The organism is Chromobacterium amazonense (assembly GCF_001855565.1).
Lineage (GTDB): Bacteria > Pseudomonadota > Gammaproteobacteria > Burkholderiales > Chromobacteriaceae > Chromobacterium > Chromobacterium amazonense.
Genome location: NZ_MKCR01000033.1, coordinates 1 through 115,343, shown reverse-complemented (window position 1 = coordinate 115,343; position 115,343 = coordinate 1). Strand labels below are relative to the sequence as shown.

Sequence of the window (115,343 nt, the reverse complement as noted above, 5' to 3'; positions counted from 1 at the left end):
ACGCCCGCCCCTGCCAGTCACTACGATGCAACCCAGGTCTGATAGCCCGGCTTGTGGTTCGAGTCGATCCGCAAGTTCATGAAAGAAAACATGAATTTTTTATGAACTAGGTCAGCGCCTGTGGCGTGAAATCCGGCGTGGCCCGTCCCGCAATGTGGAAGGCGATGTGTCGAATGAATGGCTCAGCTTTGAATGTGCAGATTGTCCGGCGCGAACTGCTGCCGATGGCCGACTTTGAAAACATGCTGCGACTGCGCGCCCGCTTTTTTTACGACCGCATGGGGTGGGATGTGCGTGTGGAAAACGGGATGGAGCGAGACGGCTACGACGAGATCAATCCCCATTATCTGTTGATGAAAAGCCACGATGGTGGCATGCAGGGCTGTATGCGGCTGCTGCCAACGCTGGGGCCGAACATGCTGCGCGATGTGTTCCCGTCGCTGCTGGCTGGCCGGGCGGTGCCGGCTGACGCGCAGGTCTGGGAAATCTCCCGTTTCGCGCTGAACCTGGATGGCTCCTGCCGTCACCACGGGCAGCGGCTGAAGCATATTCGTTCCGCACTGCATCAACTGGCCTGTTTTTCCCGGGAACACGAGATCCACCGCTTTGTGATGGTCACCACTCCGACGGTGCAGCGCTTGCTCGCCCAGCTCGATATCCGAGCCCAGGCGCTGTCGGCACCGACCCGCTTCGGTGTGGCCGAGGCGTTGGTGTTGTCGGTGCCGCTGACTGCGGCCAACCGCCGCGCGGTGGCTCCGCCTGTGTTGTCGATGCCACCGGCGCCGCCTGTCCTCATCCGGGCCTGGCAGTGAAGCTGGCCTTGTTTGTCTCATTTTCTCGCAACCGCTGTTGCTAAATCACCTGGAACCATCATGGATCAAACTCTGAGCAAACGTCCGTCCGCGAGCGCGGAAAAAACTGCAGCGGCCGATAAGGCCACAGCATTCGACAAGCCGACGGAGCCACGCCATCCCACAACGCCGCGCGAGCCGGTACCGCCTAGCAACGCCGCGCTGTCTCCGTTCACCACCGGGACGCGCAGCCACAACAATGTGCTGTGGTACGACTCCAAGGTGCTAGCGGCGCTGAGCGAAGAGGGCTGCCGTGCCATCGTCCAGCGTCTGGGCCAAGGCCGTTACAACGGTATCGTACTCTACGCCGACAATCTGAAAACGCTGAGCCAGGCAGTGTCGCCGCGCTTGCAGCGCGTGCTGCACATCGAATCGGCCGAGCAGTGGGCCGAGTTATCGGCATTGATCGCGCCTACCGCCGGCAAGGAGCGAATCCAAGTCTCGGTGATTTCCAGCAGCCAGCCTTCACTGCTGGCTGCCGCCCGCGCCGCCGGCTTCCGCACTAGCTGGCGCGCCCACGTCGACAATGCGGCATCGCTGCATGCCTCCTTCCACGACGGCATGCACTATGACTTCCTAATGGTGTCGTTCAAGGATCCCACCAATATTCCGCTGGAACTGGTGATCGCCGAACTGCACAAGACCAACACGGTGCTGCTCAAGGAAGTGAACCAGGATGTGGACGACGCCGTGATCGCGTTGGGCGTGCTGGAGCTGGGTAGCGACGGCGTGCTGGTGGCATTTACCAATATGGAGCAGTTCGACCGCTTCGCCCACAAGCTGGACGCGCAGGCCACGCCGCGGATCGATATCCAGGTCGGCGTCATCGATCGCATTACCCACTTGGGTCTGGGCTACCGCGCCTGCATCGACACCACCCATATGTTCAACCCGGACGAAGGCATCTTGGTGGGATCCACCTCCACCGGCGGCATCCTGTGCTGCCCCGAAGTCTTCCACCTGCCCTATATGGAACTGCGGCCATTCCGCATCAACGCCGCTTCGGTGCACAGCTATGTGTTCCAGGCGAATGACCGCACCAGCTATATCAGCGAGCTGCGCGCCGGCAGCACGCTGACCACCGTGAACGCCCGCGGCGAAACCCGCCAGATTTTCGTTGGCCGCACCAAGACCGAAATCCGCCCGCTGCTGTTGATCGAGGCAACCTTTCCGCAAAACCGCAAGGTCAACATCATCATGCAGGACGACTGGCACGTGCGCGTTTTCTCGGACGAGGCCAAGCCGCGCAACGTCACCGAGCTGAAGCCGGGCGATCGCGTGCTGGGCTTCGGCACCGAGCCGGGCCGCCACGTGGGCGTGAAGGTGGACGAACACATCATCGAACTCTGACCCGCCGCGGAAGCGCCCCGGCCGGGGCGCTTCGACGGCTCATCGCGCAATGAGGAGCATCAAGTGCATCAGATTCTGATTACCGGCGTCACTGGCTTTGTCGGCAGCGCCCTGGCGGCAAACTTCCTGGCGCGCGGCGCCCGCGTGCTGGCTGTATCGCGCAATGATCCCGACGGCATGCGCACCATCAACGCGGTCGTGGCCGCGGCGCAAGGCTTCGGACTCGATATCCGCGGAGCGCTGGCGAACCACCTGGATGTCGTCAACGTGGACTTTGCCCATCTGGAAGACACTTTGGATGACGCCAGGCTGGCAGGCGTCACCGAGGCATGGCATGTGGCGGCGGAAATGAGCTACTCCTCCCGCAAGCTGTCGCAATCCTTTGCCACCAACGTCGGCAACACCAGCCGGCTGTACGAAACGCTGAACCGCAAGGCTCCCGCCTGCCGCCGTTTCTATTACGTCTCCACCGCTTATGTGGCGGGCATGGAAGGCGGTATCGTCAAGGAAGAGCTGCACGCCCGCAGCCACCTTATCAATACCTACCAGACCACTAAGTGGAGCGCCGAGCATTCATTGCATCTGCTGTTTCACCGCCACGGCCTGCCGGTCACCTTGTTCCGTCCCAGCATTGTAGTCGGCCACAGCCGCACCGGCTGGGCGCTGCGCAATGGCTTCGGTTTTTACATGTTCCCCTGCGCGATGGTGGCCGCAGCCCAGGCCGGCCTCAAGGAATTGGCGGTTGATCTGGTGGCAGACAGCCATCTCGACTGCATAGGCATCGACCAGCTGGCTGCAGACGCCTGCACGCTGACGCTGCGTCAGCAGCAAGGGCGCGACTTCGAAGTGTTCCATTGCGCCGGCGGCAACGGCCCGCGTCTGGAGGAACTGGTGCGCATGTGGGGCGAGGTGGCGGGTCTGCGCGCCGTGCTGGGCACGCCGGCTTCGGATTTGGAGCTGAAGTTCGACCGTGCCGTGGAGCCGAACCGTCCATTCGCGAACCAGACTTGGCAATTCGACCGCAGCCGGCTCGACGCCGCCACGGAACGCAGCGCGCCGCTGGCGCCGTTGTCGCTTGAGGCGTTGCGCAGGATGTGCGTTTGGTATGCCGACGACGCCGCAGCCGAACAGGCCGCGCTGGCGGAAGCGAACTGAGGAGGAGCGCCGTGATCTCTCAGACCGCCACGCAACCTGTCCGCGCGACTGTCGCGGAGGCACGGCGACTCGATGCCTTGTCGGAGCTGTTCGTCCACTTGGGCGAGCTGGCCAACGTCAACACCAACCAAATACTCGTCGTCGAAGGCTGCCTGGACGCGTCGCTGTTAGAACAGAGCGCGCGTCTTGCCATGTCGGGCATCCCGCTGTTGCGCGCGCAACCGCTCGCAGGCCGCGCCGAGCTGCGTACCGACGCCTTCGTTCAGCCGCACCGCCTAGTCGTGCATCGCGAGCACGAGGGTCCGTGCGATCTCGACGATGCCGCCTTGCGCCGCATGCTGATGGATTTCAGTTTCCACAACCGGCTCAACTGGCGCGAGCGTCCGCCCATTCAACTGCTGTTGGTCACCTCGACGGATCGCGGCAGCAGTTGCGTCTATTTGAGCACCCACCACGGCGTAGCCGACGCGCGCAGCGACAGCCTGCTGTTTCGGCGCATCATCGACCACTACGCCCATTTGAGCGGCGCGACGGCTATGCCGCCCGTCATGAAACCGCTGCCGTTCAATACCCTGCCCGAGATCCGGCCGGACTGGTACCGCCCGCTGGCGCGAACCATGCGCTGGCTGCGCGGCTTTTGCAGCGTGGCCGCCGACTTGGTGCACCGCGATGTCGGCTTGCGCGTGCCGTTAACCGGCTCGCGTTGGGAGGGCCATGCCGCGCAGCCGGATATCGGCGAGCTGGATTTCTTTCACAGCGTCATACCCGAGGCACTGTCCGCCCGGCTGGCGCGGGTGGCGCGAGCCAGCGGCGTCACTCTCAATACCTTGCTGTGCGCGGCGCTGGCGCGGCATCTCGAGCAAAGCGGCCGGCATGCTCGGGGCATGTTGAGAATTACCTGCGCCGTCAGCCTGCGCCGGCTGATAGACGAACATTACGACCAAAGCTTCCGCAATTATCTGGTGCCCAGCAAGATCCGCATCCGCCAGGGGCTCGCGGCGAGCGCGCTGGTCCAAGCCGTGCATCGGGCCATCGGCTCGGCGCGGGCCGATCGGCAAGTGAGCGACGAGCTGGGCCGGCTGGAAGCGTTGCTGCTGGCGCTGCGCATCCCGTCGCTGCACGGCCTTGCGCGCAAACTGCTCGAGTACTGCCAAGGCACGAACGCCTGCTACTCCAACCCCGGGCGCATCGAGGAGGATTTCTCTAGCTTCGGTTCGCCGCGGCACCCCACCCGGCAGTTCATCGGCTTTGGCTGCGTGGTGCCGCCGTACGACTTCATTCTCTATACCCCTACGGTCAATGGGCGGATGCAGTTGGACGTGGTCTACCGTCGCGCCGCATTCAGCGATATCAGCCAGCAATTCGCAGCGCCTCTGCTGAATCGACTGCGGCAATTGCTCGACGAACTCGAACCGAATCGCTAACCCCGGATGGATGCCGCCATGAGCTACTTCTTTGCCGCCCTCGCGTTCGCCGTACTGGGCTACCTTATCTTCGTTTTCGTCCATTTGGGGTTTCCCGTCCGGCTGACTCTCTTGGCCCGCTGGGACAACCGCATCGACACCGTGCTCGAAGCCGCCGCGCGGCGCCATGGCTGTCGCGAGTTGATCGAATTGGCCCGGCCAATGCGCTGGACCGATCGCCGGGTCTGGACCGCCGGCCAATTGCTCGACGCCGTCAATGCCTTGTCCGCATGCTGGCACAGCCTGGGCGTGGCGCGCGGAGACCGGGTGGCCATCTATAAAGCCAACGACTTCGACTATTTTCTGTTTTCTGTCGCCGCGATCCGTCTGGGCGCCATTGCTGTGCCGATGAACGCCAACTTAGCGCCCGAAACAGCCGGCTTGTATCTGTCCCGCGTCGGCGCCCGCCTATTGATTGCCGATTGCGCCAGTTGGGAGCGCGTGCGTTCGTATCTGCCGGCCTGCGTCCATCAAACCGTGCTGGCCGATGGCCTCCCGCCGACGGCAGCGGATCGCGTCCATGCGCTGTGCGAGCTGCTGCGGCAACCTCCGCACACCGCGCCAAGTGTGGTTCGCGGCCCGGAAGATCCGCTTTACATCGTCCATACCTCCGGTACAACCGGCATCCCCAAAGGCGTCATACTCAAGAGCGAGGGCATCTCCCAATCGTTACGCTCGACTCTGCTGTTCAACCTGATATCGCCGCGCGACTTGGCATGCTTTGCCTTGCCGATGAACCATCAGGTATCGCAGCTTTACCTGCATAACACCTTGCTTTTAGGGATGCGCTGCATCATCAATGGCGACCTGGACCCGCATGATCTGTTGCGGCAGCTGGAACAGCGGCATCCAACCATATTCTTCGGTTTCCCGATCACCTACACCCGGCTGATGATCGCCGGCGCAGCCAAGCGATCTCTGAGCAGCGTGCGCATCTGGGGTACCACCGCCGACGCCAGCCATGAAGTCCAGCAACGGACGTTTTTGCCGAAAGGTTCGTTTTTCCGGCGGTTGGGGCTGCCCTTCAGCGGCTCGCTGTTCATCGACGGCCTAGGCTCCAGCGAGGTGGGCATCGCCGCCTTGCTGCGCATCGCCACGCCATGGACCCGCCGTTTCGATCGCCGCGTTGGCCGCAAGACGCCGCTAGGGCCGCGGATCAAGGTCGCGGACAGCGAGGGGCGGCCGGTGGCCAAGGGCAGCCCCGGCCTGCTGATGATCAAGGGCAAGAGCATGTTCGGCGGCTACTGGAACGCGCACGACGTGCTGTACGCCTCTTCGCGCGATGGCTGGTGGTTCACCGGCGATGTGGTGCGCGAGGCCGCCGACGGGGAAATGATCCACCTGGACCGCGAGGTGGACGTGATCCAGGCCCCGGACGGCCCGGTGTACACCCTGCCGCTGGAAGAGGTGCTGCTCAAGCGCGACGGCGTGCTGGACGTGTCGGTGTTCGGCGTGCGGCCGGAACCGGACGCGCCGGAGCGGCCGGCGGCAGTGGTGGCCTTGTGCGAGGGCGCTGCGCCAGTGGCGGCGGACGTCCTGTTGCGGGAACTCAATCGTCAGCTAGAGCCAGCGCAGCAGTTGGCGCATCTGTGGATTCTGCCTTGGGAGGACTTCCCCATCGGCGCCACCGGCAAAACCTTGAAACGTCGTCTGCGCGAGCGCTACAACGCGCAATTGCAGGCTTCCACCACCACGACCGCGAGTCTTGCATGCGCAGCCGTTTCCATTGCCGAATTGCGGCCGTCCTGAGCGGCGCCTTGCTGGCGCTGAGCGCCGGCGCAAGCCAGGCCGGAGACGCCGCCGAGGAAACCGGCGGGCTGCGGTTTGAGCATGACGCGCTGCTGCAGCTGATCCATGAGAGCGGCCGGCTGTATCCGGCGCTGGGCGGCGGCGTCAGCCAGCGTAGCGACGCGGAGCTGAGGCTGGATCTGCGCCTGAAATGCGAAAGCGGCGCCTGCGACGGCAGCCGCGCGGTGTTGAAGCCCCGCTTTTGGCTGGGAGAGGAGTCCAAGCCGGACGCGTTGCCGTCACAGCGACCGGAGCCGCTGTTGGAAGGCTACGCCATCGCGCCTGTCGGCCGCGGGGAGATCGGCGCCGGCAAGCGCCTGATCGGCTGGGGGCCGTCGATGTTGTACAGCCCCACCAACCGGCTGTTCCCGGACAACGGCGCGGTGACGCCGCGGCGCGAAATCGCCGGCAAGCCGATGGCCTTCGCCAGCCTGCCGATATCCGAGCGCGGCCGGCTCAATCTGCTGGCGGCCAATCCCAATCTGGACCCGGTGCCGGGCGTTCGCGACGGCGACGGCCTGTTCATGCTGGCGCGCGGCGAATGGAATTGGGTCACCGAGCCATCGGCCACCTTGGGGGCGGTGGCGGCCGGCGGCGGCGGCTTCCAGCCCTATTTCGGGGGCTATGCGCAGTACGGTCTGGATGACGCCTGGACGCTGAGCGGCGAGTTCGCCGCTTCGCGCGGCTACGCGCGGCGCGACACCGCCGGACCGTGGCTGGCCCAGGACGACGAGCGCTGGCGCTGGGATGGCACGCTCGGCCTGCGCTATGGGTTGGCTTCCGGCGCCGAGATCGGCTTGGAGTTGATTTACAACGGCTATGCGATGACGCCGGAAGAGTGGGCCAATCCGCAGCTTGCCGCCGCGCCTTCCAGCGGCAGCAAGCCCTCGCATAACCGGCCGCTGCATCCGTTCGCGCAGCAGCGTTACGCGCTGCTGCAAACCACCTGGCCCAAGTTGTTCGGCGACCGGCGCTGGGGGGTTACCGCGCGCTGGCAACAGGGGCTGGACCGGCCCAGCTCCGACGCTTTTGTCGAGCTGTCCTTCAGTCCCGGCGACGCCGCCACCGTTTACTTGGGCGTGTCCCGCAGCCGGGTGGCGGACGATTTGAAGCAGACCAGGGCCTTGCCACGCAACGCCTACCTGGCGCTGGAAATTCATTTCTAACCTGATCAAGATTTTTTCGGAGGATTGCCGTGTACCTAGTTGAATTTGCATCGGTCACCAAGCGCTACCAGCTTGGCGATGTCGAGGTGGTGGCGCTCGATGGCGTCGACTTCCAAGTCCAGCGCGGCGATTTCGTCGCCATTACTGGCCCTAGCGGCAGCGGCAAGACCACCATGCTCAACCTGATCGGCTGCCTGGACTCGCCCTCGGACGGCGAAGTGAAAGTGATGGGCAAGGCGGTCAACGCCCTGAGCGAGCCGGCGCTAGACCAGTTGCGCAGCCGCACCTTCGGCATGATTTTCCAGAACTTCAACCTGATTCCGGTGCTGACCGCGGAGGAAAACGTGGCCCTGCCGCTGCACTTGCACGCGTTGTCGCGGCAGGAAACGCGTCAGCGCGTTGCCGAGGCCTTGCGCGCAGTGGGTCTGGAGCGTTTCGCCAGCTTCCGTCCGGACCAGCTCTCCGGCGGCCAGCGTCAACGGGTGGCGGTGGCGCGCGCGCTGGTGACGCGCCCGCAGCTGATCCTGGCGGACGAACCCACCGCCAGCCTGGACACGACCAACGCTATCGCGCTGGTGGAGCTGATGAAACAGTTGAACGCCGAACAGGGCGTGACCTTCGTGTTCTCCACTCATGATGACAGGCTGCTGCAGCATGTCCGCCGCATCGTGGAGCTGCGCGACGGCGCGCTGTCGGTCACCCGCGAGCTGCCTGCGGCCGCGCCGCGCGACGGCTTTGTTCCGCAAACCGACCGTTACGAGGTGATGTGATGTGGGGAATGGCATTTCGCAATCTGTACCGCGATCAGCGCCGCACGCTGGCCACGGTGGTGGCGGTAGGGGTCGGTTTGCTGGCCGTGCTGCTGTTTCTCGGCTACATCCGCTTCGTCGAAGGTTCGCTAGCCTCGGTGGTGATCTATCGCGACGCCAACGCGCACGTGCAGATTTACCGCAAGGACGGGCCGGAGCAATTGGCCGCGACGCCGGCGCCGTATTCGCTGGACCGCGCCGAGCAGCAAATGCTGCATAAGCAAGCGCAGGCGCTGCCGCACTTCCGCCGCGTGTCGGACCAATTGGTAGGCGTCGGCATGGTCAACGCCGGCGGCCATAACGCGGTCTTCCTCGGCCGCGGCATCGACCCAGCCTTCGAAGCCGCCCTGCAGGCGGAGAGCCCGCTGGCCGCTCCGCCGTCGGCGCTGGGCCGCGACGGCTTGTTGCTGACACGCCAGTTGCAGGACTTGCTGGGCGCGCCTGCCAAGGGCGGCGATTTGCAGCTGTTCGGTGCCTCCTATTCCAACCGCCTCAACGCGGTGGAGGCGCCGTTGAGCGGCGAGTTTTCCACCGGCATCGAGGCGATCGAGGACAAGGGCCTGAAAGCGCCGCTCAATCTGCTGCAATCGCTGTACGACACTGACGCAGTGTCGCGCGTGGTAATCCAGCTGGACGACCGCGGCAACGCCATCGCCTACCGCGACGCCCTGGCGGCGCGGCTGGAGCGCCAGGCCCCGGGCCGCTACGAGGTGACTACCTGGAATCACCCGCAAATCGGCCAGCTTTACGTCAGTTTCATGGGCTTCTTCAACATGGTGTTCGCCTTCACCGGCACCGTGGTGTTCGTGATCGCCCTTACCACCATTCAGCACACGGTAGCCATGAACGTGGCCGACCGCACCCGCGAAATCGGCATGCTGCGCGCCATGGGCTTCAGCCGCGGCAAGATCGCCGGTCTGTTTGTGCGGGAAAGCGTGCTGACCACACTGATAGCGGCCTGCTTGGCCCTGGGAGTCGCTTATATGACCATTTACGCAATCCTCTCCTCCAATCTGCAAACCCAATTGCCGCGCATCGCCGAACCGGTGAAGCTGGCGCTGGATCTGCCGTTGGGCTGGGCGCTCGCCGCCAGCGCCGTGGTAGCCCTGGGCATCGCGCTGGGCGCTGCCGTCACCGCGCGCAAACGCATCGGGGGCGAGGTCAAGGCCAATGGGAAATCGGTGCCGCTGACCCGGCTGTTGGCCACCACCACCTGCCTGATGCTGGCCACCATGCTGACTGCCAGCCTGGCCCACGCCGAAGACGCGCCCAGCGAGGCGACTATGCGCGACTGGCTGCATAAGGCCGATCTGGCCCGTGGCGGCTGGGGCGCCTACAAATGGTCGCTGAGCATACACACCGAAGATCCGGCCGGCGCCACCACCACCACTTACGACATCGCGGTGCGCGACGGCAAGGCGCTGGCGCGCACGGTGGAACCCAAGCGCTATCAGGGCGAGAAAATCCTGATCGCCTCGCGGGCGATGTGGTATGCCAAGCCCGGCTTGCGCAAGCCAGTCAGCATCAGTCCGCAGCAGCGGCTGGTGGGCGAGGCCGCCAACGGCGACATCGCCGCCACTCAGTACGCGCGCGACTATGCGCCGGCATATGTGGGCAGCGCCCAGGTCAACGGCGTGGACTGCCACAAGCTGAAGCTGACCGCCTCAACACCGGGCGCCACCTACGAGAGCATTGTTTATTACCTGGACAAACGCAGCCTGATGGGTGTGAAGGCCGACTTTCTCACAGCCGGCGGGGCGGTGTTCAAGACCGCCACGTTCGAATATGGCAACAAGGTCAAGGTCAACGGCCGCGAGCAACCCTTCGTGTCCGTCATGAAGATCGTCAACGCCAACTTCCCTGATCGCTACAGCCGCCTGCAATACGTCCAGGTGTCGCCCAGTAATCCGCCGGACAGCCTGTTCGCGCTGGACACGCTGATGACCATGTAAGGGAGGCCGCGAGATGAACGCCAAATTATTGTTGAGCATGTCACTGCGGAATGTGCGGCGGCAGGGACGCAAATCCGTCGGCACGCTGGTGGTGATGGCGGTGTCGATTCTGGCGCTATGCCTGTTGGCCGGCTACATGCAGTCCAATGTGGAGCTGATCCAGAACGCCTTCATGCGCTGGGGCGCGCGCGGCCATCTGGTGATCGAGCGGCCGTCGTCGCAGCTGGCCAGGGAAGTGGAGGGCGCGGGCCAGAATCCGATCACCGCCGCGATGCAGAGCGGTATCGACCGGGTGCTATCCGAGGATGCGGATGTGGCGGCCCGGGCCCGGATTCTGCGCATTTCGGGCATGGTGTCCAATGCCCGGGTCAGCACCATCTTCGCCGGCATCGGCCAGGATGTGCAGGAAATCCGCCGCATCAAGGGGCCAGCTTACGAATACGACGTGGTGGCCGGCACGCCGCTGTGGCAGGAAACCCGCGCGCATCCGCTGGTGCTGGGGCAGGGCCTGGCGGCGATTCTGGGCTGCGAAGTGCCTAAGGTCGGCTTCGCCCCGACGCAGCCGGGGCAAACGCCGGCGTCCAGACCGATGCAGTGTCCACCCGGGCCGCTGGAGCTGACGGTTTCCACCCGGGGTTCGGCGCGGATCAACGCCACTCAAGCGCTGCCCACCGGCATCATGGATTGGGGCATCAAGGAAATCAACGACCGCCTGGTGGTGATGCCCATGGCCGACGCGCAAGCCTTGCTCAACACCAAGGAAATCAGCGAATACCACGTGTTGTTGGCTGATGGCGCCGATCTGGACGCCGCGCGCGACCGGCTATCCGCCAAGTTCAAAGCCGCCGGCCTGGACGTGACTGTGTTCCGTTGGTCCGACCGCGCAGCCTTCTATCAGCAGTTCAAGACGGTGCTGAGCGGCTTCCTCAACTTCATCGCCATCGTCGCCGGCATCGTCGGCTTCACCAGTCTGCTCAACGCCAGTTATATGAACTTCGCTCAACGCGCGCGTGAATTCGCCACTCTGCGCAGCCTGGGCTTCACCCGCCGTTTCGTGATGACGCTCACCGCGCTGGAGAACAGCTGGCTGGCCGCGGCCGCGGCGCTGACGGGCATCGCTTGCGCGCTGGGCGTCACCTGGGCGGTGCGCGCGGCCAAGATCATGTGGATTCCGCCCGGCTCCAGCAACGCGGTGCCGGTCGAAGTGGCCTGGGTGGCTCCGGTTTACGTCTTGACCCTGGCGGGCGTGGTCATCCTGGCCGCGCTGGCCAGCGCGATCCCCACCCGCAAGATACTGCGCCGGCCGATTCGTTCGGTGTTGAGCGAAGGCTGATCGACTGTTGGACACATACAGCCACAAGGAGGCTTGAATGACTGAAATGGCACGCAAACGTCGCTGGTCCCGCTTTGTAGACCGGCAATCCGGCAAGGCCCTCATCGTTCCCATCGACCATGGCTTGACCATGGGCCCGCTGGACGGCCTGAACCGGGTGGAGGAGGTGCTCCGCTGGCTCGACCCGGAGGCGGTGACCGGCATCGTCGCCCACAAGGGTTTCGCCCAGCGGCTGGGCGGCGCACCGGGCTGCGGCCTGATGATCCACCTGAACGGCTCGCTCAATATCGGCGCGAACCCGGACGTCAAGCAGATGGTCACCAGCGTGGAAGCCGCGGTGCGCCTGGGCGCGGACGCGGTGTCGATCCAAACCAATTTCTCCGCCGACACCGCAGGCCACAACCTGCAATTGATCGGCCAAGTGGTGGACCAGGCTCACGCCTACGGCCTCCCGGTGCTGAACATGGTCTACGACAAGGGGCCGCTGGCGGGCAAGGCGCTCAACCATTTGCGCCATTTCATGCGCGCTGCGGTGGAGCTGGGCGTGGATGCGCTGAAAGTGGCGGCGCCGGAGGACCTGAACGCCATTCCAGAACTGGTGGACGGCATTCAGGAGCATACCCCGGTGCTGTTCGCCGGCGGCGCGTTGGCCGATGAACTGGCGCTGTTGGAGCTGGCCGCGGCGGTCATCCGCCACGGCACAGGCGGCATCTGCGTGGGCCGCAATGTGTTCCAGCGCCCCAATCCGCTGTCGACGATGACACGGTTGCGCGACTTGTTCCGTTGCGGCGTCCCCGCACTGGACTACCGCCGCCTGGCGCAGCCGGATGCGGAGACTTTGGAAAACTGAGCGCGCGCCGCCGCCGGCGGCCCGCATTTTCAAATTTGAGAGGTTCAAGACATGCCTATTGATTCCAGCCCAGGATGCGTCGACCTGATGGTGGACCGCCATGTGCGCGCCGGGCGCGGCGATTGCATCGCTCTGATCGAACGCGGCGCCAAGGGACGCCGTGTCCTCAGTTATCATCAATTGCAGACCCTGAGCCTGACGGCGGCGCGCGAGTTGGACATTCTGCTCGCCGGCCGTCGTCCGGGCCAGCGCGTGGCGCTGGTGGGATCGGCGACGCTGGAAACGGTAATCTACTGGCTGGCGGCCATGCGTTCACAGCGGCTCGCCTTCATGGTGCATCCGGGTCTGTCGGCCGAACATTACGAAGGCTTGTGGCAAAGCTACGATCCGGACCTGATCCTAGCCGATCGCACCGCGTGCCAGCCGCGCGCCGAGGCGATGACAGACATGGGGACGCTGGCGGCGCGCAAGAGCGCGCCGGAAGCGGCGCACGTGGTCGGAGACATTGAAGCCAGCTTCGACCTGAGCCCGGCGCTGGTGCTCGCCACCTCCGGCTCCACCGGCCGGCCCAAGCTGTGCGCGCATTCCCATCGCTCATTCTGGGCATTCGAGCGTACCGTCACTCGGCCGATGTGGGGGCTGTGCGCAGAAGACAGAGTATTGGCCAGCACCGGACCGTTCTTCTCCTTCGGCCTGCAGGGCCTGCACGCTCCGCTCAGCGTCGGCGCCAGCGCGGTGCTGTTGCCGGAATGGGCGCGTCACGCCGAATTTCTCGACGCCATTGAGGCCGAATCCGTCACCGCCTTTCTGGCGGTGCCCACTTTGTACCACCTGCTGATGGCGCGGGCGGAGCGCGCTTATGACTTCAGCGCGCTGCGGCTGTCCTTCTCCGCCGGAGAGCGTCTGCCGCCGACGATTCGCCAGCGCTGGGAAGCCTGGACCGGTTCGCGGATGTTGGACTCCATCGGCACCACCGAAACCTTTGCGCCCTATTTGTCAGAGACCGTAGACGGCGGAGTCGGCCTGCGCCGCGTTGAGGGCTTCCGTTACCTTGAGACGCCGCATGCCGGAGACGCTGACGCGCCAGCCGGCGCCTTTACCCTGAATCTGTCCGGCGGCTGCTTGATGCTGGGCTATTTGCGTCCCGGTGAAGCCGGCGTAATCGAAGCGGCGCCAGCCAGCTTTCCCACCCGCGATCTGTTCGTGCGCGCCGGCGAGAGCCTGAGCTTTGTCTCGCGTGACAGCGAACGCATCAAGGTGGCCGGTTACTGGGTCAGCCCTCAAGAGCTGGAAGCCTTCCTGCTGGAAGACAAGCGGGTGCTGAAGGCTGCGGCGCTGCCAGTGGTTACCGCCGAAGGACTTACCCGGCTGCGCGCTTATGTGGTGGCCACAGCCAGCGGCTACGCGGGCGCGGCTTTGGTGGAGGACTTGATGAAGCGCGCCCAGAGCGAGCTGCGGCCCAAAGCGTTGCGACCGGACCGTATCGAGCTGGTGCCCGACATCGCCACCACACCCAGCGGCAAGCTCAAGCGTCAGGAGCTGCAAGGTTTGATTAGCCATTCGCCTGCCATCGCCGGCGCGGTGCTGGCCGGATGAATCAGGCGGAGATCAGGCCTTGGGCCAAGGCTCTGGCAACCGCTTGCCGCCGGTTGGACACTTGCAACTTGTTGATGATGTTGCGGATATGAAAATTCACCGTGGATTCGGAGCAGCGCAGGATGCGCGAGGTTTCCCAAGACGTTTTGCCCGCAGCCGCCCAGCGCAAGCACTCGCGCTCGCGCTGGGTCAGGCCGACCTCGGCGGCCTGGCCGGCGTCTTCGATGCGGCAAATGGCCTCGTAAGCATAGGAGCACAACAAGTGTACCGTCGGCGTCAGCGTTTGCAGCCATTGTTCCGTGCGCGCATCGGCGCGAGCATCGCAGGCCACAGACATCATCATCGGCTGGCTGCGGCCGACGCCGCGCAAAGAGGTGGCCACACCGGCGGAAACGCCGTAGGCGGACGCTTCTTCGAACAGGTGTTGGGAGAATTCGTCCTCAAAGCGGCCTCGGTGCCAGATCAGCGGCACCGAGGACTGCCGGCAATGGTGCACTACTGGATCGCTACCAATCCATTCCAGCCGTGCATAACGCTCCATCCAGGCCGCCGGGTAATTGGTTTCCACCCGAGACGAGGGAACGCCGCCGTTCATGGATTCAATGCCGATCAAAAAGAAGTCCAAACCAATGTTGGAGACCAGTTGCTGGCAGTGTTGTTTGACCTGCTCAATCGTCGCTGCCGACAGAAGGTCGGGCAAAGCGTGGATGACATGCTCTTGCGGATGCATCTGACTTTCTCTGACTTTCAACTGTGGTTCTAACAGCAAATTAGTAATAAGCGCATTTATCTTGCTGTAAAAAGTCTGACAGCCGGCACAAAAAATGACAAATGAAATTTTTTATGTTCAAAAAATCCATTAAGGATTTTGGTGCGAGGTATGAATCTATTTGTGTTTATCGGCGTGAGAATAGTTTGTGTCGAAATGATAATTCGTTGATTTTTTTTAGAATTTATCGGCAAATGACGACATTTAAATGCTTTAAGTGGCAAGCCAAATCAGTTCAGGCAATCGGCCCGCACCGCGCAGCTCACCGCCGCCAGCCGCAAGGCTGTGCCATAGCCGCAACGCATTATCCGCCTGCCCGAAAGGGTCTCTTCAATCTTGTTGTTGGAGCAATCGCATGGACATGCAAATGGCGCTCTTGGAATCGACCAAAGAGCAATTGATAGAACGGATCCGTTCCCATTCCTTCCTGACGCGTTGTCGCGCCGGCGAAGTCTCGCTCGACGAACTGAAGATCTTCCTGGTGCAACAAGGCTTGTACAGCGCCTACTTCACACGCTACCTGTGCGCGATGATGGCTAATCTGCCCAGCAACGAAGAAGTGCTGGAGTTGGCTGAAAACCTGTTCGAGGAGCTTGGACTGGCGCCTAACAGCCCGCGCCCGCATCATCTGATCTATCGTGAAATGCTAGAGCATTACTCGGTGTCGCTGGATGGCGCTCAGCTGCTGGCCGGCACGCGTAGGCTGATCGACAGCATGTTCCAGCATTGCCGCAATCTCAATCCAGCCGCCGGCCTTGGGGCCTTGTGTCTGGGCGCGGAAGGGCTGGTGCCGCCGATGTACGGCGATATCATTCTCGGTTTTGAGGCCCTGGGCGCGGCCCGGCGCGACATCGAGTTCTTCCACATCCATGTGGAGTGCGATGATGGCCACGCCGAAACCATACGCGACATCATGCTGGACATCGCCAGCTCGGCGCCGGAGCAGATTGACCTGATGCTGCGCGCCGGCCACGCTTTGGTAGACGCTCGACTGGAGTTTTTCAGCTCGATAGAGGCCGCGTATCGCGAAGCATCGTCCACCCAGCCCGCCATCGCATGAGCGCAGTCCTCCTGTGCCGGGAGGCGTTCCGTATTCTTCGGGCCGGACCCGCGCGGAGCGGCCGGCTCTTTTCAAGAAAGGAGATACCATGGCCGACACCATGACAATGGACAAGCAGAGTTTGATCGAACGGGCGAAGGTGCAGATGGAGCGCCACCTGGGCGCGCCGGCATGGTCGCTGCGCGAAAAAGTGGCGCTGACTTGTCGCATCCTGTTCGCGCAGGGCCACGATTCGGGCCTGGCCGGGCAGATCACCGCCCGGGCGGACCTGCCGGGCGAATACTACACCCAGCGGCTGGGGCTGGGTTTTGACGAAACCACAGCTGGCAACCTGCTGCGGGTCAACGCGGACCTGGACGTGCTGGAGGGCGACGGCATGCCCAATCCGGCCAATCGTTTCCATAGCTGGATCTACCGGGCGCGGCCGGATGTGCGCTGCATCATCCATACCCACCCGACCCACATTTCGGCGCTGTCCATGCTGGGCCGTCCATTGAAGATCGCCCACATGGATGCCTGCATGTTGTACGACGATGTGGCCTTCCTGCCGCAGTGGCCCGGCGTGCCAGTGGGCAACAGCGAGGGCGAGATCATTAGTGGCGTGCTGGGGGACAAGCGCGCGGCTCTGCTTGCCCACCATGGCTTGGTGGTGGCCTGTCATTCGGTGGAAGAAGCCTGCATGATGGCGATCCAATGCGAACGCGCCGCTCGGCTGCAACTGCTGGCGGAAGCTGCGGGAGAGATACGCGAAGTGGAGCCGGCGCTAGCGCGTGAAGCGCATGACTGGATTTTGCAGGAGAAGCGCTCCCAGGCCGGCTTCGCCTATTACGCGCGCCGCGCGCTGCGCGCGGAGGAGATTGGGTCCGGGCATCCACTGGCGACCTCTGCCATGGCATGACCGTCGACGCCATCCTGCTTCCAGTCAGTACCGAAAGCTCGATCTCTGGCTTTAAGCTGCAAGACTGGCCGGCACAGCGCTCATGCCGGCCGGCTCATGTCTTTAGCCAAAAAGGGATTGTATGTTGCACAAGCTACACCGCCTGACTGCCTGTCTGATCAGCCTGTATATCCTGTTCCACCTGCTCAACCACCTGACTGCCTTGGCCGGCATCCAGGCCCATATCGACTATATGAGAGCCTACCGAGTGTGGTACCGCTTCCCGCCAGTGGAAACGCTGCTGTTGGCCTGCGTGCTGTTCCAGGCAGGGTCCGGCCTGTATTTCGTATGGGCGCGCCGCGGCAGCCGGCATGGTTTCTTTGATCACGCTCAGGCCTACTCCGGCCTGTACCTCGCTTTCTTTCTGCTGTTCCACCTCAGCGCAGTGCTATACGGGCGATGGGAGCAAGGCGTGGACACCAATTTCTATTTTGCCGCCGCCGGCCTGCACCTGGGCAATTACTTCCTGTTTTTCATGCCCTATTACTTCTTGTCCATTGTCGCCTACTTCACCCATATAGGCTGTGCGTTACGCTGGCTGCTGCAAACGCGGTTAGGGGTGCACGGCAGCGACCGGCTTGCCGGCGGACTGATGGCGGCAGGCGCGTTGCTGTCCGGTATCATTATCGCCACCTTCAGCGGCGCCTGGTATCCGGTGGCCATTCCGGCTGCCTATCAATTTACCGGACTGGTGCGATGAGGCCGCTGACGCAAAAACTGAAGCATGACGGGCTGACGTGGAACGCTCAGCGGCATAGAGGGCGATAGATAGACCAAACCAAGCAATCGCATACGAAGAGGCCCGACCGGGACTCTTCGTTTACCCAAACCCTTCGGCAGAATGGATGACGACGGTCGAAAAGAGTTCATATGCGTTCACGCCAGGTCAACCATACCCGCATGTCAAACTCCAACTGGTGGTAGTCAGGCTCCATATGGCGGCACAACTGATAAAACGCCTTATCGTGGTCCTTCTCTTTCAAGTGAGCCAGTTCATGTATCACGATCATCCGTAAAAACGCTTCTGGCGCGTCACGAAACAATGCGGCGATCCGGATCTCATTTTTGCTCTTCAGTTTTCCACCCTGTACGCGAGCCACGAAGGTATTGGTGCCTAGCGTGCCTTTCATCGGGTGTTGCTGGCTGTCGTACAGCACTTTTGCCATGGCAGGAGCGTTCTTCAGATAGCGCTGCTTTAGTTCGGTCACGTATTGGTACAACGCCTTGTCAGTCTGGATGTCATGGCGTGCCGGATACTTGCGCTCCAGCCAGGCGCCAAGTTGGTCTTGCTCCAGCAGGGTTTGGATGCGTTCGAGCAGGGCGGCAGGATAGCTGCGGAGGTAGCTGAGCGTGGTCATTGCGCTATGGTAATTCATGGCTTGGGATGAGAGCGGTACTCACAGACGGCGCAATCATGATCATTGCAGTCCGCGACTTAATGATGTCCATCCTTCTTAACTTGCGCATCACGTCTTAGGCCGCGTCACTGGTGAGCCGCCGCCCATGCACGGCGAGCATCAGCAAGAAGGGCGGCGGCAGTTCGCGGAACCAGGCGGCGATGCGGATCTCGCTCTTGGTTTTCAAATGGCCGCCTGGTGCCCGGGCGATCGTGGCATGGGTGCCCAGCGCGCCTTTCAGCGGGTGCTGTCGATTGTCGTAAAGCACCTTGGACGGCAGCGGCGCGTTTTTCAGGTAGCGCTGCTTCAGCGCGGCGACAAATTGTAATCGCGCGGCGGCGCGCGATGTCGCCTCGGTTCAATGGCGGGGCCGCAGGCGCGAAGGGTCCGGCCAGCTGTAGCGCAACGCCACGGCGCGGGTGCCGGCCGCGGTGTCCACCTCTCGGCGCTCAAGCACTTCGCCGCCAAGCCTGGCATACACGGCGCAGGCATCGGCATTGCGCTCGTAGACCCAAAGATAGAGCGGCCTGCCCGGCGCGATGCGGCCGGCCTCGGCCGCGGCGGCAGCCATCAGCGCCCGGCCTATGCCGCGTCCCTGCTGATCGCCGCGCACATGCAGATTGTCCAGGTAAATGCCCAGTTCCGGCGCCTCGTCCGGCAGCAGGCATACAAAACCGACCGGCTCGTCCTCCCAGCAGGCGATGCGCACCCAGAGCGGCTTTTCGGAGGCGAAGCGGGCGCGCCATACGGCAAGCCTGTCGTCCTCGGCGCGTTCGTCAAGGTAGGCGTCAGGCAGGATGCCGCGATAGCTCGCGCGCCAGCTTTGCGCGTGGAGGGCGGCGATGAGGGGGATGTCGTCGCTTTGAGCGGGACGCAGGCTAAGCATGGGGTGGTTTTCCGCAGGGTTTCACGTGGAACAGGATAAATCGCGTTTGACGGATTTAGCCAATTTTTATGCGGGCCAGCCGCTTTTTTGCCGTAAATTTAGCCGGGCCTCTTTACGCTGCTGATGTTGATCCAAACTAGGAGAGCGAGATGGCCGTTCCTGTCCGAAGCGCATTGCGCCGCAGCTGCCGCGAGGCGTGCGGGGTGGTGATTCTGAGCCGCCTGCCCGCCACGCGCGACGGCGGACAGACGCTGCGTCCGCGCCGGCAATTGGCAAGGCTGCGCCTGGGGCATGGCTGCCTGCCGCCGCCGCTAGGGTTGTGGCAGCGGCTGGGCGGCTGGCTGGCGCGTCACTTCAGCCGCAGCGGCGCGATCAAGACGTTCTGAGCGTCGTTCGACAGCCATAGCTGGCCGTCCTGGATGGTGGCGGTCAGCTGCATGCTGCGCTCGGCCAGCGCAGCCAGCGCCTGCAACGCTTCGAAATCGATGCGGAACACTTCCAGCTTGTCCAGCCGCGACAGCTTGCTCTCATTCTGTCCCCACCATACTTCGCTGGCGCGGCCGCCATAGCTGTACAGCGCCACGCGGTCAGAACGCGAACAGGCTTTCTTCAGCCTCTTTTCGTCCGGCTCGCCCAGCTCCACCCACAGCTCAATCTCGTCGGAATAGTTCTTCTGCCACAGCTCCGGCTCGTCGTCCGCACACAGGCCGCGGGTGAAGGCCAGCGTGTCGCTGGCGTGCAGGGCGAAGGCGACGATGCGCAGCATCATCCGCTCCAGCGTTTCCGACGGGTGCTGGGCCAGGGTCAGGGAATGGGTGGCGTAATAGCCGCGGTCCATGTCGGACAGGGTGAGCGTGGCTTTGTAGATGGTGGCGTTCAGGGCCATGGCGGGTCTTTGCTGATTCGGGTTGCGCCCGGCGCAGGATGGCGCGGGCGACCGATTCTAACCGCAGCGCGCCGATGGCGCCATGTCGGGGCGGCGCGCGGCTGACAAAAATCCTGGGGCGAGCGGCGCGGACCGGCCGCGCGGCCGGCGGGGCTTACGGCGTCGGCTGCGTGGTGCATTCCAGCGATTCGCCGCGCCAATTGACGCTGGCGTCGCGGCCCTTGATCCAGAACTCGACGCCCTGGCCTTGGTAGCGCGCGCCGCTGCCGCTGCCGCTGATGCCCTGGTGCACGATGACCAGCGAATTGCCGCGCTCCAGTTTGGCGGTGGCGGGGCGTGTGCGGTAGAAGGTGGCCAGGATGGTGCTGTCCGGCTGGCCCTTGCACAGATAGCGCAACGGCGTCAGGGACGGCGCCAACGCCCAGGCCGCCTGCAGTTGGGAAATGCGCAGGATATAGGTGTCGCCCAGGCACATGTGGGGATCCTCTTCCTTCATGCAGTCCTTCAAGGACTTGACCCAGCGCTTTTGCTCGTTGATCAGTTTGCCGCGCGCGTTGTTGCCTGTTTGATCGGCCTTGGCCAGCGCTTGGGCGTAGAACTTCTCCAGCCGGTTGTCCAGCCGGGTCAGGCCGTCGTCCTGGCACACCATGCTTTCCATGGCGTTGGCCGGTTGATCGCAGTGGAAGTCGGTGGCGACCTGCGGAGTTTCCGCCACCGGTTTGGCTGCCTCGACGGTCGTATGTTCGGCGCCGCCGGCATGCGGGCGGTCGTTCTTGCCGGCCAGCGCCAGCGCCGGCAGCAACAGCAAAGAGCCTATCAGCCTGGTAGGGGCTATGGGCATATTCAATCCTCAAAAACGACAACAAAAAGCCGCCGCATCGTTGCGGCAGAGCGGGCGGGGCCGGCGGCGAGTTCCCATCGCCATCGATTGCCTGTACACTGCGACGCTTCGTGCGAGTACCAGTCCCGCACGTTCTTCACTCCACGAGTTTCAACTCACACTATCCCGTCAGCCTGGATTGGTCGCAGTTCTGCGATAGGCCGTCGCAGGAGCATATTATGTCCGATCTTACCTTTGCCGACCTAGGCCTGGCAGACCCCTTGCTGCGCGCCGTAGCCGATACCGGTTATACCACGCCCACGCCTATCCAGGCGCAAGCGATTCCGCAAGTGCTGCAAGGCGGCGATCTGCTGGCCGCCGCGCAGACCGGCACCGGCAAGACTGCCGGTTTCACGCTGCCGCTGTTGCAACTGTTGATGCGTTCGCCCAGCCATCATGCCGGCCGTCCGCGCGCCCTGGTTTTGACCCCCACCCGCGAGCTGGCCGCCCAGGTGGAGGAGTCTGTCCGTACTTATAGCAAATACCTGCCTTTGAAGTCCTTGGTGATGTTCGGCGGCGTCAACATCAATCCGCAGATCAAGGCGCTGCGCGCGCCGGTGGACATTCTGGTGGCGACGCCGGGCCGTCTGCTGGACCATGTCGGCCAGAAGACGGTGGACCTGTCCGGCGTGGAAATCCTGGTGCTGGACGAAGCGGACCGCATGCTGGACATGGGCTTCATCCATGATATCAAGAAGGTGCTGGCCAAGCTGCCGGCCAAACGGCAGAACCTGCTGTTCTCGGCCACCTTCTCCGACGAGATCAAGGCGTTGGCCGACAAGTTGCTGGACAACCCCAAGCTGGTGGAAGTGGCGCGCCGCAACACCACCAACGAGCTGGTGACGCAGAAGGTACACCTGGTTGACCGCGACAAGAAGACCGATCTATTGATCCATCTCATCCGCGAGCACAATTGGTTCCAGGTGCTGGTGTTCACCCGCACCAAGCACGGCGCCAACCGTCTGGCGGAGAAGCTGGACAAGATCGGCATCCCCGCCGCCGCCATCCACGGCAACAAGAGCCAGAACGCGCGCACCCGCGCGCTGGCCGACTTCAAGAGCGGCGAGCTGCAAGTGCTGGTGGCCACCGACATCGCCGCGCGCGGTCTGGACATCGACCAACTGCCGCACGTGGTCAACTTCGAGCTGCCCAACGTCCCGGAAGACTATGTGCACCGCATCGGCCGCACCGGCCGCGCCGGCACGCCGGGCGAAGCGCTGTCGCTGGTGTGCGTCGACGAGTTCAGCTTCCTGCGCGACATCGAAAAGCTGATCAAGATGTCGATCGAGCGCTTCACCGTGCCGGGTTATGAGGCCGACCTCAACGTCAAGCCGGAGCCGATCCCTATGGGCGGCGGCGCGCGCGGCCGAGGCCAGGGACAAGGCCGTGGCGGCCAAGGACAGGGTCGCAGCCAACAGCCGCGCAACCCGGCGTCCAAACCTCGCCACCAAACCGAAAGCAAGCCGGCGGGCCATGGGCGCAACAGCGGTCCGCGCCAGGGTCAGGGTCAGAACGGCCGTTCCGAAGGCAGCCGCAGCGGCAAGCCCGCCGCGCCGAAAGCCGCGCTGTTCACGCCGCCTAAGAGCCGCTGAGCCAGCATGCGAACGACGCCCGGTGTAAATTACACCGGGCGGTTTTCATTGATGCGAATGGTATTGCCAGTTATTCTCACGAAGAGACTGTCCGCGGCATATAAAACAAACTGACAGCTCGTCCATTGCAGGAATCGGGAAAACGATGCGATACCACGGCATGCTGCTGGGTATCCTGAGCTGGGTTGCGCTGCTGGCAATTCCAGTTGAGGCTGCCCCGCGCCTCAAGATCACCCTGTCCAATCAGGAATGGCCGCCGTACATGGGCCAGGAGCTGCCTTACGACGGGATACTGTCGCGGCTGGTGAAGGAAGCCTTCGCCCGCGGCGGCGTAGACGTCGCATACCGCTATTACCCCAACAACCGCACCCTGCAATCGGCGCGCAACGGCCAGGTGGATGGCAGCTTCGGCTGGGCGCCGACGGCGGAGCGCAAGCGCGACCTGTTGTATACGCTGCCGGTGCTGTCGGCGCGCATGGTGTTCTTCCAGCGCAAGGAGCGCCCCTTGGCGTGGAGCCGCTGGAGCGAGCTGAAGGGCGCGCGGGTCGGCATCACCGTCGGCAATTTCTATTCCGACGACTTCGACGCCCAGGTCAAGAACGGCACGCTGACGGTGGATAACGCGCCGGACGATCTGATCAATCTGCGCAAATTGATAGCCGGCCGCATCGACCTGTTTCCCATCGACCAGGAGGTGGGAAAATATCTGATCGCCCACCACTTCAGTCCGGCGCAGGGAGCGGAGCTGGAGGCTCAGAACAAGACGTTCTGGGCGGCGCCGTTGCATGTGGTGATCTGGCGCAAGCATGCGCGCGGACCGGAGCTGGTGGAGCGCTTCAACCGCGGCTTGAAGGCCTTGCAGGATAGCGGCGACTTCGAGCGCTTGCTGCAGGAGACGCGCGAGGCCTGCTTGCAGCCGCGCAGCGCGGCGCCGTAGCGGTTGCTTATATCGGCACGGCCAGCGTATGCCGGTAGACCTGTCTGCGGCAAGTCTCGACAAAGCCCAGCTTGCGATGCAAGGCCAGCGAGCCGGCATTGCAGTCGGCGACTAGCGCTTCCATGGCTTCGACGCCCCGTGACTGCAGCGCGATTGCCGCCACTGCGTACATTGCGGCGGCGATGCCCTGTCCGGCATCGCGCGGATCGACGCCTACCGCCTCCACCTGTCCCGCAGTGCACGCCAGCAGAAAGGCCCGGTAGCTGCCATCCGGCGCGGCCCACACTTGGCTGGCGGCGCCATCGGCGCTTAGCCAATCCTCCCGCAGTTTTTCCGGTGAGTGGTACGGCACATGCGGAACCTCAGCGAAGCAGCGCGCGAACAATGCGGCTAGTCTGGTCCAATCCACTGCCGTGGTCTCGACACGCTGCCATCCTTCTGGCAGGGGGCGAGGCAAGATGGCGGCACTCGGCGCGCTCAGCGTCAGAAAATGAAAGTGCGGCTGGAAACCATGCGCCAGCAAGGCGGCATGCTTGCCCTGCTCGGCGTCTGCGGCGCTGACGTGGACGAAGCGCGCGCCGGCCACTGCGGCTTCTTGCAGCAGCGTCTCAATCAAACCATCCAGCGCGGGGCGATTGGCGGCTAGCAGGGGCCCGCCATAGAGTTCGCCGTTGCGCGGCACATTGGCGGCGACCCAGCCGACCACGCCGGTCGCCTTGCCTTGCTCCAGCCAAACCCGAACTTGCTCGCCGCTGCCGCGCATCGGATCATTCAGCAGGCCGCGCAGGTCGTCGATCTGTCCGGCATCGGGCTCGGGCGCGCGCAACGCGGCCAGCGCGCGCAGCCAACGCTCTTCATATGGATAGGGACCGTTATGCATGATTTTGCCGGAAAAAAGCAAAATCATGACTTTGTTATTTTGGCGCGACAAGCCTGTCGCGCGCCTGCTGCAGCAGTTGTTGAGACAATGCCGCGTCGTCTATCAGCCGCGCCAGTGACAGGCTGCCCACCAGCATGGCGAGGTCGGCCAGCGCGCTATCCGCTTGGCCGTCGCGCCGCCTCGCTTCCGCCAGCGTGTCCAGTATCGCCTCCAGCTCGCAGGCGACCCGCTGGCGGACGGTGACGCCCTGGCGCGCCAGTTCGCCGGCCAGCGCCGCCAGCGCGCAGCCGGAGTCGGGAAGATCGCGGTGGGCCGGGCTGAGGTAGTCGCTGGCCAGCGCCGCCATGCATTCGCCCGGCACCGCCTGCTCCAGCAGTTGCCGCCAGTGTTGGTTCAGCTGTTGCAAGGCCTGGCTGCAGGCGGTGGCCACCAGTTGCTCCTTGCTGTCGAAATGGGCGTAGAAGCCGCCATGGGTCAGGCCAAGGTCGGCCATCAGGTTGGCGATGCCCACGCCGGCCAAGCCTTCGGCGCGGAAACGCAAGGCCGCCATCGCCACGATGCGCTGGCGGGTCTGGGTCTTGTGTGCGTCTGGATAGCGCATGCTTGCTCCAGGGTTTCATATGATTGCCATCATCTGAACAATACCAAGCGGAATCAGCAAGATAAACCGCAAGCCGCATGCCGATGCGGCACGGCAATAGTCCTTCATAGGATAAGGCGGGAATTTGATGGATTTGCCGGCTTTTCAAGACTAATCTGAGATGCATAATCAGGCGCGGCGACGGCCCGCCCATACAGGATGGAGTCGAGATGTCGGTTTGCGATGCGGCTTGGCGCAGTCGGGGGGCGTTGGCTGTTTTACAGGCGGCGGTAGCCGCTGCCTGCGCGCTGTTCGCCGCGCTGTTGGCAGCGTGTCTGCCGTCGCCATATTCCCACTGGCTGCAGCCGGGCCTGCCATTGGCGTTGGCCATGCTGTTGCGTCTGGGACGGCGAGTCTGGCCTGGCCTGGCGCTGGGCTTGCTGTGGCTGGCCTGGGGCGAGCCGGGGCTGCTGCTGGCCGAGCGGCTGTTGCTGGCCGCCAGCGGGCTGGCCGCGGCCTTGTTCAGCGCCTACCTGCCGCCGCGGCGGAGCCGGCCCTTTTTCCGCCAAGCCGATGTGCTGGCGTTTCTGGCTGGGCCGGTGGCGCTGGGCAGCCTGCTGGCCGCGCTGGGCAGGATCTTTGTGTTGTTGCCCGCGTATCGGCACGCGCTGCCGGAGCTGGCCTGGGCATTCGCCCGGGTGTGGCTGGGCGACGCGGTGCTGCTGTTGACGCTGGCGCCGATTTTGCTGCTGGCCGGCCGCATCGAGCGCTCATGCGGCGGCGGAGCCTGTTGGCGCGAAACCTCGCTGGTGGCCGGCGCCACATTGTTGCTGGCGGCGCTGGTGTGTGGCGCCCTGCCTGGGCGCGGCGGCCACTATGCCATCCTGCCCTATCTTTTCATCATGCCTCTGCTGTGGCTGGCTTTCCGCAGCCAGCTGCTGTTGGCGCACGGGCTGGCGCTGGCGATTGTCGCGCTGGCGCTGGCGGGCATCCGCCTCGACGCGGGCGCCTTGGCTATTGCGCCGACCCTGGACGAGTCCTTGCTCAATGTGGCGCTGCTGGCGCTGGTGCAGTCGGTGACGCTGCTGGTGTTCGGCGCTTTGCTGGAAGAGCGGCGCCAAGTGGAGCGCAACCTGTTGCAGGCCAACCAGTCGCTGGAAGCCAAAGTCGGCGAACGGACCAGCCAGTTGGTGGAGAGCGAGGCCCGCTTGCGGCTGATGGCGGATGCGGCGCCATTTCCCCTGGCGATGAACCGGCTGGCCGGCGGCGAGCTGATCTATGCCAACGAGCGCGCAGAGGAGCTGTTCGGCACCCATCTGCATCCATCGCGCGCGCTGCGGGTGCAGGATTTCTACGTTAATCCGCAAGAGCGGGAGGATGTGGCGCAGGCCTTGCGCGTCAACGGCCGGGTGGCGGACCGGGAGGTCAAGCTGAAAAACGCGCAGGGCCGCGAATTCTGGGCGCTGATTTCCTGTTCTGTGGTCAAGAGCGACAAGGTTTGGTATGCCATCAACGGCGTCAACGACATCAGCGAGCGCAAGCGGCTGGAGCAGAATCTGCGCGATGCCAATGCCTCGCTGCGCCGCAAGGTGGAGGAGATCGAACGGCTGCAGCAGGGGCTGCGCGACCAGGTGCTGCGCGATCCGCTGACCGGCCTGTTCAATCGCCGTCACCTCGATGACATCCTGCCGCGGGTGCTGGATCACATGCTGGCGCTGCACCGCGACGTGGCGGTGTTGATGGTGGACGCCGACCACTTCAAGCGCGTCAACGACACCTACGGCCATCGCTGCGGCGACGCGGTGCTGACCGCGCTGGGGGCGTATCTCAGCGATCACTTCCGCAGCGGCGACATTGTCTGCCGTTATGGCGGCGAGGAATTCTTCGTGCTGCTGCCCGGGGCCTCGCTGGACGCGGCTTTCGCCAAGGCGCAACAGCTATGCGAGGCGGTTCGCGCCATGGAGATAGACGCGCTGGGCCATACCTTGTCGGTGACGCTGTCCATCGGCCTGGCGCTGTGCCCGCTGCATGGCGAAGACGCCGAGAGCGTGGTGCTGGCGGCGGACGAGGCGCTGTACCAAGCCAAGCAGCAGGGGCGGGACCGCGTTTGCGTTGCCGCGCCGATTCAGATGCTGTCCTGATGCCGGCGCGCGCCTGCCGCGCGTGCTACCATCGCTGCATGGAACTCTATCGACTGTTGCAACAACAAGGTTTTGGCGGCCGCAAGGAGTGCCGCCAACTGATCGAATACGGCCTGGTGCAAGTGAATGGCGAGGTGGTGGACAACTACCGCGCTCAGTATGAGCTGGCCGATATCGCCAGCCTGGTGGTGGACGACGAGCCGTGGTCGCTGGTGACCGGCCCGCTGTATCTGCTGCTGCACAAGCCGGCCAATTACGAAACTTCGCACAAGCCGCAATGCCATCCCAGCATCTACCGCCTGCTGCCGGACCAGTTCTCCAATCTGGACCTGTCGGCGGTCGGTCGGCTGGATGTGGACACCACCGGCTTGATCCTGCTGTCCAATGATGGACAGTTCATCCACGCCCTGAGTTCGCCGAAGAAGCTGGTGCCCAAGGTCTACCGCGTCACGCTGAAGCACGAGGCGACGGCGGAACTGATCGCCAAGCTGCAAAGCGGCGTCTACCTCAACGACGAGGCGCGCGAGTTCGCCGCCGACAGCGTCGAGCAGATCGACGCCCACACCATCCTGCTGACCATCACCGAGGGCAAGTACCACCAGGTGAAGCGCATGGTGGCGGCGGCCAGCAACCGCGTCGAGGCGCTGCATCGCGAAAGCCTGGGCGCGATTGCCCTGGGCGAGCTGCCGGTAGGCGAGTGGCGCCACCTGAGCGCCGAGGAAAAGGCCGCGTTCGGTTTCTGATCGAATCGAAAGCGCAAAACAGGCGGGAAGCCAGGCTTCCCGCTTTTTTTATTGCTCGGCGGTTTCCTGGGCCTGCGGCGAACGCGTCCAGCTGCGGGAGTGCCCGTTGCCGCTGCGCCGCTTCGGCGTGGCCATGGCGTGGCATGAGCGCAGCCACGGCCAACCCGGCTTGCGTTGGTTGCGCGGCGAGCTGGCTGGCTTGATGGGGGGAGGTTTAGCCCCTCTTTGCCAGCCGTCTATACAGCGTGGAGCGGCTGATGCCCAGCGCCCGCGCCGCAGCGCTGGCATTGCCGCCGCAGCGGCGCAGCACCTGCTCCAGCGCGCTGTCGGCCACGGCATGGCCCGCGCTGGCCATATCGGCGCGCAGCGCGGCCGGCATATGCTCCAGGCTTAGCGTCGCGCCATCGTCGGCCAGCGCCAACAGCGTGGCCAGCAGGTTGGCCAGCTCGCGCAGATTGCCCGGCCAGCGGTAGCCGCGGATGGCCTGGGCCAGGGCGGGCGACAGCGCGATGCCGCGCCGGGCGGCGCCCATGCCGTCCAGCATGCTTTGGGCGATGGCCGCTACGTCGCCGCGTTCGCGCAGCGGCGGCAGCGTCAGCGGCTAATGGCATAGCCGGTAGTAGAGGTCGGCGCGGAAGGCGCCTTCGGCCACCCGCGCGCGCAAGTCGCGGTGGGTGGCGCAGATCAGCCGGATGTCCAGCCGCTGCGCCGGGCCGCCGCCCAGCGGCGTCACTTCTCGCTCCTGCAGCACCCTGAGCAGCCGCGCCTGCAGGCTCAGCGGCATGTCGCCGATTTCATCCAGGAACAGCACGCCGCCATCGGCCTCGCGCAGCCTGCCCTTGCTGCCCTGGCGGCTGGCGCCGGTGAAGGCGCCGCTCTGGTAGCCAAACAATTCGGCCTCGATCAGTCCTTCCGGAATCGCCGCGCAGTTGACCGCGACAAACGGCGCGCCGCGCCGGCTGCCTCCATTGTGCAAGGCGCGCGCCAGCCTGTCCTTGCCGGTGCCGGTCTCGCCTAGGATCAGCACCGGGATGTCGGCTTCCAGCAGTTTCAAGGCGGTGGCGAACAAAGACTCCGCTAGGCCGTCCAGCGCGGGCGCGCTGTGGGCGGGAGCCGCGGCCGAGGATGGCGCTGCCCGGTGGTGGGCGGCGGGCGGACGCAGCCGGGCCGATGCCTGCTGCGCCCCGATCTCCAGCGCGCCCAGCGCCTCGCCATGACGGCTTAGCCAGTGCTCCAGGCTCTGGCCGAACAGGGCGGCGAAGTGGCGCGGCCGCCAGTCGCCCGGCTCCAGGCCGCATAGGGCCAGCCCGGCGCGGTTGGCGGCCAGCAGCCGGCCGTCCTCGTCGAAAACCAGTTGGCAGGCGGCCGGGCTGTCCAGCAGCCGAGGGTCTCGATGCAGGCTCAATCGCCAGCCGCTGCGCGCAGCCTCGCTCAGCAGCAAGGCTTCTATCTGGCCGCGCGCGGCGCGCAATGCTCGCAGCTGCGTCTCGCCCAGCTTGCGGCTGGCGCCGCTGATGTCCAGCACGCCCAGCATCTGGCCTTGCGGGCCGAGCAAGGGGCTGGCCGCGCAGCTGAGGGCGCGGTTGCGTTCCAGGTAATGCTCCGCGCCGCGCACCAAGATGCTGTCCGCCGCGGCCAGCGCGGTGCCGATGGCGTTGGTGCCGCGCGCCGCCTCGCTCCAGTCCATGCCCGGGGCCAGCGCCAAGCGCGCGGCCTTGTCCAGAAAACCGATGTCGCCGCTCTCGTCGAGGATCAGCCCCTGGCTGTCGGCCACCACCAGCGCCAAGTCGTGTCCGGCCACTTGCTCATACAGGCCGGCCAGTGCCGGCCGCGCGGTTTCCAGCCAGCCGGCGTTGGCTTCGCGCCGTTGGCGCAATGCGGCATCCTCCAGCGGCTCTCCGCTGCGGCCGCCTGTGGGCAGGCCCAGGCTGCGGCAGCGTTGCCAGGAATGGAGGATGGCCGGCGGCAAGGCATGGCCGGGCAAGGGCTGGTCGGTGAAGAAGCGGCGGCGGATTTCGTCCAGCGGCAGGCGGGCAGCCTGGGTCATGCGCGTCTCCTGCAGGCTGTGCCGTCGCGGCGCGACAGCTGTGTCAGCCTGCGACAGTTTGGCGGGCGGTTTTGCCGATTATCGATGCTTTGCCAGGCGGGGCAAGTGGCTGATTGTGAAGAAGATATGCTGCATTGCAATGTGGTTTCGCCGCATGCCGCACGGCTTGCCGCTTTGCCGGATGCTGCCATGCAGTATGGGTGGCGGCTGGCACGCCGCTTGCACTGTGGCGTGATCCCCAAGCCAGGGGTTCATTACCACCAAGGAGACTGCGATGGCAAACCTGCAACCCGGCTTTCCGCTGAAATCACGCTATGCCAACTATATCGGCGGGCAGTGGGTGCCGCCGGTGAACGGCCGATACTTCGAAAACGTCACGCCCATCACCGGCAAGCCGCTGTGCGAGATTCCGCGTTCGGACGAGCAGGACGTGGAGCTGGCGCTGGACGCCGCCCACGCCGCCCGTTTCCAGTGGGGCCATACCCCGGTGACCGAGCGCGCCATCATCCTGAACAAGATCGCCGACCGCATGGAGGCCAATCTGGCCCTGCTGGCCGAGGTGGAGACCTGGGACAACGGCAAGCCGATACGCGAGACGCGCGCCGCCGACATCCCGCTGGCCATCGACCACTTCCGCTATTTCGCCGCCTGCGTGCGCGCGCAGGAAGGCAGCCTGGGCGAGATCGACGCCCATACCGTGTCCTACCACTTCCATGAGCCGCTGGGCGTGGTGGGCCAGATCATTCCGTGGAACTTCCCCATTCTGATGGCGGCGTGGAAGCTGGCCCCGGCGCTGGCCGCCGGCAACTGCGTGGTGCTGAAGCCGGCCGAGCAGACCCCGCTGTCCATCCTGGTGCTGATGGAGCTGGTGGGCGATCTGCTGCCGCCGGGCGTGCTCAATGTGGTCAACGGCTTCGGCGTCGAGGCCGGCAAGCCGCTGGCCAGCTCCAAGCGCATCGCCAAGATCGCCTTTACCGGCGAGACCGGCACCGGCCGGCTGATCATGCAATACGCCAGCCAGAACCTGATTCCGGTGACGCTGGAGCTGGGCGGCAAGTCGCCCAATATCTTCTTCGACGATGTGGCGGCCAAGGACGATGCTTTCCTCGACAAGGCCATCGAGGGTTTTGTGATGTTCGCGCTGAACCAGGGCGAGGTGTGCACCTGCCCTAGCCGCGCGCTGATCCACGAATCCATCTACGACCGCTTCATGGAGAAGGCGCTGGCCCGCGTCGCGGCGATCAAGCAGGGCAATCCGCTGGATCCGTCGACGATGATAGGCGCGCAGGCGTCCAGGGAGCAGATGGACAAGATCCAGAGCTACCTCGCCATCGGTCGCGAGGAAGGAGCCCAACTGCTGGCAGGCGGCGAGCGCGCGCATTTGGATGGCGATCTGGCCGGCGGCTTCTACATCAAGCCCACCGTGTTCCAGGGCCACAACAAGATGCGCATCTTCCAGGAGGAAATCTTCGGACCGGTAGTGTCGGTCACCACCTTCCAGGACCGCGACGAGGCATTGGCCATCGCCAACGACACCCTGTACGGCCTGGGCGCCGGCGTGTGGACGCGCAATATCAACACGGCGTTCTATCTGGGCCGACACATCGAGGCTGGCCGAGTGTGGACCAACTGCTACCACGCCTATCCGGCGCACGCGGCCTTCGGTGGCTACAAGCAATCCGGCATCGGCCGCGAAACGCACAAGATGATGCTGGAGCATTATCAGCAGACCAAGAACCTGCTGGTCAGCTATGGCGAGGACAAACTGGGATTTTTCTGAGCAGGGGTCATTGGTTTGTATGACCCGACCGTGCTGCTACCGAACCGCCCCCTGATGGGGCGGTTTTTGTTTGGGGCGGCAGGAAGGGTTTGGTATTGGACGTATTTTCATGAGTGGAAATTGATGGGGAAATATGCTTTTCTCTTGGTGTAAGATTGATTTTGTAATTTATATAATGAAATACATTATTTATTTACGTAAATAAATGCTATGAATGTGCGAAGGCATGCTGATTGCGTTATAGACACAAATCCAGGGGTAATCACTTCAGGCAACCTGGGCGCAGGGGGGACGAGTCCTGCGGCGCGCAAGGGCTGGCGCTGTATGGGGGTGCCAGGAGAAGATGTGGCGCTGGGTGGCGCGCTGCTTGTCGGAAGACGATGCGATGCGGCAGGCGGAGCCAAGGGCAGCCAGGCTATGGAGCGCATTCTGGGCCTATGCATAAAAAAACCGGGCCTGAAGGCCTAATGCCGTTCACTTAAGGATTTTCGGGCGACTTTTCTGGCCTTGAGAGCACAGGAATCCACAAAAAAAGCACCGTTTCCCATGCACGGAGACGGTGCTTTTCTCTTAAGTGAACGGCATTAGGCCTGAAGGCCCGGTTGTGTGGACGCCGATGGTTGGGACTTATCCGGCCGCTAGCTTGTCCAGTTCGTTCTGCAGTTTGACGCTGATCTGCTCCATCGCCTGCATTTTGCTGATGATGCCGGCCTCGTCGAGTTGGCCGCTTTGCGTTGCGGCGGCGACCGCGGCTTCCACTTGCTGCTGCAGATTCTGCAGCGGCGCGCGCAAGGGCTGGACGGCGGCGGCGCCGAACAGGGCCGCGCCGTCGCCGTCTATCCACGGCGCGAGCTCTTGCGATGGCCCGATGGCCTGCGCTTCTTCCACGGCGTGATAGGCGCTTTGCTTGTAGATCACGTGGCCCACCTTCTGCAGCGAGGTTTGCGATTTCTGCTGCACATCGCTGACCTGACGCAATACCAGATCGGATTGCTCGGCCAGGCTGGAGAAGCGTTGCCGGAACGCCTCCACCGAAGCCTGCACCTCGCCGGCCACGCTTCCGGCGGCGCTGGCCTGCGTCTGCATGTCGTCGATCCGGGCCGATAGCGAGCCCAAAACCTCCTGCACCTGATTGGCCGTGCTCTTGCTGCGTTCTGCCAGCTTGCGCACTTCGTCGGCCACCACGGCGAAGCCGCGGCCCATCTCGCCGGCGCGGGCGGCTTCGATGGCGGCGTTCAGCGCCAAGAGATTGGTCTGGTCGGCAATCGCGGAAATATCAGCCAGCGAGCTTTCAATGCCATGCCATTCCTTGGCCAGCATCTGGCTGGCAGTGTCCATGCTGGTGACGCTGCCGGCAATGGTTTGCAAATGGCCGGACAACTCGTTCGCGCTGTTCAGGCTCTCGCGCGCGCCGGCGGCGTTGTCGCGGGTGATGCCGGCCACGGCGTCCATGGACTGGCTGATGGCGGACAGATCGCGCTGGCTGCCGGACAAGTCCTGCCGCAAGTGCGGGTTGCCCAGGGCGGCCAGTTGCGACGACAAGCGGTTGCGGCGCACGAAGCCGTCGTTCTCCGCCATGGTTTGGATGGCTTTGTCCACGCTGTCCAGCGAGCTGGCCAGGATGCCGGGCAGGCCCTGGCTCAGCGGGCGGCGGCTGAAGTTGCCCTTGCTGATTTCCTGGAAGCAGGTATTGATTTCCTTGAAATAGGTTTCCACCAAGTCCAGGAAATCGTTCAACTGCCACGCCACCTTGCCGGCTTCGCCCATCGAGCGGGTGCGGCTGCTGCGGTGGTGCAGCTCGCCGCTGCAGGCAAGATGCAGCTGCTTGGCTAGGGTGTCCAGCAGCAGGAAGGTGCGTCGGACTTTCTGCCATAGCCACCAGGACAAGCAGCCGGAGCCGGCGAGCAGCAGCAGGTTGACAAGGTGGCGGGCCGCGCCGGACAGCAGGTAGTTGCCGGCTATGGCCAGCAAGGCCAGCACATTGATGACGATCAGGCCGCTTGCCAGCCGCGAATGCAGATAAGGGGTGGGCTTGTGGGGGGCGCTCATCCGTTGACTCCTTTGGCTCTGAGCACGTCGGCGTTCAGGTTCAGGATGAAGTCCTGATAGCTGCAGCCTTTTTCCTGCAACTGGGCCAGCAGCCAGTCGCGCGAGGCGTCTGGCGCTTCAGCCTTGCCGTGGGCGGCTTCGATCTTGCGCATTTCGGCATAGATGGGTTCGATGGCGGCAATGGCGTTGCGGCTGGGTGGCCGGCGCACCGAATAATAGCCCTGCAGTTTGCCGCGCAGGTCGTAGTCGGGCGTCACATTGGCCAGCACCCAGTAGTAATTGCCGTCTATGGTGGCGTTCTTGACCACGGCGAAGAATTCACGGCCGCTTTGCAAGGTTTGCCACATCAGGCGATAGGCGCCGCGCGGCATGTCGGGATGGCGGATGATGTTATGCGGCTTGCCTAGCAGCAGGTGCTCGGGATAGCCGGCTATCCGCATGAAGACGCGGTTGGCGTAGGTGATATGGCCGCTGGGATCGGTTTTGCTGACGATCAGCTCGTTTGGGGCGAGTTGTATTTCGCGGCCCGCGCCGGTGGGAGTGTGTTCCATGCTTCGCTTCTTTCTGAGCTTTACCCTTTGAGCAGGGGCAAAGCGGCATTGTCATGGCCTAAGCATAGTACGGCAAGCATTTATTCAATTGTTCTTTATGGAACAATGGGCTCATTTAAAACCGGTCGGCGGCACGCGCTGGCGCGGCATGCCGCCATGGCTGGTTTACAGCTTGATGATCTGGCGGGCCTGGGTCACGCAGGCGCGGGCTTCCGCGCTGAGTTTGGCAAACGCCGGGCTGGCGATGTCGGCATGATCCAGCCAGCGCACCTTGCGGGTCAGGCGGAATTCATAGCGCAAGCCGCTGGCGCTGGATGTCTGTTTCAGGTCCAGATCGAACCAGGGGGAGCGGGCCTGGCAGCTGAACGGCGGCTGGATGGGCTTGGCGCCCTGCAGCGTGACGGTGCGCTCCATGGTTTCCGGATCGCCCAGGTAGACATCGGCCTGGTTGCCGTTGCTGCGGTAGTTGTCGAAATCATTCCAGCGCTTGTCCAAGTGCGGATCATACAAGTACAAGCCGGAGATCTTCTCCACGGCCCGCGCGTCGATGGACTGGATCCGCACCGGATAGCTGTCCGGGAGCAGGAAGCCGGTGGCGGCACGCTCCACCTTGCAGCCTTGCGGCTGGTTGCCGCTGCCGCGGCAAATGCTCTGCTCGCTGCTGCTGCTGCCTTGATAGCGGTCGCGCATGGTCAGCTCCACCAGCGGCCAGCCCGCCATCACGCTTTCGCTGGAGACCAGGGCGCTGCCGTCCCGGCGCAGCACTTCATGGCGCTTGACGACCATATCGGTGGTCGGAGCCTGGCGCGGGATGCGTTCCTGGCGCACGCTGCCGTCGCTGCCTATCAGATAGGTGGCGCGTTCCTGCAAGTCCGGCATGATGCGATTCGGGGCAAAGAACGGATTGGTGGCGTCCAGCCAGGCCACTTTGCCGTCCACCGTCGCGCGCACGATCATGTGGTTGACGGTGCCCAGGCCCGGCAGCAACGGTTCCGGCGCGAAATTGCCGCGGAACACCAGGGCCGGCTCGGCAGCGATGCCGGCGGCGCGCAGCATGGCGGTCAGCAGGGTGGCCAGGTCTTTGCAGTCGCCATAGCCGTGCTGCTCGATCTCGGCCAGGGTGAACGGCACCAAGCCGCGCTCAGCCAGCCGCTGATCGTTCAGATAGCGGTAGTGGCTGTTGATGTGCTGCATGAAGGCCGCAACTTGTTGCGCCGCCGGCTTGCCTTGCTGGGCGGCCACCACGGCGGCGGCGGCCGGCGGCAGCGGCGCGGCCAGGATTTCGTTGTAGCGCGCGGCGTAGCTGCCGAAGTGCTGCTGCGCTTGGTCGCTGGTGGCGATGCTCAGCCGCGGCCAGCGGCGGATGGCGCTGTTGTCCCATTCATTGGTGAAATTCAGATAGCGCACGCCTTGTTGGTCGACGGTGATGGACTTGCCGTCCGCCGCGGCCGCCACCTGAAAGCCGTCCATGCTTTCGCCGCGCCACAGCAGCGCGCGGGGAGAGCGCAGTTGGAAATGGTAAGCGTCGTAGCGAACCGGCTCCGGGTCGAAGTCCAGCCGGTAGAGCAGCTCGCGGCTCAGCGGCGGCGCGGCGATGTGGTGCTTCACCTCGTAGCGGACCTGGCTGCCCACGGCCAGTTCGGGGAAGGCCAGCCAGGTTTGCTTGTCGCGGCTGACGCCGGCATAGGGGTTCGGCGCGGCCCGGGTTTCCACCTGGGATTTTTCCAGCTTGATCACGCGGCCGTCCTGCTGGCGCACTTCGCCGCTGACCACGTCCAAGCGGTCGGTATCAGGGTAGGTGAAGTCGATGCGCGACAGAAAGTCTTTGCCGGCCGGCTTCAGGATGGTGAATTGGTTGCGGGTGGTGCAGTCCAGGCTGTTGTCGGCATTGTGCTGGCAATCGATGCTGGTCCGCAGCGCGAGCGGCGCTTCGCTGACGGGTTGCCGCGCGGCGTTGGCGGAGTAGCCGGCGCAAGCTAGCGCCACGGCCAGGCTGAGGCGGGAAACAGGAATTCGCATCTTGATGAAACCATCGGTTGGGCCGCGTCTGCTGGCGCGGCAAGGCGAGTTTGCGTAAATGACAAGGATATTGCCACGCGGCAGCATCGCTAGCCAGTGTCATGTGGCGGCTGCGCGGCCGGGGTGGGCGGTAGGCAGGGGTTGGACAGAACGGCGCCGCATCGGTTGCGGCGCCAGAGGGTGCCGCTATGCTCGGGCGCAGGCCATGCCGATCTGCATGGCTACTGCGCTGCGGTGACGAAGCCTATCTTGCCGACGCCGTTCTGTTGCGCGGCGGCCAGGGTTTTAGCCACCGTTTCGTAGCGCACGGCTTTATCGGCTGACAGATGCAGCTCGACGTTGGGATTGGCGGCGGAGGCGGCGGCGAAGCGGGCCGGCAGATCCGCTTCCGCCACCGGCTGATCGTTCCAGTACAGCTTGCCTGCCGCGTCTACCGTCAGCCGGATCTGCTCCGGTTTTGCCTGATGCTCGGCGGCCTGGGCGCGCGGCAGATTGACCTGCACCGCGTTGGTCAGCAGCGGCGTGGTGATGATGAACACCACCAGCAGCACCAGCATCACGTCCACCAGCGGCGTGGTATTGGGCTCCGCCATCGGCGCGGACTGCCCCTGGTTGAAGCTACCGAACGCCATGGCTGTCTCCGGATTGGGTCAGCAGCTGGGCGTGCAGGTCGTGGGCGAAGTAGTCCAGCTCTTGCGACATCACGCGCTGGGCGCGGGTGAGCGCGTTGTAGGCCAGCACCGCCGGGATGGCGGCGGCCAAGCCGGCGGCGGTGGCCACCAGCGCCTCGCCGATCGGGCCGGCCACCGCGCCTATGCTCATCTGGCCGGCCTGGCCGATATTGACCAGCGCGTGGTAGATGCCCCAGACCGTGCCGAACAGGCCGATGAATGGCGCGGTGGAGCCGATCGAGGCCAGCATGGTCAGGCCGGACTCCTGGCGCGCCATTTCCTGCGCCAGCGCTTTGCGGATGGCGCGGGTCAGGAATTCATCGACGCCGCAGGCCTGGCCCAGGGCGCGGCCGGCCTGGCTCTGGTATTGCTTCAGGGCGTCGATGCCGGCGCGCGCCAGATTGGCGAACTGCGCCTGGCTATGGCGCAGGCTGGCTTCCGCCTGCTGCCAGTTCGGCGCGTCCCACAGCAGGCTTTCCGCCTCGCGGTTGGCGCGGCGCAGGCGCCAAGTCTGCGCGCCGCGCACGATGATCAGGTACCAGGTCAGCACCGACATCAGGATCAGGAGCATGAACACCGTGATCAATACGGCGTCCCCTTGTTGGAATACGGTGAGAATGTTCATGAGCGGATCGATTTCAAAGAGAATTCAACGGGAACGACAAAGGTGTAAGCGATCGGTTCGTCGCCACGCTTGGCGGGTATGAAGCGCCAGCGCTTGACGGCGGCCAAGGCGGCGCGGTCCAGCCGCGAGAAGCCGCTGCTGTCCTGCACTGATACTTCGAGCGGCAGGCCCTGGGCGCTGACATGCACGCGCAGCCGTACCGTGCCGGCCTCGCCGTCCTCCTGCGATTGCGACGGATACGCCGGCGCTGGGTTGTTTAGATAGCCGCCGCGCGCCAGGGGTTCGGTGATGGCCTGCGATTTGCCTGCGCTGACGGTTTGGCCATCGGATTTGGGCGCGTCGTTTGCCGCAGCGGCGGCCGGCGCGGCCGGTGCGCTGATGGCTTTGGCCGGCGCAGGCGTCTCGCTGGACATCTTGCTGGTTTGCACCGGCGGCGTTTTGGGCTTGGCCGGAGCCGGCTTGGCTTCGCTCTGGCGAGGCTGGGGCGGTTGAGGCTTGGCCGCCGCGGGAGGCGAGGCCGCTGGCCGGCCGGGCGGCGCCAGCGCAATCATGTCCATCCGCGCTAGGCGCGGCGGCGTGATGGGCGCTTGGCTGGCATGCTGCTGATTCAACAGCCACAGCGCCAGTACGTGCGCTGCCAGCACTCCGGCCAGGGCGGAAAATTGCAGGATAGGGACCGACTTCATGCTGTCGATGATAACGCAAACTATTCTCATTTTCTACGGCGAGCCGATTCTGAAGGCTTGCCGATGCTTGCAATCGGTACAATCGTCTGCATATTGGAGACAAAGGCCGGCAGCTCGCCGGCCATCATCTACTGGAATCCAAACATGCAGCAGTTCGACGGAACCACCATTGTTTCCGTCCGTCGCGGCGAGCGCGTGGCGCTGGGCGGGGACGGGCAAGTGACCCTGGGCAATATCGTGATCAAGGCTACCGCGCGCAAGATACGCAAGCTGCACGGCGGCAAGGTGCTGGCGGGCTTCGCCGGCGGCACCGCCGACGCCTTCACCTTGATCGAGCGCTTCGAGGCCAAGCTGCAGAAGCATCAGGGCAATCTGCTGGTGTCGGCGGTCGAGCTGGCCAAGGACTGGCGCACCGACCGCATGCTGCGCCGGCTGGAGGCGATGCTGATCGTCGCCGACAAGGACCACACGCTGATCATCACCGGCAACGGCGACGTACTGGAGCCGGAGCAGGGCATCGCCGCCATCGGCTCCGGCGGCGCCTTCGCCCAGTCGGCCGCGCGCGCCTTGTTCGAGAACACTGACCTGGCGCCGGAAGTGGTGGTGAAGAAATCGCTGGAGATAGCCGGCGACATCTGCATCTACACCAACCACAATCACCTGATCGAAACCCTGGGCCCGGACGACGCGGCCTAATCCAGAATGCAAGACCCGGCCATGCCGGCCGGGCGGAGACTGTCATGACGCAAATGACCCCGCAGGAAATCGTACACGAGCTGGACCAGCACATCATCGGCCAACACAAGGCCAAGCGCGCCGTCGCCATCGCGCTGCGCAACCGCTGGCGCCGCCAGCAGGTGGCTGAGCCGCTGCGCAGCGAAATCACGCCCAAGAACATATTGATGATCGGCCCCACCGGCGTCGGCAAGACCGAGATCGCCCGCCGCCTGGCCAAGCTGTCCGGCGCGCCCTTCATCAAGGTGGAAGCCACCAAGTTCACCGAGGTCGGCTATGTCGGCCGCGATGTCGATACCATCATCCGCGACCTGGTGGACGTGGCGATCAAGGACACGCGCGAGGCCGCGATCAAGCGCAACCGCGTGCGCGCCGAGGATGCCGCCGAGGAGCGCATTCTGGACGTGCTGTTGCCGCCGGCCCGCAAACCGTCCGGCTTCTTCGCCGAAGAGCCGGCGGTGGTGGAAAAGCAGGAAGACGGCGCCACCCGGCAGAAATTCCGCAGGATGCTGCGCGAGGGCAAGTTCGACGACAAGGAGATCGAGCTGGAGATCGCCGCGCCGGTAGCGCAGATGAATGTGATGGCGCCGCCTGGCATGGAGGATTTCGCCAGCCAGCTGCAAGGCATGTTCCAGGGCCTGGGCGCCGGCAAGAAGCAGACCGCCAAGATGAAGGTGGCCGACGCCTTCAAGCAGCTGATCGACGAGGAGGCCGCCAAGCTGGTCAACGAGGAAGAGCTGAAGGCCGAGGCGTTGAAGAATGTCGAGCAGAACGGCATCGTGTTCATCGACGAGATCGACAAGGTCACCAGCCGCGGCGAAGGCCACAGCGGCGCCGACGTGTCGCGCGCCGGCGTGCAGCGCGACCTGCTGCCGTTGGTGGAAGGCACCACTGTGTCCACCAAGTACGGCATGGTGAAGACCGACCACATCCTGTTCATCGCCTCCGGCGCCTTCCAGCTGTCCAAGCCGTCCGACCTGATTCCGGAGTTGCAGGGCCGTCTGCCTATCCGCGTCGAACTGTCGTCCTTGTCCGTCGATGATTTCAAGGCCATTCTGACCAGCACCAACGCCTGCCTGACCCGCCAGTACCAGGCCTTGCTGGCCACTGAAGGCGTCGAGCTGGAGTTTGTCGAATCCGGCATCCAGCGCCTGGCGGAGATCGCCTGGCAGGTCAACGAGAAGACCGAGAACATCGGCGCCCGCCGCCTGTACACGGTGATGGAAAAGCTGCTGGAAGAAGTGGCCTTCGACGCCAAGTCCGGTCCGTGCAAGATCGACGGCGACTACGTCGACAACAAGCTGGGCGAAGTGGCCGAGCGCGAGGATCTGGCGCGCTACGTGCTGTAATGCAGAGAGGCGGACTGCGGTCCGCCTCATCACATACATATATATATGTAGAGAGAGCGGCGACCTTCATGGTCGCCGTTTTCCTTTTATATAGATTGATTCAACTTGCTGCTGGCGGTGGCGATAGGTTCGAAAGCCTCGGGATGCTGTTTAAGATACCAGTCCTTTGCCTCATCGTGATTCAGACTGAGGAAACGGTTGACCCCGGGCAGGCGCAGCATCGGCGGCACCGCCACCAGATGGAACACGGCGAAGAACAGGTAGACTGTATCCAGCGACCAGCGCGATAACAGAATACCGGCCAGCGCCGGCCCCAGCATGCCGCCCAGCTTCGCCACCAGCACATTGATGGCGGACACGCGCGCGCGATAGGCTTCCGGCACCGCCAGCGTGCGGTGCGTCTGGCCGATCAGCATGGTAATCGACAGCAACACGCCTTCGATGCCAAACATCGCCAGCATCAGATACGGATGATCGGTCAGCGCCACCACCAGGAACACCGCCGCCAGGGCCCACATGGCGAAGGCGCGGGCGCGCGGCCGGCTACAGTATTGCAGCAAGCGGTGAGTGAACCACAGCGAGCCGACCAGCAAGCCGCCGCTGGCGGCCGCTTCGCAAGCGCCCAGCCAGAACGCCGGCAAACCCAACTGGTGCAGCTTGATCGGCAGCAGCGTCACCACCATCGGAATATAGGCCGTCATCGTTAATAAGCCCCACAGCGCCCAATTGCGCTCCAGCGGGATGCGCCAACGTATGCGCAGGCCGACGCGAATCTGGTCGATGAAGCTTTCCGCCTGGATGTGCTCGCGGTTGCGCGGCGGGATCTGGATGCGCAGCGCGCCAAGTGCGGCGATGGCCAATAATGCCGCGTAGCTGCCCAGCGCCAGCCAGGCCGGCGTGAGCGCCATCAGGCTGCCGCCCACCACGGGCCCGATCAGGTTGCCGACGGACTGGGAGCTTTTCTGCAGCGACAAAGCATCGGACAGTCTGCCTGCCGGCACCAGCTCGGAAGCGATACTCAACATGGATGGAATGACCAGAGCCCAGGCGAACATCGAAAGAGACTCGCTGGCCACCACCCAAGCCAGGCGATAGAAATTGAACCAGGCCATCATCGCCAAGGCCAGGCCGGACAACATCGCCAGCGCGATGCCGCAGGCGATGACGCGGTTCTTGGGGAAGCGGTCGCCCAAGGGAGCGGTCAGCGGCAACGCGATCAGCATCACCAGCGCGGTCAAGGTGCTGAACCAGGCCATGTCGCGCGCGCCGCCCATCGACACCACCCACCAGCTGATGCTGACGTAGCCGGCGCCCATCGCCAGGCCGCTCAGCACATCGCTGAGCATCAAGAGATGGAAACCAGGAGGCAGGCCATGTAATCGATGCTTTAGAGAGATATTCATGGCGCGCTCCTTGGGGGTGAGGGCATTTGATCCTATCACGAAATGACATCGTCACAAAATGACTAACCCAAAAACTGTCTCCCACCTGATTTGGCAGAAAATTCATCAGATTTAGAGTGGTTTTTGAAAGTTATCTGGGCGCCTACCCAGGCTTTGCCAGCGTTTTTCGCAACATTCGTGCCGCCTTGCCAAAAAATCCTTCAAGTCGATATCGTTGAAAATCAAGCGTTTATGGGGTTTATTATTGGAAACCTGCATTTTTCTCAAAAAACCTGTTGACCGAGGGTGAGGGGGCAGGTATAGTTCGTCTCCTCAGCTGACGCAGCGAACGAAACAGGCCGAACGAAACAGGTTCCGGCGGCGGTCGCAGCGACCAGCACAGCTCTTTAACAGAACGAATAACCGATAGGTGTAAGTGCTTGGCGAAAGCCAAAAACTTGCACTGCAAGAGATAGGAAATACCAGTTATTTCTTTGAACTTGCGTGCCAGAAGTTGCTATGAGATTGAACTGAAGAGTTTGATCCTGGCTCAGATTGAACGCTGGCGGCATGCTTTACACATGCAAGTCGAACGGCAGCACGGGAGCTTGCTCCTGGTGGCGAGTGGCGAACGGGTGAGTAATGCATCGGAATGTACCGTGTAATGGGGGATAGCTCGGCGAAAGCCGGATTAATACCGCATACGCCCTGAGGGGGAAAGCGGGGGACCGAAAGGCCTCGCGTTATACGAGCAGCCGATGTCTGATTAGCTAGTTGGTGAGGTAAGAGCTCACCAAGGCGACGATCAGTAGCGGGTCTGAGAGGATGATCCGCCACACTGGGACTGAGACACGGCCCAGACTCCTACGGGAGGCAGCAGTGGGGAATTTTGGACAATGGGCGCAAGCCTGATCCAGCCATGCCGCGTGTCTGAAGAAGGCCTTCGGGTTGTAAAGGACTTTTGTTCGGGAGGAAATCCCGCTGGTTAATACCTGGCGGGGATGACAGTACCGGAAGAATAAGCACCGGCTAACTACGTGCCAGCAGCCGCGGTAATACGTAGGGTGCAAGCGTTAATCGGAATTACTGGGCGTAAAGCGTGCGCAGGCGGTTGTGCAAGTCTGATGTGAAAGCCCCGGGCTCAACCTGGGAACGGCATTGGAGACTGCACGACTAGAGTGCGTCAGAGGGGGGTAGAATTCCGCGTGTAGCAGTGAAATGCGTAGAGATGCGGAGGAATACCGATGGCGAAGGCAGCCCCCTGGGATGACACTGACGCTCATGCACGAAAGCGTGGGGAGCAAACAGGATTAGATACCCTGGTAGTCCACGCCCTAAACGATGTCAACTAGCTGTTGGGGGTTTGAATCCTTGGTAGCGTAGCTAACGCGTGAAGTTGACCGCCTGGGGAGTACGGCCGCAAGGTTAAAACTCAAAGGAATTGACGGGGACCCGCACAAGCGGTGGATGATGTGGATTAATTCGATGCAACGCGAAAAACCTTACCTGCTCTTGACATGTACGGAACTTGGTAGAGATATCTTGGTGCCCGAAAGGGAGCCGTAACACAGGTGCTGCATGGCTGTCGTCAGCTCGTGTCGTGAGATGTTGGGTTAAGTCCCGCAACGAGCGCAACCCTTGTCATTAGTTGCCATCATTAAGTTGGGCACTCTAATGAGACTGCCGGTGACAAACCGGAGGAAGGTGGGGATGACGTCAAGTCCTCATGGCCCTTATGAGCAGGGCTTCACACGTCATACAATGGTCGGTACAGAGGGTCGCGAAGCCGCGAGGTGGAGCCAATCTCATAAAACCGATCGTAGTCCGGATCGCACTCTGCAACTCGAGTGCGTGAAGTCGGAATCGCTAGTAATCGCAGATCAGCATGCTGCGGTGAATACGTTCCCGGGTCTTGTACACACCGCCCGTCACACCATGGGAGTGAGTTTCACCAGAAGTGGGTAGGCTAACCGCAAGGAGGCCGCTTACCACGGTGGGATTCATGACTGGGGTGAAGTCGTAACAAGGTAGCCGTAGGGGAACCTGCGGCTGGATCACCTCCTTTCTAGAGAAGGCGATCGTCAAGTACTTACAGCCTATCGGTTATTCAAGTTAAGGGCATTTTCGATGAAAATCTGCGCAGCTCTGCGTTGAAAGCCTCCTCGTGTACTGGATGTACACGTCGTCAGCTTTCGCCTGGATCTGCTTGATTTTGATCGAAAAGGATGTGGTATGAAGCGACTACTGGGTTTGTAGCTCAGCTGGTTAGAGCACTGTGTTGATAACGCAGGGGTCGTAGGTTCGAGTCCTACCAGACCCACCAGTATTTTTTGGGTCAGGCAAGGCGCGAGGGAGCGACATGTGCTTATGCACATGAGCGACTGAGCAACGCAGCATCACCCAAAAAGAGGGGGATTAGCTCAGTTGGGAGAGCACCTGCTTTGCAAGCAGGGGGTCGTCGGTTCGATCCCGTCATCCTCCACCACACCGCAAACAAAATCGAATTGAGAAGTTTGATTCTGTTTGCGTTGTAAAACGCCCGATCTTTAACAAACTGAAGAAGCCGAATATATAAGACGGCGAAATGAAAGCGTAGAGTTAACTCTTTACGCGGACAAATCGTCATCTTGGGTATTTGATTGTATCTAAGGCTGCGTCGCCAACTCAAAAGGGGCGGTGCAGTCGTCGCACAAACACACTTGTTGTTTTAGTGATCTAGGTTACTGAAATGATAGGGTCAAGCGACTAAGTGCATCTGGTGGATGCCTTGGCGATCACAGGCGATGAAGGACGTGTAAGCCTGCGAAAAGCGCGGGGGAGCTGGCAATAGAGCTTTGATCCCGCGATATCCGAATGGGGAAACCCGGCCCTTAGGGGTCATCCCAGACTGAATACATAGGTCTGAGGAGGCGAACTCAGCGAACTGAAACATCTAAGTAGCTGAAGGAAAAGAAATCAACCGAGATTCCGTAAGTAGTGGCGAGCGAACGCGGAACAGCCTGTATGTGATAGAGATTGCGTTAGTGGAAGGTTATGGAAAGGACCGCCATAGTGGGTGATAGCCCCGTACACGAAAACGCATTCTTGGTACTAAGCATACGAGAAGTAGGGCGGGACACGCGAAATCCTGTCTGAAGATGGGGGGACCATCCTCCAAGGCTAAATACTCGTGATCGACCGATAGTGAACCAGTACCGTGAGGGAAAGGCGAAAAGAACCCCGGGAGGGGAGTGAAATAGAACCTGAAACCGGATGCATACAAACAGTGGGAGCGGACGTGTTCCGTGACTGCGTACCTTTTGTATAATGGGTCAGCGACTTACGTTCAGTAGCGAGCTTAACCGAATAGGGGAGGCGTAGGGAAACCGAGTCCGAATAGGGCGCTTTAGTTGCTGGGCGTAGACCCGAAACCGAGTGATCTATCCATGGCCAGGATGAAGGTGCGGTAACACGCACTGGAGGTCCGAACCCACTAGTGTTGCAAAACTAGGGGATGAGCTGTGGATAGGGGTGAAAGGCTAAACAAACTCGGAGATAGCTGGTTCTCCCCGAAAACTATTTAGGTAGTGCCTCATGTATCACTTCCGGGGGTAAAGCACTGTTATGGCTAGGGGGTCATTGCGATTTACCAAACCATGGCAAACTCTGAATACCGGAAAGTGCGAGCATGGGAGACAGACGGTGGGTGCTAACGTCCATCGTCAAGAGGGAAACAACCCAGACCGCCAGCTAAGGTCCCAAATGATCAGTTAAGTGGTAAACGAAGTGGGAAGGCCTAGACAGCCAGGATGTTGGCTTAGAAGCAGCCATCATTTAAAGAAAGCGTAATAGCTCACTGGTCGAGTCGTCCTGCGCGGAAGATGTAACGGGGCTCAAACTGATAACCGAAGCTGCGGATGCGTCGGCTTCACCTTAGCTTGTTGCAAGCTTGTCATCGCGAAGCGATGACAAAGCCCACCCCAATGGTCGCCAGGCCATGAGGGAAACAAGCAGGCTAAGGGAAGCCGATGCGTGGTAGGGGAGCGTTCTGTAGGTCTGTGAAGGTGTCTCGTAAGGGATGCTGGAGATATCAGAAGTGCGAATGCTGACATGAGTAGCGATAAAGCGGGTGAAAAGCCCGCTCGCCGAAAGCCCAAGGTTTCCTACGCAACGTTCATCGGCGTAGGGTGAGTCGGCCCCTAAGGCGAGGCTGAAAAGCGTAGTCGATGGGAAACGGGTTAAAATTCCCATACTTTTGTGTAGTGCGATGTGGGGACGGAGAAGGTTAGGTCATCAGACTGTTGGAATAGTCTGTTTAAGCCGGTAGGCTGGGGTGGTAGGCAAATCCGCCGCCCCTTAAGGCCGAGACGTGATGACGAGGGTCTACGGACCTGAAGTGACTGATACCACGCTTCCAGGAAAAGCCACTAAGCTTCAGCTACACAAGAACCGTACCGCAAACCGACACAGGTGGGCAGGATGAGAATTCTAAGGCGCTTGAGAGAACTCAGGAGAAGGAACTCGGCAAATTGATACCGTAACTTCGGGAGAAGGTATGCCTCTTAGAGTGTAGGACTTCGCGTTCGAAGCTTTGAGAGGTCGCAGAGAATCGGTGGCTGCGACTGTTTAACAAAAACACAGCACTGTGCCAACACGAAAGTGGACGTATACGGTGTGACGCCTGCCCGGTGCCGGAAGGTTAAGTGATGGGGTGCAAGCTCTTGATCGAAGCCCCGGTAAACGGCGGCCGTAACTATAACGGTCCTAAGGTAGCGAAATTCCTTGTCGGGTAAGTTCCGACCCGCACGAATGGCGTAACGATGGCCACACTGTCTCCTCCTGAGACTCAGCGAAGTTGAAGTGTTTGTGAAGATGCAATCTCCCCGCTGCTAGACGGAAAGACCCCGTGAACCTTTACTGTAGCTTTGCATTGGACTTTGAAGTGGTTTGTGTAGGATAGGTGGGAGGCTAAGAAGCCAGGACGCTAGTTCTGGTGGAGCCGACCTTGAAATACCACCCTGACCCCTTTGAGGTTCTAACCTTGGTCCGTGATCCGGATTGGGGACAGTGCATGGTAGGCAGTTTGACTGGGGCGGTCTCCTCCCAAAGTGTAACGGAGGAGTTCGAAGGTTACCTAGGTACGGTCGGAAATCGTGCTGATAGTGCAATGGCAAAAGGTAGCTTAACTGCGAGACCGACAAGTCGAGCAGGTGCGAAAGCAGGACATAGTGATCCGGTGGTTCTGAATGGAAGGGCCATCGCTCAACGGATAAAAGGTACTCCGGGGATAACAGGCTGATACCGCCCAAGAGTTCACATCGACGGCGGTGTTTGGCACCTCGATGTCGGCTCATCACATCCTGGGGCTGTAGCCGGTCCCAAGGGTATGGCTGTTCGCCATTTAAAGTGGTACGTGAGCTGGGTTCAAAACGTCGTGAGACAGTTTGGTCCCTATCTGCAGTGGGCGTTGGAAGTTTGACGGGGGCTGCTCCTAGTACGAGAGGACCGGAGTGGACGCACCTCTGGTGTACCGGTTGTGACGCCAGTCGCATCGCCGGGTAGCTAAGTGCGGAAGAGATAACCGCTGAAAGCATCTAAGCGGGAAACTTGCCTGAAGATGAGACTTCCCTGGAGGCTTGACCTCCCTGAAGAGTCGTTCGAGACCAGGACGTTGATAGGTCGGGTGTGGAAGCGCTGTGAGGCGTGAAGCTAACCGATACTAATTGCTCGTGAGGCTTGATCCTATCATTTGAGTGGCTTAGCGAGGCTAAGTGACGAGAGTGGATGTGCGAAGAACATCAAATACCGAATATTCAGAATCAGAGAGCGACTCTGGTTCAGGCTTCTTGCAGTTTGTACAGTTTATGTCTGGTGGCCTTAGCGAGGTGGTCCCACGCCTTCCCATCCCGAACAGGATCGTGAAACGCCTTAGCGCCGATGATAGTGTGGCATTCGCCATGTGAAAGTAGGACACCGCCAGACGCCCCATACGACAAAGCCCAGCTCACACGAGCTGGGCTTTGCGCTTTGCGCGCGCCGAATGCGCGACACCCGCCCCGACAGACACTGCCGGGGCTTAGTTATTTTTATCGTACTGCATCAGTTCGACCGGAGCGCCGTTGACCTCGATGAAGGCGACGGTGAGGCCCGGACTGGGGCTGTTGGGGGCGATCAAGATTTTGTGACCCGCCAGCGCTTGTTCCAGATCATCGACTTCAAATGCGACATGCGGGACTTGTTTGACCAGTTCCGGATAGGGCGCGTCATCCCAGTAGCGCTGCCACTGGATGCCGAAGGCGTTGTCCTGATGGTCGCTGACCGTCATCTTCAGGTGCGGCAGTTCGATTTCATTGTCGAAGCGACTGCGGGTCGGTATGCCGATATGGTTGTATTTCATTTTTTGTCCTCGGTGGCGGGCGTAAAAAATCCCCGCTGTTTCGACAGCGGGGAGGGGGAGAAATCCTGTTGATCGAGGATGAGGCTCAGCGATCCAGCCCGCCCAGCAGCACGTACTTGATTTCCAGATAGTCCTCGATGCCGTACTTGGAGCCTTCGCGGCCCAGGCCGGATTGCTTGACGCCGCCAAACGGCGCAGCCTCATTGGACAACAGGCCGCTATTGACCGCCACCATGCCGTACTCCAGGCCTTCGGACACGCGGAAGATGCGGCCGATGTCGCGGGCGTAGAAATAGCTGGCCAGTCCGAATTCGGTGTCGTTGGCCAGGCGGATGGCTTCTTCTTCGGTCTTGAAGCGGAACAGCGGCGCCAGCGGGCCGAAGGTCTCTTCGCGCGCCACCTTCATGTCGCCGGTGACGTCGGCGATCAGCGTCGGTTCGAAGAAGGTGTGGCCCAGCGCGTGGCGCTTGCCGCCGGCGATCAGTCGGCCGCCCTTGGCCAGCGCGTCGGCGATGTGCTCTTCCACCTTGGCCACCGCGTTGTGGTCGATCAGCGGCCCCTGGCTGACGCCGGCCTCCAGGCCGTTGCCCACCTTCAGCGTGGCGACGGCGGCGGCGAATTTCTCGGCGAAGGCGTCGTAGACGCCGTCCTGCACGTAGATGCGGTTGGCGCAGACGCAGGTCTGGCCGGCGTTGCGGTACTTGGAGATCAGCGCGCCTTCCACCGCGGCATCCAGATCGGCGTCGTCGAATACGATGAAGGGCGCGTTGCCGCCCAATTCCATCGACACCTTCTTCACCGTGCCGGCGCATTGTGCGATCAGCTTGCGGCCCACTTCGGTGGAGCCGGTGAACGAGAACTTCTTCACCGTATCGCTGCCGGTCAGCACCGCGCCGATTTCGCTGGAGCCGCCGGTGATGACGGAGAACACGCCTGGCGGGATGCCGGCGCGCTCGGCCAGCTCGGCCAGGGCCAGCGCCGATAGCGGGGTCTGGCTGGCCGGACGGACCACCATGGTGCAGCCGGCGGCCAGGGCCGGGGCGGCTTTGCGGGTGATCATGGCGCTGGGGAAGTTCCATGGCGTGATGGCTGCGGTGACGCCTATCGGCTCCTTGGTCACCAGCACGCGGCGGTCAAGGGCCGGTCCCGGCACGATGTCGCCGTAAATGCGCTTGGCCTCCTCGGCATACCACTCGATGTAGCTGGCGCCGTAGGCGATCTCGCCCTTGGCTTCGGTCAGCGGTTTGCCTTGCTCGGAGGTCAGGATTATCGCCAGGTCTTGTTGGTGCGCCATGATCAGCTCGAACCAGCGGCGCAGGATGGCGGCGCGCTCCTTGGCGCTCTTGGCCTTCCAGGCCGGGAAGGCGCGCGCGGCGGCGGCTACCGCGCGTTCCGCTTCGGCCGCGCCCATTTTCGGCACCTGGCCTATGGTTTCGCCTGTGGCGGGGTTTTGCACGGCGATGGACTGGCCGCCGTCGGCTTCCAGCCATTGGCCGTCCAGATAGCATTGCTGGCGCAGCAGCTTGGCGTCTTGCAGGTTCAACATATCGGGGATTCCTTGTGCAAGCGAGCGGACGCGCCGTCAGGCGGGACCGCTCGCATGGGATAGAAGAGGGTGGATCAGGCTTTCAGCGCCGCTTCCAGCTTGCCCAGCGCCTCGGCGAAGACTTCGTCTTCGATCGTCAGCGGGAACAGGAAGCGCACCACGTTGGCGTAGATGCCGCAGGTCAGCAGGATCAGGCCGTTGGCCAGCGCGTGCTGTTGCACCTTCTTGGCGAAGTCGGCATCCGGGGCGTGGCTGCCGGGCTGATTGAATTCCACGGCCACCATCGCGCCCAGGCCGCGCACTTCGGCGATGTGCGGCACGGCGGGCTTCAGGCTGTTCAGCTTTTCCTTCAGCGCATCGCCCAGGCGCTGGGCGCGCTCGATCAGCTTTTCGCTTTCGATCACGTCCAGCACCGCCAGGGCGGCGGCTACCGCCAGCGGGTTGCCGGCATAGGTGCCGCCCAGGCCGCCGGGGGCCGGCGCGTCCATGATATCGGCGCGACCGGTGACGGCCGACAGCGGGAAGCCGCCTGCCAGCGATTTGGCCATGGTGATCAAGTCCGGCGCCACGCCGAAGTGCTCGCTGGCCAACAGCTTGCCGGTGCGGGCGAAGCCGGATTGCACTTCGTCGGCGATCAAGAGGATGCCATGGCGGTCGCACAGCTCGCGCAGCGCCTTCACCCATTCGGCCGGCGCGGCGTAGAAGCCGCCTTCGCCCTGGACTGGTTCATAGATGATGGCGGCGACGCGGGCCGGATCGATATCGTACTTGAACAGCTTGTCGATGGCGGTCAGCGAGTCCTGCACCGAGACGCCGTGCAGCGCGTTGGGATACGGCGCGTGGTAGACATCGCTGGGGAAGGGGCCGAAGCCCAGCTTGTACGGCGCCACCTTGCCGGTCAGCGCCATGCCCATCAGGGTGCGGCCGTGGAAGGCGCCGCCAAAGGCGAGGATGCCGGGGCGGCCAGTGTAGGCGCGGGCGATCTTCACCGCGTTTTCCACGGCTTCCGCGCCGGTGGTGAATAAGGCGGTTTTTTTGGCGTAGCTGCCAGGCGTCAGCGCGTTTAGTTTTTCCGCCAGGCTGATGTAGGACTCGTACGGCACCACCTGATAGCAGGTATGGCTGAAGCGCGACAGCTGCTCGGCCACGGCGGCTTCCACTTTGGGATGCAGGTGGCCGGTATTCAGCACGCCGATGCCGCCGGCGAAGTCGATGTAGCGTCGGCCTTCGCTATCCCAGATTTCCGCGTTCTTGGCCCGTTCGGCGATGAAACTGCACATCACACCCACGCCGCGCGGGGTGGCGTCGGCCTTGCGTTGCATCAGTTGCTGCTGGCTCATGGAAGTCTCCTCGGGGCCGGGCGATCGTGGCGCCGCCGCGGCGGGTCGATATGGCGCTGGCGAAAGCCGGCGCGGCAACGAGTCATTCTATGAGTGTGTTTAGCAAAAAGCTACGCGGAGTATAAAAAATTAAACGCCTGTGGCGCGGACGGCACAGGCGTCGGCAAAGCGGCGCCGGGATCAGCGGATGATCAGCCGGTTGACGTCGGCCAGCACTTGCGGCTCCAGTTGGCCGGCTGCCTGGGCCAGAGCCAGGCGCGCGGTCAGGTAGCTGTATTTGGCGTTGGCCAGGCTGGTCAGCGCAGTGTAGTAGGACTGTTCCGCCTGCAGCAGGTCGATGTTGGTGCGGATGCCCACTTCCTTGCCCATGCGGGTGGATTCCACCTTGCTCTTGGCCGAAATCAGCAGCTGCTGCTGAGCCCGCACCAGCGCCGCGCCATTGGTCACGCCGAGGAAGGCTTTGCGCACGTCTTCCTTCACCTGGCGGCGTGTCGATTCCAGCTGGTCGCGCGCGGCCTCCTCCTGCGCCAACGCCTCGCGCACCTGGGAGTTGATGCCGCCGCCGGCAAACAAAGGCACATTGACGGTGACGCCGATATTGCTGCCGCGGGTATGCGGGTAGTTACCGTACTGGTTGCTGATCTGATCGCTGTAGCCGGCATTGAGGGTGACGGTGGGCAGGTGGTTGCCTTTTTTCTCGATCGCGCTTTGGTGAGCCAGGTCCAGGTTCTGTTGCGCGGTCTTGATCTTCAGGCTGTTCTGCAAGGCCATGTCGATCCAGGCTTCCAGGCCGGCCGGCTTGGGCGGGTCCAGCGGCAGCTGGTCGCGCACGGCCTGGATGCCGGCGGGATCCAGGCCGGTCAGCCGTTTCAGATTGTTTTGCGCCAGTTCCAGATTGTTGGCGTCGCTGATTTCCTGCGCCACGGCACCATCGTAGCCGGCTTGCGCTTCATTGGTGTCGGTGATGGTGGCGGTGCCGACTTCGAACGCGGTCTTGGCCTGCTGCAGCAGGTTCAGATAGGTTTTCTTGCTGGCGCGGGTGGCGGCCAGCGTGTCCTGGGCGCGCAGCACGTCGAAGTAGGCCTGGGCGATGTCCAGAATCAGCTGCTGCTCGGCGGCGTCGAAGGTGGTGTCGGCCAGTTCGGTGCCGAGTTTGCCCTTCTTGTAGCCGGTGTACTTGCCGACATCGAACAGCGTTTGCTGCATGCCGACCGTGTAGCCATGATTTTCATAGCGGCCCAGCGCCTGGGCGCCGCCCGTTAAGGTCGGGGTGCTGGAAGGCTGCAGCGGATTGTTGTAGCCATAGGTGCCGGTGGCGCTGACTTGCGGCAGCAGCTGGCTGCGTCCCTGCACCAGCTTTTCCTGCCCGGCGTCGCGCTGGGCGCGCGAAACGGCGAAATCGGCGTTGTAGTCGCGGGCGGCTTGCCAGGCGCCGACCAGATCAAAGGCCTGGCTGGGGAGGGAGGCGCCCAGCAGCAGCAGGGCGGCGGGCAGGGTCAAGTTGTTCTTCTTCATCAGATTGCTCATTTTTTTGTTCGTTATTCCGACTGCGCGGCGGCAGGTCGTTCTTCATCTCGCGACACGCGGAACCATTGAGCGTAGAGGGCCGGCAGGAACAGCAGCGTCAACACGGTGGCGACCAGCAGGCCTCCCATGATGGCGACCGCCATGGGGCCCCAGAAGGTGCTGCGAGTCAGTGGGACCATGGCCAGGATGGCGGCCAATGCTGTCAGCATTATGGGCCTAAAACGACGCACGGTGGAACCGATGATGGCCTCGAAGCGGCCTGTGCCGTCGCGGATGTCATGTTCGATCTGATCCACAAGGATCACCGAATTGCGCATGATCATGCCGGACAGGGCGATCACCCCCAGCATGGCCACAAAGCCGAAAGGCGCGTGGAACAAGATCAGCGTGAGGGTGACGCCTATCATGCCCAGCGGCGCGGTCAGCACCACCATCAGCGTGCGCTGGAAGCTGTGCAGCTGCAGCATCAGGAGTGTCAGAACTACAACAATCATCAGCGGCGCGACGGCGGCGATGGCGCGTTGGGATTTGCCGCTCGATTCCAGCACCCCGCCAGTTTCGATGTGGTAGCCCAGCGGCAGCGTGCGTTCCAGGGCGAGTATCTGCGGCTGCAGCTGAGTGGATACATCCGCGCCCTGCACGCCGTCGACCACATCGGCGTTGACGGTGATGGCCGGCAGCCGATTGCGGCGCCAGATGATGCCTTCTTCCGGCTCGTAATGGATATGGCCGATCTGCGATACCGGCACGAAGCGGCCGCTGCCGGTCTGGATCATCAAATTGCCCAGCGCGGCGACATCTTTCTGTTCGCCCGGGTTCAGCCGCGCCACGATGGCGATGCTCTGATTGCCTTCGCGATAAGCGCTGACGGCGGAGCCGGAGATCAGCATCTGTAGTTGCTGCGACAGCTGCTGCGAGCTGAGGCCGAGCGCGGCGGCCTTGTCCTGGTCGATGGCTATGCGCAGCGCCTTCACCTGTTCGCCCCAGTTCTGGTTCACGCGCAGCGCGGCCGGGTGTTTGCGCACCAGCGCTTCCACGCGGTCGGCGATCTGGCGCACTTGATCATGGTCCGGGCCCATCACGCGGAATTGCACCGGGTAGCCCACCGGCGGGCCATTTTCCAGCCGGGTGACGCGGCCGCGCACCAAGGGGAAGTCGTTGTCGAAAATCTTCTCCAGGCGCTGTTTGACTTCCTCGCGCAGATGCTCGTCGCGCGTCATCACCATCAGCTGGGCATAGTTGATGTGCTGTTGCTGCTGGTCCAGCGGCAGATAGAAGCGCGGACTGCCGCTGCCGACATAGCTGGTGACGCTGAGGACGTTGGGATCGGCCTTGGCCAGTTTCTCCATCTTCTGCACCTGCTCCAGCGTGGCGTGGTAGCTGGCGCCGCGCGGCAGCCACATGTCCACCATCAGCTCCGGGCGGTTCGATGAGGGGAAGAACTGCTGGGCGACAAACAGCTTGAAGGCGAGCAGCGAGACGACAAAGGCGGCCAGGGTGGCGGCGATCACCGTCTTGCGGTGGTCCAGGCACCATTCCACCGCGCGGCGGAAGCGCTGGTAGAACGGCTTCTGGTAGACGTCATGCTCCCCGCCATGATGCGGCTTGGCCGGCAGCAGCACATAGCCCAGATAGGGCGTGAACACCACGGCGACGATCCACGACAGCACCAGGGCGATGCCCACCACGGAGAACAGGCTGAACACGTATTCGCCGGCCATGGACTTGGCCAGTCCCACCGGAAGGAAGGTGGCGGCGGTGATCAGCGTGCCGGTCAGCATCGGGAAGGCGGTGCTGGTGTAGGCGAAGGTGGCGGCCTGAAACTTGCTCCAGCCTTGTTCCAGTTTCAGCGCCATCATCTCCACCGCGATGATGGCGTCGTCCACCAACAGGCCCAGCGCGATGATCAGCGAACCCAGCGAGATCCGCTGCAGATCGATATTAAAGAAGTACATGGCGAGGAAGGTCATCGCCAGCACCAGCGGGATGGACAGCGCCACCACCACGCCGGTGCGCAGGCCCAGGCTGAAGAAACTGACCGCCAGCACGATCACCACCGCCTCCACCAGCGAGCGCATGAATTCGCCGACGGCGTCGTGCACCACCTTGGGCTGGTCCGACACGGCGTGGATTTCCACGCCCAGCGGCAGCTTGCCCTTGATGTGGGCGATGGCCTGGTCCAGGTTGCCGCCCAGCTTCAGCACATCGCCGCCGCTCTTCATGCTGATGGCCAGCGCCAGCACCGGCTTGCCGTTGAAGCGCACGCTGCTGGTCGGCGGATCGATGTAGCCGCGCGAGACGGTGGCGATGTCGCCCAGGCGGAAGGTCTTGCCGCCGGCGCTGACCGGCGTGGCGGCGACGGCCGCCACCGAATCGAACTTGCCGGTGGGGCGCACCCAGATGCGGTCGCTGGCGGTTTCGTAGGTGCCGGCCGGCGTCATCGCGTTCTGTTGCTGCAAAGCCTGCCAGATGGCGCGGCTGTCCAGGCCCAGGCTGGCCAGCTTGGCGCTGGACAGATCGACATGGATTTGTTGGTCCTGTCGGCCCAGCACTTGTACTTTGGCCACGTCCGGCACGCGCAGCAGTTCCTGCTTGGCCGATTCTACATAGCGGCGCAGCTCCTCGTAGCTGAAGCCGTCGCCGCTGAAGGCGTAGATATTGCCGAAGGTGTCGCCGAACTCGTCATTGAAGAACGGCCCCTGGGCGCCGGAGGGCAGGGTGTAGGCGATATCGCCCAGCTTCTTGCGCACCTGATACCACAGCTGCGGCACGTTCTTGGGCGGCACGTCCTCGCGCAGCGACACCACCAGCACGGTCTCGCCGGGCTTGGTGTAGCTTTGCACGTAGTCGATCTCGCCCATTTCCTGCAGTTTTTCCTCCAGCTTGTCGGTGACCTGCCGCTCCATTTCCTCCGTGCTGGCGCCGGGCCAGTTGGCCTGCACCAGCATGGCCTTGAAGGTGAATTCCGGGTCTTCCTTCTGGCCCAGCTGGGTATAGGCCCAGGCGCCGGCCAGCATCAGGATTACCATCAGGTAGCGCACCAGCGGCTGGTGGCGCAGCGCCCATTCGGACAGGTTGAGTTTTTTCATCGCCATGTCCTCATCGGTCCAGCAGTTTCACACGCTGCTGCTCGTGCAGCAGATGCACGCCGGCGGTGACGACCTTGTCGCCGGCGCGCACGCCGGAGGCGATCACGGCGTTGTCGCTGTCGATGGCCGCAACCTCAACCGGCTTGCGGCTCACGCGCAGGGTCTTGTCGTCTATCGTCCACACGTAATGCTTGCCTTGCAGGTCCAGCAGCGCGCTCAGCGGCAGCCGCAGCTGATGGCTGGCCTGCGCCGGCAGGACCACGTCGGCGGTCATGCCCAGCTGCAGGCCGCGGCTGTCGCCGGACATGGCGATCCGCGCCGGATAGGTGCGGGTCACCGGGTCGGCATCGGCCGCCAGTTCGCGCAACTTGCCTTCCAGCGGCGCGCCGCCCTTCCACAGCGTCACGCGGAAGCTGCCGGCCTTGCGCACCGTTTCCAGCGCGTTTTCCGGCACTTGGATCGCCACTTCTCGCGAGCCATCCTGCGACAGCTTGGCCACCGGCTGGCCGGCGGCCACCACCAGGCCGGGCTCGGCCTGCATCTGGCTGACCACGCCGTCGGCGTCGGCGGTCAGCGTGGCGTAGGCGGTCTGGTTGCGGCTGGCCGCCAGCGCGGCGCGCGCCTGATTGACCTTGGCCTGGGCGGCGTTGACGCCGTTCAGCTGCGCGTCCACCTGGGCCTGGCTGATGAATTGCTTGGCCAACAGTTCGCGGTAGCGTTTCAGATTCAGCTGTTGCTGGGCGAGATCGGATTCGGCCGCGGCCAGCTGCGCCTGCTTGGCCGCCAGATCGAGCTGGTAGTCGCTGGGGTCCAGCCGCGCCAGCGGCTGGCCTTTTTTGACGCGCTCGCCGCTGTTGACCAGCTTGGCCACCACTTTGCCGGCCACGCGGAAGGCCAACTGGGTTTCATGGCGGGCGCGGATTTCGCCGGCATAGCGGCTGCCGCTCAAGGCGGCGGCGTCGCCGGCCACGATGTAGCGCACCGGGCGGATGTCTTCTGGCGCGCTGGCCTTGTCCTGGCAGGCCGAAAGCGCGAGCGCGCCGAGCAGCGCCAGGCTGACGGTGATGGTTTTCTTCATGATGGCAAGTCCTGGGAAACGGGGTATTGCAGGCCCTGCAACGTCAGCCGCAGCGCGCTTTGCAGGAAGGCCAATGGATCACGGGTGATGTTCTCGCAACAGCCCGGCACCAGGCCGAAGGAGTGGCTCATAATCATCGTCATCAGCATCGGCGCCGTCAGCATGTCGATGACGTGCTCGAGATTCGCGGGCCGGAACTCGCCTCTATCCATGCCGCGTTGCACGACGTAGCCCAATAGCTGGCGGGCCGGTTTGATGACTTCTTCGTAATAGAACCGGGCCAGTTCCGGGAAATTGGTGGCCTCCGCGGCCATCAGCTTGCACAACCCTGCCGAGCGGGTGGCGCCGATATGGGTCCACCAGTCTTCCAGCGCCGCGTGCAGCAGCTGGCTGCCGCTGGCGTCCTGCAGTTGCTCCAGTTGCGCGCTCATCGCCTGCATCCGGGCGACGATGGTTTCGCGCACCACCGCCTTGAAGATTTCTTCCTTGTTCTGGAAGTACAGATACGGCGTGCCCTTGGTCACCCCCGCGGCCTGGGCGATGTCTTCCATCTTGGTGGCGCGGTAGCCCTTGTCGACGAATAGCGTCAGCGCGGCATCGAGGATTTCGCTGGGGCGCGCGTCCTTCTTGCGCTGCCAGCGGCTGTTGCCGGATTCTCCCATTGCCATCTTTCTGAATTTTGGTTCAGTAATGGCGGCACTGTAGGCGCGAACCGGATCGTCTGTAAATTAATAAATTACAATTCAGCAATTGGCGTGATTAAAATGCAACACCGTAATCCAAATCGCCAGTCAGCCGTTAACTGCTGGAGAAACACGCCCCGCTACAAGGAGAGAGAAAGTGGCAATCGACGCAGCCGACAAGGCGAACATCCTGGCCGAGGCCCTGCCGTACATCCGTCAGTTCGCCGGCAAGACCATCGTGATCAAGTACGGCGGCAACGCCATGACGGACGACGCGTTGAAAGAAGGCTTCGCCAAGGACGTGGTGCTGCTGAAGCTGGTCGGCATGAATCCTGTGGTGGTGCATGGCGGCGGCCCGCAGATCAATGACCTGCTGGCGCGCGTCGGCAAGCAGGGCGAGTTCATCCAGGGCATGCGCGTGACCGACGCCGAAACCATGGAAGTAGTGGAAATGGTGCTGGGCGGCCAGGTCAACAAGGAAATCGTGTCGCTGATCAACAAGCATGGCGGCAAGGCCGTCGGCGTCACCGGCAAGGACGGCCACTTCATCCGCGCCCGCAAGCTGTTCCTGAAGGCCGAGGGCGACGAGGCGATCGACATCGGCCAGGTGGGCGAGATCGAGTCCATCGATCCGTCGCTGGTGTCGCTGCTGGACAGCCAGGACTTCATCCCTGTGGTGGCGCCCATCGGCGTCGGCATGGACGGCGAAGCCTACAACATCAATGCCGACCTGGTGGCCGGCAAGCTGGCCGAAACCTTGCAAGCGGAAAAGCTGGTGCTGATGACCAACACGCCGGGCGTGCTGGACAAGAGCGGCCAGTTGCTGACCGGCCTGACCGCGCAGCGCATCGACGAGCTGTTCGCCGACGGCACCATCTCCGGCGGCATGCTGCCCAAGATCAGCTCGGCGCTGGACGCGGCCAAGAGCGGCGTCAACACCGTCCACATCATAGATGGCCGCGTCAAGCACGCCCTGCTGCTGGAAATCCTCACCGCAGCCGGCGTGGGCACGATGATCCGCGCCTGATGGCGTTTTGTCGCCGCGACTCACAGTGAGCTATATTGACGGCATGCCACGGCGCATGCCGTCATGCGGCGCGCCATGGCTCCACAGCGCAAAAGGGGAGGCAGCATGCAAACCGTAAGACAACTGCTGGACAGCAAACCGAGTCGGTCGCTGGTGTACGTCAATCCGGACAGCACCGTGTTCCAGGCGCTGCAGGTGATGGCGGAAAGCGATATCGGCGCGGTGCTGGTGATGGAGTCCGGCGACATCGTCGGCATTTTTTCCGAGCGCGATTACGCCCGGCGCATCGTATTGCAAGGCCGCACCTCGGCCGGAACCAAGGTTCGCGACATCATGACCAGCCGCGTGGTCTACGTCACGCCGCAGCAAACCCTGGACCAGTGCATGGCGCTGATGACGGAGAAGCGCATCCGCCACCTGCCGGTGATGGAAGATCAGACGGTGCTGGGCATCCTCTCCATCGGCGACTTGGTGCGCGCCACCATAGAAGAACAGGAGCAGGTGATCAATCATCTGGTCCATTACATCCAGTCCGCCTGAATGATCCCGCTCACGCGATGCCGACGGCCCGCCTCTTGCGGGCCGATGTTTTTCTACGCTTGAACCGGGGACAGACGCTGCCGCAACCCCAGCAGCGCCGGCGCCACCCGCTGGCGCATGGCGGCTTCGTCGAAGGCGAAGGCGGGGCCGCTGGCGTTCAGCGCCATGGCTGGTTGCCCCGGCAACAAGGCCGGCAAATGCACCCCCACCGCCATCACGTCCGGCTCGTATTCGCCAAATGACGCCGAATAACCCAGAGCCTGGTAGTCGGCGCAGGCCTGGCGCAGTCGGGTTTCCAGCAGCGGCCAGCCGGCGCCGTATCTTTCGGCCAGCAGCGGCAGCAGCGCCTGCCGCTCGTGTTGGGGCAGGCCGGCGAAATACGCGCGGCCGATGGCGGTGGTGGCCAGCGGCACCCGCGAGCCGGCGCTGAGCTGGACCGACACCCGCGCCTGGCTGCGGCAGGTTTCCAGATACACCATGTCGCTGCCGTCGCGCAGCGCCAGGCTGATCGATACATTGTTGTGCAAGGCAAATTCGCGCATCAAAGGCGCGGCGGCCGAGCGCAAGTCGTAGCCGGCCAATGCCGTCGTTCCCAGCGCCAGCAGCGCCAGTCCAAGCCGGTACGGACCGCCATCGCCTTCCGGCTGCAGATAACCCAGCCGGGTCAGCGTGTAGCTCAGCCGCGATACCGTGGACTTGGGCAGGCCGGTGCGGCGCGCCAGCTCCTGGTTGGACAGCGCGCCCTCGCCGGGGCGAAACGCCGCCAGCACTTCCAGTCCGCGCGCCAGGGCGGTGACGAATTGGCGGTCTGCTTGCTGTTGCATCCTGTTCCTCATCATGGCAACGGTTTTGCTACATGACGGATAAATCGCTTTACAAGTCCGTGGCAGAGTGTTTAGTCTATTTTGCATGGTGAAATTTAATTCCGCAATGCGGAACATGTGGGAGAGGTCAGATGGCAGCATCCACGCAGCGCGCAGCGTTCAATTGGGAAGACTCCCTGCTGTTGCAGGAACAATTGAGCGATGAGGAAAGACTGGTGCAGCAGAGCGCGCACGAGTATTGCCAGGAGCGGCTGCTGCCGCGCGTCTTGACGGCCAACCGCGAGGAGCGCTTCGACCGCGAAATCATCAACGAGATGGGGGAGCTGGGCTTGCTCGGCTGCACCATAGAGGGTTACGGCTGCGCCGGCCTGTCGCATGTGGCCTACGGTTTGGTTGCGCGCGAAGTGGAGCGGGTGGATTCCGGCTACCGTTCGGCGATGAGCGTGCAGTCGTCGCTGGTGATGCATCCGATCTGGGCTTACGGCTCCGACGCGCAGAAAGACAAATATCTGCCCAAGCTCGCCAGCGGCGAGTGGCTGGGGTGTTTCGGCCTGACCGAGCCCGATTCCGGCTCCGACCCGGCCAGCATGAAGACCCGCGCCCGCAAGGTGGACGGCGGCTATCTGCTGTCCGGCAGCAAAATGTGGATCACCAACAGCCCAGAAGCCGATGTGTTCGTGGTGTGGGCCAAGGATGACGAAGGCGAAATCCGCGGCTTCATCCTGGAGAAGGGCATGAAGGGCCTGTCCGCGCCCAAGATACACGGCAAATTCTCGCTCAGGGCATCGATCACCGGCGAGATCGTGATGGACGACGTGCTGGTGGCGGACGAGCAGCTGCTGCCGGGCGTCAAGGGCCTGAAGGGGCCGTTCGGCTGCCTGAACAAGGCGCGCTACGGCATCGCCTGGGGCGCGATGGGCGCCGCAGAATTCTGTTGGCACGCCGCGCGCCAGTACACGCTGGACCGCCAGCAGTTCGGCCGGCCGCTGGCCGCCAATCAGCTGATCCAACTGAAGCTGGCCAATATGCAGACCGAGATCGCGCTGGGCCTGCAGGCCGCGCTGCGCGTGGGGCGGCTGATGGACGAGGGCCGCGCCGCGCCGGAAATGATCTCGCTGATCAAGCGCAATAATTGCGGCAAGGCGCTCGACATCGCCCGCGTCGCCCGCGACATGCATGGCGGCAACGGCATCTGCGACGAATTCCATGTGATCCGCCATGTGATGAATCTGGAGGCGGTCAACACTTATGAGGGCACGCACGATGTGCATGCCCTGATTCTGGGCCGAGCCCAGACCGGTATTCAGGCATTTGCCTGATAAGCCGGCGCGGCCGGATGGCCGGCTGCGCCGTTGATTCCTGTCTGTCCTTTGTGGGCCCGGCTTGCCGGGCCGCTTTTTTTCTACTGGGCATTGCGCAATGGGTCAGAAACGCTGTCTGGAATAACTGCGCTTGCTACACTGAATTGCCCGAGCGACATAAATAAGTCGCAAGCGGGCGGCATCATCGAAATCCTGAAATGGGGAGGAAGTTGCGATGGCTGGAGCGTTGGCGGGTATCAAGGTGGTGGATCTGAGTCGGGTGCTGGCGGGGCCATGGGCCAGCCAACTGCTGGCGGACCTGGGCGCGGAGGTGATCAAGATCGAAAAGCCGGGCAGCGGCGATGACACGCGGCAATGGTCGCCGCCCAGCCTGCCGGACGGGCGAGCGGCCTATTATCTGTGCGCCAATCGCGGCAAGCGTTCGCTGACGGTGGACATCACGCAGCCGGACGGGCAGGAAATCATCCGCCGGCTGGCGGCTGACGCCGATGTGGTGCTGGAGAACTTCAAGGTGGGGAGCTTGCAAAAGTATGGCCTGGACTACGACAGCTTGAAGGCGATCAATCCCAAGCTGGTGTATTGCTCGATCACCGGCTTCGGCCAAACCGGCCCTTATGCCAGCTCTGCCGGCTACGACTACATCGTGCAGGGCATGTCCGGCCTGATGAGCATCACCGGCCCGGGCGATGGCGAACCGCACAAAGTGGGCGTGGCGGTGTCTGATCTGTTCACCGGCCTGTATGCGGCCAACGCGGTGCAGGCCGCGCTGATCGCCCGCGAGCGCACCGGCGCCGGCCAGCATATCGACATGGCGCTGTTCGACTGCTCGCTGGCCATGCTGGCCAATGTGGCGTCCAACTGGCTGGTGGGGCGGACGGTTCCGCCTCGGCTGGGCAATGCCCACGCCAATATCGTGCCGTATCAGGTATTCTCCGCGTCCGACGGCCATTTCATCCTGGCTTGCGGCAACGACAAACAGTTCGTCGATGTATGCCGCATCATCGGCCAACCGCAGTGGGCGCGCGACGCGCGCTTCGTCACCAACCCGCAGCGCGTCGCCAACCGCTTGCATCTGGTGTCCTTGTTGGCGATGGCCTTCCGCCATCATGGCCGCGATTACTGGCTGGAGCGGCTGGACAAGGCCGGCGTGCCGTGCGGGCCGATCAACGATGTGGCCGAGGCGTTTGAGGACCCGCAGACGCAGGCGCGCGGCATGGAGCTGACGATGACCGACGCCGAGGGGCGGCAAGTTCCCATGGTAGGGTGTCCGATCAAACTATCCGGCACGCCGGTCGAGTACAATCTAGCCCCGCCCGATCTGGGCGAACATACTGAGCAGATCTTGCGCGCGTTGGGTTACGTGGATTCGGACATTGTCGCATTGCGCAACAATGGCACCGTTTAAACGCTTGTTTGATTTTGACGTCTTGCCGTCTTCATAGCATGATGTCAATCAAATCAATAAGTCCCAGCGGGCGCAAAGGAGAAACGGTGCAACGCGAATACATGGAATACGACGTAGTGATCGTCGGCGGCGGCCCAGCCGGGCTGTCCGCCGCGATCCGTCTGAAACAGCTGGCGGCCGAACAAGGCCGCGACATCAGCGTCTGTCTGCTGGAGAAAGGCTCCGAGATCGGCGCCCACATCCTGTCCGGCGCGGTGATCGAAACCGGCGCGCTGTCCGAGCTGCTGCCCAACTGGAAAGAACTGGACGCGCCGTTGAACACGCCGGCCCAAGCCGACCGCTTCCTCTATCTGACGGAAACCGAGTCCATCCAGCTGCCGACGCCGCCGCAGATGCACAACAAGGGCAACTACATCGTCAGCCTGGGCAACTTCTGCCGCTGGCTGGGCCAGCAGGCCGAGAATCTGGGCGTGGAAATCTATCCGGGCTTCGCCGCGGCCGAGGTGCTGTACCACGCGGACGGATCGGTCAAGGGCGTGGCCACCGGCGCCGTCGGCACCGGCAAGAATGGCGATCTGGACGGCGAGCCGGGCATGGAGCTGTGGGCCAAGCAGACCATCTTCGCGGAAGGCTGTAGGGGCTCGCTGACCAAGGGGCTGCTGTCGCGCTTCCGCCTGACCGATGGTTCCGATCCGCAAACTTTCGGCATCGGCATCAAGGAACTATGGGAAGTGAAGCCGGAAAACCACCAGCCCGGCCATATCACCCATACCGTGGGTTGGCCGATGGACACCGCCACCTACGGCGGCTCCTTCCTGTACCATCTGGAAGACAACCTAGTGGCGGTCGGCTTCGTGGTGGGCTTGGATTACCAGAACCCGTATCTGTCGCCGTTCGAGGAATTCCAGCGCTTCAAAACCCATCCGGCGATCAAGAAGACCTTCGAAGGCGGCCGCCGCGTGTCCTACGGCGCGCGCGCGCTGGCCGAGGGCGGCCTGCAAAGCCTGCCCAAGCTGACCTTCCCCGGCGGCGTGCTGGTCGGCGACACCGCCGGCTTCCTCAACGTGCCCAAGATCAAGGGCACCCATACCGCGATGAAGTCGGCCATGCTGGCGGCGGAAGCCGTGTACGAGCTGCTGGGCGACGAGGCAAAGGCGCAAGGCGGCGAAGCCAAGGCTTACTCGGCCAAGTTCAAGCAGAGCTGGGTGCACGACGAGCTGTACAAGGTGCGCAATATCCGGCCGTCGTTCCGCTGGGGGCTGTGGCCGGCGATGATCTATTCGGCCATCGACACCTTCCTGTTCCGCGGCCGCGCGCCGTGGACGCTGCGCCACAAGCACGCCGACAACGAGGCGCTGCGGCCGGCGTATGAGTTCAACCGCATTCAGTACCCCAAGCCGGACGGCGTGCTGACCTTCGACCGCCTGTCGTCGGTCTTCATCGCCAACGTCAACCATAGCGAAGACCAGCCGCCGCACCTGAAGCTGAAGGACGCGACGGTGCCGATCGCCATCAATCTGGCCAAGTACGACTCGCCGGAGCAGCGCTACTGCCCGGCTGGCGTGTACGAGATCGTGGGCGCGGAGGAGGGCAAGCCGCGGCTGCAGATCAACGCGCAGAACTGCGTGCACTGCAAGACCTGCGACATCAAGGATCCGACCCAGAACATCAATTGGGTGACGCCGGAAGGCGGCGGCGGGCCGAACTATCCCAATATGTAAGCCTTGATCCATACGGGAAAACCGGGTCGCTCATTGCGGGCGGCCCGGTTTTTTATTATCGGCCATCGGTAGTGGGGCTACTGGCACCACGGCTCATTCGGTCGCTGCTGCGGCTTCCGGCGGATGATGCAAGGTGCGCAGCGCTATGGCTATGGCCAAGCCGACCAAGCCGACGGTGATCCAGCTCATCATGGTGATGCCATGAGCGAACGATTCCGTCGCCGCCGCGATCAGCTTGCCTGCCTGTTCCGGTTGCGCGTTGCTGGCAATCGTGAACGCGCCGGCCAGCGTCTCGCGGGCGATGGCGGCCTGGGGGGGGCGTTAGCCAATCCGTTGTCTGCATGGCATGACGGTAGTACGCGGTTACGATGCCGCCCAGCAAGGTGGTGCCGAGCACTACGCCGACTTCGTATGCGGTTTCGCTGATGGCCGAAGCTGCGCCCGCTTTGCCGGTAGGCACGGCGGAGAGCACCAGATCGTTGGAAACCGTGGTGATGGCGCCAACACCTATGTTCAGCAGGGCGAATGCCACGACCAGAGTTGCGAGGCCGCTGCCGAAGCAGGCGACCAGGGCGAACGCCAGCCCGATGATGGCCAGCAGCATGGAGATCAGATGGCGGGCGGCCATGCGCCGCGCAAGCGGCACGATGGCGACGCCGATGAAGATGGCCATCACTTGGCCCGGCACCAGCGCCAGGCTTGCCCTGAGTGCGGACAGGCCCAGCGAGATTTGCAGCACCTGAGTGGCGAAAAAGACGAAGCCGATCAGGAAGGCCAGGCTGAGCAGGTTGATCAAGATCGAACCAGTGAAGGCGCGGTTGCCGAACAATTTGAGATCCAGCAGAGGCTGCTCGTGATGCAGCTGGCGCCGCACGAACAGACCGGAGGCCAACAGCCCGATGGCGGCGGCGGCTAGGCCGGGCCAGGCGAAGCCGTAGATGGCCAGGTTCTTGCCCGCGTAGATGATGCCGGACATGGCCAGCAGCGACAGCAAAATGCTCGCCGGGTCGATGGCGTTGCCTGGCTCTGGCTCCGATTCCGGCAGCAACAACGGCCCCAGCAGCAATAAGGGGAGCAACAGCGGGATGGCGATCAGAAAAATGGCGCTCCAGTGGAACCACTGCAGCAACAAGCCGCCGGCCAATGGCCCAAGCGCCGATCCGACCGTCAAGGTAGTCGCCCAGATGGCGACGGCAAGCCGGCGCTGCTCCCGCTCGTGGAACACCGATCGGATCAGCGCCAGCGTCGAAGGCATCAGCATGGCCCCGAACACGCCCATCAGGGCCCGTCCCGCGATCAACTGCTCCGGGCTTTTCGACAGCGCGACCAAGCCGGAGATCGTGGCGAAGCCTAGAGAGCCGGCAAGCAGCAGCTTGCGATGGCCGATACGGTCCCCGATGCCACCCATGGAAACCAACAGTCCGGCCAGCACCAGAGAATAGGCGTCGATGATCCATAGCTGTTGACTGGCGCTGGGATTCAGCGCTTCCGACAGCCGGGGCAAAGCGAAGCTCAGAATGGTGTTGTCTATGGTCACCAGAAGTACGGGCAACATCAGGAAAGAGAATCCTAGCCATCTTCTAAACGGCGCATCGTGGTTTTGTTCAAATGCCATGCATATCCTCCTGCGGAAAAGTCATCAGGCAATTTTGGCGCTCAGGCCAGGTTTGAGAACATGGCCTGGCAATCCCTGGCGCTGGATGCCAGGTGCATGCCAAGCCGATCGGCTGTTCGCTGCAGTTCCTGGGAAAAGGCGCCGCCGTCTTTGGCCTCGACCATCGACGACAGTTGCCGGAGGCTGTCCGATAAGGCGGTTCGCTGCCGTTCTCCATGCGGATTTTCACTTTGGATATCCCAGTAGATCTCCGCGGGGTTCGAGAGGATTCTGGATAGCAAAGCCAGCATTGCCCGCATGGGAGGGGGCGCCATTTCCATGACGCTATCCAGATCGACTAGGCGACCTGAGTCCGACAGGGCCAGGCCAAAGGCGATGATCGCGGCGTGCGGCAGCGTCTGGCACACGGACATCAACTGGTCGTGCCGCTCTGGACTCAGGCGCTTGACGCGCATGCCGGCCTCCTGAACGCTTTGCTCCAGCCAGTGGCTGGTGGATTCGGGATCCGGCAGACAACTGGCGACGACCCGTCCCTGAGCCGGCAGCGAAGGGGAGAACATCGGGTTCAGGCCCAGGCAGGGGTGTCCTGGCTTAATGGCGTCCAGGTCGTTGAAGAACCGCTGCTGGACTGAGCAGGTGGGGACGATGACGGCCTCATCGCGCGCATGGCCGGCCACCACGGCATACCTTGAGTTTCCGACTGGCAAGTTCATATGCGATGGAGCAGGCTATGGCGCCTGCTCCGATGACGACAGCGTCGTAATTCATGCGGTGGGTTCCATTCAGCTTATCGGTTAAATGATTCGTTTCTTTCCGCATCGCGAAGAGCATCCCGATAATCATCCCTAGTTGCCCATATGCGAAAAGAAATTATTTTTATTAGTCTGTTGGCATGATATCGACTGTGGAATTTTTTGAGCAACTATATGCAAGTTAATTTACATATTTTGATTATTATTTTCATTGCATTGACATACAATTTGTCTTTTCTGTCATTTGATTCCGAAATTTTGGCATGATGTTTCTTGGTTGTGAGAGGAGCGTGGCAAGGTGATGTTGCTGGAGAGAGGTCGCGCCAACCATGCGTTCCGGCCTGAGATAGAGGCGGACGCATGCCGAGCAGAGCCGCTTTGGGACTTGATCCCGGCCAAGTCTTTTGAAACAACGGCTTGACGGCGGCGGCCATCGTTGGCAGCATGGTCGGATGCTCGCCCTAAATGTTTTTTTCGCCCACGCCTATTATTGGTACCGCCCCTCCCGGCGGCGCCAGGGATAGGCTCGGCAGTCATCAGGACTGAGCGCACTACCCGACCATGCCGCCGATCACCGGCGGCATTTGTGTTTGAAGCTTCAACGCAGCACATGGTCTCCGGTTCGGCGGATTTCACGCTCCAGGAGACAGAGCCATGAACGAAATCAGCGACGCCCTCATTCTCGCCACCCATGCCCAGCAGCCCCACGCGCCGCTGGCAGGGTATCCGGTTGCCCTGGCAACCGATGGCGAATGGCTGGCGTATCGTCCGGGCTCGCCTCAATTTCCGCCGCAAGCGGCGTGTCTGCTGGAGTCGCTGCTGCCGGAAATCCGCCAGTTGGCGCTGCATCTGGCGCTGCGCCGTGGCCTGCCGCCGGGCAAGACGCCATCGCGCATCGCCGAAGCGGCAGATTGGCTGGCGGCGCGCATGTTGTTGCTGGAGTGGCGGCAACTGGCAGTGGGCCTGGACGAGCTGTCCTTGCTGGACGAGGCCAACCTCCGCGCGCGGCAGTTTGCCGAGGCCGCCGGTTGGGAATGGACGCCCACGCTGCCGTTGTTGCTGCCGGCTGGCCGGACCGAGGGCATGCTGCAGGGCTGGAGCGCCGCGCCGGCGTCGGCGCAGGGCGAACAGGCCGTGCCGGCCAGTCTGGCGTTTCGCCGCCCCGTGGCGGCGCGCTTTGCCGCCTTGTTTGCCCGTTAACCACCAAGGAGATGCGATGGAGCTGGAACTGCTCGACGAGAACGAACGCAGGCTGAACAATCTGACGCTGACCGTCTACATTCTGCAGGCGGTGAGCCTGCTTGTGGGCGTGACTGGCATCGTCGCGGTCATCATCAACTACGTGAAGCGCGACGACGTGCGCGGCACGATGTATGAAAGCCATTTCGAGTGGCAGATCCGCACTTTCTGGCTGGCTCTGCTCGGCTATGTCATCGGCTTTGCCACGCTGTGGCTGCTGGTCGGCGGCGTGGTGTTATTCGCGGTATGAGTGTGGTACATCTACCGCGTGGTGAAGGGTTTTCTGTATTTCAACGACCGCAAGCCGCTGCCGCTGCAATGAAAAGGCGGGCGCCGTGGCGCCCGCAAACGGCTCTGCGCGAACCGGTAAAACGCGGCCGGCGAGTTTCCGGCCCGGATTGCTGTGACGCCATGCTAAACCGCTCAAGCCTGGGCCGCCGCGAAACCCGCCGCCGGCTTGTCCCACGTCAAGCCTGGCAGCAAGCCGCCGGCTTTGGCACAATGCGCAACCGCCATCTATACCTGCCATCATGCAAGCCGAAGATCTGCTGAACCTGACCACCCGCACCATGCCCTTCGGCAAGCACAAGGGCGCGCTGATTTGCGAGCTGCCGGGCAATTATCTGAACTGGTTCGCCCGCGAGGGCTTCCCGCCCGGCGAGATCGGCCGCCTGCTGCAACTGATGCATGAACTGGACCACAATGGTCTGACTTATCTGCTGGACCCGATTAGAAAGCGTTGAACAATGGCAATCCAATGGTTTCCCGGCCATATGAACAAGGCGCGCAAGGATGTCGCCGAGCGCCTCAAAGATATTGATGTCGTCATCGAGCTGCTGGACGCGCGTCTGCCGGCTTCCAGCGCCAACCCGATGCTGGCCCGCATGGCCAAGGGCAAGCCGCGGCTGATGATCCTGAACAAGCAGGATCTGGCCGATCCGGCCGTTACCGAACAATGGCTGGCCTGGTACCGCGCCAAGACGCAAACCGAGGCGCTGGGCATGGATGCCGGCGAACGCGCCCCGGCGCAGCGGCTGATCGCCGCCTGCCGCGCGCTGGCGCCTAACCGCAGCGGTTTGGAGAAGCCGCTGCGGGTGCTGATCTGCGGCATTCCCAACGTCGGCAAGTCCACGCTGATCAACAGCATGTCCAGCCGCAAGATCGCCAAGACCGGCAATATGCCGGGCGTCACCAAGAACGAGCAGCGCATCATCCTGGAAGACGATTTCGAGCTGTACGACACTCCCGGCATGCTGTGGCCGAAGATCGAGGTGGAAGAGGGCGGCTACAATCTAGCCGCCAGCGGCGCGGTCGGCCGCAACGCGATGGACGAGGAGGAGGTGGCGCTGGAGCTGCTGAAGTACTTGCTGGTCCATTACCGCGCCGATCTGGCCGCCCGCTACAAGCTGGATGAGGAAACGCTGGAAGGCATGCAGGACTGGCAGGCGCTGGAACTGATCGGCAAGCGGCGCGGCGCGGTGCTGTCCGGCGGCCGCATCAATATGCAGAAAGCGGCCGAGATCGTGCTGACCGATTTTCGCGACGGCCAGACCGGCCGGATCACGCTGGAGCGCCCGGACGAGTGGGCTGTGTGGGAGAAGCGCGCCAAGGCGATCGCCGCCGAGCGAGCCATCCTGCGCGAAGAAAAGCTGAAGGAAAAAGAAGGCCGCAAGCAAGGCAGCCGCTGATTCGTCGGCATGATGGAAAGCAAACAGGCCCGGGAATCGGGCCTGTTGTCGTTTGGGCGGCGCGGTTTAGGCGATGGTATTGACGATATTGCCGTTGGTGCTGTCCGCCACCGCTTCGCCGGCCAAGGCCGGATTGCTCTGCAGTATGGTGGCCCAGTTGGCGTTGAGGCTGGAGCTGGCGCTGCTGGAGGCGCCCAACGTTTGTGACAGGATCTGCTGGTCGGTGCTTTGGGCGGCGGTTTCGCCGCTGCTGGGACTGAGCAGGCTGCCTTGCAGGGTGCCGGCGGTGGCGAAACCGTTGAGCAGGCCGGCGGCGTCATAGGTGCCGGCATCGCTGCTGTTGCCGCCGAGTAAAACAACGGCGCTGGATTCCTGCGCCAGTTGCGCCGCTTGGGCCGCCAGCGCAACCGTCGCATTGCCGTTCTGCACAACGGGGGAAGGTACGGTGCCGCCATTCAACAAGGCGGCGCTGGCCAGCGAAATTTGAGCGGTCTGGCTGATGCTCATGGCGGAACTCCTGGGTAGAGCGATTCTACCTTGACAGTATCGGCAGTTTGCCCGGCGGACTCAATAGCGCTTAATAGCTACTAACAAATCAATGGCTTAGGTTTTTAGCCCCTAGTAGAAAGGCGCCGGCGGCGGCGAACAGCAGCATCAGCAGCTGTCCGGCCCGCACGCTCCAGTGCGCGCCGGTTTCCAGGCAGGCCTGTTCCGGCTTGGCCGGATTGTAGCGAACGGGTATGGACGTGCTCGCCGGATAACGGCGCGCGAGGTCTTCCGCTAGCGTCTGGCTGCCGCCGAAGCCGATATCGGGGATGCGGATGGCGCTGGAAGCGTAAGCCTGGCCGTTGACTTGATAACGGTAGGAGACGACGGCGCGGTATTCGCGCTGATCGTGGTTGTCAGCGCCGCGGCGCACGCGCCATTCCACTTCGCTGCGTTCGACTGTGCCCATTGTGGACGGCCAGTCCTGCGCGGCGTTGGCCAACTGCGCCTGGCGCCACAGCCAGCCAAAGCCGGCGACGCCGAGGGCGATCAGCAGCAGCGCTGGAAACTTGGCCAGCATCAAACGGCGGTGCCGGGCTGCTCGAACCAGCCGGCCAGGATGGCTTGCGCCGCTACTTGATCCAGCGCCGGTTTCTGCTTGCGGCCTTTCTTGACGCCGGCCTCTTCCAGCAGCTGCTCGGCGATGACCGAGGTGTAGCGCTCATCCACCAGCCATACCGGCAGGCCGAAGCGTCCCTTCAGCCGATTGGCGAAGCGGCGCGACAGCGCGGACATCTCATGCTCGACGCCATCCGGATGCATGGGCAGGCCCACCACCAGCTGTTTGGGCTGCCATTCCGCTATCAGCTTGGCGATGGCGGCGAAGCGTTCGTCGGTGATGGGCGTGTCTATGGTGGCCAGCGGATGCGGGATGCCCAGCAGGGTGTCGCCGACGGCGACGCCGATGCGGCGCTCGCCAAAATCGAAAGCCAGCGCGCAACCTTCAGGCATGGCCGACATCCGAGGACAGCAGCGAGGGATCGAAGCCGAGCAGCGCCATGGCGGCGTCGTAGCGGTCTTCGCATGGCAGGTCGAACACGATGGCCGGGTCTGCCGGCACCGTCAACCAGCCGTTGTCGGCAATTTCCTGCTCCAGTTGGCCAGCCGACCAGCCGGCGTAGCCGAGCGAGATCAGCAGCCTCTCCGGCTTCTTGCCCTGAGACACCGCCGTCAGCACATCCTTGGACGTGGTCAGCGCCACGTCGTCGGTCACCATCAGGCTGGATTGCCAGTTGCCGGCCGGTTGATGCAGCACGAAGCCGCGGTCCGGCTGCACCGGACCGCCGAAGTACACCACGCCGGTGCGGGTGTCTTCGTCATCCAGCGGCAGATCGATCTGATCGAACAACTGGGCCATGGCGATGCCGGATGGCTTGTTGATGATCAGCCCCATGGCGCCGTGCTCGCCGTGCTCGCAGAGATAAACCAGAGACTTGGCGAACAGAGGGTCCGCCATGCCGGGCATGGCGATCAGGAAGTGATTGGACAGCGATAAGGATTCCATACGGGCATTATGGCACAACTGTCCTTGCCGCTGGCTAGCCCGTTTCACGACAATTTTCGGCCGAAATAGTCCATCGACCCGCAGTCTGTCGCAGCCTGATAAAATGAACAGTTTGCTCCCTTTCGCAGCGAGGACGTTTTGCGCCTGACCCATATCAAGCTCGCCGGTTTCAAGTCATTCGTGGACCCCACCAGCATCGCGGTGCCGGGCCAACTGGTGGCGGTCATCGGCCCCAACGGCTGCGGCAAGTCGAACGTGATCGACGCCGTGCGCTGGGTGCTGGGCGAGTCGTCCGCCAAACAGCTGCGCGGCGAATCCATGCAGGACGTGATCTTCAACGGTTCGTCCAGCCGCAAGCCGGTGTCGCGCGCTTCGGTCGAGCTGGTGTTCGACAACGCCGACGGCCAGCTAACCGGCCCTTGGGGCCAGTACGCCGAAGTGGCGATCAAGCGGGTGCTGACCCGCCAGGGCGAATCCAGCTACTACATCAATAGCCAGCAGGTGCGGCGGCGCGACATCACCGATCTGTTCCTCGGCACCGGGGTGGGCGCGCGCGGCTACGCCGTGATCGAGCAGGGCATGATTTCGCGCATCATCGAGGCGCGGCCGGAAGAGCTGCGCGCCTATCTGGAAGAGGCGGCCGGCGTGTCCAAGTACAAGGAGCGCCGCCGCGAAACGGAAAACCGCCTGTCCGACACCCGCGCCAACCTGGAGCGCATCGCCGATCTGCAGCAGGAGCTGGAGCGTCAGGTGGAGCGGCTGTCCGAGCAGGCCGAAGTGGCCGCGCAATATCACGACATGCGCGGCGCGCTGACCCACAAGCAGAACCTGCTGGCCTTGGCGCGGCGCGAGGAGGCGGCGCGCAACGAGGCGCATGCCCGCGGCGAGCTGGCGCGCATCGAAACCGAAGAAGCCGCGCTGGAAGCGGCGGTCACCCACCTGGAAACCGAGCAGGAAACGGTGCGCGAACAGCACTTCGCCGCCAGCGACGCCGTGCATGAGGCGCAGCAGCGGCTGTTCGAGGCCAATGCCCAGCTGGCGCGTCTGGAAGAGGCGCAGCGCCACCGCGAGCAGAGCCGGCAACGGCTGGAGCGCGATCTGGCGGCCGCGCGCAGCGAGCGCCAGCAACTGGCCGACAACCGCCAGCAGGTGGAGGCCGAATTGGACGACTGGCTACCGCGGCTGGAAGAGGCGCAGTTGCGGCAGGAAGAAGCGCAGATGGCGCTGGAGGACGGCGCAGACGAACTGCCGACCGCCGAGACGGCTTTCCGCCAACTGGACCAGCAACAATCGCAGCTGACCGCGCAGCAGGCCAATCTGACGCGCGAACGCGATTTGTCGCGCCAGCAAATCGAACATTGGCAGCGCGGCCTGCAGCAGCTGGATGGCCGCGACGCCGCGCTGACGCGCGAACTGTCCGACCTGAATCTGCCGGGGCACGGCGCGCTGGAGGCGGCGAAGCAGGAGGTCGACAAGGCCAAGGCCGCGCTGGACGCGGTGCGCGCCAGGCTGGTGGCGGACGAGGCCAAGCAGGCGGACTTGGCCGCCGAGCGCGAAAAGCTGGACCAGCAGCTATCCGCCAAGCGCACCGAATTGGCGCGCGCCGAGGCCGAGGCCGCCGCGCTGGCGGCGCTGCTGCAGCGCGAAGCGGCCGACGAGCAATTGGCCGGCTGGCTGGACAAGCATGGCCTGGCCGACGCGCCGCAGCTGTGGCAATCCTTGCAGGTGGACGCGCGCTGGCAGCAGGCGCTGGAAGCGGCGCTGGGCGAGCGCCTGTCCGCCCGCGCCGCCGCCTTGCCCGGCGCGCCGCCGCCCGCCGCGCTGGCGCTGGTGGACGGCAAGCGCGCCGCCGCGGCCGGACTGCCGGCGCGCGCCTGGCCGTCTCTGCTGGCGGAAGCGAAGGCGCAAGCGCCGTTCGACGCGGCCTTGGGCGACTGGCTGGCCGGCGTCTATCTGGCCGAGACGCTGGACGCCGCCCTGGCGCGCCGCGGCGAGCTGGCGGCCGGCGAATGCTGGCTGACGCCGGAAGGCCATCGCGTCGACGCCGTCAGCGTGCGTTACCACGCCGAGGCCAGCGGGGATGGCCTGATGGCGCGCAAGCGGCAGCTGGACGAGGCATCGGCCCGCGCGGACGTCTTGCGGCCGGAAATCGACGCCATGCAGAAGAAGCGCGACGGCCTCTTGAGCATGGGCAATATGCTGGCCGAGGCCGTGCGCGGCCAGAAAGGTTCGCTGACCCGGCTGGAGGCCGAGTTGAATGCCGCCACGCTGGAGCACGTCAAGCTGGACCAGGCGGCGCGCCAGGGCGCGGCGCGTCTCTCCGCCATCGAGGCCGAACGCGGCCGCATCGCCGAGGAGCGGCGGCAAGCGGCGGAGGGCATCGCCGAGGCCGAGTTGATGGGCGAGGAGGCGGCGCTGACGCTGGAGGAGCTGGCGCTGCAGCTGGAGGAGGTTAGGCTGGCGCGGCTGAACGCGGAAACCCGGCTGGAGCTGGCGCGCAACAAAGCCCGCGACGCCGAGCGCGTGCTGCACGAGATCAAGCTGGCGCTCCACAGCGCCGAGCAGAAGGTGGCCGAATTGTCGCGCCGCGGCCGCGAACTCGCCGACCGCGACGAACAATTGCAGGAGCGACTGGAGACGCTGGCCGGCGAATCGGAAACGGTGGACGAGGCGGTGCCGGAAGAGGCGCTGCAACTGGCGCTGGCCGAACGCGAAACGCGCGAGGGCGAGCTGTCCGCCGCGCGCGACAGGCTGAACCAGCTGACAGAGCGGATGCGCGAGATCGGCCAGCGCCAGCACGAGGCCAACGCCGCTTTGCCGGCGCTGCGCGAGGCGCGTTCGGATTGGCTGCTCAAGCACCAGGAAGCCCGCTTGGCGATGGAGCGCTTCGCCGAAGAGCTGGCTCAGGCCGAGGCCGACGAAACCGCGCTGTTGGCAGACCTCAACGAAGGCGTCAAGCCAAACGCTTTGGCCGCCGAGATCGTCCGCCTGGCGCGCGCGCTGGAGGGGCTGGGCGCGGTCAACCTGGCGGCGCTGCAGGAACTGGACGAGGCGAAGAAGCGCGGCGAATACCTGCAGAACCAGTCCGACGATCTGAACCAGGCGATGGAAACGCTGGTGGAGGCCATCAGCAAGATAGACGGCGAAACCCGCGACATGCTGCAAGCCACTTATGACGCGGTCAACGCCAAGATGCGCGAGTTTTTCCCCACGCTGTTCGGCGGCGGCCGCGCCGAGCTGGTGTTGACTGGCGAAGACCTGCTGGACGCCGGCGTGCAGATCATCGCCCAGCCGCCGGGCAAGAAGAACAGCACGATTCATCTTCTGTCCGGCGGCGAGAAGGCCCTGACCGCGATGAGCCTGGTGTTCTCGCTGTTCAGCCTGAACCCGGCGCCGTTCTGCCTCTTGGACGAAGTGGACGCGCCGCTGGACGACGCCAATACCAGCCGCTTCTGCGACTTGGTCAAACAGATGTCCGAGCGCACCCAGTTCCTCTATATTTCACACAACCGGCTGACCATGGAGATGGCCGAGCAGCTGGTGGGCGTGACGATGCAGGAGCAGGGCGTCAGCCGCATCGTGGCGGTGGATATCGTCGAGGCGCTGAAGATGCGCGAGACAGCCTGATCGCCGGCTTGACGCGGCGCAAGGTTCGGCCCGGCGGCCGGATGGCATACTGCGCCGCCGGCTGTTGGGACGTGTCGCAACTGTCCGGCTGCGTTGTGTCGCCATCGTGGAATCTGTTCATGACCGTAAGCATCAAACGTTGGGAGCCGGAAAATGTCATTTTCTGGCTGAGCCGCGGCCGCGGCATCGCTCGGCGCAATCTGTGGCTGTCCATTTTCTCGCTGCACCTGAACTTCAACATCTGGATGATGTGGAGCATGGTGGTGGTCAACCTGCCGGCGGTGGGTTTCCTGATTTCCGGCCAGCAGCAATTTCTGCTGGTGTCGATTCCGCCGCTGGTGGGCGCCTTGATGCGCCTGATCTATTCCTGGGCCTGGAGCTGGGTGGGCGGCGGGCTATGGCTGGGGCTGTCCACGCTGTTCCTGTTGCTGCCCGCCTGGGGCGTCGGCCGGGTGGTGCAGGATATTGCCTCGCCGTTCTGGCAGTTGCTGCTGGTGGCGGCCTTGTGCGGCATAGGCGGCGGCGCTAGCGCCTCGCATTTGTCGAATACCAGTTTCTTCTTTCCCAAGTCCGAGAAGGGCCTGGCGATGGGGCTGAATGCCGGGCTGGGCAATCTGGGCGTGTCGGTCGCGCAGTTGCTGATTCCGTTGTGCATTCTCTATCCCTTGTTCGGATACGCGGCCGGCGAGCCGCAAGTGTGGGGGCGCGGCGGCGAGGTGCATTTCGTCTGGCTGCAGAACGCCGCGTACATCTGGCTGCCCCTGATCCTGCTGATCGCCCTGGCGTGTCTGCTGTACGCGCATGATCTGCCCAAGCTGCGCATCACGCCGCACGATCAATTGGACGCGATGAAAGACCCCCACACCTGGTATATCTGCCTGTTGTACATGGGCAGCTACGGGACTTTTCTGGGTTTTTCCGCGGCGTTTCCTTTGTTGGCGCGGGCGATGTTCCCGCATATCGACGCCAGCCCGTATCTATTCGTCGGGCCGATGGTTTGCGCCTTGTCGCGGCCGTTGGGCGGCTGGATGGGCGACAAGGTGGGCGGCGGCATCGCCACCGTCGCGGCCAATCTGTTGATGGCGGCAGGCACCATCGGCGTTTACCTGGGCATGCCGTCCGTAGGCAGTGGCGGTTCGTTCTGGCTGTTTCTGGCGATGTTCCAGTTGATTTTCTTTGCCGCGGGCGTCGGCAACGGTTCGTCTTATCAACTGGCGCCAAAGGTGTTCCTGATCCTGGCCGGGCGCGATGCCCAGCTGCATGGCGAAACCCTGCAGCAGGCCTATCTGCGCGGCGGCCGGCGCGGCGCGTCGGCGATGAATGTCAGCTCGGTGATGGCGGCGTTCGGCGGCTTCGTCATTCCCAAGGCCTTTGGTTCGGCTTTGGATTGGTTCGGCAGTTTTTTGCCGGCGTTCGCGATGTTTTTCCTGTTCTATCTCTTATGCATGGTGATCGCGTGGTGGCATTACAGCCGCCCGCGCGCGGCAATGCGATGCTGAGGCGATGATGCGTTGGGCCCTGCCGCTGTCGCTGCTGGCGCATGGCTTGCTGTTGTGGCTGCTATGGCTGCCGTGGCGGTTCGAACCGAATAGACCGGCGGTGCCGCTGGAGGTGGCCTTGCGCGGGGGAGAGGCGGGGCCGGCTGAGGGTGGCGGCGCCGGCAGGCTTGGGCGCGCTGGCGATTCGGCAGCGGCCATGCGCAGCCGAGGCGGCGCTCCGCAGGAGCCGCCCGCCATGATTCAGCGCAGTCCGCAGCCATCCCAGGCCCTTTCCTCTCAGGACACGGACAAACCGATGCGTCCTGCCGCGCCGACTCCAAGCGCTGCGGCAAAGACGAGTCCATTGGCGCCTGCACAAGCTAACCGTTCCTCGACCATAGCGGCGCCCGGCGAGTCCCGGGTGGTTGGGCATGGTGAAGCAAAGGATGGCGGTCAGGCTACATTGCCGGCGGGAAGCGGCAAGACGGGAGCGGGCGCGGAGGGCGACCGCGGGGCGCTGTATGCGCCGGCTTATCTGGAAAATCCTCAGCCCTCCTACCCGGAGCGATCGCGTCAGCAGGGGGAGGAGGGCGTGGTGCTGCTAAAGGTGCGCGTAGGGGTAAACGGCCGCGCGCTGGCAGTGGAGCTGGCGCGCAGCAGCGGTTTCCGCCGCTTGGACCAGTCGGCGCTGGAAACGGTATCACGCTGGCGTTTCGCGCCGGCAGTGCGCAACGGCGCCGCAATTGAGTCTACCTTGACGGTGCCGATACGCTTTCAGGCCGGCGGCTAACCGGCCTGATGGCGATGCCAGGCTCAGGCCGGCTCGCTTTCCTGTTGCTCCAGCGCCTGGCTGAAGCTGGCGCGCAGCCGGCCCAGCTCATTGCAGAAGCCAGACAGGTCTTGTTCGCCGAATTGCTGGAAGGCGTTGTGCATGTAGTCCAGATGCGCCGGGAAGGCTTGGCTGAACAGTTCCTGGCCATACGGCGTCAGCGCCACGAACACGCTGCGCCGGTCGTTGGGCTGCATGCTGCGGACGACGATGCCCTTGTCTTCCAGGCGATCCAGCACGCCGGTCAGGGTGCCTTTTGTGATCAGGGTGTGATCGGATAGCTCCTTGCAGTTCATGCCCTGGCTGTTGCCAAGCGTGGTGACGACATCGAATTGCGGCGGCGTCAGCCCAAGCCGGCGGATGTTGTAGCTGGCGAATTGTTCAAAGGCCTGATAAGTGCGCGACAATTCGCGAACGACAGGCAGGAAACTGGCTTGATCGGATTTTTTCATCGTAAAGAGTCCCCGTGCTGTTCTAAGCAATGTTGTACAGGCTAGTACGGTCCAATAGCAGAGTTATTCTTGCACGCGCTATGAATAAATTCTCCTGTCAGAAATGTCATGTTCATTCGGTTTGAGTTGATACCAGGCTGCCGGGTTCCACGGCCGCCACTGCGGGCCATTTGGCATGACACCGGATTGACAAGGGCGTTTGTCAAGCGTTTATGTACTGCCAAATGGTGCGCCGAGGCGGGCTTTCGTTATAATGAGCGTGGAAAGCCCGTCTCGGACGGGTGCCTGCCGGCTTTTGCAGCAATGGCGGCGACAGGATAATAGCGGGAGGCCGACCTGCGATAGCGTCCATGGGGACAGGGTGCGGCTTCGAATTATTCGCCTTAATAGCGGACTGGCTGATGAGCGAATTGCAGATTGGTGTGTTGATATTGGGCGGCGGCGTGATCGCCCTGGTTTTCGGCTTCAACATGTTTCAGGAGTGGCGTTTCCGCAGGCGGACGCAGCAGGCTTTCGCCCGTCCGCAGGATGACGTGTTGCTGGACGTGCCGAAGAATAATGTGCGCGACGGCCGCAGCGACCGCATGGAGCCGGTGCTGGTCGATGCCGATTTCGACGACCGCGACGACGACGCGGAACCGTTCGAGCCGCTGTTGCCGGAAGCGGCGGCCATCGCGCCGGAGCCGCCTCGCCATGCCGCTCAGCGCATGGAGCCTATGGCCGCGGCGGCGGAGGTGCCGGTGATAGACGAAGAAGACGACGCCGAGCTGGCGATGGACTCCGCCGACCACCAGGCGCTGGTAGTCGCGATGCTGGACCCGTCGCTGGACTTCATCGCCGAGGTAGTGTTCCACGAGCCGCACGAGCTGGCCGCGATGCCGCGCTTCAACGTCGGCAAGCGCACCCAGCTGATCGGCCGCACCGAGCGCGGGCTATGGAAAGTCGCCGAGGCGCTGCCGGGCACCCGTTACAAGCAAATCAACATCAGCATGCAAATGGTGGACCGCTCCGGCGCCGTGACCGAACAGGAATTGGCCGCGTTTTGCCAGCAGGTATCGCGCTTCGCCGAAGACCACGACGCGGCGGTCAGCTTCCCGCAGCGCCAGCAGAAGCTGGTGGCGGCGCGCGAGCTGGATCGCTTCTGCGCCGACGTCGACGTGCTGATCGGCATCAACATCGTGCCGAAGGCGCCGATCGAAGGCGCGCGCCTGCGCAGCTTCGCCGAAGCCGCCGGGCTGCAGCTGGAGCCGGATGGCGCCTTCCACTATTTGGCGGACTCCGGCAATACCCTTTACTCGCTGGTGGCGGCGGATCAGATGCCGTTCACCTTCCACACGCTGCTGGACAAGACTTTCCCGGCGCTGACGCTGCTGTTCGACGTGCCGCGAGTGGCCGGCGGGGTGGAGGTGTTCGACCGCGCCGTCTATTTTGCCCGCCAGCTGGCCCACGAGTTCGGTGCCCAACTGGTGGACGACAACCGCCGGGTGCTGACCGATGCCGGCCTGGGCCGCATCCGCGATCAATTGCTGCACATCTACGGCAGCATGGACGACCGCGGCATCGCGCCGGGCAGCGTGGCCGCGCTGCGCTTGTTTGCCTGAGTCAAAATTGAAGATGATTCCAGGGCCGGCCATGCCGGCCCTTTTGCCGTTCGAGAGTTTCCGATGACCGCACATGAACTGCGCGCAGCCGAGCTGCGCGAGCTGCTTAACCGTTACGGCCACGAATACTACGTGCTGGACGCGCCGACCGTGCCCGACGCCGAATACGACCGCCTGTTCCGCGAATTGCAGGCGCTGGAAGAGGCGCATCCGGAACTGGCGGTGGCGGATTCGCCGACGAAGCGCGTCGGCGGCGCGCCGCTGGCCGAATTCGACAGCGTCACCCACGCGGTGCCCATGCTGTCCTTGTCCAACGCTTTTTCCGACATGCAACTGGCCGATCCGGCGGAGCGCCACGCCGAGCTGATCCAGTTCGACGAGCGGGTGCGCAAGGGACTGGACGCCACCGAGGTTGAGTATGCCACCGAACCCAAGTTCGATGGCCTGGCCATTTCCCTGCTGTATGAAAACGGCGTGCTGATCCGCGCCGCCACCCGCGGCGACGGCGTGGCCGGCGAGCAGGTGACCGAGAACGTGCGCACGATACGCGCCATTCCATTGAAGCTGGACGGCGCGAATCCGCCGGCCTTGCTCGAAGTCCGCGGCGAGGTGCTGATGCTGAAGCGCGACTTCGAGCGGCTGAACGCCGAGCAGATCGCCCGCGGCGACAAGGCTTTCGCCAATCCGCGCAACGCGGCCGCCGGTAGCCTGCGCCAGCTGGATTCGCGCATCTCCGCGCAGCGCCGGCTGTCTTTCTTCGCTTACGCCATCGCCCAGGTGGAAGGCACCGATTGGCCGGCGACCCACCAGGGCGAGATGGACTGGCTGAAACAGCTCGGCTTCCCGGTGGTGGAGGCAAGCCTGCGGCCCGTGGTCAAGGGCGTGGCGGGCCTGTCCGGCTATTACGAAGGCGTGCTGGCGCGCCGCGCCGGCTTGCCGTTCGAGATCGACGGCGTGGTGTACAAGGTGAATAGCCGCGCGCTGCAGGACGCGCTGGGTTTTGTGTCGCGGGCGCCGCGCTGGGCCATCGCCCATAAATTCCCGGCGGAGGAGGCGTTGACCACGGTCGAAGCCATCGAGGAGCAGGTGGGCCGCACCGGCGCCATCACGCCGGTAGCGCGGCTCAAGCCGGTCTTCGTCGGCGGCGTCACCGTCACCAACGCCACGCTGCACAACGAGGACGAAGTGCGGCGCAAGGATGTTAGAGTCGGCGACACGGTGATCGTGCGCCGCGCCGGCGACGTGATTCCCGAGGTGGTGTCGGTGGTGCTGGAGCGCCGGCCGATGCAGCCTGCCGCCGGCGGCGACCTGTTCAGCGCCGGCGAGGAGCCGCGATACCCGGCCTACCGCTTGCCGACCGCCTGTCCGGTGTGCGGCAGCCACGTGGTGCGCGAGGAGGGCGAGGCCATCGCCCGCTGCTCGGGCGGGCTGTCCTGCCGCGCCCAGCGCAGCCAGGCGATCCAGCACTTCGCCGGCCGCCGCATGATGGACATTGACGGCCTGGGCGAGCGCTATATCGACAAGCTGGTCGAGTACGGCTACGTCAAGAGCGTGGCCGACCTGTACCGGCTGAAGCTGGAAGACCTGCTGGAGATGAAGCGCCGCGCCGACGAGGACGAGGGCGTGACGCCGGAGACGGTCAAGGCCGGCAAGGTGGCCAGCAAGTGGGCGGAAAACCTGATCGCGGCGATAGACGCCAGCCGGACGCCGCCGCTGGCCCGGCTCCTGTTCGCGCTGGGCATCCGCCATGTCGGCGAATCCACCGCCAAGACGCTGGCCGACTGGCTGGGCACCATGGCGCTGATCCGCCGCTGCCCGGCGGCGCTATTCGCCGCGCTGCCGGACATCGGCGGCGTGGTGGCCGATTCGCTGGCCGATTTTTTCGCCGAGGACAACAATGAAAAAGCGCTGGATGCCTTGCTGGCCGAAGTGAAACCGGCTGACGAGCATGCGCCGTCGCCCAAGCTGCGCGAGCGGTTGGACGACGCGGCGCTGCTGGCGCGGCTGGCCATTCCGCGGCTGACCGAGGTGCGCAGCCAGCAACTGGCCGCGCAGCGCAGCCTGGCCTGGCTGGCGCAAAGCGAACGCCGCGCGCTGCTGGATCTGGACTTGCCGGCCGAAGTGGTGAACGCGCTGGCCGACTGGCTGGATGCGCCGGGCAAGCGCGAGGCGCTGGGCAGACTGGCCGGCTTGCGCGACGAGATCGTGGCAGGCCTGCCGGAAGCTGCCGAGGCCATAGCTCTGCCGCTGGACGGCAAGACGCTGGTGCTGACCGGCACGCTGCCCACGTTGAGCCGCGATCAGGCCAAGGCGCTGATCGAGGCTGCCGGCGGCAAGGTCTCCGGCAGCGTGTCCAAGAAGACGCATTACGTGGTGGCCGGCGAGGAAGCGGGCAGCAAGCTCGCCAAGGCGCAGGAGCTGGGCGTGGCGATTCTGGACGAAGCCGGCTTGCAAGCCTTGCTGGCCGGAAACTGAAGGAGGCCCTGTGGCGCTGAAAGCGGTGGTGAAGGCGGATTTCGACGAAGGCAATCGCCGCGCGGCGGCGGGGGACTGGCAGGGCGCGATCGCGGTGTTCGATCGTTGCCTGGCGCAGAACCCGCAGGACTGGCAGGCGCTGGCCAACCGGGCGAACGCGCGGCAGCAATTGGGCGACAACGCGCGCGCCTTGGACGACTACATGGCCGCGTCGGCGTTGAACCCGGCGTCGGCCAATATCAAGAGCAATCTGGCGGTGCTGTTGAAGGAGCTGGGCGAACTGCAACTGGCTAGCCAGCTGCTGGAAGAAGCCCTGGCGGCGGAGCCTGCGCATGTGGATGCCTGGAGCAATCTGGGCGTGGTGCGGCAGCACCAGTTGCGCTACCACGACGCCATCGCCTGTTTTCTGAAGGCGATAGAGCTCGGCGGCGTCACCGCGGCGCGTTGCAACAATCTCGGCAACGTCTGCACCAGCGCGCTGCTGCTGGATGACGCCATTTCCGTGTTGCAGGGCGGTTTGGCGCTGTCGCCGCAGGACGCCAATCTGCAGTTCAGCCTGTCCATCGCCTTGCTGCTGGCGGGCCGCTACGCCGAAGCCTGGCCCTTGTACGAGGCCCGTTGGCGCAGCATCCTCACGCCGCGGCATGAGGGCGCGCGTTGGGATGGCGCCGCCTTGGGCACGCGGACGCTGTTGCTGTGGGCGGAGCAGGGCTTGGGCGACAGCCTGCAGATGGCGCGCTTTTTGCCGCGCATCCGCGCCGAGCATCCGGACGCCGGTTTGTTGCTGGCTTGCCCGCAGACGTTTCACCGCCTGTTCGCGCAATTTGATGGCATCGAGTTGCTGCCGCCGGACGCGGCGCCGGCGTATGACTGCCAACTGCCCTTGATGTCGCTGCCCGGCGCGCTGGGCGTGACGCTGGACAATCTGCCGACAGCTGCCTATCTGCAGCCGATGTCAGGCGCGCAGCCGACGCTGGCCGGGAATGGCAAGCTGAAAGTCGGCGTGGTGTGGGAGAGCGGCCGCTGGGGCGTGGGCATTGCCGATGCGTGGCGTCAGCATAAGTCGGTGCCGCCAGCCTTGTTTGCCGAAATCTGCCGGGTGCCCGGCATCGATTTCGTCGCCTTGCAGCCGGGCGAACTGCCCGCCGAATTGCAAGGACTGGTGACGCAGACATCGATAGGCGATTTTGCCGACACCGCCGCGCTGCTGGAGCAGGTGGAACTGGTGGTCTGCGTCGATACCGCCATTCTGCATCTGGCCGGGGCGATGGGCAAACCGACCTGGGCGTTGTTGCGCGCCGAGAGCGCGCCGTTCTTCCTTGCGGACGCTGCCGTCGCGCCGTGGTATCCGTCGGTGCGGCTGTGGCGACAGGCTGCTCCGGGAGACTGGTTGCCGGTGGTCCGCGAGCTGGCCGAGGCCCTGTCGGCGCAACAGACATTTTGACCTCGAGCGAAGAAGGGCTAGAATGCGGCGCTGTCTATATTGCAAAACGCCAATTGAAATAGCGGAATCGAGATGAAAAAGATCACCAAAGCCGTGTTTCCGGTTGCCGGTCTGGGCACCCGTTTCTTGCCGGCCACCAAGGCCAGTCCCAAGGAAATGCTGCCCGTCGTCGACAAGCCGTTGATCCAGTACGCGGTGGAGGAGGCGATCGCCGCCGGCATGACCGAGCTGATTTTCATCACCGGCCGCAACAAGCGTTCGATCGAAGACCATTTCGACAAGGCTTATGAGCTTGAGACCGAGCTCGAGTACAAGAACAAGCAGAAGTTGCTGCAACTGGTGCAGGAAATCATCCCGCCCGCGGTCAGCTGCATCTATATCCGCCAGACCGAGGCGCTGGGCCTGGGCCACGCCGTGTTGTGCGCGCGGCCAGTGGTGGGCGACGAACCGTTCGCGGTGATCCTGGCCGACGACTTGATTGAGGGCGCGCCGGGGGCGATGGAGCAGATGGTGCGCCTGTTTGATGAGACCCACTCGTCCATTCTGGGGGTGGAGACGGTGGCGCCGGAAGACACCGGCTCCTACGGCATTGTCAAGGCGACGGCAGACGCCCACGGCCATCAGCGTGTCGAGCACATCGTGGAGAAGCCGAAGCCGGAACAGGCGCCGTCCAATCTGGCGGTGGTGGGGCGCTACATTCTGACGCCGCGCATTTTCGACAAGCTGGTCAATACCGGCGCGGGGGCTGGCGGCGAGATCCAACTGACTGACGGCATCGCCGCCTTGATGAAGGACGAGGCCGTGCTGGCGCTGCCGTTCAAGGGCACGCGCTATGATTGCGGCTCCAAGCTGGGTTACCTGAAAGCCACGGTCAACTATGGTTTGAAGCATCACGAGGTGGCGGGCGAGTTTGCCGCTTTCCTGCGCGAGCTGAAAATCGACTGACAGTTTTTCCATTGCGCCGCCGACGGCGGCGCCGCCTGTTCTGTTAAGGAGTCATCATGCCTAATATTGCCGAAGCCCGTGGTCTGATCAACAGCTCGGATGTGCTGTTCAGCGCCGAAGAAGTCAGCGCCGCCGTCGACCGCATGGCGGTGGAAATCACCGAAAAACTCGGCGAGGAATACCCGCTGGTCTTGTCGGTGATGGGCGGCGCCGTGGTGTTCACCGGCCAGTTGTTGCCGCGCCTGGCCTTCCCGCTGGATTTCGACTACGTCCATGTATCGCGTTACGGCGACAAGACCCACGGCGGCGAGCTGGTGTGGAAGCAGGCGCCCAAGGAAGACGTGCGCGACCGCGTGGTGCTGGTGCTGGACGACATCCTGGACGAAGGCCACACCATGGCGGCGATCCGCGACAAGGTGATGGGCATGGGCGCCAAGGCATTCTATAGCGGCGTGTTCGCCAACAAGCTGATCAGCAAGGCCAAGCCGCTACAGGCCGATTTCGTCGGCCTGGACGTGCCGGACCGCTATGTGTTCGGCTACGGCATGGACGTGCGCGGCGCCTGGCGCAATCTGCCGGCGATCCATGCTCTGAAGTAATACAGCGCCATTCAGGCAACAGGCCGCTCCGGATAACCGGGGTGGCCTTTTTCATACTTTATCTTCGCCTTGAAAAAATAATGATTCGGTGGCGATGGCGTGCGGTTTCTTGCGGTTTCAGGCTGCCTGTTGCGGCGCGTGATGCTGCAGCCGCACCGGCCAGCGGTATACCGCCAGCAGCCGCTCCGGCGTCAGCGCCGCATGGGGTTCGCCTTCCGCCACCAGCCTGCCGTTGTCAAGCAGCGCCACCCGGTCCGCGTATTCGGCGGCCAGAGCCAGATCGTGCAGCACCTGGACTACGGCTTTGCCTTGCGCCGCCAGCTCGCGCAGCAAAAGTTGCAGCTTGTGCTGGTGGCGCAAATCCAGGTGATTGGTCGGCTCGTCCAGCAGCATCACCGGCGCTTGCTGCGCCAGCGCACGGGCGATGGCCGCGCGTTGCCGCTCGCCGCCGGACAATGAATCCAGCCGCGTCCCGCCGCGCGTTTCCAGCTCCACCGTCGCCAGCGCCTGCTCGACTGCCAGGCGGTCTGCCGCGGCAGGACGAGTGAAGGCACCGAGGAAGGGCATGCGGCCCAGCGCGACGAACTCGTTCACCGTCAACGGAATATCGGCTGGCAGATGCTGCGGCACCCAGGCGATGCGGCGCGCGCGCTGCAGCGCGTCCATCCGGGATACGCATTGGCCGTTCAAGCGCACTGCGCCATGCGTGGGCGCGGCCAGTCCAGCCAGCAGGCGCAACAGCGTGGTCTTGCCCGCGCCGTTCGGCCCGAGCAGGGCGCAGACGCGGCCGGCGGGCAGGTCGAGCCGGATGTCGCGCAGCAGTTCGCGGCCGGGGACCGCGTAGCCCAGCTCGCGCACTTTCAGGCTTAGGGTTTCAGGCATGGTTGGCGCTCCCTTGTTGGCGGCGGAACAGCCAGATGAAGAAAGGCGGGCCGGCGAAGGCCGCCATCAGGCCGACGGGCAAGTCCAGCGGCCAGGCGATGTTGCGCGCCAGCGTATCCACCGCCAGCAGGAACAGCGCGCCGGCCCAGGCCGACAGCAGGATCAGCTTGCGGCGGCAGCCGCCCACCAGCAGGGCCAGCGCATTGGGAATCATCATGCCGACAAAGCCAATGACGCCGGACAGCGCCACCGCGCCGCCTGTCGCCAGCGCGGCGCCGGCCGCCGCCAGACGGCGGGTGCGGATGGTGTTGATGCCCAAGGAACGGGCGGCTTCTTCGCCCAGCAGCAGGCAGTCCAGATCGCGGCCTATGGCGCACAGCAGGGCCACGCCCAGTCCGGCGATCAGCAGACAAGGCCACAGCCGGTCCGGCTGCGCAGCGCCCAGATTGCCGGCCAGCCAGCTGCTGGCGGCGCGCAGGGTCAGGTCGTCGGACAGGAACAGGATGAGGCTGGAGACGGCGCCGCAAAACGCGCCGACCACCAGCCCCATCAGCAGCAGCCCGGCCAAGCCGCCCTTTGCCAGCCGCGCCAGCAGCAGGATCAGCCAGGTGGCGGCCAGGCCGCCGCCGAAGGCCGCCAGCGGCAGCGAGAGGCCGGCCAGGCCCATCGCCAGCACGGCGATGACCGCCAGAGCGGCGCCGCCTGAGGTGCCGATCAAGCCGGGGTCGGCCAGCGGATTGCGGAACAGCGCCTGCAGGGCCGCACCGCTGGCGGCCAGGGCCGCGCCGACGCCCAGCGCGGCCACGATGCGCGGCAGGCGCAACTGGGCGACTAGGGGATCGGCCAGATCCGGCCAGGCCAAATGGCCCGCGGAACTCGACAAGGCCAGCCAGGGCAGGCCCAGGCTGGCGGCGATCAGGCCGGCCCACAGCCAACGGTGGGGCGCGTTCACATTTTCACCATCTGGTCGACCACGGCCGGGCTGCCCAAACCAATCAACATGCCTTGTTGCGGCGGCAGCTGATAGATGCGGCCCTGCTTGCCGGCCGGCGTGGCGGCGATTTCCGGCCGCTTGGCGAAAGCCTCCTTGCCGCCGTAAGCCGCAGCGGTATGGCTGCCCAGGATGATCACGTCCGGCTTCAGCGCCAGCCAGGCGTCGCGGTTCAGCGGTTTGAAGCCCGATAGGCCTGCCGCCGCGTTGACGCCGCCGGCGGCGCGGATCAGCGTGTCCGGCGCGGTGTCGCGGCCGGCCGCCAGCGTGCCGTCGTAGCTGACCAGGTAGCGCAGCGGACGGGCCGGGCGCGGCTGCATCGCGCGCTGCCAGTCGGCTGCCAGCTTGTCGGCGGCGGCGTCCCGTCCCAGCAGCTTGCCCACCTTGCGGATGGCCTCGGCGAAATCGCGGCCGTCCTCGCGCGGGCTGACTTCCTCGGCGCGCAGCTTCAGCTGTTTCAGCTGCGGCCACAGCGTCGGCGGCTGGGCCGCCGCGCTGCCCAGCACCAGGGTCGGTTTCAGGCCGGCGATGGTTTCAGCGTTCAGCGCGCGCGAAAAGCCCACCACCTGGGCATGGGCCAGCTCCGGCTCCTTGCTGCTGCGGTCGCGGCCCACCACCTGGCCGGCCGCGCCCAGGGCGACGACGATTTCGGCGATGTCCGGCGTCACCACCACCAGCCGCTCCGCCGCCAGGGCAGGCAGGGCGGATGCCGCCAACAACAAGCCGGCAAACCAGGATTTACGCGACATCGGCTTGCTCCAGCGTCGGCAGTTCGCCCAGTAGCTTCACCCATTCGGCGCGCTCGGCGCGGCCCGGTTTGCGCTCGCCGAAGAAGGTGGCCAGCGATTCGCCGGCCTCGTCGAACAGCTCCAGCGATGTCACCACGCCGGTGTCGCCCGGCTTGCGGGTGATCCAGGCTTCGGCGATCAGATCGGTGCGCAAATGCAGATTGAAGTTCGGGTCCAGCACATTCAGCCAGTCGCCCACCACCTGCACGTTGCGCACGGCGCCGGTATGGATCTGGATCATGCCGCGGTTGCCGGCGAACACCATGATGGGCGTTTCGGTGGCGGCGGCGCGGCGCAGCAGCTGCTCCACCGCGTCTTCCCGCACGCGCCAGGCCTGGCCCGGCGGCGCCAGACGGAAGCCCTGGCGGCGCGAGACCTGCCAGCGGCGCAGGAAGGCGTGGAAGTGATGCACGTCGTCCAGCGCCAGCCACTCGGCCTGGAAGCCGGCACGGTCTATGGCCTCGTCGGCCTGCTCCGGTTCGGCCGGCGCGACGGGTTCCAGCGCCAGCGCCGCCGCTGGCGCGGCGAAGCGCGCCACCAGGGCGTCGAAGGCGGCGACATCGCTGTCTTCGGTCAGATAGACCTTATGGACGGCTTCGCCGTGACGGTCGAAGAACTGCAGGCTGTGCTGGATGCCGCGCGGGGTTTCGCTCGACACGGCGAAGCCGTGGCGCCAGTGGAACAGGAACATGCGCAGGTCGATCACCGGATTGAGCGCCAGGCCCACCTTGCCTTCAAACGAGACATTGGCGTAGTCGCCCTTGGTCTCGTGGACGCAGGCGTGGTTGCGCGTCAGCGCCATCACGCGGCCCAGCGCGTGCAGTTCGCCCAGAATCTGCGGCCATTCGGGTTTGAGCGGCGTGGCGGCCGGGTCGGCGGCCACCAGCTCGCATTCGCTGACCTGCAGGGCGATGGCGGCGTCGCGGGCGCGCAGGCGCGGTTGGCTGGCTTTGAGCGACTGGTAGCGTTCCCATAGCTGGCTCATGAAATTCTCCTTGGAATGGTGTGATAAGGGTCAGAACTGGTACTCGACGCTGGCGCCGACATTGCGGCCCGGCTGGGTGTAGCGCTCCAGCGTGGCGTCGCCTGCGGCCAGGCTGCGCACATCGGCGGCTTTCCAGTACTTGCGGTCGAAGATGTTGAACACGCCGGCGCGCACCACGGTCTGCTTGGCGGGCTTCCAGTAAGCGGTCAGGTCCAGCGTGGCGTAACCAGGCGCTTCGAACGCTTGGCTCTGGGCGGACGGGTTCTGCAGCGAGGACACGGCTGGCACGCGGCTATTGCGCACAGCGGCGCGCAGCAGCGCCTCGCCGCCGAAGCGCGCCTGGTCGTAGCGCAGGCCCAGCACGGCGGAGAGCGGGGAAACAGAGGCCAGCGGCGTGTTGTCGTCCAGGTTCTCGCCATGGGCGTAGGCGATGGCGGCGTTGGTCTGCCAGCCTGGGGCGAAGCGCCAGCCGGCGCGGGCTTCGGCGCCCTTGATGTCGACGCGGCCGATGTTCTGATACTGGAAGGTCAGCAGGCCGCCCTGCATGCCCAGGCTTTGCTGCTCGATGAAATCGCGGTAGCGGTTGGCATAGGCGGTCAGGCCGAAGTCGAAACTGTCCCACTTGCCCTTGAGGCCGAGTTCAACGCCGCGGCTGGTTTCCGACTTCAAATTGGGATTGGCGATCACCTGATAGCCATAAGTGCGATTGACGAAGGCCATATTGGCGTCGTCGAACGGCGGCGCGCGGAAGCCGGACGACAGCTGGGCGAAGCCGGTGTAATGCTCGGCGAACGGGATGCTCAGGCCCAGCTTGGGCGAGAAGGCGCCGTCCTGGAACGATGGCACCGGCTGGCCGCCGCTATTGGCATAGGCCTGGTCCGGCTGGATGGTCATCTTGTAGTGGTCCCAGCGCAGCGATGGCGACAGGGCGATGCCGTTGCCGAACTTCATTTCGTCCTGGATGAACAGGCCGATGCGGTCGGACGTGCTGTCCGGGAAGGTCTTGCTGGGGAAGGTTTCGCCGCCGATGACATTGTTGCTCAAGCCGTTGGCTAGGTATTGCGTCTTCATCCGCGGCCGGCTGGTGTCGGTGCGGGACAGGTCGGCGCCCCACAGCAGCTGGTGTTCGGCCGACAGCGCGGCGAAACGGTGTTCGGCCTCCAGGCTCAGGCCGCGGATTGTCTGCTCGAAGCCGTAGTTGGAGGCGGTGCGGCTGCCGTTGCCGTATTGCTCCAGGCTGTCGTCGGCATTGTCGAGTTTCTGTTGGTACAGCTTGGCCGACAGGCGCTCGAACGGCCCCAGCGACTTGCCTTCCCAGCCCAGCGACACGCGGTCGCGCTGGATGCGGTCGGCGGCGGTTTGCGCTTGCAGCGCCGGCTTGAGGCGGCCGGAGCGGCGGTCGATGGAGGCCGGGTACAGCGTGTTCAGCAGATTGGTATCGGCATCGCGGCGGAAATGTTCCAGCGTCAATTCCAGCCTTTGCTGCGGCGCCAGCTTGTAGCCGAGCTTGGCCAGCACGTTGTCGCTGTGCCAATTCTGCGGGTTGGGCGTGGTGCGGGCGGTGCCGCTGCTGTCCTTGCTGCCTTGATTGTCGATTTCATGGCCGTTGCGGTGGGTGTAGATCAGCATGGCGTCGGCGCGCTCGCCCTTGACGCCCAGGGCAGCGCTGCCGCCCCAGCTGTTGTCGGCCGTCGAGCCGAATGTTTTGACGCTGCCGCCGACGCCGGTTTCCTCCGGCACAAAGTCGTCCACAGCCTTGGTGCGGTAGCCGATGACGCCGCCGATGGCATCCGAGCCGTACAGGCTGGAAGTGGGACCCTTGACGATATCGATGGCGCGCAGCGTTTCCAGTTCGACGAAGTCGCGGCCGGAGATCGCGCCGTTGCCGTTGCCGCCGCCGGCATAGGCTTCCGGCAGGCGTTCGCCGTCGATCAGCATCAGAATGCGGTTGCCGTCGATGCCGCGTATGGTCCAGCCGGCGTTGCCGCGGCGGTTGGGATCGGAGGCGACTTCCACGCCCGGCTCGTACTTGGCGGCGTCGGAGATGTCGCGGATCAGCCTGTCGTCCAGCTTGTGGCGCGAGATCACGCTGGCGTTGGGCGCGGTTTCCGCCAGCGGTTTTTCGGTGCGATGGGCCGTCACCTGGACGGTTTCCAGAGATTGCGGAAGCTCTTCCGCGAAAGCCGGCCAGGCGGCGGCCAGGCTCAGCATCAATGGGGTGGCGCGAAACAGGGCCATGGAAACTCCAATATTTTCGTCGTTTCCGCTGGCTGGCTGTAGGCTGGCTTGCGGGTTGCTATTTGATCAGTATCAGTTTGCCGTTGCGGGTGAGCTGCAAGCGGTACAGCTCGCCCTGATGCTCGATCAGGATTTCACGTCCGCCTCCAAACAGCAGGCGGCTGTGCAGCAGCGGCGTCGCCGGAGCGGAGCCGTTGCGAGTGGGGGCTTTGTCGTGGGCGGTATTCATTTGTTAATGATAACCATTATCGTTTAATTGAGCAAGGTCATGGCGAACGGCGGCTATTCCTGCTCTGTTGGCGGCTGGCTGCCTGGATTTGGGGACGCAGATCCAAGCGATGCGGCCAATCATGAGGATGCATTTTCCTGCTGATTTGTTGTCCCTTGCGGCGCGGATTCGGACATAATCAGAAAAAGCGGCTGGATAGCGCCGGACCGTCCGGCAGACTGGCGGCGCAGCCCATGGTGGGGCCGCTGAAAATGACAAAAGGGGGGACGGATATGTTGGCAATCATCGGGGGAAGCGGACTGGCCCAACTGCCGATACTGGAAGTGACACACCGCCAAGTGGTGCGCACCCCGTATGGCGACCCATCGTGCGCCTTGACCTACGGCAAGCTGGCCGGACAGAGCGTGGTGTTCATCGCCCGCCACGGCTATGGCCATTCGCTGGCGCCGCACGAAATCAATTACCGGGCCAATCTTTGGGCTTTGCATAATCAGGGCGCCAAGGGGGTCATCGCCATCGGCACCGTCGGCGGCATTCGCCCTGACATGGCGCCGGGGCGTTTAGTGGTGCCGCACGACATCATCGATTACACCTGGGGCCGCAAACATACCTATTTCGAGGGGCCGGAGCGGCCGGTGGTGCATACCGAGTTCACCTCGCCATATGACCATGCCCTGCGGCTGCGCTTGCGGGAGGCGATCAAGGCCACCGGCATCAGCGGCGTGCATGACGGCGTCTACGCCTGCACCCAGGGACCAAGGCTGGAAACTGCGGCGGAAATCCTCAAACTGGAACGCTGCGGCGCCGATATCGTGGGCATGACGGGCATGCCGGAAGCCGCCTTGGCCCGAGAGCTGGATCTGCCGTATGCCCATCTATGCCTGGTCAGCAACTGGGCGGCCGGCAAGGGCCGCCAGACGCAGGTGGAGTTCGATCCGGCGGTGGCAGCCAAGAGCGTGCAGGATTTGATGAATACCTTGCAGGCCTTTTTTGGCGATTGAGACGAGGCCCGGCGGTTTGCGTATGTCGCAACCCGCCGATTGCCTGTGTCTCCGGCTGTCGGTTTGCCATGCCTGTCGTAGGCGGTTCTGCCTGGCTGCTTGTTTTCCCGGTTGCGCATTTAGCGGGTATCGTTGCCGCGGGGAAAAGACTTCAAACCATCTCTCAAGTGCCGACGGCTTTTCGCCGATAAGAAATCAACAGGTTTCAGCGCCCAGTCGGTTGTTGCCTAACTGACGGGATGCGGACGATGCGTGTCGTATTGACGAATAGCCTGCTTGGCATTGGAATGGATTATTGAATTCATTTAAGATAAGCCAGGCGCAAAAAGAGAGACGATGTATGAAAGCCGTGATTTTGGCCGGTGGTCTTGGCACGCGCATCAGCGAAGAGTCCCATCTTCGTCCCAAGCCGATGATCGAGATCGGCGGCAAGCCCATCATCTGGCATATCCTGAAAATCTACTCCGCGCATGGCATCAATGATTTCATCATCTGCCTGGGCTACAAGGGATATGTGATCAAGGAATACTTCGCCAACTATTTCCTTCACACTTCCGACGTCACGCTGGATCTCAGCAATAACCAGATGTTTGTCCACGAGCGCCACGCCGAGCCTTGGCGCGTCACCCTGGTCGACACCGGGGAAAGCACGCAGACCGGCGGTCGCCTGGGGCGGGTGCGCCGGCATTTGGAGAACGAGCGGGATTTCTGCTTCACCTATGGCGACGGGGTCAGCGATATCGATATTACCGCCGCCATCGCTTATCACCGCAGCCAGAATGTCCAAGCCACCGTCACCGCGGTGCATCCGCCCGGGCGCTTCGGCGCGTTGGCCATCCGCGATGATCGAGTCGAATTTTTCAAGGAAAAGCCGCGCGGCGACGGCGGCATGATCAACGGCGGCTTCTTCGTGCTGAACCCGTCGGTGTTGGACCTGATAGACAGCGATGACTGCATCTGGGAGTCCGAGCCGCTGGAAACGCTGGCGGCGAGGGGGCAACTGGCGGCCTACGAGCACAATGGTTTCTGGCAGCCTATGGACACGCTGCGCGACAAGACTCTGCTCGAGGAGTTGTGGCAGAGCGGGGAGGCGCCGTGGAAGCGGTGGTGAATTCGGCCTTCTGGCGCGGGCGCAAGGTATTCCTGACCGGCCACACCGGCTTCAAGGGCGGTTGGCTCAGCCTGTGGCTGGCCGACATGGGAGCCGAGGTGCATGGTTACGCGTTGGCGCCGGAGCAGTCGCCGGCGCTGTTCGATGTCGCCGGCGTCGGCGGCCGCACCATGGGCATGTTGGCCGACATCCGCGACGCGGCGGCCCTGGCCGACGCTGTGCGCTCCTATCGCCCCTCCATCGTTTTCCATCTGGCCGCGCAGCCTCTGGTCCGGCACAGCTACGCCGATCCGCTGGGCACTTTCTCGACCAATGTGATGGGCACCGCCAACCTGCTGGACGCGGCGCGCCATTGTCCGGGCGTGGAGGCCGTGGTGGCCGTCACCACCGACAAGTGCTACGAAAACCATGAATGGCCGTGGGCCTACCGCGAGAGCGACGCGCTGGGCGGGCATGATCCGTACAGCAGCAGCAAGGCCTGCGCCGAGCTGGTGTGCGCCGCTTACCGGCGCTCCTATCCCGGCATGGCCCCCATCGCCACCGCCCGCGCCGGCAATGTGATAGGCGGCGGCGACTGGTCGGCCAACCGGCTGGTGCCCGACTTGCTGCAAGCCTTCTCCGAGAACCGCTCGCTGGCGATACGCAGCCCCGACGCCGTCCGTCCCTGGCAGCACGTGCTGGAGTCGCTGGCCGGTTACATGCTGCTGGCCGAGCGCCTGGCGCAGGGGCAGGATGATGCCGCGTCGGCCTGGAATTTCGGCCCCGCCGACGACAGCAATCGCCCGGTGTCCTGGATCGCCGACACGCTGGCCCGGCAATGGGGCGGCGACGCCCGCTGGCACCGCGACGGCGGCGACCATCCGCACGAGGCGCAGACCCTGCGGCTGGACAGCGCCAAGTCCCGCCAGCGGCTGGGCTGGTCGCCGCGCTGGAGCCTGGAGCAGGCCTTGTCGGCCACGCTGGACTGGCATCGCGCCTGGCTGCGCGGCGAGGACATGCAGGCCTTCACCTTAAAGCAGATCTCAGCCTATACGCGCGGCTGAGCAGAGAGAGCAAGACATGACTGACACAAGCCGAGAGGCCATTCTCGCCCTGGTGCGTCAATACGCCGAAGCGCGCCTGGCCCAGGCCGAATTCATTCCCGGCCAGACCGCCGTGCCGCCGTCCGGCAAGGTGGTGGGCGCCGCCGAAGTGGCGAATATGGTGGACGCCGCGCTGGACGCCTGGCTGACCACCGGCCGCTTCAACGCGTCCTTTGAAACCCGGCTGGGCGAATTCATCGGCCTGCCGCACGTGCTGACCGTCAATTCCGGCTCGTCGGCCAATCTGGTGGCTTTCACCGCGCTGACCTCGCCCAAGCTGGGCGAGCGCGCGATCAAACCCGGCGACGAAGTGATCACCGTGGCGGCGGGTTTCCCCACCACGGTCAATCCCATCATCCAGAACGGCGCGGTGCCGGTGTTCGTCGACGTGCAGCTGCCGACCTACAATATCGACGCCGATCTGCTGGAGGCCGCGCTGTCGCCGCGCACCAAGGCCATCATGATCGCCCACACGCTGGGCAACCCGTTCGATCTGGACAAGGTGGCCGCTTTCGCCCGCAAGCACGGCCTGTGGTTGGCGGAGGATTGCTGCGACGCGCTGGGCTCCACCTTCAAGGGCCAGAAAGTCGGCACCTTCGGCGACATCGGCACGCTCAGCTTCTATCCGGCCCACCACATCACTATGGGCGAGGGCGGCGCGGTGTTCACCCGCGACCCGCAGTTGCGGCTGATCATGGAGTCGGTGCGCGACTGGGGCCGCGACTGCTACTGCGCGCCGGGCAAGGACAATACCTGCGGCAAGCGCTTTGGATGGCAATTAGGTCAATTGCCCTGTGGCTATGACCACAAGTACACCTATTCCCACATGGGGTACAACCTGAAGATCAGCGACATGCAGGCGGCCTGCGGGCTGGCCCAGCTGGATCGGCTGGCGGGCTTCATCGAGGCGCGCAAGCAGAACTTCGCCTATTTGAGCGAGCGGCTGCAAAGCTGCGCCGAATTCCTGGTGCTGCCGCAGGCGACGCCGGGTTCGGACCCTTCCTGGTTCGGCTTCCCGCTGACGCTGAAGCCGGAGGCGCAGCTCAGCCGGGTCGACCTGCTGCACTACCTGGACCAGAACCGCATCGGCACCCGGCTGCTGTTCGCCGGCAACTTGACCCGGCAACCGTATATGCAGGGCCGGAACTACCGCTGCGCGACGCCGCTGCCGGTGACCGACCGCATCATGAACGACACCTTCTGGATCGGCCTCTATCCGGGCCTGAGCCGGGAGATGCTGGATTTCACCGTCGAGAAGCTGGAAACCTTCCTCGGCGCCAATTTCGACTAGAGAGGCCCATCATGAGCAAGCCGCTATTCATCTTCGAGATGGCCAACAACCACATGGGCAACGTCGAGCACGGCGTCGCGCTGATCCGCGCCATCCGCGAATCCTGCCAGGGCTTCGATTTCGACTTCGGCTTCAAGCTGCAGTACCGCAACCTGGACACCTTCATCCACTCCAGCTTCAAGGGCCGCGACGACGTCAAATACGTGAAGCGCTTCGAGGAAACCCGGCTGCAGCCGGAGCAGATGCAAAAGCTGGTGGCCGAGATGAAGGCCAACGGCTTCAAGGCGATCTGCACCCCGTTCGACGAGGAGTCGGTGGACCTGATCGAAGCGCACGGCATCGAGATCATCAAGATCGCCAGCTGCTCGTTCACCGACTGGCCGCTGCTGGAGCGCATCGCCCGCAGCGACAAGCCGGTGGTCGCCTCCACCGCCGGCGCGCGGCGCGAGGACATCGACAAGGTGGTCAGCTTCATGCTGCATCGCGGCAAGGACCTGACCATCATGCACTGCGTGGCCGAGTACCCGACGCCGGACGACCATCTGCACCTGGCGCGGATCAAGACGCTGCGCCAGCAGTACGCCGGCGTGCGCATCGGCTACTCCACCCATGAAGACCCGGACTTGATGGAGCCCATCATGCTGGCGGTCGCCCAGGGCGCGACGGTGTTCGAGAAGCATGTGGGCCTGCCCACCGACCAGTACGGCATCAACAACTACTCCGCCAATCCGGAGCAGGTCCGCCGCTGGCTGGCCGCCGCCGCGCGCGCGCTGGCGATGTTGGGCGATGGCGAGGACGACGCGGTGTCGGAGAGCGAACAGGCCAGCCTGCGCTCGCTGCGCCGCGGCGTGTTCGCCACCCGGCCGGTCGCGGCCGGCGAGGCGCTGACCGCCGACAACGTCAGCTTCGCCTTCCCGCCGGTGGAAGGCCAGCTGACCGCCAACGAATGGTCCAAATATGTCCGCTACACCGCCAAGACGCCGATCGCCGCCGACGCGCCCGTGATGGCCGCCGATCTGGAGCCGGTGAACCTGCGCGACAAGGTGCAAAAGGCGGTGGAGGCGGTGAAGGCCTTGTTCAAGCGCGGCAAGATCGTGGTGCCAGGCCGTTCCGAGCTGGAAATCTCCCACCATTACGGCATGGAGCATTTTCACGAATACGGCCTGACCATGGTGACCGTGGTCAACCGCGAGTACTGCAAGAAGCTGATCGTGATGCTGCCGGGCCAGACCCATCCGGAGCAGTACCACCATAAGAAGGAAGAAACCTTCATCGTACTCTATGGCGAGATGACCATCTGGCTGGACGACGAGGAGCGCCAGGCCCAGGCCGGCGACGTGATCACCGTGCAGCGCGGCGTGCGCCACCGCTTCCATTCGCGCAATGGCGTGGTGTTCGAGGAGATCTCGTCCACCCATTACGTCGACGATTCCTACTATACCGACGAGCGGATCAGCGCCAACCAGGACCGCAAGACCCGCCTGACCTACTGGATGTGAGCATGAGCGCAAAACTTGTCCGCCTGGCGGACTACGTGATGGATTTCCTGGCCGCGCGCGGCGTGCGCCACGTGTTTCTGCTGCCGGGCGGCGGCGCGATGCATCTGAACGACGCGCTGGCGCAGCAGCCCGACATCGCCGCCGTCCATTGCCACCACGAGCAGGCCTGCGGCATCGCCGCCGAGGCCTACGGCCGGCTGGCCGAGCGCACCGGCGTGGCCATGGTGACCACCGGCCCCGGCGCCACCAACATCCTGACGCCGGTGGCCGGCGCCTGGATCGAATCGCTGCCGCTGCTGGTGATTTCCGGCCAGGTGAAGCGCGCCGACCTGCTGCAGGGCAGCGGCCTGCGCCAGAAGGGCGTGCAGGAAGTGGATGTCGTGTCCATGGCCAAGCCGGTGACCAAGTACGCGGTCACCGTCATCGATCCGCAAGCCATCCGCCAGCATCTGGAGGAGGCGCTCTATCTGGCGCACAGCGGCCGTCCCGGCCCGGTGTGGCTGGACATCCCGCTGGACGTGCAGGCCGCGCCCATCGATCCGGCCACGCTGCCGGGCTGGCAACCGGAAGGCGAAACCACGCCGGCCAAGCAAGACTATGTCGCGGCCATCGCCGATCTGCTGAAGCAGGCCGAGCGGCCGCTGATCCTGGCCGGCCACGGCGTGCGCATTGCCGGCGGCGCCGACGCGCTGCGCCGGCTCAGCGAAACGCTGCAAGTGCCGGTGGCCGCCACCTGGAACGCGATGGACCTGATGCCGTGGGACAGCCCGCTGTGCGCCGGCCGTCCCGGCGTGGTGGCGCTGCGTCCCGGCAACTTCGCGGTGCAGAACTGCGACCTGTTGATCGCCATCGGCACCCGCCTCGACAACATCCTCACCGCCTACAACCCCAAGGGCTTCGCCCGCGCCGCGCGCAAGGTGGTGGTGGACGTCGACGCCGCCGAGATCGCCAAGCTTGACATGGAGATCGACCTGCCGCTGGCGATGGACGCCAAGGCCTGCCTGGAGGGCCTGCTGGCGGCCGTCGAGCGCCTGCCCAGGGCCAAGTGGCAGCCATGGCTGGACCGCTGTGCCGACTGGAAGCGCCGCTACCCGGTGCAGGACGGCGCGCCGTTCCCGACCTCCGGCCGGATCAGCCACTATCACTTCGTCGACGCGCTGTCCGACGCCGCGCCGGAAAACACGCTGATTTCCACCGGCAGCTCCGGCCTCGCCGTCGAGGTGTTCTACACCGTGTTCCGTAACAAGCCGGGCCAGCGCGTGTTCCTGACCTCGGGCCTGGGTTCGATGGGCTACGGCCTGCCGGCGGCGATAGGCGGCTGCCTGGGCAACGGTTCCAGTCCGATGATTGCGTTGGAAAGCGACGGCAGCCTGCAGCTGAACCTGCAGGAGCTGGCCACGCTGAAGGCGCTGCGACTGCCCATCCGCCTGTTCATCATGAACAACAACGGCTACGCCTCCATCCGCAATACCCAGCGCAATTATTTCGACAGCCGCTACATCGGCACCGGGCCCGAAGCCGGCGTGCTGATCCCGGACACGCTGGAGTTGGCCGAGGCCTACGGCCTGCCGGCCATCCGCATCGAGCGTGTGGAAGAGCTGGCCGAGGGGCTGGCCACCGTGATGGCCCACCCGGGACCGATCCTGTGCGACGTGCGGCTGAACGAGAACGAAACGCTGCAGCCAAAGGCCGCCGCGCTGCCGCAGCCGGACGGCTCCATGCTGTCGATGCCGCTGGAGGACATGTCGCCGCTGCTGCCGCTGGAGCAGCTGCGCGCGGAAATGCTGATCCCACTGCTGCCGGCGTCGGAAGCCGCCAAACGGGGCGTTTGAGCGATGGCCGCCGTCGACCATTGCCGCATCTGCGCGCAGCCTCTGTTTGATCAGCCCTTGCTGGTGCAGGACGACATGCCCGCCGCCGCCCAGGGGCTGCCGAGCGCCGAGCAGCTGCCCGGCGACCGCGGCGTCAGGCTTGCGCTGCGCCAATGCGGCGGCTGCGGCCTGGTGCAGCTGGATGCCGAGCCGGTGCCGTACTGGCGCGACGTGATCCGCGCCGCCGGCATTTCGCCGGAAATGCGCGATTTCCGGCTGGAGCAATTCGGCGGCTGGCTGGCCGAGCATGGCCTGACAGGCCGCAAGGTGCTGGAGGTGGGCTGCGGCCGCGGCGAGTATCTGTCCTTGCTGGCCGATGCTGGCGCCGACGCCTACGGCGTCGAGCATCTGCAGGCGTCGGTGGACGTCTGCCGCCAGGCAGGGCTGAGGGTGGAGCAGGGCTTTGTCGACAGCCCGGATGCGAGGCTGGCCGCCGGCCCGTTCGACGGCTTCATGATCCTGAACTTCCTCGAGCACATTCCTGCCGCCCATCGGACCTTGCAGGGCATCGCCGCCAACCTGGCCGACGGCGCCGTCGGCATGGTGGAGGTGCCCAACTTCGACATGATCATAGCGAAGGGCCTGTTCGCCGAGTTCATCCCGGACCACCTGTTCTACTTCACCGAGCGCACGCTGGCGCGGCTGCTGGAGGCCAACGGCTTCGAGGTGCTGGACTGCCGCGCCGCCTGGCACGACTACGTGCTGTCGGCCACGGTCAGGAAGCGCCGCCCGCAGGACCTGTCGGCGCTGGCCGCCTGCCAGGGCGCGCTGCGCGCGTCGTTCGAGGGCTTTCTGGACCGCTTCGAACCCGGCCGAGTGGCGATCTGGGGCGCGGGCCACCAGGCGCTGGCGCTGATCAGCCTGATGGGCATCGCCGGCCGCATCCGCTACGTGCTGGATTCCGCGCCGTTCAAGCAGGGCCGCTACACGCCGGCCACCCACTTGCCCATCGTGGCGCCGGCGCGGCTGGATGACGGCGAGGTGGACGCGGTCATCGTGCTGGCGGCCAGCTACAGCGCGGAAGTGGTGCGGCAGATCCGCGCCCGCCACGGCGAGCGCTTCTCCATCGCCGTGCTGGACGGCGATGCGCTGCGAACCCCGCCCTCGGAGGCCTGAGCATGCCGCGTCAGCCATTGGTTTCCCACGAGGCGGTGCTGCAGGCGATCGAGACCCTGCGCGCGGCGGTAGGATCGGCGCGCGACGGCCTGCCGGAAGAGGTGTTCCTGTTTGTCAGCAGCCTGACGCCCATGGTCAACGTCGATCTGCTGATTCGCGACGAGCAGGACCGCACGTTGCTGACCTGGCGGCATGATCGTTTCTACGGGCCGGGCTGGCATGTGCCGGGCGGCATCATACGCTTCAAGGAAAGCTCGGCCGAGCGCATAGCCGCGGTGGCGGCCAAGGAGCTCGGCGTTGAGGTTGGCTTCGACCCGCGCCCGCTATGCCAGCACGAGATGTTCAATCGCAGCCGCGATGTGCGTGGGCATTTCATTTCCCTGCTGCACGCGTGCCGCTTGCTGACGCCCTTGGACGAGGCGCGGCGCTTCGACCCGGAGGCTCCCCGCAATGGCGACTGGGCCTGGCATGACGGCGCTCCGGATAATTTGATTCGGGTACACGAGATCTATCGAGCTTTTCTTGATGGCCGGCAGACAGGCAGCCCGCTGCCCTCGGCTCAAGTTTCGCATGGGAATGCCGAAGATCATGTAAGAAACGCTCACATATAAAGCCAGAGGAAGAATTAATCTGGCATAGCCTCTCTGATACACTCGTACACCTGAAACATCCCCTCGGGCGCTTGCGTCCTGGGAAAGATGGAAAGACCTGGAGACACCCACATGAATGCTCCCTTGGAAACCGCGAACCTAGCCTTGAGCCAGGCAGAGCAGGCAAAACGCAATGATCTCGCACAGCGCAAACCGTACATCGCGGCCAAGCTGGCCCGCATCGCGGAAATGGAAGAGCGCGGGGAGATCAGTCCCATCATCCGGCTGGAAAAGAGCTATCTGTGCAACTTCAAGTGCACGCACTGCTCGGCCGAATACTATATGGACCGCCACCTGAAGAACGTGATCAAGGTGGTGGATACCCGCAGCAAGATGGATTACGAAGATATCCGCAACCTGTCGCGGCAGGCGGATGAGCTGGGCCTGGCCCGTTTCGTGATCACCGGCGGCGAGCCGCTGGTGATGAAGGATCTGGACGATGTCGTAGCTGCCATCGATCCCGAAAAGCATTATGTGATCGTCGACAGCAACGGCTGGTTCCTCGACCTGGAGCGCGCCAAGCACCTGAAGTCCATCGGCGTGGAAAAGATCCAGATGTCGCTGGACAGCTTCGTCGAGCAGGACCATGACAACTTCCGCAACAAGCCCGGCTCCTACAAGCGGGTGATGCGCGCGGTGGATGCCTGTCTGGACGCAGGACTCAACCTGATTCTGTCCACGGTGCTGGTCAAGGGACGCGCCAAAACTGAGGAATTCCGCGAGATGTGCGAGTACGCCACCTCCCGCAATATCGGTCTGTATGTATCGTATGCCAAGCCTACCGGATCGTGCACCGAGCACCCGGAATTCGTCATCGACAAGGAAGACGCAGATATCCTGCGGCAGATGGAGAAGGAGTACAACGTCTTCACCCACATGACGCCTTCTTACGGCTCGCACAAGGGTTGCATCACGGTCAAAGGCATCATCACCGTCACCTCCACCATGGAAGTGACGCCATGCCCGTACATCGATTTTTCCATCGGCAACCTGCGCGAAACCCCGCTGAAGGAAGTGCTGGCGCGCGGCATGCGCAACCCGTGGCTGGGGCCGCATCGGCCCGACTGCCTGATCGGCGAAGACCCGAAATTCATCAAGATCCACACGGAAAAGACCGCAGGCGCCAAATTCCTGCCGCTGCCGTGGGGACAGGGCTTCTCCGACGAAGATTCGCTGTACGACTGAGACGGCACGATCCACAGAACACGGTAAAGGCATTACCCGATGAACGCACCAGACATGATTCAAACCGCGCAGCGCTTCGACGCCCACGGCCGCTGCCTGCCGCACGAGGCCACCCAGGCCGCCTGCCATCGCCAGACCCGGCGCTATTTCCTGCCGGCCCAGCCGGCGCTGGACTACGCCGCCATCCACCAACGCATCGTCGGCCAGCTGGGCGACGCCGGCGTGGATGCGGCCGAGTTCGAGCGCCGCGCGCGCGACGTGCTGGCCCGCCTGGCGGACGACGAAGCCACCCGCGGCATCCTGAACGGCCCGCACGCGCCCTTCCTGCTGCCGGCGGCCAGCCACGGCGACATCGGCGAGGCGCTGGAGAGCCGCTATCTGCCGGCCGTGGAGCGGGCCTATGCCCAAGCGCTGCCGGAGTACAGTTTCTCCAACCATCACAAGGCCGGCCTCGCCGGCAAGCTGACCCCGGCCGAGGGATCGCGCCACCAACGCCTGATCGACGCGATGGCGAGCGGTCCGGTGGTGGGCGTCTATTTTCCCTGCCTGCTGGAATATTCGGTTCCGGCCGCCATCGAACAGATGGCCAGCCTGCCGCAGTCGCTGTTGTTGGCGGGCGGCTATGACAGTTGCGCGGCTTTCATCGGCTCGCCGGATTTGCTGCTGCGCAGGGATGGCTATCCTCCGCTGCTGTGGCTGTCCGGTCTGGAGGCGGAAAAGGAGGGTGTCGGCTATCACTTTGAGGCCTATGGCTATGACCTGACCTTTAATCGGCGCGTCCATCAAAACATGGCGGCCGAGTATTGGGCCAGCGCGCTGGTGGCGTTAGCCTAGTCGTCCAACTTGCCTGTTTGCGGATGGGACTGACATGAGCCGCCATACTTTGACTGACGATCTGGACGCCATCCTGATCCGCAAACCAGAGATCTGGGACAGCTTGCGTGGCGCGTCCTTGTTCATCAGCGGCGGAACCGGCTGGTTTGGCCGCTGGCTGCTTGAGGCCATTGTGCACGCCAACGCCAGGCTGGGCACCGATATCTGGGTGACGGCGCTGAGCCGCAATCCGTCGGCCTTCGCCCGCTGCGCTCCGCATCTTGCAAACAATCCCGCCATACGCTTCCACGTCGGAGACGTGCGTAGCTTCGAATTTCCCAAAGAACGCTTCAGCCATTTCATTCATGCCGCCACAACGTCTGCGCACGAAACCTTCAACGGTGAGCACCCGCTAAGCAAGTTCGATACCTTGGTCGCCGGCACGCGGCATGTGCTGGAGTTCGCCGCACGCGCTGGAGCTGAGCACTTTTTGTTCACCAGCTCAGGCGCGGCCTATGGGCTGCCGCTACACGGGAAACCGTTGCGGGAGGATGACCCTTACGCGCCAGATACCATGGATCCTGTAACGGCGCTTGGACAAGCCAAGCGGGCGGCTGAGTTTTTATGTGCTGCATATGCCGACACGCATGGCTGGCATTTGAAAGTTGCTCGCTGCTTCTCTTTTGTTGGCCCTTTCATGCCCATGGATGTTCATTATGCCATCGGAAATTTCATTGATTGTGCTTTAAGAAAAAAGTCTATAGTTATTCATGGGGACGGCAGTCCTCTTCGTTCCTATCTCTATATGGCTGATTTGGTCATTTGGTTGCTAACGCTTTTACAGAGTAACGAAAAAGATGGTGTCTATAATGTTGGATCCGATGAAGTAATTTCTATTTCAGATTTGGCTAGACGGGTCAATTTTTCGCTTCATCCGGCTGGTGAAGTACATATCATGGGTAAAAAAACGGCTAGTGTCGGTAATCCAGATCGGAATCTTTACGTGCCAGATATCAGTCTCGCGCAACATAGATTTGGATTGAAGAAATGGACTTCATTGGATCAGGCAATACAATACACTGCGGACTCGGTCTCTTTCTCCTGATTATATTGCTCACATAGAATTTTATTCTGATTCGCTTGTCTGAAATTCTTGGCGGAATTCTATAAGGTTTAATTATGCAAGTTAACAGTGATTTTTTCGAAAATAAACATAGGCCGTATTATATTCTGGCGCCAGCCTATTCTCGCCAGTCTACTGGTGTGAGAGTATTGCATTTGCTTTGTCATTATTTGAATAAGCTGGGAGAGGAAGCGTACGTTCTATCCACCCAAACAAATCCTAGTCTGCGAACACCTCTACTGACGCAAGACATCGTAAATCAACACAAATTATCCAATCGCTCTCCGATTGCAATTTATCCAGAAGTTTTACACGGTAATATTTTTGGTGCAAGCTCGGTTGTTCGCTATATTTTGAACCACCCAGGCCTTTTAGGTGGTCCTGTTGATTTTGATAAGAATGACATGATGGTTTTTTGGCATGAGGATTATGTTGATTTTTCCAAGTATGCCGATCCGAAATATATTTTCATTCCATCTATAGATACGACTCTTTTTAATAATAAAAATAATCCTCATGATGGGTTTCGAGAAAAAAAATTGATTTTTCCAGGCCGCTACAAACAGGCGCAACAAGAATTACCTGAGCTATTCAAAGATGCTACTGTAATAACATATGACTGGCCATCAAGTCATGAGGATCTAGCTGCGTTACTTAGACGAGCTAAGGTTTTGTATACATTTGCAAATTCTGCAATTATTTCCGAGGCATTGTTGTGTGGTTGTCCTGTGGTCATCATCGAAACAATATTCACGAAAAAGCCGGAGGAGAGGGCTGGTATAGCTAAGGGAACTGCTTTGCCAGGAACGACATATGAAGACAGTCCTGAGGCGATAGAGAGAGCGCGGGAAAAATTATTGGAGTATCAGCAAAGCTATCATCAGCATGCATTGGAATTAGTTAGCCAGTTACAAAATTTTGTAGTTGAGTCTCAAAGTCTTCCTCGTGGAAATGTGGACGATATTATTTTTCCTGTTTTTCAAACTGCAGCGACTGATCTGGTTTGTCCAGAACAGAAAGCATATGAGAATTGGAGGGAAATTCATAAGTTGAAGCCATGCCAAGCAGCGATCCATGCGGAACGCATGGTAAAAGCATGGCATGGCCAGCCCCAATTTTTGATAGTAATGCCGCTGACTGCTGATCGGATGGGCGAAGCGGTAAAGTCTTTGAGCTCAATTGCCTTGCAGATGTATAAGCAATGGCAGCTGATATTTGTGGCTGATTTTGATCCCCCTAGTGAGGAATTGCTTCAATCAGAAGTTTTGGGGTGGTTGAGGATTGATGATGTAGACGATGTAGCACAATTGACGCAGTCATATACTGCGTTAAGAGATGCATTGTCTTTTGATTGGATGGTTATTTTTCCGCCAGGAACCGAGTTAGAGAGTAATGCGTTTCTTTCTATTGGTGATTATGCATTTTCTCATCCTGAGTGGCAGGCTATCTATTGCGATAGTGATGAAGTAGATAATCGCGGATCTTATAAGAATCCAGCTTTTAAGCCAGACTTTAGTATTGATTTTTTGCGTGGTTATAATTATATCGGACAGTCGGTATGGTTTAGACGAGAGGCATTGTTGCAAACGAATGGGATGTCAAATTGTCCGGGAGCCGATGGTTATGATGCATTGTTGAAAATTCATGATGGTGTTGGAGGAAAATCGATTGGCCATATTTCAAATGTCTTGGTGCACCTTCCTGAGAAAATTCTCGATGGTGAAAAAAATGTAATTGGTATGAAGCGAGCTCTGCAAGAACATTTTTCTCGTTTACAGATTAATGCGGAGGTAGTCAGTGCAAAGCTTCCTTCTACTCATGAAATTACGTATTTAAATAATAAATCTCCGTCGATTTCCATTGTTGTTGCGGATGCTCAAGATAACATATCGTTATCTCCATGTATTGATGCTATTTTGGAAAATTCGATAGACGGTAATTTGGAAATAATAGCAGTTTCCAATACAGAATCACTGCTGCCGAGTGCTGTAAATAAAGTTCGATGTGATGTCGATCATACATTACAGAATAGGTTTCAGCTTGGAGCAGAAGTTGCAACAGGAGACTACCTGCTATTCCTAGATAGCAGGATTGAGCTTATTCAGAAAAATACATTGACCAGACTCTTGGGTCTAGCATCAAGGGTTGATGTAGGCGCTGTTGCCATGAGATTGCTTCAGCCGGATCACGAGCATATCTGGCAAGGTCCATATTTACTGGGTCTCAACATTGGTGAGGCTGCTATTTTTCAAGGAGAAAGGATTGAAACTGCTGGGTATTTGAATATGCTTCAAGTTGAAAATAACCCTGGGGCTGTTTCAATAGAAGGCCTTATGATAGGCCGTGAATTGTATGAAAAAATAGGCGGCATAAATTCAATGCTTCCAAGTGTAGAGGCCGTCAGTATTGATCTTTGTTATCGCATTTCAGATGCTGGTCAGTTAATTGTTTGGACACCTTTTGTATCTGCTTTGCGGCATGAGTTCAGTAGTATTAAAAGACTTGAATTTAATGTTAGTGACATGCTTGTAATTGATAGTGCTTTGCATGCGGAAAAACGTATTGATCCTTTTCATAATCGTAACTTACGTCTGAATCAGAATTCTCCTTTTGAGGTTGATGATGTTTTTTCTCCCGAATGGGATACAAGCTTTCATGATAGACCACGTGTTTTGATTCTAGGGAGTGACTCCTGCTCTGAAGCCGATGACATGCAAAATAGCATGATGCATTTGGAAGATGATGGCGTGATACAGCTCAGTTGCATAAAGTATGAACATCGTTTGCCAACATGGGCAGAGCTTGAGCGAATTTCTCCAGATATCATTTTAATGAGCGATAGATTTGATAATGAGACTCTAGATTTTCAATTTCGCCTTCGATCGTTACGGCCTGATATTTTATCCATATTGGTGTTGAGCCGGCTTGGAAATATGCTGAACAAACGTTATGATAGTGCGCAATTAAAAGCTAGACTTCTCTCTATGAGCAGAGTAGTAGTTTCATGTGAGGGAATTCGAGAAGCATTGCGAGATTTTCCCCATGAGATTGTGGTTATTGATAGAGCTTTGAATGAAGATAAATGGACTAGGTTAGACAATATCCAGAGATCTGGCACTAAAATTCGGGTAGGTTGGGTTGGGTCAGAAAATGAAGTGGATGATTTTGATCTTATTAAAGAATGTGTTGCTGGTATAGCAGGAGATGTGGAGTGGATTGTTTTAGGCTACTGTCCGGATCATTTACGTGAGTATGTTTCTGAGTATTACCAATTCGACTTGTCTCGTGATGATTTTTCGAGAAAACTTGCTTCTTTATCTCTTGATCTTGGGGTGATTCCGAAGGCAAATGTTGATGTGTGTGATAGTAATGTATTTATGAGAGTGCTGGAGTACGGAGCGCTTGGTATTTCTGTTATATGTTCGGCTGGCTTGTCAAGCGTTTTGGAAAAGTTGCCAGTAGCTTTCTCGGCCAATACTGGAGAAGAGTGGGTGTCTAAAATATTGAGACGAGCTCATAATCGCGAGGTTATTGAGCATGAAGCGGATGAATTAAGGCAGTCTGTGCACAATAATCATCTGTTGCTTAATCGCTTGCCCTTGTGGAGAGCTGTCATGGATTTATAAGTTTATAAATGGGTTAGGTAAGTTTATACCTTTCCCAATTGGAAAACAGGATCATTTTACTGATCCTGTTTTCCAATTGTAAATGATAAAATTTTATTTCGATATCTGTAACTTAGACGCAAGTGAGTATGCAAATGAGAAATTACCATAGAACATATGATAGCCTATCAAGGTTATTTCATAATTTGCGGGGGATGACTACATCATGGCCTCTTTGGGATGTGCTCCGTAGTAAAGAGCATCCTATGCATGATGCAATTTGCACTTTGATGGGTTGTTATTACTTGGGTGTTGATTTACAAGAAGCCCTGTTAGAGTTTAGGGCGCATCGATTTTTTTGTGATGCGGTTGGAGTTGTTAAGTTGCCTGGCGAGACTGACATGAGAGCGGCTTTGGAGTTCTTGGAGCAGTCTCCAGTGCATGGGCTAAATTTTGGATCTAGAACAATAGAGATTTTTGATCGAATTCTTGCTGATTTAGAGCAGCAGGAGAATAAGGGCGAATTTTTCAAAAAGCAACTAACTATTGAAGAAAAGAATTTTTTGCATGAAAATGGCTACCTAATTGTTGAGAATGCCATACCTGAGTCTTTATGTGATGAGTTGGCAGAGAAAGTTAACCGTTTGATGCTATTAGAGGGGGGGCAGGAAGGCGCTGGGTATGTCTATGGTAGTGGGAAAATGAGGCGTATTTACCATCTTTTGGCTAAAGATAAAATTTTCTCAAAGATAATTTTACATCCAGTTGCTCATGCTGTAATGAGTGAAATGTTTTATCGGCCAACGTTTCACACGAAATATTATTTGACTAGTTTTCATGCGAATATCTTGTTTCCTGGAGCAGAGGAACAGGTGTGGCATGTGGATGCTAATGTTCCCGAACCATTACCTCCATGGATTATTCGCTCAAATTCAAATTTTATTATTGAGGACTATTCTGAAGAAAATGGGGCGACTCAAATTATTGAGGGTAGCCACCACTGGGGAAGAAAGCCAAATGCACAAGAGGCACAGGCTCATGATCTGAATTTCATCAGTTTGAAGGCGCCGAAGGGATCGATTGTCTTTTGGCATGGACATTTATGGCATCGGAGTGGAAATAATCGTTCTATGAAACCTAGGGTCGCTTTGCTTGGATGTTATTCTGCTAGCTTCTTTAGAGAGGTTTGCATGGAGGAAAATCCATATCTTTCTTTGAGTCAAAACATGGTGTCTTCAATGCCTCAAGAGCTGAAGTCGATTTTGGGGTGGAATCATGGTGCTAAAAATTATTAAAGGTGTTTAGTATGAAAGTTCAGCAAGCTAAACAATGTATTGCTTGTGATTCTACGCAGCTGAGATCATCACCTGCAATATTGATGCCATTCGTCTCGCATAGGGCATTGGGTTGGGCTCCTGCTTTGATTGATGAATCGTGGGGACTTAGAAGCATATCGAATGGTCATGCCTATGCCTTATGTCTTTCAGTCTATTGTCCAAATTGTGAATTACTATTTTCTGACATAAGATTTGATGATCAACAAATGGCATCTTTGTATTTTGATTATCGAGGTGAGGCTTATACTAGCCTTCGGGATTATTATGAGCCTGGTTATGCTTCAAGAAACTTGGGGCTATCAAGGCCATTGCCATACTTGGGTAAAAGTGAAGAATATATTCTGAGGTATGGAACATCGCCATTGTCAGTCTTGGATTGGGGGGGGATGTTGGCGTAAACACGCTGTTCCGTCATAGTGCATTGGCTGTTCATGTTTTTGATATTAGCGAGAAGGATACTATACCTGGTTTATTCAAAGTTTCACGAGTAGGTGATTTGAATAAACGATATGACTTAATCTGCTGTGCTAACGTATTAGAACATTTGCCTGATCCAGTCTCAACTGTTAAGCTTATAATGAGATTTATGGATGAAAAAACCTTGCTTTTTGTAGAGGTTCCTTTTGAGGAGGTAATGCGAAATGCATATGACTGCCCCGAGCGCCATAAAAAGTATTGGCATGAGCATATTAATTTCTTCTCAGGACAAGGTCTTCGAGGTATGCTGTCAATTTGTGGGTTGGATGTTAAGGATGTACGTGTTTTAGAAACAAAAAATGATGGCGATCAAGCGTATGTCTTGCAAGCAATTTGTAGCTTAACGCAGTCGTAGATTTACTCATGCAGGATGGTTTTTAAATGTAGCTGGGTTTTAAACGAACATTAATGTGTTGGTTAGTTATGACTTCGCATTTAAGTTGTGCATGATGCGTGTGTGATACTGAGATGATATGGTTCTACGTTGTGTGCTTTCTGATGTATTGATGAGTGAGTAGATGATGTCTTGTTTGATTGTGAAGTAATTTCCCTATTCAGGTGGTTGACTGAATAGATAGGTTGATAATAATGCTATGTCTTTATATATGCCATGGTTGCTAATCGTTTTCAACATGCTTTAATATTGACTTATTCGGTTTGGCTTTATATTCCCTCATTGGTTTTTGCTTGGTTAGGGCAGCGTTTGTTTCTATTGTACTTTTCTAAAATATCAGTGTGCAGATGATTGGTTTTGGCGGCTCGTTTGAAGTGAGATTGATTATATGGCTCTGGCTGACTGAGGCCGAGTTGAGGGCGAGGCCGGCCTAGTGTGTGCGTGTCGCCAGCGGTAATTTCAGTGGTGTGACGAATTGGTGTAAATTAAGAAGAATTTTGTGCCTCGATCTTCTCATTGACCAGGTATGAGCGGATCGGCCGGAGCAGCGTCCAGGCGGAGTAAAATTCATGAAATCCCAGGGGAGTGCCGTGGAAAATCAAAAATCGCGAAAGCCGCGCATCGGTGTGTTAACGCGCGACCTGCAGGACGCAGCCTGCTACAAGCTTAGGCTGGGGGATCCGCTCAGTCTGATGTCTCCAGTGCTGGAGTCTTACCATTTCAAAAATCAGGCTGATCACAGTTATGAAGGGGTGTATCCCTTCGAGGAAGATAGTGACTTCATCGCTGCGATGGATATGTTCATCGTGCAGCGCCTGTTCCCATCTTATGAGTTTCGTCCCCTACTTGAAGAAATGGTGGCGTCCGGCAAACCCATTATTTATGAAGTGGATGACTGGCTGTTGGACATGCCGGAAGAGCATGTCATGTATGGTATGTGCCAGCCTTCGTTTGAGGGCATCGAGTGGCTGTTGCCGCAATGCGCGCTGGTTACCGTATCGACTGAGGCGCTGGCGCAAAAGGTCAGGCGCTATACCGACAAGGTGTTCGTGTTCCCTAACCTGCTTGCCAGCGAGCGTCTAGTGGAGCCCTTGCCGCATAGCGGACACGTTACGATAGGTTTTGCAGGAACCAGCACGCATGCCAAAGACGTTGAAATGGTATCCGCCGCGCTGAAGCGGATTTATCACGAGTACGCAGGCCAGGTGAAGTTCGTGTTCTGGGGAGATGTGCCTTCCAGCTTCGTCGGCATCAAAGATGTGCGCAAAGTACCGGAGTTTGTCACCTACAACGAGTATCTGCCCGAATTGGCCAAGCTCAAGATCGACATCGGCGTGGCTCCTCTGGTCAAGAGCGAATTCAACGACTACAAGTCTGATCTGAAATGGCTGGAGTATTCGGTGGTCGGCGCGGCTTCGGTGGTGTCTGATGTGACATCCTATGCGGCGTTGAAGGATAGCGGCTTGGCAACCGTGGTCGAGAATACCGAAGACGGCTGGGTGGCCGGAATAAGCAAGCTGATTGACGATGCCGAACTGCGCGCCAGCCAAGCCGCGGCGGCTCGCCGCCATGTGCTGGAACACCGCTTGCTTGAAGGGCGTTTGCAGGAGTTGCTGAGCCGCTATGCCGATTTGCTGCCCGCGCACCTGAAACCACAGCCATTGCAGCAGTTTGGGCGGATTGTCGCCCACGCTTTGGCCGAAAATGACGTGGATGGCTTAAAGGACTACCGTAAATGGGTCAAGCGCCGCGCTTTGCGGGAAGTGCACGCAGAACAGCTGGCGGAGCGCATGTGCCTGGTTTGGAAGCAGGTGCCGATGTTCAATTTGATTGTGTTGGCGCCATCGAATCGTTTGACTAGGCTATCGGAAACCTTCACCGCCATGGAGAGCGTGCTTTATCGCCAATGGCGTTTGATCGTGGTGTCCGATGCACCGCAACCGGACCCGATTTTCAGCAACAATCCGCAACTCGCCTGGCTACAGCTCGATCATCTGGATGATGACTCCCAAGTAACGCAAGTCGTCAACGGCATCATTGCCGATGTGCCTGCGGATTGGATCATGCTGCTGCCTGCCGGCGCTCGTTTGCAGCCCCATGCGTTGGCCAGAATCGGCGAGGAGATCCATGCCTATCCTGGGCGCGCCGCCATCTACAGCGATCACGACATCGTCTCGCCGATGGGCAAGCGCTTCCGTCCGTCCTTCTTGCCAGACTTCTCGCCCGAGTATTTGCGTTCGATGGATTACGTCAGCTATGCGGTGGCCTTCAACTCCGAGGCCCTTGCCAAGATCGGCGGGTTCCAGCCTTATCCGCGCGCGCATTGCTATGATGCCTTGCTGCGCGTGTTCGAAGTCTGGGGAGGGGAGGGCATTCGCCACATCGACGATGTGTTGGTGTCGCTGCCCTGGGTGGATCCCAAGCTCGATGGTCTGGGCAACGCTTCGCGCCGCGTGGCGCTGGAAAGCCATAGCCAGCGTTGCGGTTTGCCGGTAACAGTATCCGAAGGCTTGGTACCCGGCACCTTCCATTTCGACTACAAGTTGCTGGCTACGCCGCTGGTATCGATCATCATTCCAACCAAGGACAAACTAGAATGTCTGGAGCCATGCCTTGCCAGTCTGTTCGGTATTACCGGCTACCAGAATTTTGAAGTGCTGTTGGTCGATAATGGTTCGGAAGATCCGGAAACCTTCGAATATTACGAAAAAGTCCAAGCGCACTATCCGGGCCGGATTCGGGTGCTCAGCTATGACGCGCCATTCAATTTCTCTGCGCAATGCAATCTTGGCGCGACCGAGGCGCGAGGCGAGTACCTGCTGTTGCTGAACAACGATACCGAAGTGATCTTCGCCAATTGGCTGGAGCGGCTGCTGGCCACTGCGCAGCAGCCGGGTGTGGGGGCGGTGGGCGCCCGCCTGCTGTATCCGGAGATCGGCCGCGTCCAGCATGCCGGCATTGTGCTAGGCATGCCCGGCGGCATGTATTCGGTGGCGGACCATGTGTTCGAGGACATGGATTATCTGTTTGCCGGCTACTTGAACCGCAGCCTGACCATGCAAAATTACTCGGCGGTGACGGCGGCTTGCCTGCTGGTGGAAAAGCAGATTTACGATGCGGTTGGCGGCATGGACGCGGAGACGTTCCAGGTCTGCTTCAACGATGTCGACTTTTGCCTGAAGGTGCAGGCAGCCGGCCTGCGCAATGTCTACAATCCCTTTGTCGTTTTGTACCATCACCACGCCAAGAGCATTGGCCGCGTCACCACCGATCCGCGTCCGGCTCTGCGCGCCGCGGTGCGCGAGCGGGACGAGATGGAGGCGATGCTGGCGCGTTGGATGCCTGTGATGAGAAACGATCCAGGCTTCAGCCGTCACTTGTCGCTGCGCACCAAGCGCGTGGCGTTGGACCCGGACCGCATCGTGGCCTGGGATCCGAAATTGCCAGGCCGCAAACGGGTGCTGGGCATCCCGGTGCCCGGCGGCAGCGGCGAGTACCGTTTGAGCCAGCCTTTGTCCGTGTTGCAAGAAAAAGGCAAGCTGGATGGCGAGATTCACCAGCCGTCCGCCGGCTTGCCCACGGCGGTGGAGTTGGCTCGCCAGTCACCGGACACCATCCTGCTGCATACCGGCATCAGCGATTACATCTATGAGTCTTTGGATGCGTATCGCAAATACACGCCGGAAGTGCGGGTGGTATTCGGCCTGGACGACTTGGTGGGCGGCGTGCCGGAAAAGAGCAGCTTGTATGACCATTGGTCCCGCCATTACCCCGATGCCAAACAACGCCTGCGCCGCGTGCTGAAGCTGTGCGACGCCGCCGTGGTGTCCACCCAACCCTTGGCCGACTTCATCCAGAAAATGGTAGGCGATGTGGCGGTGGTGCCAAACCGGCTGCGCAAAACCATCTGGGGCGATCTGAAATCCGAGCGACGCACCGGCAAGAAGCCGCGGGTGGGCTGGGTGGGCGCGGGCCAGCACCGCGGCGACCTGGAGTTGATCCATGAAGTGATCCTGGCCACCTACCAGGAGGTGGACTGGATATTCATGGGCATGTGCCTGCCGCAATTCCGCCCCTATGTGGCCGAGATGCACCATGCGGTGACTTTCGCCGACTACGCGGCAAAAGTAGCGAGCTTGAATCTCGACCTCGCCGTCGCGCCTCTGGAACTGAACCCATTCAATGAGGCCAAGAGCAACTTGCGCTTGCTGGAGTACGGCGTGCTGGGCTGGCCGGTGGTGTGCACCGACATCTACCCGTACCAGACCAATAATGCGCCGGTATGCCGAGTGCCTAACCGGGCGGACGCCTGGATCGAAGCGATACGTTCACGTGTTCATGACCTGGATGCGCTGGCGAAGGAAGGCGATACGCTGCGAGCCTGGTTCAATCAGCACTACTGGCTGGAAGATCACTACGAGGATTGGTTCCAGATTTTGCATGGCTAAGCTGCGGCAAGCATCAAAACCCTCGGGCTAACCTGAGGGTTTTTTTATTTTCAAAGGGAAACCGGCTTTATTTTGGTAATTTTACCGATTTCATAAAAATTCTTCTTGGCGGGCCGATCAACTCACCATCAGGCAATTATCTTGGTGAGCCCACTGGGCTGATAAGGGGAATGAAATGGCAATTACCGTCAATACCAACATCACGTCGCTGCAAGCCCAGCATAACCTCAACGGCTCGCAGGCCTCGCTATCTCAGTCTTTGGCTCGTTTATCTTCCGGTCTGCGCATCAACAGCGCCAAGGATGATGCCGCTGGTCTGGCGATTTCACAAACGCTGACTTCCGCCATTCGCGGCAATAACCAAGCGATCAACAACGCCAACGACGGCATCTCCGTCGGCCAGACGGCGGAAGGCGCGCTGGGGCAGCTTGCCAACAACTTGCAGCGCATTCGTGAAATCGCAGTGCAGTCCGCCAACGGATCTGCCAGCAATACTAACCGTTCGCAGATGCAGTCTGAAGTGGATCAACTGACACAGGAAATCTCGCGCATTGTGCAGACCACGCAATTCAATGGCACTCAGCTGTTGTCTGGCAACGCGGTGCTGATGTTCCAGATTGGCTCATCAGGCGATGCCAGCAACCAGGTTTCGGTTTCGTCTGTCGATATGACCTCTGCAGGGGTGTTGTGCAGCTATAACGCGTCGTTGACCAATACCGGCACGATCAATATCACGACGCAATCAGGCGCTTCGGCCATCCTGTCATCTTTGGATAAAGATATCGCCCAGATTTCTACGGTACGCTCCAACTGGGGCGCGGTGCAGAACCGTTTTGACGCGGTAGTGGCCAACTTGCAAAGTTATACGCAAAACCTGACGGCTGCCAAAAGCCGGATCATGGATGTTGACTTTGCCTCTGAAACCGCCAACCTGACCAGAAACCAGATTCTGCAGCAGGCCGGCAGCTCGATCCTGAAGCAAGCCAACTCGATGCCGCAATCTGCGCTGACCTTGCTGCAATAAGACCGTTGGGCGCGGCTCCGCGGCTGATCTGCTCCC

The 115,343-nt window shown here is 62.2% G+C and carries 94 protein-coding genes, 2 tRNA genes and 3 rRNA genes; 61 read left to right on the top strand and 38 right to left on the bottom strand.

Annotated elements, in window-relative coordinates; translation table 11 throughout:
* Positions 1-173: 173 nt before the first annotated feature.
* The 11 genes from BI343_RS17355 to BI343_RS17305 all read left to right on the top strand — a co-directional run bounded on the left by BI343_RS17355 (position 174) and on the right by BI343_RS17305 (position 14,313).
* Positions 174-812, top strand: coding sequence for an acyl-homoserine-lactone synthase (locus tag BI343_RS17355; protein WP_169829039.1), 639 nt, complete (start codon positions 174-176; stop codon positions 810-812).
* A 60-nt stretch (positions 813-872) separates the two neighbouring features.
* The gene (locus BI343_RS17350) at positions 873-2,201 is read left to right on the top strand and encodes a 3-dehydroquinate synthase II domain-containing protein (RefSeq protein ID WP_083341048.1); all 1,329 of its coding nucleotides are present in this window, start codon (positions 873-875) and stop codon (positions 2,199-2,201) included.
* 63 nt (positions 2,202-2,264) lie between these two features.
* Positions 2,265-3,356: an SDR family oxidoreductase gene (locus BI343_RS17345; RefSeq protein ID WP_071110658.1), complete on the top strand. Its 1,092-nt coding sequence runs from the start codon at positions 2,265-2,267 to the stop codon at positions 3,354-3,356.
* Between the two features lie 11 nt (positions 3,357-3,367).
* On the top strand, positions 3,368-4,780 hold the full coding sequence (locus tag BI343_RS17340; protein ID WP_139165778.1) for a hypothetical protein: 1,413 nt from the start codon (positions 3,368-3,370) through the stop codon (positions 4,778-4,780).
* Between the two features lie 18 nt (positions 4,781-4,798).
* A complete protein-coding gene (locus tag BI343_RS17335) occupies positions 4,799-6,568 on the top strand; it encodes a class I adenylate-forming enzyme family protein (RefSeq protein ID WP_071110656.1) in 1,770 nt (589 codons plus the stop codon).
* A complete protein-coding gene (locus BI343_RS17330) occupies positions 6,529-7,773 on the top strand; it encodes a hypothetical protein (protein ID WP_071110655.1) in 1,245 nt (414 codons plus the stop codon). Before BI343_RS17335 ends, BI343_RS17330 begins: the two co-directional genes overlap by 40 nt.
* Before the next feature lie 29 nt (positions 7,774-7,802).
* Positions 7,803-8,543 (top strand): ABC transporter ATP-binding protein, encoded by a 741-nt coding sequence (locus BI343_RS17325; protein WP_052246801.1) that lies wholly within the window; start codon positions 7,803-7,805, stop codon positions 8,541-8,543.
* Between the two features lie 8 nt (positions 8,544-8,551).
* Complete coding sequence (locus BI343_RS17320) at positions 8,552-10,534, top strand: outer membrane lipoprotein-sorting protein (protein ID WP_169829038.1); 1,983 nt, start codon at positions 8,552-8,554, stop codon at positions 10,532-10,534.
* Between the two features lie 13 nt (positions 10,535-10,547).
* Positions 10,548-11,867 (top strand): ABC transporter permease, encoded by a 1,320-nt coding sequence (locus BI343_RS17315; RefSeq protein WP_043625739.1) that lies wholly within the window; start codon positions 10,548-10,550, stop codon positions 11,865-11,867.
* A 37-nt stretch (positions 11,868-11,904) separates the two neighbouring features.
* The gene (locus tag BI343_RS17310; protein ID WP_043625743.1) at positions 11,905-12,717 is read left to right on the top strand and encodes a class I fructose-bisphosphate aldolase; all 813 of its coding nucleotides are present in this window, start codon (positions 11,905-11,907) and stop codon (positions 12,715-12,717) included.
* A gap of 51 nt (positions 12,718-12,768) precedes the next feature.
* Positions 12,769-14,313, top strand: a complete 1,545-nt coding sequence (locus BI343_RS17305; protein WP_083341046.1) for a class I adenylate-forming enzyme family protein — start codon at positions 12,769-12,771, stop codon at positions 14,311-14,313.
* A gap of 1 nt (position 14,314) precedes the next feature.
* Here BI343_RS17305 and BI343_RS17300 read toward each other — a convergent pair whose 3' ends face one another.
* Positions 14,315-15,043 carry an autoinducer binding domain-containing protein gene (locus tag BI343_RS17300; protein WP_071110653.1) on the bottom strand — a complete coding sequence of 243 codons (729 nt, stop codon included), beginning with the start codon at positions 15,041-15,043 and terminating at the stop codon, positions 14,315-14,317.
* A gap of 394 nt (positions 15,044-15,437) precedes the next feature.
* Here BI343_RS17300 and BI343_RS17295 point away from each other — a divergent pair, with 394 nt between their 5' ends.
* The 3 genes from BI343_RS17295 to BI343_RS17285 all read left to right on the top strand — a co-directional run bounded on the left by BI343_RS17295 (position 15,438) and on the right by BI343_RS17285 (position 17,779).
* Positions 15,438-16,142 (top strand): iron-containing redox enzyme family protein, encoded by a 705-nt coding sequence (locus tag BI343_RS17295; RefSeq protein WP_043625746.1) that lies wholly within the window; start codon positions 15,438-15,440, stop codon positions 16,140-16,142.
* Between the two features lie 88 nt (positions 16,143-16,230).
* Positions 16,231-17,040 carry an aldolase gene (locus BI343_RS17290; RefSeq protein WP_043625749.1) on the top strand — a complete coding sequence of 270 codons (810 nt, stop codon included), beginning with the start codon at positions 16,231-16,233 and terminating at the stop codon, positions 17,038-17,040.
* 121 nt (positions 17,041-17,161) lie between these two features.
* A complete protein-coding gene (locus tag BI343_RS17285; protein WP_071110652.1) occupies positions 17,162-17,779 on the top strand; it encodes a hypothetical protein in 618 nt (205 codons plus the stop codon).
* Positions 17,780-17,945: 166 nt separating this feature from the next.
* Here BI343_RS17285 and BI343_RS17280 read toward each other — a convergent pair whose 3' ends face one another.
* The 3 genes from BI343_RS17280 to BI343_RS17270 form a co-directional block, all read right to left on the bottom strand.
* Positions 17,946-18,437 (bottom strand): YgjP-like metallopeptidase domain-containing protein, encoded by a 492-nt coding sequence (locus tag BI343_RS17280; RefSeq protein ID WP_071110651.1) that lies wholly within the window; start codon positions 18,435-18,437, stop codon positions 17,946-17,948.
* 115 nt (positions 18,438-18,552) lie between these two features.
* Positions 18,553-18,744 (bottom strand): hypothetical protein, encoded by a 192-nt coding sequence (locus BI343_RS17275; RefSeq protein WP_211269462.1) that lies wholly within the window; start codon positions 18,742-18,744, stop codon positions 18,553-18,555.
* A gap of 90 nt (positions 18,745-18,834) precedes the next feature.
* Positions 18,835-19,362, bottom strand: a complete 528-nt coding sequence (locus tag BI343_RS17270) for a GNAT family N-acetyltransferase (RefSeq protein WP_071110650.1) — start codon at positions 19,360-19,362, stop codon at positions 18,835-18,837.
* A 149-nt stretch (positions 19,363-19,511) separates the two neighbouring features.
* On the opposite strand from BI343_RS17270, the gene BI343_RS17265 reads away from it, so the two are divergent.
* Positions 19,512-19,748 carry a hypothetical protein gene (locus BI343_RS17265; protein WP_139165777.1) on the top strand — a complete coding sequence of 79 codons (237 nt, stop codon included), beginning with the start codon at positions 19,512-19,514 and terminating at the stop codon, positions 19,746-19,748.
* On the opposite strand, the gene BI343_RS17260 is transcribed toward BI343_RS17265, so the two are convergent.
* Positions 19,712-20,248 (bottom strand): YaeQ family protein, encoded by a 537-nt coding sequence (locus tag BI343_RS17260; protein ID WP_071110648.1) that lies wholly within the window; start codon positions 20,246-20,248, stop codon positions 19,712-19,714. The genes BI343_RS17265 and BI343_RS17260 overlap by 37 nt on opposite strands.
* A gap of 154 nt (positions 20,249-20,402) precedes the next feature.
* Complete coding sequence (locus BI343_RS17255) at positions 20,403-21,089, bottom strand: MliC family protein (protein WP_071110647.1); 687 nt, start codon at positions 21,087-21,089, stop codon at positions 20,403-20,405.
* Between the two features lie 218 nt (positions 21,090-21,307).
* Here BI343_RS17255 and BI343_RS17250 point away from each other — a divergent pair, with 218 nt between their 5' ends.
* Both BI343_RS17250 and BI343_RS17245 read left to right on the top strand, forming a co-directional pair.
* Positions 21,308-22,720, top strand: a complete 1,413-nt coding sequence (locus BI343_RS17250; protein ID WP_071110646.1) for a DEAD/DEAH box helicase — start codon at positions 21,308-21,310, stop codon at positions 22,718-22,720.
* A gap of 145 nt (positions 22,721-22,865) precedes the next feature.
* Positions 22,866-23,657: a substrate-binding periplasmic protein gene (locus BI343_RS17245; protein WP_211269461.1), complete on the top strand. Its 792-nt coding sequence runs from the start codon at positions 22,866-22,868 to the stop codon at positions 23,655-23,657.
* A gap of 7 nt (positions 23,658-23,664) precedes the next feature.
* On the opposite strand, the gene BI343_RS17240 is transcribed toward BI343_RS17245, so the two are convergent.
* Positions 23,665-24,537 (bottom strand): GNAT family N-acetyltransferase, encoded by an 873-nt coding sequence (locus BI343_RS17240; protein ID WP_169829037.1) that lies wholly within the window; start codon positions 24,535-24,537, stop codon positions 23,665-23,667.
* Between the two features lie 34 nt (positions 24,538-24,571).
* A complete protein-coding gene (locus tag BI343_RS17235; protein ID WP_071110643.1) occupies positions 24,572-25,138 on the bottom strand; it encodes a TetR/AcrR family transcriptional regulator in 567 nt (188 codons plus the stop codon).
* A gap of 209 nt (positions 25,139-25,347) precedes the next feature.
* Between BI343_RS17235 and BI343_RS17230 the strand changes: the two genes are divergently transcribed.
* Together BI343_RS17230 and BI343_RS17225 are read left to right on the top strand one after the other, a co-directional pair.
* A complete protein-coding gene (locus BI343_RS17230) occupies positions 25,348-27,258 on the top strand; it encodes a sensor domain-containing diguanylate cyclase (RefSeq protein WP_083341045.1) in 1,911 nt (636 codons plus the stop codon).
* Positions 27,259-27,296: 38 nt separating this feature from the next.
* Complete coding sequence (locus tag BI343_RS17225; RefSeq protein ID WP_071110796.1) at positions 27,297-28,001, top strand: pseudouridine synthase; 705 nt, start codon at positions 27,297-27,299, stop codon at positions 27,999-28,001.
* Positions 28,002-28,215: 214 nt separating this feature from the next.
* Here the strand turns inward: BI343_RS17225 and BI343_RS20205 are convergent, their stop codons facing one another.
* Positions 28,216-28,584 carry a helix-turn-helix domain-containing protein gene (locus BI343_RS20205; RefSeq protein WP_479686415.1) on the bottom strand — a complete coding sequence of 123 codons (369 nt, stop codon included), beginning with the start codon at positions 28,582-28,584 and terminating at the stop codon, positions 28,216-28,218.
* 18 nt (positions 28,585-28,602) lie between these two features.
* Complete coding sequence (locus tag BI343_RS17220; RefSeq protein ID WP_211269459.1) at positions 28,603-30,048, bottom strand: sigma-54-dependent Fis family transcriptional regulator; 1,446 nt, start codon at positions 30,046-30,048, stop codon at positions 28,603-28,605.
* Positions 30,049-30,322: 274 nt separating this feature from the next.
* On the opposite strand from BI343_RS17220, the gene adh reads away from it, so the two are divergent.
* Positions 30,323-31,828, top strand: a complete 1,506-nt coding sequence (gene adh / locus BI343_RS17215) for an aldehyde dehydrogenase (protein ID WP_071110641.1) — start codon at positions 30,323-30,325, stop codon at positions 31,826-31,828.
* 627 nt (positions 31,829-32,455) lie between these two features.
* Here adh and BI343_RS20780 read toward each other — a convergent pair.
* The 6 genes from BI343_RS20780 to BI343_RS17185 all read right to left on the bottom strand — a co-directional run bounded on the left by BI343_RS20780 (position 32,456) and on the right by BI343_RS17185 (position 38,429).
* Complete coding sequence (locus tag BI343_RS20780; protein ID WP_422614120.1) at positions 32,456-33,166, bottom strand: methyl-accepting chemotaxis protein; 711 nt, start codon at positions 33,164-33,166, stop codon at positions 32,456-32,458.
* Positions 33,167-33,873: 707 nt separating this feature from the next.
* Positions 33,874-34,428: a PAS domain-containing protein gene (locus BI343_RS17205; protein WP_071110639.1), complete on the bottom strand. Its 555-nt coding sequence runs from the start codon at positions 34,426-34,428 to the stop codon at positions 33,874-33,876.
* Between the two features lie 165 nt (positions 34,429-34,593).
* On the bottom strand, positions 34,594-36,447 hold the full coding sequence (locus BI343_RS17200; protein ID WP_071110795.1) for a DUF3857 domain-containing transglutaminase family protein: 1,854 nt from the start codon (positions 36,445-36,447) through the stop codon (positions 34,594-34,596).
* Between the two features lie 221 nt (positions 36,448-36,668).
* The gene (locus BI343_RS17195) at positions 36,669-37,079 is read right to left on the bottom strand and encodes an ExbD/TolR family protein (protein WP_071110638.1); all 411 of its coding nucleotides are present in this window, start codon (positions 37,077-37,079) and stop codon (positions 36,669-36,671) included.
* Entirely contained in the window at positions 37,066-37,743 is a 678-nt protein-coding gene (locus BI343_RS17190; RefSeq protein WP_071110637.1) for a MotA/TolQ/ExbB proton channel family protein, read from the bottom strand. The genes BI343_RS17195 and BI343_RS17190 overlap by 14 nt, the downstream gene beginning before the upstream one ends.
* On the bottom strand, positions 37,740-38,429 hold the full coding sequence (locus BI343_RS17185; protein ID WP_071110636.1) for an energy transducer TonB: 690 nt from the start codon (positions 38,427-38,429) through the stop codon (positions 37,740-37,742). Before BI343_RS17185 ends, BI343_RS17190 begins: the two co-directional genes overlap by 4 nt.
* A gap of 144 nt (positions 38,430-38,573) precedes the next feature.
* On the opposite strand from BI343_RS17185, the gene hslV reads away from it, so the two are divergent.
* Positions 38,574-39,125, top strand: coding sequence for an ATP-dependent protease subunit HslV (gene hslV, locus BI343_RS17180; protein WP_043630155.1), 552 nt, complete (start codon positions 38,574-38,576; stop codon positions 39,123-39,125).
* A gap of 44 nt (positions 39,126-39,169) precedes the next feature.
* Entirely contained in the window at positions 39,170-40,513 is a 1,344-nt protein-coding gene (gene hslU, locus BI343_RS17175) for an ATP-dependent protease ATPase subunit HslU (RefSeq protein ID WP_071110635.1), read from the top strand.
* A gap of 86 nt (positions 40,514-40,599) precedes the next feature.
* Here the strand turns inward: hslU and BI343_RS17170 are convergent, their stop codons facing one another.
* Positions 40,600-41,916 (bottom strand): MFS transporter, encoded by a 1,317-nt coding sequence (locus BI343_RS17170; RefSeq protein ID WP_083341043.1) that lies wholly within the window; start codon positions 41,914-41,916, stop codon positions 40,600-40,602.
* 506 nt (positions 41,917-42,422) lie between these two features.
* Here BI343_RS17170 and BI343_RS17165 point away from each other — a divergent pair.
* The 5 genes from BI343_RS17165 to rrf all read left to right on the top strand — a co-directional run bounded on the left by BI343_RS17165 (position 42,423) and on the right by rrf (position 47,856).
* Positions 42,423-43,960: ribosomal RNA gene (locus tag BI343_RS17165) — 16S ribosomal RNA — on the top strand.
* Between the two features lie 181 nt (positions 43,961-44,141).
* Positions 44,142-44,218: transfer RNA gene (locus BI343_RS17160), tRNA-Ile, on the top strand.
* Between the two features lie 86 nt (positions 44,219-44,304).
* Positions 44,305-44,380 (top strand) — tRNA-Ala (locus BI343_RS17155).
* A 250-nt stretch (positions 44,381-44,630) separates the two neighbouring features.
* Positions 44,631-47,618, top strand: a 23S ribosomal RNA gene (locus tag BI343_RS17150).
* 123 nt (positions 47,619-47,741) lie between these two features.
* Positions 47,742-47,856 (top strand): 5S ribosomal RNA (gene rrf, locus BI343_RS17145).
* Together the 16S, 23S and 5S rRNA genes with 2 tRNA genes alongside form the textbook arrangement of a ribosomal RNA operon.
* Positions 47,857-47,950: 94 nt before the next feature.
* Here the strand turns inward: rrf and BI343_RS17140 are convergent.
* The 7 genes from BI343_RS17140 to BI343_RS17110 form a co-directional block, all read right to left on the bottom strand.
* Complete coding sequence (locus tag BI343_RS17140; RefSeq protein ID WP_071110633.1) at positions 47,951-48,271, bottom strand: VOC family protein; 321 nt, start codon at positions 48,269-48,271, stop codon at positions 47,951-47,953.
* Between the two features lie 85 nt (positions 48,272-48,356).
* Entirely contained in the window at positions 48,357-49,817 is a 1,461-nt protein-coding gene (gabD, locus tag BI343_RS17135) for an NADP-dependent succinate-semialdehyde dehydrogenase (protein WP_071110632.1), read from the bottom strand.
* A 74-nt stretch (positions 49,818-49,891) separates the two neighbouring features.
* Complete coding sequence (gabT, locus tag BI343_RS17130; RefSeq protein ID WP_043627870.1) at positions 49,892-51,157, bottom strand: 4-aminobutyrate--2-oxoglutarate transaminase; 1,266 nt, start codon at positions 51,155-51,157, stop codon at positions 49,892-49,894.
* Between the two features lie 180 nt (positions 51,158-51,337).
* A complete protein-coding gene (locus BI343_RS17125) occupies positions 51,338-52,684 on the bottom strand; it encodes a TolC family outer membrane protein (RefSeq protein ID WP_244886687.1) in 1,347 nt (448 codons plus the stop codon).
* Between the two features lie 11 nt (positions 52,685-52,695).
* On the bottom strand, positions 52,696-55,773 hold the full coding sequence (locus tag BI343_RS17120; protein ID WP_071110631.1) for an efflux RND transporter permease subunit: 3,078 nt from the start codon (positions 55,771-55,773) through the stop codon (positions 52,696-52,698).
* Between the two features lie 10 nt (positions 55,774-55,783).
* On the bottom strand, positions 55,784-56,851 hold the full coding sequence (locus tag BI343_RS17115; protein WP_071110630.1) for an efflux RND transporter periplasmic adaptor subunit: 1,068 nt from the start codon (positions 56,849-56,851) through the stop codon (positions 55,784-55,786).
* Positions 56,848-57,513, bottom strand: a complete 666-nt coding sequence (locus tag BI343_RS17110; RefSeq protein WP_043627876.1) for a TetR/AcrR family transcriptional regulator — start codon at positions 57,511-57,513, stop codon at positions 56,848-56,850. The genes BI343_RS17115 and BI343_RS17110 overlap by 4 nt, the downstream gene beginning before the upstream one ends.
* A gap of 178 nt (positions 57,514-57,691) precedes the next feature.
* On the opposite strand from BI343_RS17110, the gene argB reads away from it, so the two are divergent.
* Together argB and BI343_RS17100 are read left to right on the top strand one after the other, a co-directional pair.
* Positions 57,692-58,561: an acetylglutamate kinase gene (gene argB / locus BI343_RS17105; RefSeq protein ID WP_071110629.1), complete on the top strand. Its 870-nt coding sequence runs from the start codon at positions 57,692-57,694 to the stop codon at positions 58,559-58,561.
* A 105-nt stretch (positions 58,562-58,666) separates the two neighbouring features.
* The gene (locus BI343_RS17100) at positions 58,667-59,101 is read left to right on the top strand and encodes a CBS domain-containing protein (protein ID WP_043627880.1); all 435 of its coding nucleotides are present in this window, start codon (positions 58,667-58,669) and stop codon (positions 59,099-59,101) included.
* A gap of 53 nt (positions 59,102-59,154) precedes the next feature.
* Here the strand turns inward: BI343_RS17100 and BI343_RS17095 are convergent, their stop codons facing one another.
* The gene (locus BI343_RS17095; RefSeq protein WP_071110628.1) at positions 59,155-59,925 is read right to left on the bottom strand and encodes an IclR family transcriptional regulator; all 771 of its coding nucleotides are present in this window, start codon (positions 59,923-59,925) and stop codon (positions 59,155-59,157) included.
* A gap of 131 nt (positions 59,926-60,056) precedes the next feature.
* Here BI343_RS17095 and BI343_RS17090 point away from each other — a divergent pair, with 131 nt between their 5' ends.
* The 3 genes from BI343_RS17090 to BI343_RS17080 all read left to right on the top strand — a co-directional run bounded on the left by BI343_RS17090 (position 60,057) and on the right by BI343_RS17080 (position 64,373).
* Complete coding sequence (locus tag BI343_RS17090; protein WP_071110627.1) at positions 60,057-61,244, top strand: acyl-CoA dehydrogenase; 1,188 nt, start codon at positions 60,057-60,059, stop codon at positions 61,242-61,244.
* Between the two features lie 217 nt (positions 61,245-61,461).
* Entirely contained in the window at positions 61,462-62,652 is a 1,191-nt protein-coding gene (locus BI343_RS17085; RefSeq protein ID WP_043627884.1) for a CaiB/BaiF CoA transferase family protein, read from the top strand.
* Positions 62,653-62,753: 101 nt separating this feature from the next.
* A complete protein-coding gene (locus BI343_RS17080; RefSeq protein ID WP_071110793.1) occupies positions 62,754-64,373 on the top strand; it encodes an electron transfer flavoprotein-ubiquinone oxidoreductase in 1,620 nt (539 codons plus the stop codon).
* Between the two features lie 55 nt (positions 64,374-64,428).
* Here BI343_RS17080 and BI343_RS17075 read toward each other — a convergent pair whose 3' ends face one another.
* Positions 64,429-65,928 (bottom strand): MFS transporter, encoded by a 1,500-nt coding sequence (locus BI343_RS17075; RefSeq protein ID WP_211269458.1) that lies wholly within the window; start codon positions 65,926-65,928, stop codon positions 64,429-64,431.
* Between the two features lie 101 nt (positions 65,929-66,029).
* The gene (locus BI343_RS17070) at positions 66,030-66,701 is read right to left on the bottom strand and encodes a prephenate dehydrogenase dimerization domain-containing protein (RefSeq protein ID WP_071110626.1); all 672 of its coding nucleotides are present in this window, start codon (positions 66,699-66,701) and stop codon (positions 66,030-66,032) included.
* A gap of 693 nt (positions 66,702-67,394) precedes the next feature.
* Here BI343_RS17070 and BI343_RS17065 point away from each other — a divergent pair.
* The 4 genes from BI343_RS17065 to ylqF all read left to right on the top strand — a co-directional run bounded on the left by BI343_RS17065 (position 67,395) and on the right by ylqF (position 69,667).
* Positions 67,395-67,940, top strand: a complete 546-nt coding sequence (locus BI343_RS17065) for a hypothetical protein (protein ID WP_071110625.1) — start codon at positions 67,395-67,397, stop codon at positions 67,938-67,940.
* A 16-nt stretch (positions 67,941-67,956) separates the two neighbouring features.
* Positions 67,957-68,229, top strand: a complete 273-nt coding sequence (locus BI343_RS17060) for a DUF4870 family protein (RefSeq protein ID WP_244886686.1) — start codon at positions 67,957-67,959, stop codon at positions 68,227-68,229.
* A gap of 280 nt (positions 68,230-68,509) precedes the next feature.
* Positions 68,510-68,722: a DUF3820 family protein gene (locus BI343_RS17055; protein ID WP_071110624.1), complete on the top strand. Its 213-nt coding sequence runs from the start codon at positions 68,510-68,512 to the stop codon at positions 68,720-68,722.
* Between the two features lie 3 nt (positions 68,723-68,725).
* The gene (ylqF, locus tag BI343_RS17050; RefSeq protein ID WP_071110623.1) at positions 68,726-69,667 is read left to right on the top strand and encodes a ribosome biogenesis GTPase YlqF; all 942 of its coding nucleotides are present in this window, start codon (positions 68,726-68,728) and stop codon (positions 69,665-69,667) included.
* A gap of 66 nt (positions 69,668-69,733) precedes the next feature.
* Here ylqF and BI343_RS17045 read toward each other — a convergent pair whose 3' ends face one another.
* The 4 genes from BI343_RS17045 to BI343_RS17030 all read right to left on the bottom strand — a co-directional run bounded on the left by BI343_RS17045 (position 69,734) and on the right by BI343_RS17030 (position 71,717).
* Positions 69,734-70,174, bottom strand: coding sequence for a hypothetical protein (locus BI343_RS17045; RefSeq protein ID WP_071110622.1), 441 nt, complete (start codon positions 70,172-70,174; stop codon positions 69,734-69,736).
* 88 nt (positions 70,175-70,262) lie between these two features.
* Positions 70,263-70,733, bottom strand: coding sequence for a DUF3592 domain-containing protein (locus tag BI343_RS17040; protein ID WP_071110621.1), 471 nt, complete (start codon positions 70,731-70,733; stop codon positions 70,263-70,265).
* The gene (ruvX, locus tag BI343_RS17035) at positions 70,733-71,173 is read right to left on the bottom strand and encodes a Holliday junction resolvase RuvX (protein WP_071110620.1); all 441 of its coding nucleotides are present in this window, start codon (positions 71,171-71,173) and stop codon (positions 70,733-70,735) included. Before ruvX ends, BI343_RS17040 begins: the two co-directional genes overlap by 1 nt.
* Complete coding sequence (locus BI343_RS17030; RefSeq protein ID WP_071110619.1) at positions 71,157-71,717, bottom strand: YqgE/AlgH family protein; 561 nt, start codon at positions 71,715-71,717, stop codon at positions 71,157-71,159. The genes ruvX and BI343_RS17030 overlap by 17 nt, the downstream gene beginning before the upstream one ends.
* A gap of 138 nt (positions 71,718-71,855) precedes the next feature.
* Here BI343_RS17030 and smc point away from each other — a divergent pair, with 138 nt between their 5' ends.
* From smc to BI343_RS19455, 3 genes are all read left to right on the top strand, one after another.
* The gene (smc, locus tag BI343_RS17025) at positions 71,856-75,344 is read left to right on the top strand and encodes a chromosome segregation protein SMC (protein ID WP_071110618.1); all 3,489 of its coding nucleotides are present in this window, start codon (positions 71,856-71,858) and stop codon (positions 75,342-75,344) included.
* 119 nt (positions 75,345-75,463) lie between these two features.
* Positions 75,464-76,843, top strand: coding sequence for an MFS transporter (locus BI343_RS17020; protein WP_071110792.1), 1,380 nt, complete (start codon positions 75,464-75,466; stop codon positions 76,841-76,843).
* A gap of 4 nt (positions 76,844-76,847) precedes the next feature.
* Positions 76,848-77,612 carry an energy transducer TonB gene (locus BI343_RS19455; protein WP_083341041.1) on the top strand — a complete coding sequence of 255 codons (765 nt, stop codon included), beginning with the start codon at positions 76,848-76,850 and terminating at the stop codon, positions 77,610-77,612.
* A 23-nt stretch (positions 77,613-77,635) separates the two neighbouring features.
* Here BI343_RS19455 and BI343_RS17010 read toward each other — a convergent pair whose 3' ends face one another.
* A complete protein-coding gene (locus BI343_RS17010) occupies positions 77,636-78,103 on the bottom strand; it encodes a MarR family winged helix-turn-helix transcriptional regulator (protein ID WP_043627900.1) in 468 nt (155 codons plus the stop codon).
* 401 nt (positions 78,104-78,504) lie between these two features.
* On the opposite strand from BI343_RS17010, the gene BI343_RS17005 reads away from it, so the two are divergent.
* The 5 genes from BI343_RS17005 to BI343_RS16985 all read left to right on the top strand — a co-directional run bounded on the left by BI343_RS17005 (position 78,505) and on the right by BI343_RS16985 (position 85,167).
* On the top strand, positions 78,505-79,704 hold the full coding sequence (locus BI343_RS17005; RefSeq protein WP_071110616.1) for a cell division protein ZipA C-terminal FtsZ-binding domain-containing protein: 1,200 nt from the start codon (positions 78,505-78,507) through the stop codon (positions 79,702-79,704).
* Between the two features lie 63 nt (positions 79,705-79,767).
* On the top strand, positions 79,768-82,179 hold the full coding sequence (gene ligA / locus BI343_RS17000; protein WP_071110615.1) for an NAD-dependent DNA ligase LigA: 2,412 nt from the start codon (positions 79,768-79,770) through the stop codon (positions 82,177-82,179).
* A gap of 10 nt (positions 82,180-82,189) precedes the next feature.
* Positions 82,190-83,623: a tetratricopeptide repeat protein gene (locus BI343_RS16995; RefSeq protein WP_139165776.1), complete on the top strand. Its 1,434-nt coding sequence runs from the start codon at positions 82,190-82,192 to the stop codon at positions 83,621-83,623.
* 72 nt (positions 83,624-83,695) lie between these two features.
* Positions 83,696-84,568 (top strand): UTP--glucose-1-phosphate uridylyltransferase GalU, encoded by an 873-nt coding sequence (gene galU / locus BI343_RS16990; protein ID WP_071110614.1) that lies wholly within the window; start codon positions 83,696-83,698, stop codon positions 84,566-84,568.
* 56 nt (positions 84,569-84,624) lie between these two features.
* Positions 84,625-85,167, top strand: a complete 543-nt coding sequence (locus tag BI343_RS16985; RefSeq protein WP_043627907.1) for a hypoxanthine-guanine phosphoribosyltransferase — start codon at positions 84,625-84,627, stop codon at positions 85,165-85,167.
* A 117-nt stretch (positions 85,168-85,284) separates the two neighbouring features.
* On the opposite strand, the gene BI343_RS16980 is transcribed toward BI343_RS16985, so the two are convergent.
* From BI343_RS16980 to hemP, 6 genes are read right to left on the bottom strand one after another with little or no spacing between them, the layout of a single operon-like run.
* Positions 85,285-86,049 carry an ABC transporter ATP-binding protein gene (locus BI343_RS16980; RefSeq protein ID WP_071110613.1) on the bottom strand — a complete coding sequence of 255 codons (765 nt, stop codon included), beginning with the start codon at positions 86,047-86,049 and terminating at the stop codon, positions 85,285-85,287.
* A complete protein-coding gene (locus BI343_RS16975) occupies positions 86,042-87,001 on the bottom strand; it encodes a FecCD family ABC transporter permease (RefSeq protein ID WP_244886685.1) in 960 nt (319 codons plus the stop codon). The genes BI343_RS16980 and BI343_RS16975 overlap by 8 nt, the downstream gene beginning before the upstream one ends.
* Positions 86,998-87,789 (bottom strand): heme/hemin ABC transporter substrate-binding protein, encoded by a 792-nt coding sequence (locus BI343_RS16970; RefSeq protein WP_071110612.1) that lies wholly within the window; start codon positions 87,787-87,789, stop codon positions 86,998-87,000. The genes BI343_RS16975 and BI343_RS16970 overlap by 4 nt, the downstream gene beginning before the upstream one ends.
* The gene (locus tag BI343_RS16965; RefSeq protein ID WP_071110611.1) at positions 87,779-88,813 is read right to left on the bottom strand and encodes a hemin-degrading factor; all 1,035 of its coding nucleotides are present in this window, start codon (positions 88,811-88,813) and stop codon (positions 87,779-87,781) included. The genes BI343_RS16970 and BI343_RS16965 overlap by 11 nt, the downstream gene beginning before the upstream one ends.
* A 30-nt stretch (positions 88,814-88,843) precedes the next feature.
* Positions 88,844-91,051 carry a TonB-dependent hemoglobin/transferrin/lactoferrin family receptor gene (locus BI343_RS16960; RefSeq protein WP_083341040.1) on the bottom strand — a complete coding sequence of 736 codons (2,208 nt, stop codon included), beginning with the start codon at positions 91,049-91,051 and terminating at the stop codon, positions 88,844-88,846.
* Between the two features lie 58 nt (positions 91,052-91,109).
* A complete protein-coding gene (hemP, locus tag BI343_RS16955) occupies positions 91,110-91,280 on the bottom strand; it encodes a hemin uptake protein HemP (RefSeq protein ID WP_071110610.1) in 171 nt (56 codons plus the stop codon).
* A 272-nt stretch (positions 91,281-91,552) separates the two neighbouring features.
* Here hemP and BI343_RS16950 point away from each other — a divergent pair, with 272 nt between their 5' ends.
* The 17 genes from BI343_RS16950 to BI343_RS16885 all read left to right on the top strand — a co-directional run bounded on the left by BI343_RS16950 (position 91,553) and on the right by BI343_RS16885 (position 115,307).
* The gene (locus BI343_RS16950; RefSeq protein WP_071110609.1) at positions 91,553-92,281 is read left to right on the top strand and encodes an S-methyl-5'-thioinosine phosphorylase; all 729 of its coding nucleotides are present in this window, start codon (positions 91,553-91,555) and stop codon (positions 92,279-92,281) included.
* A gap of 340 nt (positions 92,282-92,621) precedes the next feature.
* The gene (gene rfbF / locus BI343_RS16945; protein ID WP_043622032.1) at positions 92,622-93,392 is read left to right on the top strand and encodes a glucose-1-phosphate cytidylyltransferase; all 771 of its coding nucleotides are present in this window, start codon (positions 92,622-92,624) and stop codon (positions 93,390-93,392) included.
* The gene (gene rfbG, locus BI343_RS16940; protein WP_071110788.1) at positions 93,389-94,435 is read left to right on the top strand and encodes a CDP-glucose 4,6-dehydratase; all 1,047 of its coding nucleotides are present in this window, start codon (positions 93,389-93,391) and stop codon (positions 94,433-94,435) included. The genes rfbF and rfbG overlap by 4 nt, the downstream gene beginning before the upstream one ends.
* A gap of 16 nt (positions 94,436-94,451) precedes the next feature.
* Entirely contained in the window at positions 94,452-95,765 is a 1,314-nt protein-coding gene (rfbH, locus tag BI343_RS16935; protein WP_071110608.1) for a lipopolysaccharide biosynthesis protein RfbH, read from the top strand.
* An 11-nt stretch (positions 95,766-95,776) separates the two neighbouring features.
* Positions 95,777-97,264: an N-acetylneuraminate synthase family protein gene (locus BI343_RS16930; RefSeq protein ID WP_071110607.1), complete on the top strand. Its 1,488-nt coding sequence runs from the start codon at positions 95,777-95,779 to the stop codon at positions 97,262-97,264.
* A 2-nt stretch (positions 97,265-97,266) separates the two neighbouring features.
* A complete protein-coding gene (locus BI343_RS16925; protein ID WP_071110606.1) occupies positions 97,267-99,096 on the top strand; it encodes a thiamine pyrophosphate-binding protein in 1,830 nt (609 codons plus the stop codon).
* A 3-nt stretch (positions 99,097-99,099) separates the two neighbouring features.
* Positions 99,100-100,251, top strand: a complete 1,152-nt coding sequence (locus BI343_RS16920; protein ID WP_071110605.1) for a class I SAM-dependent methyltransferase — start codon at positions 99,100-99,102, stop codon at positions 100,249-100,251.
* A gap of 2 nt (positions 100,252-100,253) precedes the next feature.
* Entirely contained in the window at positions 100,254-100,862 is a 609-nt protein-coding gene (locus BI343_RS16915; protein WP_071110604.1) for an NUDIX domain-containing protein, read from the top strand.
* A 111-nt stretch (positions 100,863-100,973) separates the two neighbouring features.
* Positions 100,974-102,086, top strand: a complete 1,113-nt coding sequence (locus tag BI343_RS16910; protein WP_043622015.1) for a radical SAM/SPASM domain-containing protein — start codon at positions 100,974-100,976, stop codon at positions 102,084-102,086.
* A gap of 39 nt (positions 102,087-102,125) precedes the next feature.
* Positions 102,126-102,920, top strand: a complete 795-nt coding sequence (locus BI343_RS16905) for a hypothetical protein (RefSeq protein WP_083341039.1) — start codon at positions 102,126-102,128, stop codon at positions 102,918-102,920.
* Positions 102,921-102,954: 34 nt separating this feature from the next.
* A complete protein-coding gene (locus BI343_RS16900; protein ID WP_071110602.1) occupies positions 102,955-104,004 on the top strand; it encodes an NAD-dependent epimerase/dehydratase family protein in 1,050 nt (349 codons plus the stop codon).
* A 74-nt stretch (positions 104,005-104,078) separates the two neighbouring features.
* Entirely contained in the window at positions 104,079-107,648 is a 3,570-nt protein-coding gene (locus tag BI343_RS19860; RefSeq protein WP_139165775.1) for a glycosyltransferase family 2 protein, read from the top strand.
* A 245-nt stretch (positions 107,649-107,893) separates the two neighbouring features.
* Positions 107,894-108,922 (top strand): phytanoyl-CoA dioxygenase family protein, encoded by a 1,029-nt coding sequence (locus tag BI343_RS19450; protein WP_169829036.1) that lies wholly within the window; start codon positions 107,894-107,896, stop codon positions 108,920-108,922.
* A gap of 11 nt (positions 108,923-108,933) precedes the next feature.
* On the top strand, positions 108,934-109,362 hold the full coding sequence (locus BI343_RS19855) for a hypothetical protein (RefSeq protein ID WP_139165774.1): 429 nt from the start codon (positions 108,934-108,936) through the stop codon (positions 109,360-109,362).
* A gap of 23 nt (positions 109,363-109,385) precedes the next feature.
* Positions 109,386-109,796 carry a methyltransferase domain-containing protein gene (locus BI343_RS19445; protein ID WP_244886684.1) on the top strand — a complete coding sequence of 137 codons (411 nt, stop codon included), beginning with the start codon at positions 109,386-109,388 and terminating at the stop codon, positions 109,794-109,796.
* 629 nt (positions 109,797-110,425) lie between these two features.
* Entirely contained in the window at positions 110,426-114,283 is a 3,858-nt protein-coding gene (locus BI343_RS16890) for a glycosyltransferase (RefSeq protein WP_244886683.1), read from the top strand.
* A 175-nt stretch (positions 114,284-114,458) separates the two neighbouring features.
* Positions 114,459-115,307 (top strand): flagellin N-terminal helical domain-containing protein, encoded by an 849-nt coding sequence (locus BI343_RS16885; protein WP_071110601.1) that lies wholly within the window; start codon positions 114,459-114,461, stop codon positions 115,305-115,307.
* Positions 115,308-115,343: the final 36 nt, after the last annotated feature.

Excerpts from the sequence above, each read along its gene's own strand:
- BI343_RS17355 (WP_169829039.1), top strand. The coding sequence starts at position 174 with ATGAATGGCTCAGCTTTGAATGTGCAGATTGTCCGGCGCGAACTGCTG.
- BI343_RS17350 (WP_083341048.1), top strand. The coding sequence starts at position 873 with ATGGATCAAACTCTGAGCAAACGTCCGTCCGCGAGCGCGGAAAAAACT.
- BI343_RS17335 (WP_071110656.1), top strand. The coding sequence starts at position 4,799 with ATGAGCTACTTCTTTGCCGCCCTCGCGTTCGCCGTACTGGGCTACCTT.
- BI343_RS17330 (WP_071110655.1), top strand. The coding sequence starts at position 6,529 with ATGCGCAGCCGTTTCCATTGCCGAATTGCGGCCGTCCTGAGCGGCGCC.
- BI343_RS17320 (WP_169829038.1), top strand. The coding sequence starts at position 8,552 with ATGGCATTTCGCAATCTGTACCGCGATCAGCGCCGCACGCTGGCCACG.
- BI343_RS17315 (WP_043625739.1), top strand. The coding sequence starts at position 10,548 with ATGAACGCCAAATTATTGTTGAGCATGTCACTGCGGAATGTGCGGCGG.
- BI343_RS17310 (WP_043625743.1), top strand. The coding sequence starts at position 11,905 with ATGACTGAAATGGCACGCAAACGTCGCTGGTCCCGCTTTGTAGACCGG.
- BI343_RS17305 (WP_083341046.1), top strand. The coding sequence starts at position 12,769 with ATGCCTATTGATTCCAGCCCAGGATGCGTCGACCTGATGGTGGACCGC.
- BI343_RS17300 (WP_071110653.1), bottom strand. The coding sequence starts at position 15,043 with ATGCATCCGCAAGAGCATGTCATCCACGCTTTGCCCGACCTTCTGTCG.
- BI343_RS17295 (WP_043625746.1), top strand. The coding sequence starts at position 15,438 with ATGGACATGCAAATGGCGCTCTTGGAATCGACCAAAGAGCAATTGATA.
- BI343_RS17290 (WP_043625749.1), top strand. The coding sequence starts at position 16,231 with ATGGCCGACACCATGACAATGGACAAGCAGAGTTTGATCGAACGGGCG.
- BI343_RS17285 (WP_071110652.1), top strand. The coding sequence starts at position 17,162 with ATGTTGCACAAGCTACACCGCCTGACTGCCTGTCTGATCAGCCTGTAT.
- BI343_RS17280 (WP_071110651.1), bottom strand. The coding sequence starts at position 18,437 with ATGACCACGCTCAGCTACCTCCGCAGCTATCCTGCCGCCCTGCTCGAA.
- BI343_RS17270 (WP_071110650.1), bottom strand. The coding sequence starts at position 19,362 with ATGCTTAGCCTGCGTCCCGCTCAAAGCGACGACATCCCCCTCATCGCC.
- BI343_RS17265 (WP_139165777.1), top strand. The coding sequence starts at position 19,512 with ATGGCCGTTCCTGTCCGAAGCGCATTGCGCCGCAGCTGCCGCGAGGCG.
- BI343_RS17260 (WP_071110648.1), bottom strand. The coding sequence starts at position 20,248 with ATGGCCCTGAACGCCACCATCTACAAAGCCACGCTCACCCTGTCCGAC.
- BI343_RS17255 (WP_071110647.1), bottom strand. The coding sequence starts at position 21,089 with ATGCCCATAGCCCCTACCAGGCTGATAGGCTCTTTGCTGTTGCTGCCG.
- BI343_RS17250 (WP_071110646.1), top strand. The coding sequence starts at position 21,308 with ATGTCCGATCTTACCTTTGCCGACCTAGGCCTGGCAGACCCCTTGCTG.
- BI343_RS17245 (WP_211269461.1), top strand. The coding sequence starts at position 22,866 with ATGCGATACCACGGCATGCTGCTGGGTATCCTGAGCTGGGTTGCGCTG.
- BI343_RS17240 (WP_169829037.1), bottom strand. The coding sequence starts at position 24,537 with ATGCATAACGGTCCCTATCCATATGAAGAGCGTTGGCTGCGCGCGCTG.
- BI343_RS17235 (WP_071110643.1), bottom strand. The coding sequence starts at position 25,138 with ATGCGCTATCCAGACGCACACAAGACCCAGACCCGCCAGCGCATCGTG.
- BI343_RS17230 (WP_083341045.1), top strand. The coding sequence starts at position 25,348 with ATGTCGGTTTGCGATGCGGCTTGGCGCAGTCGGGGGGCGTTGGCTGTT.
- BI343_RS17225 (WP_071110796.1), top strand. The coding sequence starts at position 27,297 with ATGGAACTCTATCGACTGTTGCAACAACAAGGTTTTGGCGGCCGCAAG.
- BI343_RS17220 (WP_211269459.1), bottom strand. The coding sequence starts at position 30,048 with ATGACCCAGGCTGCCCGCCTGCCGCTGGACGAAATCCGCCGCCGCTTC.
- adh (WP_071110641.1), top strand. The coding sequence starts at position 30,323 with ATGGCAAACCTGCAACCCGGCTTTCCGCTGAAATCACGCTATGCCAAC.
- BI343_RS20780 (WP_422614120.1), bottom strand. The coding sequence starts at position 33,166 with ATGGACACTGCCAGCCAGATGCTGGCCAAGGAATGGCATGGCATTGAA.
- BI343_RS17205 (WP_071110639.1), bottom strand. The coding sequence starts at position 34,428 with ATGGAACACACTCCCACCGGCGCGGGCCGCGAAATACAACTCGCCCCA.
- BI343_RS17200 (WP_071110795.1), bottom strand. The coding sequence starts at position 36,447 with ATGCGAATTCCTGTTTCCCGCCTCAGCCTGGCCGTGGCGCTAGCTTGC.
- BI343_RS17195 (WP_071110638.1), bottom strand. The coding sequence starts at position 37,079 with ATGGCGTTCGGTAGCTTCAACCAGGGGCAGTCCGCGCCGATGGCGGAG.
- BI343_RS17190 (WP_071110637.1), bottom strand. The coding sequence starts at position 37,743 with ATGAACATTCTCACCGTATTCCAACAAGGGGACGCCGTATTGATCACG.
- BI343_RS17185 (WP_071110636.1), bottom strand. The coding sequence starts at position 38,429 with ATGAAGTCGGTCCCTATCCTGCAATTTTCCGCCCTGGCCGGAGTGCTG.
- hslV (WP_043630155.1), top strand. The coding sequence starts at position 38,574 with ATGCAGCAGTTCGACGGAACCACCATTGTTTCCGTCCGTCGCGGCGAG.
- hslU (WP_071110635.1), top strand. The coding sequence starts at position 39,170 with ATGACGCAAATGACCCCGCAGGAAATCGTACACGAGCTGGACCAGCAC.
- BI343_RS17170 (WP_083341043.1), bottom strand. The coding sequence starts at position 41,916 with ATGAATATCTCTCTAAAGCATCGATTACATGGCCTGCCTCCTGGTTTC.
- BI343_RS17140 (WP_071110633.1), bottom strand. The coding sequence starts at position 48,271 with ATGAAATACAACCATATCGGCATACCGACCCGCAGTCGCTTCGACAAT.
- gabD (WP_071110632.1), bottom strand. The coding sequence starts at position 49,817 with ATGTTGAACCTGCAAGACGCCAAGCTGCTGCGCCAGCAATGCTATCTG.
- gabT (WP_043627870.1), bottom strand. The coding sequence starts at position 51,157 with ATGAGCCAGCAGCAACTGATGCAACGCAAGGCCGACGCCACCCCGCGC.
- BI343_RS17125 (WP_244886687.1), bottom strand. The coding sequence starts at position 52,684 with ATGAGCAATCTGATGAAGAAGAACAACTTGACCCTGCCCGCCGCCCTG.
- BI343_RS17120 (WP_071110631.1), bottom strand. The coding sequence starts at position 55,773 with ATGAAAAAACTCAACCTGTCCGAATGGGCGCTGCGCCACCAGCCGCTG.
- BI343_RS17115 (WP_071110630.1), bottom strand. The coding sequence starts at position 56,851 with ATGAAGAAAACCATCACCGTCAGCCTGGCGCTGCTCGGCGCGCTCGCG.
- BI343_RS17110 (WP_043627876.1), bottom strand. The coding sequence starts at position 57,513 with ATGGGAGAATCCGGCAACAGCCGCTGGCAGCGCAAGAAGGACGCGCGC.
- BI343_RS17100 (WP_043627880.1), top strand. The coding sequence starts at position 58,667 with ATGCAAACCGTAAGACAACTGCTGGACAGCAAACCGAGTCGGTCGCTG.
- BI343_RS17095 (WP_071110628.1), bottom strand. The coding sequence starts at position 59,925 with ATGCAACAGCAAGCAGACCGCCAATTCGTCACCGCCCTGGCGCGCGGA.
- BI343_RS17090 (WP_071110627.1), top strand. The coding sequence starts at position 60,057 with ATGGCAGCATCCACGCAGCGCGCAGCGTTCAATTGGGAAGACTCCCTG.
- BI343_RS17085 (WP_043627884.1), top strand. The coding sequence starts at position 61,462 with ATGGCTGGAGCGTTGGCGGGTATCAAGGTGGTGGATCTGAGTCGGGTG.
- BI343_RS17080 (WP_071110793.1), top strand. The coding sequence starts at position 62,754 with ATGGAATACGACGTAGTGATCGTCGGCGGCGGCCCAGCCGGGCTGTCC.
- BI343_RS17075 (WP_211269458.1), bottom strand. The coding sequence starts at position 65,928 with ATGTTGCCCGTACTTCTGGTGACCATAGACAACACCATTCTGAGCTTC.
- BI343_RS17070 (WP_071110626.1), bottom strand. The coding sequence starts at position 66,701 with ATGAACTTGCCAGTCGGAAACTCAAGGTATGCCGTGGTGGCCGGCCAT.
- BI343_RS17065 (WP_071110625.1), top strand. The coding sequence starts at position 67,395 with ATGAACGAAATCAGCGACGCCCTCATTCTCGCCACCCATGCCCAGCAG.
- BI343_RS17060 (WP_244886686.1), top strand. The coding sequence starts at position 67,957 with ATGGAGCTGGAACTGCTCGACGAGAACGAACGCAGGCTGAACAATCTG.
- BI343_RS17055 (WP_071110624.1), top strand. The coding sequence starts at position 68,510 with ATGCAAGCCGAAGATCTGCTGAACCTGACCACCCGCACCATGCCCTTC.
- ylqF (WP_071110623.1), top strand. The coding sequence starts at position 68,726 with ATGGCAATCCAATGGTTTCCCGGCCATATGAACAAGGCGCGCAAGGAT.
- BI343_RS17045 (WP_071110622.1), bottom strand. The coding sequence starts at position 70,174 with ATGAGCATCAGCCAGACCGCTCAAATTTCGCTGGCCAGCGCCGCCTTG.
- BI343_RS17040 (WP_071110621.1), bottom strand. The coding sequence starts at position 70,733 with ATGCTGGCCAAGTTTCCAGCGCTGCTGCTGATCGCCCTCGGCGTCGCC.
- ruvX (WP_071110620.1), bottom strand. The coding sequence starts at position 71,173 with ATGTCGGCCATGCCTGAAGGTTGCGCGCTGGCTTTCGATTTTGGCGAG.
- BI343_RS17030 (WP_071110619.1), bottom strand. The coding sequence starts at position 71,717 with ATGGAATCCTTATCGCTGTCCAATCACTTCCTGATCGCCATGCCCGGC.
- BI343_RS17020 (WP_071110792.1), top strand. The coding sequence starts at position 75,464 with ATGACCGTAAGCATCAAACGTTGGGAGCCGGAAAATGTCATTTTCTGG.
- BI343_RS19455 (WP_083341041.1), top strand. The coding sequence starts at position 76,848 with ATGATGCGTTGGGCCCTGCCGCTGTCGCTGCTGGCGCATGGCTTGCTG.
- BI343_RS17010 (WP_043627900.1), bottom strand. The coding sequence starts at position 78,103 with ATGAAAAAATCCGATCAAGCCAGTTTCCTGCCTGTCGTTCGCGAATTG.
- BI343_RS17005 (WP_071110616.1), top strand. The coding sequence starts at position 78,505 with ATGAGCGAATTGCAGATTGGTGTGTTGATATTGGGCGGCGGCGTGATC.
- ligA (WP_071110615.1), top strand. The coding sequence starts at position 79,768 with ATGACCGCACATGAACTGCGCGCAGCCGAGCTGCGCGAGCTGCTTAAC.
- galU (WP_071110614.1), top strand. The coding sequence starts at position 83,696 with ATGAAAAAGATCACCAAAGCCGTGTTTCCGGTTGCCGGTCTGGGCACC.
- BI343_RS16985 (WP_043627907.1), top strand. The coding sequence starts at position 84,625 with ATGCCTAATATTGCCGAAGCCCGTGGTCTGATCAACAGCTCGGATGTG.
- BI343_RS16980 (WP_071110613.1), bottom strand. The coding sequence starts at position 86,049 with ATGCCTGAAACCCTAAGCCTGAAAGTGCGCGAGCTGGGCTACGCGGTC.
- BI343_RS16970 (WP_071110612.1), bottom strand. The coding sequence starts at position 87,789 with ATGTCGCGTAAATCCTGGTTTGCCGGCTTGTTGTTGGCGGCATCCGCC.
- BI343_RS16965 (WP_071110611.1), bottom strand. The coding sequence starts at position 88,813 with ATGAGCCAGCTATGGGAACGCTACCAGTCGCTCAAAGCCAGCCAACCG.
- BI343_RS16960 (WP_083341040.1), bottom strand. The coding sequence starts at position 91,051 with ATGGCCCTGTTTCGCGCCACCCCATTGATGCTGAGCCTGGCCGCCGCC.
- hemP (WP_071110610.1), bottom strand. The coding sequence starts at position 91,280 with ATGAATACCGCCCACGACAAAGCCCCCACTCGCAACGGCTCCGCTCCG.
- BI343_RS16950 (WP_071110609.1), top strand. The coding sequence starts at position 91,553 with ATGTTGGCAATCATCGGGGGAAGCGGACTGGCCCAACTGCCGATACTG.
- rfbF (WP_043622032.1), top strand. The coding sequence starts at position 92,622 with ATGAAAGCCGTGATTTTGGCCGGTGGTCTTGGCACGCGCATCAGCGAA.
- rfbH (WP_071110608.1), top strand. The coding sequence starts at position 94,452 with ATGACTGACACAAGCCGAGAGGCCATTCTCGCCCTGGTGCGTCAATAC.
- BI343_RS16930 (WP_071110607.1), top strand. The coding sequence starts at position 95,777 with ATGAGCAAGCCGCTATTCATCTTCGAGATGGCCAACAACCACATGGGC.
- BI343_RS16925 (WP_071110606.1), top strand. The coding sequence starts at position 97,267 with ATGAGCGCAAAACTTGTCCGCCTGGCGGACTACGTGATGGATTTCCTG.
- BI343_RS16920 (WP_071110605.1), top strand. The coding sequence starts at position 99,100 with ATGGCCGCCGTCGACCATTGCCGCATCTGCGCGCAGCCTCTGTTTGAT.
- BI343_RS16915 (WP_071110604.1), top strand. The coding sequence starts at position 100,254 with ATGCCGCGTCAGCCATTGGTTTCCCACGAGGCGGTGCTGCAGGCGATC.
- BI343_RS16910 (WP_043622015.1), top strand. The coding sequence starts at position 100,974 with ATGAATGCTCCCTTGGAAACCGCGAACCTAGCCTTGAGCCAGGCAGAG.
- BI343_RS16905 (WP_083341039.1), top strand. The coding sequence starts at position 102,126 with ATGAACGCACCAGACATGATTCAAACCGCGCAGCGCTTCGACGCCCAC.
- BI343_RS16900 (WP_071110602.1), top strand. The coding sequence starts at position 102,955 with ATGAGCCGCCATACTTTGACTGACGATCTGGACGCCATCCTGATCCGC.
- BI343_RS19860 (WP_139165775.1), top strand. The coding sequence starts at position 104,079 with ATGCAAGTTAACAGTGATTTTTTCGAAAATAAACATAGGCCGTATTAT.
- BI343_RS19450 (WP_169829036.1), top strand. The coding sequence starts at position 107,894 with ATGCATGATGCAATTTGCACTTTGATGGGTTGTTATTACTTGGGTGTT.
- BI343_RS19855 (WP_139165774.1), top strand. The coding sequence starts at position 108,934 with ATGAAAGTTCAGCAAGCTAAACAATGTATTGCTTGTGATTCTACGCAG.
- BI343_RS16885 (WP_071110601.1), top strand. The coding sequence starts at position 114,459 with ATGGCAATTACCGTCAATACCAACATCACGTCGCTGCAAGCCCAGCAT.